Source organism: Senegalia massiliensis (genome assembly GCF_009911265.1).
Lineage (GTDB): Bacteria > Bacillota > Clostridia > Tissierellales > SIT17 > Anaeromonas > Anaeromonas massiliensis_A.
The window spans coordinates 230,687-329,831 of the sequence record NZ_QXXA01000005.1; the positions used below are offsets into that span (position 1 = coordinate 230,687).

The window sequence follows — 99,145 nt, forward strand, 5'->3', positions numbered from 1 at the left end:
TTTACACCATTTGCATTAATAGGTATAATTGTTCCATCACTCATAGCCATAGGTTTCTGACCCTTTATACCTAATATTTGTGGTATACTATGTCCTAATATATCTGCATCAATTAAACCTACACTATAACCCATCTCGCTTAACTCTACAGCTAAATTTGAAGTTACAGTAGATTTTCCTACTCCACCTTTTCCACTACCTATAGCAATTACTCTAGTATTTTTAAAAGGTTCTTTTGTATCTTGCTCACCTCTAAGCTTTTTAGCTAAATTCTGTTTTTGTTCATCTGTCATTTCCCCAAATACTACTTCTACTTTTTCAATCTCATCTATTTTTAATAACTCTTTTTCTACATCTCCTGATATAGTATTTTTTAAAGGACAACCTTTTGTAGTTAATGTAACATTTACGATTACATTTTTACCATCTATAGTTACATCACCTATCATATCTAATTCCACTAAATTTTTCTTTATTTCAGGATCATCTACATTTTCAAGTGCTTTATATATTTTATCTTTTAGAGTCACTTTTTCATCTCCTTAATATTTTTACTTAAGTATATAATAATTGTCTTTATTTAACTATGATATATATCACCTTTCACAAACTATAATTCTTGTAGGTGTTACTATATAATCAACAGGTATATCAAATTTCTCACTAGGAACTTCTGAAAATATTTGAAAATCATAACTAACAGCTATTTTAGTGGCTTGTGGTGCAGACTTTAATAATTTATCATAATATCCTCCACCATACCCTACTCTATTTCCTTTTTTATCAAAAGCAAGACCAGGAGTTATTATTAGATCTATCTCACTAGGATTCACTTTCTCTATACTATCCTCTTTAGGCTCTAAATACCCAAAAGGATTTTTTTCAAGGGAATCTTCAAGATCTATTAATCTACAAGGTATTAATACATTTTCTTTTTTATCAGTATATGTTATAACTACCTTTTTTCCAAGACCTCTCATCTTATCTATGAGATTAAATGTATCAACTTCTTGTTTGAAACTTAAATATACCATTATAGTTTCACTTTGTTTAAATTCTTTCATCTTTATAAGATAGGATATGATTTTGTCACTTAAAGAATTTACTGCATCTTTATTTAATTTTTTTCTTTCTTTTAAAACTATCTTTCTCAGTTCTTTTTTCTCATCAGTATTCATACTCCACACTCCTTATAAAGTAAAACTTAAGTAATATTATATACCTATTTTTATATCTATACAAATAATTAATAAAACTCCTGCAATATTGCAGGAGTTTTATTAACAAGATGATGCACCATTTCCTGTTGTTACTCTAAACCCTTTACCGGTCCAATTTTTAGTATAGTCTACATTGAATGCGCCTACTTGATCAGATAAATTCTTATCTACCAAGAAAGTTATTCCATCTATATCTTCAGTTATATCTTCTTTGTTTTGCTCATCCAGAGCAATACCATAAGATGGACCACCTCAACCAAAGCCTGCTACATATACTCTTATTTTCTTGTCTAGTGCATCTTTTTTTTCCATAATTTTTTTAATTTCATTAATTGCTGTTGTTGTTACATTTAATTTCACATTAATCTCTCCTCTCTATACCCTATCAGGGTATGTGTTTATATATATTGTAATATTACAATATATACCTTGTCAAGTCTTATATTATATTTTTACCCTATATTATAAACATATAATTATTAAAGTAGTATTTCCAGTCCATAATAAAATATCATAGTTAAAGATAAAGTTATTAAACCTACTTTTTTATGCTTTTCAAATAAAAGTAAATGAGATACTAAAATTATAAAAAACATAATTGAATAAACAAGTGTTTCTATTGGATTTGAATTAGAAAGTATACCTTCAAATTCAAATGCCCATACACCTATTGCCATAGAGAAGTAAAAGGGAACTAATAAATAATTGAGTATTAATAAAAATGGTTCACCTTTTCTTTTTGTTAATATAAATAATACTATTACAGCTATTAAAACACCACCAAATAAATTCAGATTATAATGATTAGGTCTAATAGCATCTAATAATCTTTCTGCATATATATCCAAATGAAAAATCACATAAACAATTCTAGCACCAACAAATCCCAATATAAGCTCTAATAGATAGTAGTCTTCCATTACTTTTCTATATTTATTATTTTTAGCTATAACCTTTAAAATTATATATCCTATAATAGTTAATACTACTGTAAAAAGTAGAAACCAAGTTATATTTACAGGTCCTAAGCTTAAAAATATAGGTTTCATTTAAAGTTCTCCATTTCTTATTTGTTCTAATATTTGAGTCATTTGAGGATAAGTCATCATGCCTGGAACTGCTCCTATTAAATTCCCATTTTTATCAATAAAATATGAAGTTGGAAATGCACTTACATAATAATTATTTCTAGAAACTTTCATATTACTATCTAATAGTACTGGAAAAGTATATCCACCTTCTTCTATATAATCTCTAACTAGACTTTCTTCTTCACCTACATCAACTGCAAGTACTACAAAATCATCATTTTTATTATCATTATATAATTTTTCTAAATCTGGCATCTCTTCATCACAATAAGTGCACCAAGTAGCCCAGAAGTTTATTAATACAATCTTTCCTTTATAATCAGATAAGGAAGCTTTTTCACCACTTAATGTTTGTAAAGTAAAATCTGGTGCTGGTTTTCCTCTCTCAAGTACTACATCTTCTATATCTTCTTTATCCTCATTATTTTCTTCTTGTTCACTAATAGCTTCATCAGGTAATTGTTCACTATTTTCATCATTTTCTTCTATTATAGGTTGTTCTGCTACTTGCTCCTGTTCTTGTATAGCATAAAATATCCCTACAATCAACATTATTGCAAGAACTGATATAGCAATAATACTTTTTTTATTCATAATATTCTCCTTTCAATAAAAAAGTGACTATTGATTTAGCCAATTTCCAATTATAATCATTTTGTCAAAAAATACTAACAATCCAAATATAACCATTATAATTCCTGCTATTTTATATATATATCCAGACCACTTTTGTATTTTATTTAAAAATCTAGTAGAATAGTTTATAAACAATGCTGTTAATATAAATGGTACAGCCATTCCAATAGAATAAACTAATAGTAGATATACAGAACTTGATACATCATTAGATAGTCCTGCTTTTACCAAAATTGATGCAAGTATAGGTCCATAACAAGGAGTCCATCCTGCAGCAAATGCCATACCCATTACTGTAGATCCTAAAAAAGTAGTTACTTTCTTTGGACTTTTTGCTTTTCTTTGAGTATTCATAAACTTCAAGTCAATTATACCCATTAAATTAAGTCCAAAAAACATTATTAAAACTCCACTTATCTTTGTAAATATAGCTTTATTTTCTATAAATAATCTTCCTATATAACTTGCTGAAACTCCCATTATCATAAATATTATAGTAAATCCTAATACGAAACCTAATGTGCGTGATAATGCTAGCCATTTTTTTCTAGATAATTCTTCCTCTATACTAGTTCCTGTCATATACATTATATATGCAGGTATAAGAGGTAAAATACATGGAGAAAAAAATGAAAGTACTCCAGCGATAAAAGCTACAGAGAATGTAACATCTTCAAACATATTCTCACCTTCCTTATATATTTACACTATACCATATAGGGGTATTTCAAATCAAGATAAAAATACCAAGTAAAAAAGTTGGAATTAACTCTTGGTTAATAGTAAAAAATAGGGTATAATATTAGTGAAGAATTCTAGTCTTATTAGGTAAGGAGGAATAGAAATGGCTATTACTAAGGATATGCTTATAGGTGAAATATTAAGAGAGAGACCAGATGCTCCAGAAATACTAATGCGCTTTGGTATGGGATGTGTAGGTTGCCCTGCTTCTCAAATGGAATCATTAGAACAAGCTGCAATGGTACATGGACTTGATTTAACTGAATTATTAGAAGCATTAAATGAGTAAATAAATTTTTAGCCCAGAATAAAATTCTGGGCTATTTTATATTTCTATATCTTACAGTAATTCTTCTAGTCTATTTTTATCGAAGCCTACCATTTCTTCTCCATCTACTATTATTACTGGAACTCCCATATATCCTTTTTGGATTAGTTCCTTTCTTGCTGTAGAATCAGTAGTTACATTTTTTTCTGTAAAGTCTACACCTTTTTCATTTAAATATTCTTTAGCAGAAGTACAATGTGGACAAGTGCTACTTGTATATACTGTTACATTTTTCATATAAATTACCTCCTTGAATTTCATTAATAATATTATACCCCATAGGGGTATAATTGTCAAACCCTATATTTATTATGATACCACATAAAATTATTTTAAATATTAAAAAAACCTATAGGAATATCATTACCTATAGGTTTTATCTATGTTCTTATAGTAATTCTTCTAATCTATTCTTATCGAAGCCTACCATTTCTTCTCCATCTACTATTATTACTGGAACTCCCATATATCCTTTTTGAATTAGTTCCTTTCTTGCTGATGGATCAGTTTGTACGTTTTTTTCCTCATATTCTACACCTTTCTCCGAAAGGTATTGCTTGGCAGTAGCACAATGAGGTCAAGTATTACTTGTGTAAATTGTTACATTTGCCATTTAAATTCCTCCTTATAGAAATATTCTATAGTTTTTTTAAAACTATTGACTATTTCTATAATACCCTATATTCACTCCTAATAATCATTATTTATTCTTAATATTTTAAGATAGAGGACTTGTTGGTCTAAGAGGCGTTATTATTCTTCCAGTTTTTGCATCAATATGAATTAGCCAATAGCCTAACCTTTCATCTCCTGAATCTTTAGACTCAAGCCATGTAGTAAAACCAGACATACCTCTAAAGGGTTGCTCTTTTCTTGTAAATAATCCTGGTATACCATATACAAAGTGCTTAACTGTACTTTCACCATAAGAAACTATTCCAAATAAATAATGTTTATATTTTCTAATTTGCTTTGATGGACTATTCATTTTATTCATTAAGGTATAAGGATATTGCATATTTACAACGTAATTATAATATGGTAAAAACCCTCTTCTTATATTTACACTATCTTCAGTAATTTCCCAGAAGTTATATTCTTCTAAATTAATTTTAAAAGGTTCTACTTGATTAAAGTAGTTTAATATATTTAGCGAATAAGCTTGATATTTATTTTTATTTCTATTATTAGTAGTTTTATTATTATATTTCTTTTGATTGTTTACTTCTTTTGATTTATATTCCTTATATCTATAATATTCTTCTAAATCTCTCTCTGATTTATTTAGTATATATTCTTCTAAATTTGAATCTGCATTCGGATAATCTTCATCGTGAATATCATCATCATCATAATTCAATTCTATACCTTGTGTTTCTTGTTCTCTTTCTATCTCTTTAACTTCTATTTCTTTTTCTTGTCCTTCTTCTACCTCTTCAAATTCTATTTCTTCTTTTGGCTCTTCTTCTACTTCTTTTATCTCTATTTCTTCTTTCGGCTCTTCTTCTACTTCTTCTATCTCTATTTCTTCTTTTGGCTCTTCTTCTACTTCTTCTATCTCTATTTCTTCTTTTGGCTCTTCTTCTACTTCTTCTATCTCTATTTCTTCTTTTGGCTCTTCTTCTACTTCTTCTATCTCTATTTCTTCTTTTGGCTCTTCTTCTACTTCTTCTATCTCTATTTCTTCTTTTGGCTCTTCTTTTACTTCTTCTATCTCTATTTCTTCTTTTGGCTCTTCGTACTTTCTAGATACTATAGAAAGTATATCTTTTTCCTTCTCTTTTCTATGTATATATCCGTATAATACTTCTGAATCAGAGCTTTTTATTACTATAATATTATAGTCATCTATTGCTCTATCTGAATGTAATACGTTTTTAGGATTAAAATCATTTTTATAGAATGATTTGCCTCCTCCTACATCAGACATAGTTCCAAAATATAAAAATTCTTTTTTTGAACTATTATCATCAATGAGAATTATGTCATATACGTTATTTACATCTGCTATTCCACTGATATTTACTTCTAATTTCCCTCTTCCATCTCTGACTTCAATTTTGGAATGTCCTTTTATATGGGTATTAGAAGTCGCACTTTCTAACATAATAAATTTTCTTAAATATTTAATATTACTCACAATTGACCCCCCTTTAATCCTTATTAGTATTATATGTACAAATACTTAAATAGTTGACAAAAAAAATTAGAGGATTAATCCTCTAATTTTTTTTGTCATATATGCTATCTGCAAGGAGAGCAAATTGTTCTATTGAAAGTTTTTCTCCTCTTATATTTTCTTTTATATTTAAATCTCTTAATATTTCTTTTATTTCTTCTTTGTTTATACCTACATCACTAGAACTCAATGAATTTACAAGTGTTTTTCTTCTAAGAGAAAAAGCTCCTTTAACTACATTAAAGAATAGTTGTTCATCTTTAACATCTACTCTTGGCTTACTATAAACATCTAATTTTATAACTGCAGAATCTACATTTGGCTTAGGTATAAATACATTTTTAGGAACTATAGTTACTATCTCAGGATTACTATAATATTGAACTGCAATAGATAATGCACCATAAGCTTTAGAACCAGGTGAAGCCTTCATTCGTTCTGCTACTTCCTTTTGAACCATGACTATTATGCTTTCTAAATTTATCTTTTGTTCTAACAATTTCATTATTATGGGAGTAGTTATATAATAAGGCAAGTTTGCAGCAAGTTTAACTTTTTTATTTTCAAACTTTTCTTCTATTATATTATTTAAATCTAATTTTAAAACATCTCCATGAATAACTTCAATATTTTTATAACTACTTAAAGTATCATCCAATATAGGTAAAAGTCTTTTATCCAATTCTATAGCTATAACTTTCCTAGCTCTTTCAGCAAGAGCACTAGTAAGCGTCCCTATTCCTGGACCTATTTCTACTACTTCATCATCCTTATCTAAATTTATTCCATCACATATTTTATCTAATATATTCCCATCTATCAAAAAATTTTGACCAAGATTTTTTGAAAATCTAAAATTATATTTTTTTAAAATATCATTCATTACTTTTGGTGAATATAATTTATTTTCCATCTATATTTTCAATCCTTTCTAAAGCTATTTCAAATTCATTTCTTGATATTCCATAATTATTAAGTCTCTTTAAAAACTGTTTTGAATTACAATATCCTATAGAGAGGATTTTACCAAGTATAGCACGCCTATAAGAAGCTTTACTTCCACCATTTAATCCATTTTTCAATAAATCTACTTTAGTAAATTCATTTCTCTTTTTACTTGATTCATATCTTGCACCTGTTAAAGCCTCTATTATATCTTTTGGTTTAGCATTTTCTATTCCTATGTTATCATTTAATGTTGCTTTTTCTTGTGGTAAAAATGCATGCTTACATCCTTTCACACGCGATGATATAAAATTTCTTATTTTTTCACCTGCAAAATCTGGATCAGTAAAAATTATTACACCTCTATTTTTCTGTGCTAGTTTAACTCTTTCTACAAGATCATCAGGATATCCAAATCCACCTGTAGTTATAACTTCACAATCTACTGCCCTTTTAAGTGCAGATACATCATCTTTACCTTCAACAACTATAACCTCTTTAATCATCAGTACACTCCTTTTATAAAGTATAGTATATTATACCATAATTAACTTTCAATTATATAAAAAGAAAAGGCGGATATCCGCCTTTTCTTAATTTAATATATGAACTTTTATTTTTCTTCTACCATATTTTAATGCTGTACTTCTATTTGAGTAAAATAAATCAACCTTATTTCCTTTTATAGCTGAACCAGTATCTGCTGCTATTGCATATCCATAATCTGACCAACCATCTAATGACTCAATATATAATCTTGTTCCTAATGGTATCACATTTGGATCTACTGCTACTTTCCCTGGACCTGATGGAACACCAGAAGCAGTAGTGCCTTTTATACTATAAGCAGTAGAACTCATTACTATTGTTCTCTTTGCATTAAACTTGTTACTTGAAGAGCTATTACTCGAAGAACTACTATTTGAAGAACTGCTACTTGAATTAGAAGATGGCTTGGATACCTTCTTTCTATCTGAACTACTACCTCTTGAAGCTACTGTTAAAGGTTTTTTACCTTTTTCTATAATTTGATTTACAGGTTCTTTAACTACTTCTTCAGAAATTATATCTTCTTTTACAAGCTTTCCATTTTCAAATATTTGAGCTTTAGTTATTTCTTTTATTCCTTTAGCACCTTTTTTAACTGTACTTGTTTTACCAAGCTCTAATCTTTTATTGTCTTTATACAGAGTTTTAAACTCTAATTCTTCTTCTTCAAATACTTTCTTCTTATCTACTTTTGTAAGAATTATTTTTCCATCTGTATGTTCTGCATTTAAACCTGGTTTTACTTTATCATCTTTGTCTACTTTTATACCAAAGTCCTTTAAGATTTCCTTTATATTGTTTTTATATGTCTTTTTTGTCACTGTTTTAGTTCCAATTTCAACAGTCACTGGTTTAGAGCGTTTTATCACTATCTCCATATCTTTTTCTAATTTATCTTCCAGATCAAAATTAATATAATCTGATTTTCCTATATATATACCTTCTTCTTCGATTACTTCTCCAACTGTTTCGTTAGATGTCTTTATATTCTGAGTCTTATCGTCTATTGTCAATTTTACTTGTGCAAATGAATCTTGATATAGGAAAACAGAAAATAATGCAATTACAAAAACAACACTAATAGCTATAAGCCATTTTTTGCTTTTTAATATATTTTGCATTTTATAACCTCCATTTCTTGATTCTTAAGTAGTATATTAAGTATTTTTCTGTTTGTCAAATTTATTGACATATTTCTTTGTTAAATATACTTCAATGAACCCACTTTTATGTATATAACCTACTTTAATCATATTGAAATATAAATGTTATGTTTCTGTAATAATATGTACATGTATAGATAATATTATTCAAAAAAAACATAAAAAAGAAGAACTTTTTTAAAAAAGTTCTTCTTTTTTATGTTTTTACTTAATATATACGTAATATACTTTTAATACATTGGATACATACCATTATATCCTTCATAATCATCCCAATCTTCCATACAATCTTCCATATCTGGCATCATTGGATATGGGCACATTGGATACATAGGACCACAATTATTATTCATTCTGTCTCCCAATACTTCTTCTATACATTCCATTATGCAATAACATAACTTCATTTTAACCGGATCCATATTCATAGGCATATTTGGCATAGGCCTAGGCATTGGCATTGGTTTTGGCATTGGTCTTGGACAAGGTCTCATCTCCGGATTTGGCATATGTGGAGGTGGACATGGCCTCATAGGTTTATCTTCTATAGGTAATCTATCTGGTTTATATGGCTTTTTAGGCGTTCTAGGATAATCATATTTTTTATCTTTTTCCATTTAACAATCTCTCCTTAATAATAGTATTTATATCTACTATCATTATATGGAGATATATTAGGGGTGTTACTCTATACCAAAAATTTTCTTAGCATTTCTTGTAGTACTATCTTCTATTTCTTCTAATGGTACATTTTTTAAATCTGCTATAGTTTGAGCTACATATTTTACATATTTAGGTTCATTTCTTTTCCCTCTATATGGATGTGGTGTTAAATAAGGAGAATCCGTTTCAATTAATAATCTATCTAAATCTATACCTTTTGCTACTTCTTTTGGTGTTTTTGCATTCTTAAATGTAGTAGGACCTGCTAATGATATATAAAACCCTAAATCTATGAACTGACTACTCATCTCTAAAGAACTTTGATAACAGTGCATTATACCTCGTAACTTTTCATCATTTTCTTCTTTTAAAATATTATATGTGTCTTCATGTGCATCTCTATCATGTATAATTATAGGTAAGTCAAGCTCTTTAGCTAGTCTTATCTGCTCTCTAAACCATTTTTTTTGTAATTCTCTAGGTGAATTATCATAATAATAGTCAAGTCCTATCTCACCTATTGCAACGACTTTTTCTTCTCTTGCAAGTTTTCTCAATTCTTCTATTGTATTTTGGTCCATATCCTTTACATCATGAGGATGTACTCCTACTGCTGCATAAATCATCTTATTGTCTCTTGCTAATTCTACAGCCCTTTTAGATGTATCTAAATCTGCACCTGGATTTACTATAAATTCTATATTATTTTCCTCTAATTCTTTAATTATATTTTCTCTATCTTTATTAAATCTTTTATCATCTAAATGTGCATGACTATCTACTAACATTATTTCATCTCCTTTAACTCTTTTGTACATTTATTACCCATTATTATATTTATCTATACATGCTTTACAAATACATGCTTTTCCCTTTTTGTCTTCTGGCACTTTTTCTATAAGTTCTTTTGGAACTTTAACTTTATTACACCAGCAATCTCCCTCGTGAGCCTTACAATAATTAGGTTGTCCACAAAGTGGACATATTTTATCATTTAATTTATTCAATCTATTCACCCCTAAATTTTTCTTATAACTTTTTTTCGAAACATATTCTCTATTTCTTCTTTATCATAAATATCTATAATAAGTCTTTTTACTTTCAGTTCAGTATCTCTTTTATATTTTATAGTCAATTTATATTTTTCTCCTTTTGTATCTTTAAACTCATAATTTTTAATATGTTTAAATCTTATAAAGTTATTATATTTTATTACACCTTCTTCTCCTATAACAAAAGGCTTTGTATAGTAATTAGCAAAAAATATATAATATACTGAAAGGAATACACCTATATCAATATTTTTTATTATATCTTTGTCTATTATCATATTATATCCTGCATATATTAAATATATTGAAGCTACTCCAAATAATATCCATTTTATAATATTTATAATACCATTTTCTTTTTTATCCTCATATAAAACTTCTCCTACTAATTTCATATTAGCCCTATCTTTTAATAAACTCACTACAGCAAAAACTAATACTAAAAAAGTAAGAACAAAATACGTACTATCCATAAAAATTCCTCCATCCATATATACTATAGTTTAATTATATCACTAAATTATAATAATCCCCATATAGAAATTTCTATATGGGGATTATTATTATAATACTTTTGCTCCACTTTCTATTTCATCTAATGTTGTAAGAAGTGAAATTGCTTTTCCTTTTTCTGCTGAAAGAATCATTCCTTCTGATTTTACTCCTCTTAATTTAATAGGTTTTAAGTTTGCTACTATTACTACTTTTTTACCTATAAGTTCTTCAGGAGAATAAACCTCTGCTATTCCTGAAACTATTTGTCTTTCTTCTTCTCCAACCTTTAGCTTGAATACTAAGAGTTTATCTGCATCTGGGTGTTTTTCTGCTTTTATTATTTCAGCTACTTTTAAATCAACTTTGTCAAATTCATCTAATGATATATAATTTGTTTCCACTTTCTTTTCCTCCTTATTCATCTTACCTGTTCTTTGTTCTACTAATTTTTTATTCGCTTCATCTAATTTTTCTATTTCCTTTTCTACTTCTAACCTTGGAAACATTGGACCTTCTTTCCTTACATTTGATCCAGACTTAAGTCTTCCCCAATTAGATAGAGATTCCCAAGTAGTCTCTGGCCCTTTATCTATACCTAATTGTTTCCATATTTGATTTGATGTATTTTCCATAAATGGTCTTATAAGTACAGATATTATTCTTATAGATTCAGATAAATTGTAAAGAACAGTATCTAATCTATCTTTTTTATCCTCATCTTTAGCTAGAATCCAAGGTGTAGTTTCATCAATATATTTATTTGTTCTACTTATAAGCTTCCATATTTCTTCTAGTGCATTACTATATTTAAGTTCATTCATATGACTATCTACCATAGTAGGTGTTGATATAGCAAGACCTTTTAAGCTTTCATCAAACTTACCTTCTTCTTTAACATCTGGTATTATTCCACCATTGTATTTGTCAATCATTGCTACAGTTCTACTCACTAGATTTCCTAAATCATTAGCAAGGTCAGAGTTTAATCTATTCATAAACTTTTCCTTTGTGAATGATCCATCTTGACCAAATGTAAATTCACGAAGCAAGAAATACTTAAGCGCATCTACACCATATAAATCTATAATAGATTCAGGATATACAACATTTCCTTTTGACTTTGACATCTTATCATCATCAAATAATATCCACCCATGACCAAATACTTGCTTAGGCAGTTCTTCACCTAATGCCATAAGTATTGCAGGCCAAATAATAGTATGGAATCTTACTATTTCCTTACCTACAAAATGTATATCTGCAGGCCAATATTTCTTGTAATCACTATCATCATCACTTAAATATCCAAGTGCAGATATATAATTACTTAATGCATCAGTCCAAACATATATTACATGCTCTTCATCAAATGGTACTTTTATACCCCAGTCAAATGATGAGCGTGTTACAGATAAATCATCTAGACCAGGTTTTAAGAAGTTGTTTAACATTTCATTTCTTCTAGATTCTGGTTGTATAAAGTCAGGATTTTCTTCAATGTGTTTTATAAGTTTATCAGTATATTTTGATAGCTTGAAGAAGTATGTTTCTTCTTTTTGCTTCTCAACATGCCTATTACAATCAGGACATTTACCTTCATTTAATTGCTTTTCTGTAAAGAAAGATTCGCAAGGTGTACAATAATAACCTTCATATACTCCTTTATAAATGTCACCTTTCTCATAAAGTGTTTTAAATATCTTTTTTACTGTTTCTTCATGATAATAATCAGTTGTACGAATAAATATATCATAAGATATATCCATAGTCTCCCAAAGTTCTTTTATTTCACCTACTATTTTATCTACATATTCTTTAGGTTTAATACCTTTTTCGTTTGCTACTTTTTCTATTTTTTGTCCATGTTCATCTGTTCCTGTAAGGAATTTTACATCATATCCTTGCAACCTCTTATACCTTGCTAATGCATCTACAGCTACAGTAGTATAAGTATGACCTATTGTAAGATTTGCACTAGGATAGTATAAGGGGGTGGTAATATAAAAACTATTCTTATCTTTCATATTTTCTCCTCCTCTAAATTTATTTTTACCCAATTTTCACAATAAAAAAATCCTCATCTCTTGTAGAGACGAAGATTCGTGTTACCACTCTAATTTACTTAAATTTCTCAATTTAAGCCTTAATAGGTTCTAAGACCTTACAAATTAACGTTTTGTATACGTCTAGACCTACTTTAATTCAACCTAGAAGCTCAGGGGCCATCTTCAATTAATATTCTACCGCTAGCTTTCACCTAACCTAGCTCTCTTTTTGGTATCTTCTTAATTTACTCTTCCCTTCACAGCTTTTATTTTATTATATACTATTATTGATTAATGATATCCAAACTATTCATTTTTGTCAAGATTTTTTATACGATAATAGAAAAAATCAGAGGAGATTAATTTCCTCTGATTTTTTAGTTTTATTATTTAAATAATAATATTTTACCTACAGAGTTATCTTTATTTTTACCAACAACTCTTATTTTTAATCCATAACTAGATATATTACGACCTGCATCAACTAAATCTGGATTGCTGTAATCATTACTATCATCAAATAAAGCATTAGCTTTAGTATAGTTATCTTTCATTGTTACACCTAATAAGTCAGTATAATCTAAGAACATTTTAGAAGATTTTTCTGTACTAAAAGCAGCATCATGAATTTGATATCTAGTAGATCCTATAGATTTGTCACTCCATTTATTACCACGTTGATCAGCATCTACTATTCCAAGGAATCCTTCTCCAGGATGTGCTCCCGTCCAATTGTTATCATAAGAATTATCAACATACCAAACAAGCATACCAGGATCGAAACTCATTAATGAATCTCCCCTTCTAATATTTGATAATCCTTCATCTACTCCTGTATGAGTTCTCCACTCAACTAAATAATAATGATTTGAATAAGATTTACCTGTATCTTTTGAGAAACCATTCAATGTAAATAATGTATCTGATTCTGCATCATCAGAGAAGATATCTGTTCCATCAGCTGCTACATTTATATTATCTACATATAATCCATCAAGATTAGTTCCCCAATCAGTCATATAACGGAATTGTAATTTAACTTTTTGACCAACATATTCACTTAAATCAATGGATTCATTTAACCATCCGTTGCTATTACCAGTATATCCTGGTACATTCTCTTTTATTTCTGGATAACCATCTTCAACAATATCAGATACTGTATTTGGAGTTGATAATGATGTCCATGTCTCTCCATCATCAGTAGATATCTGAACCATACCAAAATCCCAATTTGATTCAATATTATACCAAACATCATAGTTTAAAGAAGCTTCTTTAACTCCACTTAAATCTACAGTAGCTATCATTTTATTGTCAATTTCGTCTCCTCTTCCACTGAAATACTCATATTCTCCTCCTGCTGGAGTATTAACTGTACTTTCCTTATCAGGAAGATTAATTCTTACTACATCATTGTTAACTCCTTTTGAACTAGCTTGATCTAATACAGCTTCAATTCCTTTAGATGTTATTTCATCAACCTCTATAGTAGTTCCACTTAACCAATTTCCTCCATGGACAGCTTGTAAAAATTCTTTAGCATATGGACTCATTCCTGTAGGCTCTGTTCCAGGAACATCTCCTGCCCAACTACCACTACTCATTAATGACCAATATCCTACTGGTTCTCCTTCACCTGTATATTGTGTGTCATATTCATCAGGTAATCCTAAGTCATGACCATATTCATGCGCAAATACACCAGCTGCTCCATCTTCTGGTTCTATAGTATAATCATATGCACCTAATAATCCACCAAATCTATCACTATTTGATGTACCACCTGGAACTGCAACTAAATCTCCTAAATTCCATCTATGAGACCATATAGCATCTCCACCTAATTTTCCTCCACCAGCTTCTTCTCCAACGCCAGCATGAATTACCATTAAGTGATCTATGATTCCATCAGGCTCATCATATACTCCATCCCCATCATAATCATCTCTATCCCATACATCATATTCACTTAAATCAATATTAGGATCTTGTCCTGCTTTTGTGAGAGCTTCAAAAACTAATTCACGAGGACGATGATCTGATCCATCAGGTGTTGGATAGTTTCCTCCATAATAAGCTGCTGGGTGATCTGCAGTATACCACCCTGCTACTGTTCCATCAACTGTATAGCTACCACCTGACTGTTCTTCGTAATATTGTCTCATTGAAACTAAAGTCTCACAATTTGGTCCTTTATATCCATCTTTACCAAATATCATATTTTGAAAATGCTCATTTGTATAATCTTCATACCACATATCCGTTTCTTCTTTAGTGATTGAGCCATTTTCATAATCAGGAAAATCAATAGCAAGAACTAAAACTTTATCTTTTCTTACATTCCCATTATAAGGTTCTTTCTCAAGAGAATCTAAATCTTCAACATGCCCTTTTTTAATTCCTTTCCCATTAAAAGTTCCATTATTAAGATTTTTAGCTCCTGGAATAACTTTGTCTATATCTTTTACTTGATTATCTCTTTTTTTAGTAGATTCAGCTTTAGATTTTAAATACTTATTTAATGCCTTTTCTGCTTCTTTAAGAGTTGCATTTTTAGATATTTTACCTTCATCTTTTAACATTTCTATTAATTTCTCATCATTAGCTATCCCTAAGTCAAAGGAACTTCCCCTGTATGCCTGTACTTTATGTTCTGAATTTAAATCTAAAACTTTTGATTCTGGTGCTTCTGCTGCAAAACTAAATGAACTAAGCAACATACTGCTTGCAACTGCTAAACTTAAGATCTTTTTCATCAATAAACCCCCTTGATTAAATTTATCTTTTAAACCTGTTACATAAATATACCTCTTCTCTTGTACACCTCCTTATACTTTTTTATTTATGATTATGATATTATGCTCTATTATTTTGAATATTATGAATATTGGTTATTAATATAATACATCAGTTGTTACGTTATTGCAATATTTTCCAAATAAATAGTTCTAAGTTCCTATACTTTTTACAACATAACTAATATATATTATTTTACTTTAAAAAATATTACTTGTTTTATTTATTATAACTAATATTTATTATAAAATTTAGCGAAATGGCTTGTCAATTTGGTTCTATTTTTGAAAAAAAAGATAAAAATAAGAAGATTTTTTAATCTTTTTATTTTTATCTATATATATTCTATTCCTTCTATATATTTAATTCCAAATCCTATTTCTTTATTGACTGTTATTTTAGAATTATTAAATGTTGATCCACCTATTACAGGATCTGCTTTACATAATACTGGACCATCTAAGTCTATTTTTGTAATTATTTTTTTAGCAGCTGCCAAATGTACTGCTGCATTTACACTAACTTTAGCTTCTAACATACACCCTATCATGCATTCTACATCATATATCTCTGCCATAGTCATTATTTTGAGTGCCTTATTTATTCCACCTGTCTTCATTAATTTTATATTTATAATATCTGCAGCTCTTTTCTGTAATATTTTTAAAGCATCTCTTTCAGAAAATACACTTTCATCTGCAAGTACAGGTATATTCACATTATCTGTGACAAGCTTCATTCCTTCTATATCATATGCTACAACTGGTTGTTCCACTAATTCTAAATTAAGTTCTAAATCTTCCATTTTATTAAGAGTTTTTATAGCTTCTTTAGGTTTCCATCCTTGATTTGCATCTATCCTTATGTCTATATTATTTCCTACTGCATTTCTTATATCAGAAAGTCTTTTTATATCCATTTGAGAATCTTTTCCTACTTTTACTTTAAGGGTTTTATATCCTAATTTTATAGCATTTATACTATCTCTAACCATTTCATCTGGATTATTTACACTGATAGTTATATCTGTAGTAATATTTTTTCTATATCCACCTAATATTTTATATACAGATGTATTATAAAGCTGTCCATATAAATCATATAAAGCTATATCTATAGCAGCCTTTGCGCTAGTATTTCCTACAACAGATGAATGTAGTTTACTCATTAATTCTTCAAAGTTTTCTATATGGCATCCTTTAATTGAAGGTGCAATATGATCCTTTATAGCTCCTATTATAGATAAATTAGTATCACCTGTGATTACTCCAGTTGGTGCAGCTTCTCCATAACCAATATTTCCTATATCTGTATGAATCTCAACTATTATATCTTCTATAGATTTTACTGTTCTAAGTGCTGTTTTAAATGGAACTTTAAGTGGTACCGATATTTTGCCTAGTTTTATATCTGTAATTTTCAAAATATGTCCCCCTATATTAGAAAATTTTATTCTATCACTTCTAATAGTATATTATTTAAAAACAATTAAATTAATACTAATAAAAGCTATTGGATGTTGCATCCAATAGCTTTTTGTGATTTTATATTTAGTTTTTTACTGTTCTTCCTCAGTTTTCTTATCTTCTTCATTCATATTATCGTCTTCTTGATCCATGTCTAATCCATCTTCTTCATTTTGTTCTTCAGATGGCTCCTCATCAATATCAGGCTCATATTCATCATCACCCATCTCATCATTTGGGTCTTCTGCTGGTTCTTCGTCTAAATCTGGTTCTTCTGGATCTGAACTCGTATCACAAGCTATCACATTCAAAGCAAGCATAAAAGTTAATAAGACTATTAAAATTTTCTTTTTCATTTTTTATACATACTCTCCTTTAATTTAAAATTGTTTGTATAGCTCTTATAATTCCCAAGATATATTTTTTTATTAGATAAAAAAGCTACTGGATTAAATTCCCAGTAGCTTTAGTTTCTAATGCTTCTTTAGCAAGTTTATCTGCTAAATCATTATATTTATCACCTGAATGACCTTTTACCTTTACAAAATTAATTTTTATTTTTTTACTAGCATCTATACAATATTTTTTATAAGATTTTGTACCATCTTTATTAGCTTTCCAATCACCGGTAGCCCATTTTGATATTCCCTCATAATCGTGATAAATATCTATCTCTTTAATCTTATTATCTATTCCAAAGGCTATAGCTTTCTCTGCTCCTTTTAGTTCTCCTGATACATTTCTCATTTTTGAAAGTTCTTCATCATCAAACTTATCAGAAAAATGGTATTCTTTATTATTCCAAAAAATCACTGCACCATATGAAAATTCCTTTGTTTTCTTTTTATAGCTACCATCTACATATGCAATAGCTCTATCTTTATCTTTAACTATAATTTCATCTATATTCTTTTCTTTTTGTACTGTATATTCTTTTCTATCATTCATATATTTTTCTGCATCAATTTTTCTTTTAAAAGATTTATATTCTGCACCAGAATATCCATTAACATTTTTCTTACAATCATCCCAACTCGTAAATATACCTATTTTTTTACCTTGTCTTACTGCATAATATTTCTTTGTCATGAAATCACCTTTCTTAAAAACACTCTATTTCTTCCCATATTTTTAGCTCTATAAAGCTCTTTATCAGCAAGTTCCATAATATCTTGTATTGAGTCAAAATCTGAATTATTACCTACTACTCCTCCAATACTTATTGTTATAAACTTTTTTTCTCCTTTATATATATAATAAAGACCACTATTTTCAACTTCCATTCGAATAATATTAGCTAGCTTAAAAGCCTCTTCATAATTTATAGAAGTGGAAATATATACAAACTCTTCCCCTCCATATCTCCCAAAAGTATCATCTTTTTTTACTTGAATCCTCTTTATACAATCTACAACCTTTTTTATACATAAATCCCCTTGAACATGTCCCCAATAATCATTATATCTTTTAAATTTATCTATATCTATTATAAATAATGCTACTAAACTTTTTGATGTTTTATTTAGAATATTTTTAAGATATAAATTTATGCTTCTTCTATTTTTAATTCCTGTTAAATCATCTTCATAAACTTTCTTTTCAAGCATTTTATTTGAATCTTTTATATTTTTAAGTTCATATTTTTGTCTAGATATTTCATTTTCAAGCCTTATTCTTATCTTTTCAACTTCTACTTTCTCATCAATATTTTTAAACTCTATATTTAATATTTCTAATTTACTCTTTATCTTTGAACTCATAATTTCCTGATTTATATTAGAATATTTTTTATAATATTCTAAAGCATTCTTATAATCCTCTTCTTTTTCATGATATTCAGAAATAAGTCTATATATATTGCAAAGTTTATTTTTAGAGCCAACAATCTCTGCAAACTCCATAGCTTTTTCATAAAAATTCAATGCTCTTCCAGTTGACATTTCAATATAAAGCTCTGCTATATTTATTAATACATCTATCACATAATATTTATTATTTATATTCTGAAGCCTTTTAAAGGATCTAAAATAATATTCTTTGGCTTTTTCAAAATTTTTCATAACAAAATAGACTTGTCCTATCCTATTTTCAAGCTCGCCAATACTAATCATATCATTATCACAAGCAAGCAATTTATATGATTTATTAAATACATCAAGAGCTTTTTTATATTCTTTTTTAGTAAAATGAACTTCACCAATATTTCCAAGTATAGCTGCATGATTTAAAGTATAATTATTTTCAAATATAGTATCAATAGCTTTATTATAATAATAAACAGCCTTATCATACATCTCTAATTCTCTATACACTTCTCCAATATTATTTAAAACACTACTTACCAAAGATTTATCTTTATTAAATTTTAATAAATTGTCTGCCTCTAAAAAATTTTTTATAGCTTCTTCATACATGGAACTATAAAAATACGCAATTCCTATAAGGTTTAGTGATTTTCCTTGTCCTACAATATGATTTTCTTGTCTAAATATTACAAGAGCTTTATATGAATAGTCAAGTATATTGCTTATATCTGACTTTATTCTACTACCCAAAGAAATACTAAGAAATGCATAAGCTTCCTCTATTATTAGATTGCTAGACTTAGCTAAATTACAGGCATCTTTACTTATTTTAATAGCCTCATCTGGATATATAGATACTATACTTTTTGCATAGTTAATTTTGTTATATATTTCTTCTGATATATTTTTTATAGCAATCAAATCCTTTATTTATATATAATTAACTTATATTTATTTATAAAGCTTTATCATTTATTTTCTTAAATTAATATATTCTATAAATAAATATAAATTCCTTTAAATGTTCAAAAAAAATAATAAAAAGCTATGAAGTTATTATATTTATAATAACTTCATAGCTAAGATATTTAGTTCTAAGGATAAACTAATAACTTATTTATTATTAATTTCTATTTGAATAAACAACATTATATAACTTATTTTTAACTATATTAAACTCTTCTTTTTCTAAAAAATTAGGATATGTCATAATCATTAATGGTATAGATTTTTTTTCTTTATCATAAGCTGGTTGCTTATATGGATATTTATTTAACTCAAAGTTTAACCTTTCATAAAAGTTAATTCTTCTTTTTGCTTGAATTGTATTTGGTTTCTCCACTTCTAATACAATCTTTTTATTTGTTGTATCTATAAGTCTTTCTAAAAATTTCTTTCCATAACTTTTCCCTCTATGTTTTTCATCTATTGCAAAATGTTCTACAAATAAGAACTCGTCTAAATCCCATGTTGTTATAAAACCCACTATTTCTTCACCATCTTTTAAAGATTCCATTTTATACCTAGGATTTTTTAATATCTTTTTTTGTAATTTTAAATCTCTCTTTTCGTCTTTGGGAAAAGAATCATTATATATATTCCATATTTCATTAAAGTTTTCCATGTAAATTTTCCTTTCTTTATATGATATTAATAATTACTATATCATATAAATGCTATTCATTCAGTCTGTTATTCATATTTAGCATCCCTATGGAAAACCAAATCCTTTAATTAATATTTTCCTCTAAATAATTAAATTCTTCTTTGCTTAATTTAAACTTAATCTTTTTTTGACTTTTCAAATATGCATTTATATAAATAGTAGAAAAAAGATTATCTCTTATTTCAATATACTTTATATCTTTTATATTAATTATTTTATTTAAACTATATATTAATTTATCACTTGAAATATATGAATAATCAAGCATAAATAAGCTTAAAAAACCAAAATGTAAAACAGACCAATTTAACCAAGATAGATTGCTAATAAGTAGAAGAAGAAATTGTATTTTCGCTAGATACAATAGAAAAATATATAGATATTCTTTCCAAGAAGCACTGAAATCCGGAGTATATTTCATAAGTATTTTAAGTCTAATATTTATAAATATTTGTATAGTTAAAAATAAAGAATATATAATCAATGCTGTTGCACTCATATTTCCTACAAAATATGTAAAACCAATGAAGCTGATTATATTTAATATTAACATGATTAAATCTATAATATAAATTTTTTTCATGGAATTCTCCTTATAAAAGTATATTAATCTTATCTTATTATAATATACTCTTTAAACATAGAACTTACAAAAATAATAATTTATCCACTTATCCATAAGTCTAGTTTTTCTAAAAATAACTGTAGATAACTTCTAGAATCAGTTATGATTTTACCTTCCATAGGCATTCCCATTTTAAGGTATGATTTTTCACCATCACTATTTTCTAATGCTTTATTATCTATTATAGATTCTGCGACATAAAAACTACTTCCATTTTCTTGAGAAACTTTAGCATCTATATCCAGTTTATTTATCTTACTCTTAATAAATCCATACTCTCTATACGGAAGTGAATAACTATGAAGTTTTATGCTCTGACCTTCTCTTATATTAGCTATATCAGTAGCAGGGATATATAGTTGAACTAACATACTGTCATCATTTGTTGAACTTATTTTCATAATATCTGTACCAGCTCGTAGTATATCATTTTCATTTATTGGCATAATAAAGTGTATCTGACCATCTTTTTGTGCCTTTATAGTATAGTCTTCTAATTGAAAATTCATATTTTCTAATTGAAAGTTAAAATCTTTAACTTGTTCTTTTAATTCTTTTATCTGAGTTTGAGTTTGAATAATTTCATTGTTTCTATATGAATCTTTATCTATATTATAATTATCTAAAGTCTTATTAGAAATTTCTATTGAATCTTCTGCACTTCTAATATTATTTTTTTGATTTTTAATGCTATCATCTAACATTTTTATTGATGCTTTTATCTGTGAATTTTGAATATCATTTTGCTGTATTTTTTGCTTGTTACTTGATATTTGAGCTTTCAGTCCATTAATCTTCATATTCTTTTGTTCAGAAGATAATTCTTCATTTTTAGATATGTTATCAATTTCATTTTGTAATTTTTTATTTTTATTTTTTATTTTACTATTATTATTTTTTAATGTTTCTATATCATTTTGGTACTGAGATTTTTCAGATTGTATTGATCCAATTTCTGATTCATATTCATTTATATCTGATTCTAAACCATTTTTTCTTACTTTTTCTTGAGAAGATGTATTATTAGTTTGGTTTAGTTTGTTTTTAAAACTTAAATATTTATAATAATATTCTTTTTCTTTAGTTTTTGAAAATAAATTAGAATTACTATTTATGCTATTTTCATATTTAGCAAGTAACTTAATATCTTCATTAATAATATCTATTTTTTCTTTAATACTTTCATATTCAGATTTCAAATTTTTAGATTCAATTACTATTAATTCATCACCCTTTTTTACATAATCTCCTTCTTCAACAGTTATACTAATAGCTTGTCCTCCAACAGTTGACTTGACAATATTAGAATCTGTTGATTGAATTACACCTTGAGCTTTTACAACTACTTCTTTTTCAGCAAAATAAGACCATAAAAGTAATGCAGTAACTAAAGCAAGTACTATATATATAAAGCCTAAAATAAATTTTGAAGGAGTTTTTTCTAAAAGCTCTCTACTATCAGTAAGTTCTTTTATATCTATTATTTTGTGTTTCATGTTATATCACTCCTACTTTAATAATATTTAAATTTTACATATTATTATTCATACATTTTTCTACTCATACTTAACATGCTTAAACCGCCAAAAATAAAAATAACAATGAAATAAACAAAAAATCCTCCCATAATAACTTTATGGTATATCTCCCTTTCAAATACAAATGTAGAAATTGACATGATTATTAAAATAACTAAATCTATATATGCAAAAGGTAACATATATTTTTTGTTATACTCTTCAATATATTTTTCATCAAATTTATGTATATTTTCTAAAAATTTTTCTGACTTATTTGAATAAAAATGTAGTTTAGTTATGTCCTTTCTTATTTTTATAATCATAAAAATAAAAAATATTTCTATTGGTATCAGTACTAAATTAAATAACATTCTTATCACCCTCCTATTTTGTTGTATTTACCTATATTTATTATATCCTTTTATATCGTATTGTTTTATTGTTTTATTTTTTTAATATTAGAAATTAAGTTATATTTTTTACTATGTTTTATTTTTTAGATATTGATATTCTTTTTGAGTTAATTTAATTTTAGCTTCATTTTTGTTTTTAAAATAAATGTCCATATAAATTATCCCATACAATTTATCATATACCTCAACATCTCTTATTTTATCAATATCAATAATTTTATTAAGGTTTGATATTAATTTTTCTTTTGAAATATAAGAATAATTAAATATAAAAAAGCTCATAATACCAAAGAATATTATTGACCAATATGATGATTTTATGTCATCAAATAATGCTAGTAAAAATCTTATTTTCCCTATCAATAGATAAAATAAACTTATATATTCTTTCCAAGAAACTGCAAATTCAGGAGTATATCTTATAATAATTTTAAGCTTTCTATTTATAAATATTTGTGAAGCTAAGTATAATGCTGATATAAGTAGTGCTTGATTGCTTATATAATTCAAAAATGAGTAACTAAAAAAATAAGTTATAATTGATACTAAAAGTACCAAATCTAAAATATAGATTTTTTTCAATATATTTCTCCTCCTGTATAATATTTAAGTGTTTTTTAATAGTTTCTAAGAGTTGTAATTAATGAATGCATGGCTGCAGTACCTCCAAAAGCTGCGGCTAATACTGCCCAAGGTCCTGCAGCTGCAATTAATGCAGCTGGTGTAAAGGCAACACCTGTTATATCAATTACTAATTGAGCTGCCTGATGGAGATCCATCCCACCGTCTACACCCATCATTTCATCATATGATAACTCTTGAAACATAGACTTATCATAAATTGCACTAGTCATTTTATTAACCCCCTTTCTTTTGTTGTTTTTCTATATCAACTGAAATTCTTAAATAATATAAATGAACAATATATTATGTCGTATCTAATTTATTTTAAGAAATTCCAGGAGATAGCTCTTTTTCGGGAAATTGACTTTCCCATAGTTCATAATACTTTCCTTTTTCTTTCAGTAATTCTTCATGGTTACCTTCTTCTATTATGAACCCTTGATCCATGACATATATTCTATCGCATGATCTAATTGTACTTAATCTATGTGCTATTATTATCATTGTCATCTCTTGAAAATTATCTTTAATAAGATTTTCAATGGATTTTTCTGTTGTAGAATCTAAATTTGAAGTTGCTTCATCCATTATCAAAATGTCTGGCTTTTTGATTAAAGCTCTAGCTAATGCTAATCTTTGTCTTTGCCCACCACTTAAGTTTGATCCATTTTCATCTAAAGTAGTATTATACCTTAATGGCATTTCATTAATAAAGTCATGTACTGTAGTAATTTTACATATTTCAATTATTTCTTCCATTGAAGCTGTTTGATTTCCTAGTCTTAAATTTTCTTCAACAGTACCACTAAATAGAAATATATTTTGGGGTATGTATCCTATTTTTTGTCTTAAAACATCTCTATTAATATCTAGAATATTATAATCATCCAAAAGGATTTCTCCTTTTTGAGCTTTATAAAAATTTAAAATTAATTTAGCTAGTGTAGTTTTTCCAGAACCACTTTCTCCTACTAGAGCAATTCTTTCACCTTGCTTAATCTCTAAATTTATATCTTTTAATACTAATTCTCTAGTGCCATATCTAAAATCTACATTATTAAACTCTATTTCTCCTGATAACTTTGATGGTGATATTTTTTTATGTTCTTTTCTATCTTTCTCTATTTCTAAATCTAAAATTTCTGCTAGTCTTTCTGCCGAAACTATAGCTGTTTGCATAGATAATTGTAAGTCTATTAAGTTTCTTATGGGAGTAAGGAAATATGCTAACAAAGCATTAAATGTTAATAATTGCCCTATAGTCAAATTGCCATCCATTACTTGTATAGCTCCTACCCATAGTATTACTAGACCCCCTACTGATTGAACAATGCCTTTTAGATTTCCTTGAACATTTTGCAATACTCCTCCATGAAAAGCTGTCTTTAATAGCTTAACAAATCTTTTTTCTGTTTCTAAATTACTTTTATCTTCAGAATTAAAACTTTTCACAGTTTCTATTCCTTGTAATGATTCTACTAAATAAGAAGTAACTTGAGAATTTTCTTCCATAATATCCTGTTGATTTTTCTTGTATGATTTATTAAAAGACAATGCAATTATTGCATATAATAGTCCTATAACTAAAGATATTCCAAATAGCAATCTACTCTGAATAAATAGTATAATACCGCCAGCAAAGACCATTCCCGTATCAATCATTATAGTAAGAGTAGCTCCACTTATGGCATGTCTTATTTTTGAAGCATCCATAAATCTAGATACTATTTCCCCTACTTTTCTAGTGCTAAAGAAGTTCATAGGAAGCTGTAAAACATGTTTATAATAACCTAATATCAATGGTATATCTAGCCTTTGTGATAAATATAGTAAAAGATGAGAACGAAAAGCATTTAATATTGTCTGAAATATATATAATAAGAGGAAAGCTATTGAAATTACATTTAATGTACCTCTTAAATTATTAGGTAAAATATCATCCATTAAAAACTTAAAGTAAAATGAAGCTACTATTCCAAGTATTGTATATATTAATGATGCTAGAAATACATTTAATAATAATTTCTTTTGAGGTTTTAAAAGTTCAAAAAATCTTCTTAATACACCTTCATTTTCATTTCTTTTTTCAAAGCTTTCTGTAGGAACTAAAATAATTAGTACTCCAGTCCATATTTTATTAAATTCTTCCTCAGTTAAAACTTCTATGCCCTTTGCTGGATCTGCTACTGTGATTTGTTTTTTCTTTTTATCTATTTTGTGTATTACTATATAATGTAATAGCTTATTATCAATTACAACATGTGCTATTGCAGGTAGTGGAAATTCTGTATGTAATGATTCTGGAGTACCCCTTACAGCTTTTGCACTAAACCCTAAATCTTCAGCTGCCTTTACCATACCATAAGCATTAGTTCCCATCATATCAGTGCCTGCCACTTCTCTGATTTTTGATATAGGTATATTTAAACCATATGTTTTTGAAATAGTGGCAAGACATGCTGCTCCACAATCTTGAATATCATGTTGTTTTATGCTAATATATTTTTTTCTAAACATTCTATACCCCACTACCTAATTATTCTATTTCAAAAAACATTTCCATACTAAACTCATTATTATTTCCACCTGTAAAATTATTAGGATCATTAAATATATTATAAGGTGGACTAATCAAGTTATAATTCTTTTTTTCAACTTCTTTTTGTATTCTTTGATGAAACATTTGAATACCATGAGGATTCCCTTTATATTCTGCAAATAATATTTTATCAAAATTTTTATTAGAAACTTTATAGTTCTCTACTGGATCAAATTTTATATCTTTAATTTTTATCATATTATCATTCCTTAAAACTTTTTTTATAAACTTGTCTTATTTGCTTTGATTAACAGTAATTGAAAGAGACCTTGGTATATCTTTTACTGCATAATTCACTTGTGGTGCTAATGTAATTAAAGTTAGAGCTACTATCAAAATTGGTATCACTTTCTTAAATATTCTCATCATATAATCCCCCTGTTTTTGTTTGTTAGTTATATATTACCAGTTTTTATAAATTATTTCACCCATCATAAGTGATGGGTGAAATAAACTTGATTCTTAATCTATTTTTTGATATTGTGTAAATATATGTATTATAATGACTAAAGAGGGCCTGCCCATGTTTGAAAGTTATAATTTAGAGGGATTTGGAAAAAGAGTAAGAGATTTAAGACATTCATTAGGTTATACGCAAAAAGAAGTCCATGAAAATACAGGTATAGGCTTAGAAACTATAAGAAGATTAGAAAAAGGCGAAAGACTTGTTAAATTTGATACCTTAACTTATTTATCTTTGTTTTATAAAATAGATCTATTAGAAGAATTGAGGAGCTATAATTCTGCGAATAAACTACTTAAATATTATGATAAATTAGATGATGTAATAGTTTCTTATGATTATCAGAAATTAATGAATTTATCTAATGACTTTAAAAAATATATAGGTAATGATGATGAAAATACTCTTGAGTTGTTTAAGCTAAATACTATAAATCAATTCAAAGTATTAGTAAAGGGTATAACATATTTATTTTCTGAAGAAAAAGATACCAATAATTTAGCATTAGATAAATTTTTAAACTCTCTTCAAATTACCATCCCTAATTTTAGTTTAGATAATCTTAAAGATCACAAATATAATATATTTGAAATGCGTATATTACTAATTATTGGAATTACATTAAATGAAACAGAAAATCATAAGAAAAGTAATGATATATTAAAATTTATAATTACTAAGTTGAACTTTGATAAAAAAGCTGTATATAATGAGAAAAAGATAATAATAAAAACATATTTTAATATTTCATATAATTATAATGATTTAGATAATCAAGAAGAAGCTTTAAAATATGCAAATAAAGGGATAGAGTATTGTAAGGCAAATGAGCTTATATATAATTTAAATCATCTATATTATAGAAAAGGTATTGCTGAATATTTACTTGGTAAAGATGAAGATATCTATATGGATTCTCTTCATAAGGCTATACAAGTATTGGAAATACAAGATCAATATGAATTAGCTAATATGTATAAAGGTATAACTGCAGATACTTACAATCTAAAAATAAACTAATCTATACACAAAAAAGCTGAAGAAAATTTTCCTTCAGCTTTACTACAACATCTATAATATATTTTTCAAATACTTCATAATAGAATTCTTATTCCTACCTATCTTACCCATAAATATTGCTTTTCTAATTTCTTCTAATATTTTTGATACAAGTAACTCTTCTGGCAACTCAAATTCTTCTAGTATATCAGCTGCTGTAATTACATCTGAAATATTTTGTGATTCTTCAAATCTTGTAATATAATTATTTGCCATGAACTCTACATGTATTTTGAATTTGCCCATTTCCTCATCTGGGTGCAATAATTTTCTTGTGCCTACTATATCTGAAAGTGCTATCAATAGTATATCTAATGTCTCTTCTTTAGTTTCTTTAAACATCTTATATAAGAATTTAGAACTTACATCATTTGATTTATATGATACTAGTGGATACATGTGCTTTGCTACTATTCTATATAATATATCTCTTTCTTTTATACTTAATTTAAACCTTTCTGATATGTTCTTTATTATTTCTGCTCCAGTTATCTCATGTCCTTTAAATCTTACTCTACCTTTATCATCTACTTTTCTAGCTGATGGCTTACCTACATCATGGAAAAATGCTGCTAGTTTTATAAGTTCCATTCTAGTATGCTCACCTACTATTTCCTCACATACATGCTTTTCATAGGTTTTCCTTATGTGATCCTCAAAATAACCTTCATAATATATGATATTTTCGGTAAGTTTAAGAACGTATAATGAATGAGTAAATGAATCTACTACATGATATTTACATTCTCCTACATCTTTCATTTCTGATGCTTCAGGGAATATTTCTTCTAATATATTTAATTCTTTGTCCATGAATCCAAAATAATGATAGGATTTTCTATTCCTAAGTATCTTAAATACTTGATCTCCAAGTTCCTTTCTATCAATTTGAGATACTAGCTTCTTATTTTCATTTATAATCTTTATAGTATTATCATCCATACCAAAATCAAGTTCACTCATTAAACTTACTGCTTTTATCATCATTATAGGTCTTTTTCTTAATACTTCACTATCCCATATTCTAATTTTATTTTCTTCTATATCATCAAGACCACCAGTAGGGTCTATTATACTATCTTTCATATCTCCTGAAAATTTAGATACATCTATTGCAAGTGATTGTATTGTAATTCCTCTATTTCTAAGATATGAGTTTATATCTTGTTCCAATGGTAAAAATTCTATTTTTAAATCTCTATCTATATCAATCACTTTAAAAGAATTATCTTCAGGTATGATATCAATGTCTACTTTTTTAGCAAAGTTCTTTGCAATAGTAGCTGTATCACCTTTTACAAGTAGCTTCATCTTTTTTGTTACTCTGCCTATTAGAAAATCTCTCAAATATCCACCTATAACATATATTTTTGTATCTTCTTTTTCACTTATATCTTTTAACAGGGAAAAAATACTATCCATATATATCACTTCCTTTACTTTCTTATACCCAGTTTTTATGTTTATATACCTATATAAATCATTCTTGTTTCTCTTTATAAGTCGTGGCAAATGCATTTTTAGTTTTTTCAATTAATCCTTCTTTTACTAAAGTTTCTAAAGCTTGTTGTAAATCTTTTAAAGTAAATGACTTTTCATTATTATTCTCTTCTTCAATTTCTGCTATTACATTACTCATATTTAAGTCAGTTATTGGCAATTTATCTTTTATTAATTCTAACAATTTATCATTTTTTTCATTCTTCATATTTTTAAGTTCATCAAATGGATTTATAGTATGAGGACTCGTAGTAAGTGCTGCCCTTATTCTTATTGAAAAAGTTCTACCCATAATAGCAGATGAAATAAAAGAATCACCTGATCTTAAATAAGGAAGTCTTTTTGCCTCTTCCGCTGTTAAGTCTGTCTCTTCCTTTATTGTTTGAATATCTGAACTTCTAACTGTTCTAAATACTAATTTTGTATTTAATTGTGCTGTTATTGTTTCATCTAAAAGTGTAGGTCTTTGAGTAGCTAAAAGTAAAAACACACCATACTTTCTTCCTTCTTGTGATATTTCTTTTAGTATAGATTTTGAAGGAGAATCATATCCTTTTGGTGCAAAATTATGTGCTTCATCTGTTGCTATGATAAATGGTGGAAAATAATCCCCTGCTGTATTTTTATATTGTGCATCTTTATAAGCTCTTCTCTTATGATAAATATTATTTAATAAATATGTGGAAAATACTTGAATCAATCTGACATTTCCTTGTATTACTAAAAGTTTTCCTGTATTTAATCCTTCATATATAGCATTTATATCATTACTGAATACTCCATCATTATATAGTCTATTAAGTCTCCATATTATTCCCTTTACAGAGCTTGCAGGACAAGTTTTATCATACTTATCAAATAATTCTTTTATATCTTTTAGTCTTTCAATTTCTGTATAATTTTGTTCACCTGCTATAAGCTTATCTATTTTTTGAGTTGAACCTATATCTTGACCTCTTGATAAATTTTTTAATCTATCATTAAAACTTTGAAAAGTATCTTTTCTTTTATGAAGCATATCTATTGCATTACTCATGGCATCTGATAATTTTCCTGAAGCATCAAGCAAATTTTTTAAATCTGAAGTATTTAAATCTTTAAATTTCACACCTATATCATGTCCTATTTGAAGACATTGAAACCTTTCACTAAAATCTACTGTATCTTTTTTATCTAAATAGGGTGCAGAATTTGAAAAATCCATTTCAAAATGAGGATCAAGCACTATAGCAGGTATACCAAGCTTCATAGTTTCTTCAAGTAAAACCCTCATACCAAAAGATTTTCCTGATCCAGAACCACCAAATATTCCTATATGAGGATATTGATGCATGCTTTTTATATCAAATATAAATGGTATTTCTTTTTGAGAAATTAATGTTCCATCACTAAATATAGGAGAAATATCTCTTAATTCATTATCCATATCTTTTATCATTTCATCTGTGCTTTTTATAATTCCCATAACAAGCCCTTCATCTGGCCTCTGTTTTACCATTATATCTTTTACTTCATAAAATTTAGGGCTTCTCACATCAGATGCTGTTTCTACAGGGTACTGAGCTTCATTTAATAATCTTAATTTCCCTATATGTATAGTTTCATCATCTATATTGTAACCTATAGCATTTAAGGATTCTAGCACAGAAGAATCTACCATTCCATCATTTATATTAAGTGGAATATATCTATTGTATGAACTTGTTTCTACTATTTCACCCATTAATTCGCCTTGAGATTTATCCTCTATAATTAAAAATTCATTTATCCTAAATGGTTTTTCTTTTGAACCTATAAATACTTCTTGTTGTGTAGTAAGTCCTACTACTTTCATCAAAATTCCTCCTTAAAGTGTCCTTTTACTTCGTTCTGATACAAATAATTTTTCAAGTATATTTCTATCTAAGTATTTATCTAAAAGTCCTAGCATTAATTTATCTGATATTCTTACTTCTTTATCTATTATATCAATCCAAAGTGGTATACCTCTACTATTTTCTGGAGTTAATGTATATACTAAGTTTGCCATCTCCTTCAAATAGCTTTCCTGAGAAGATAATATATCTACTCCTGTAATCATAGGGGATTTAGATGAACGAATAAAAAGTGAACTAAGGCCTTCTTCATATTTTGGTGTATTTTTTTTCTCTGGAATTAAAAGTTCTCCTATATCTAATACACCATATAAAAGTTCTCTATCGTATAAAAAGCTCATAGGTGGATTTAAATACTCTTTTTCTCCAAGAATTGTCCCTATTATATTAGTCTTTATATCCTTTACTACTCCTATTAATATTATATCTTTTTCATTACATATTTCCTTTAATTCCTTCCATTTATCAGCACATTCTATCTTATACCTTATAAGAGAACCATCCATCATTATTACCTTTGGATTTAACTTTTCTGCTGCACCTATTGCAGCTTTTAATTCTATACAAGATAATTTATAATTTTTAATAAAAGAATCTATCTCTACTTTAGTAGGGTTGTCCTTTGATAGCTTATCAATTATTTCACTTTCTCTTTCCATATATAGCGGAGTATAAAAGTCAACTTCAATTATAGCCTCATCATTTTTAAGTGAATTTTTAGCAAGCCCTTGATATAATTCTATAAAATGAGGATAAGCTCCACCAAATTTATTATTTGAACCATCTACAGCAACTATTCCACCATTTTCAGCATACTCTTTTAATTCATTTTTCGATAAAATTCGACTTTTTCTTATACTTCCTATGTTTTCAGTTATAATATTTTTGATATCTTTTATATCCATATTGGATATATTTTGGTATTTCTTACTTAGAATATCATTTAATTCAAAAACTATATCTTTAAGCTTATTATCTATTTCTAGCACTTTTTCACCCCTTGTATATTTTACCATTACTAAATCTTAACTTTTTTTAATTTTTATGTTGACTTTTTTTGTAAATACTGCTACTATTTAAAGTGTAAGAAATTTGTCGAATTATAATATTAACTTTAGGAGGATATCATATGAAATCAACTGGTATTGTAAGAAAAGTGGACGAGCTTGGAAGAGTTGTTTTACCAATCGAACTAAGAAGAACATTAGACATAGCTGAAAGAGACGCTCTAGAAATATTTGTAGATGGAGAAAAAATTATACTTAAAAAATATGCTCCAGCATGTATATTCTGTGGAGAAGCAGAAGGAGTAAGTCAATTTAAAGGAAAAAATATTTGTGAAGACTGTAAATCTGAAATTAAGTAACATTAAGTCAGGTTCAATCAATTATTTTTATAATTTCTAAGCTTTTCCTATATAGCTTAGAAATTATTTTTTTCTATAAATCAATACTCTCTTTATATACTTCCCTTTTTGGAATACTTCTTTCCTTAGACACTTTTTTTACAGATTCTTTTTTGCTATATCCTTTTTTCATATATTCTAATATATGTTCTTTTATAGTTAAGCTAGCCCATAAATCATCTTCTATATCTTTTATATCTTCTTTATCTACTCCTTCAACTACAACTACAAATTCTCCTTTTGGTGATTGTTTTTTAAATATATCTAGTACATCTCTTATGTCACTTCTAATAACTTCTTGATATTTTTTAGTAAGTTCTCTTGCTACTGATATTTTTCTATTTCCTAAAATTTCTAATAAGTCTTCTAGCATCCCTTTTAGTCTATGTGGAGATTCATAAAAAATTATTGTTCTATATTCTAGTTTTAATTCTTTTAACCTCTCTATTCTTTCCTTTTGTTTAGAAGAAAGAAATCCTTCAAATACAAATTTTTCTGTAGAAAGCCCAGATAATATTAGTGCAAGTATACTAGCTGTAGCACCAGGTAATACATCTACTTCTATTCCATTATCTATTGATTTTTTTACCATATCACTACCAGGATCAGATATACCTGGCATACCTGCATCACTTACAAGTGCAATATTATCACCATCATATAGTTTTTCTATCAAAACTTCAGATTTTTCTTTTTTATTGTGTTCATGATAAGAAATAAGAGGCTTCTTAATATCAAAATGATTTAATAACTTTAAAGTATGTCTAGTATCTTCTGCTGCTATTAAATCTACATTTTTAAGTGTATTCAATGTTCTTATTGTTATATCTTCCAAGTTTCCTATAGGTGTAGGACATATAAATAATTTTCCTACTTTGCTCATATTGTTCACTCCTAATCTAATCTGCCATATATCTCATCTATTTCCTTTGTATAATTTCCATTTTGGTCATATACATATAATGGAGGTTTAATTTTAAGCTCTGGATTTCCAAATTTTGATGCTTTAATAAGTACCATATTTGGTGATTTACCCATTTTGGGATATACAAATTTCATTGTTTTTGGTTCAAGTCTATGTTTTCTTAAAAGTTCTACTATGTCTGCAAGTCTGTGTGGTCTATGTATCATGAAAAACTTACCATTATCTTTAAGAATCTTTTTTGCACTTACTATTATATCTTCTAAATTACATAATATTTCATGTCTAGATATAGCTTTTTTATCACTTGGATTTACAATACCATCTCCACTACTCATATATGGTGGATTAGATACTACTACATCTACTAAATCTCTTTTTATATATTTATCTGTATCTTTTAAATCTATATTTAATATTTCAATTTGTTCTTCTAAATTATTTAATCTCATGCTTCTTTGTGCCATCTCTGCAACTTCTTTTTGCACTTCTATTCCATATATTTTTCTTATATTATTTTTCCCCCATAATATAAGAGGTATTATTCCAGTACCTGTGCCTAGATCTACTACAGTTGCATTCTTTTTTATTTCACAAAAGTTTGCAATTAAAACAGCATCTATTCCAAAACAAAAACCATCTTTATTTTGAATTATTTTGAGCCCCTTAAGCTCAATATCATCAATTCTTTCATTTTCTTTAAGCATATTATCACCTTTTAACTAAGTATATTATTATTATATCATTTCTACTGATTTTTAGACAATAAAAAAGACCCTTCAATTTAATAGGGCCTTTGGATATTTAATATTACTCTGGTTGAGGAGCATCTACTGGACAAACATTTGCGCAAGCTCCACAATCAATGCATCCATCTTGATCTATAACGTATTTATCATCACCTGCACTAATAACACTTACTGGGCACTCAGGCTCGCAAGCTCCACAGCTAATGCAATCATCATTTATAAAATAAGCCATCAGTTTCACCCCCTTATCCATATTCATTTTAACATTTCTTTCACAATTTTAAAAGCTTTTTTTTATCATATTTAATTAATTTAATTTATTTTATTTCATCTAATACAAATGGAATTATTTCTTCTAAATCTTCTTCTGTCTTAATTTTAACTTTTACCATTTCAAGAAGTGGATTAGTGTCTACAACCGTTCCACATCCTCTAGGAGTTTTTACTTTCTTGCCGATATCTGGTAATTTTGCTATTGATTCCTCATATGTTTTATGCTCATATCTAAGACAACACATAAGTCTACCACATAATCCTGATATTTTTGTAGGATTTAGAGATAGATTTTGCTCTTTTGCCATTTTTATACTCACAGGATCAAATTCACCTAAAAATGTATTACAACAAAGAGATATTCCACAAGGTCCTATTCCACCTATCATTTTAGCTTCATCTCTTACACCAATTTGTCTAAGCTCTATTCTTGTTCTAAATATTGAAGCCAAGTCTTTAACTAAATCTCTAAAATCTACTCTGCCATCGGCTGTAAAATAGAAGATAACTTTATTATTATCAAAAGTATATTCTACATCTACTAGCTTCATTTCAAGGTTATGCTCATATATTTTTTCCGTACATACAGTAAATGCATGCTCTTCTTTTAATTTATTTTCTTTGTTATTTTCTATATCTTCTTTTGTAGCGATTCTTATGACAGGCTTAAGAGGTAATATATCTTCTATTTCTTTATCTGTTACTTGTTTTGGGCCTACTACTACTTGACCAAATTCTATACCTCTAGCTGTTTCTACTATTGCATAATTATCTTTTTGTATTCCAGTCTCATCAGGATCAAAATAATATATTTTACCTGCTTTTTTGAACCTAACTCCAACTACTTTAACCATTTATATTAACCCCCTATATTTAAGAGAAGTAATTCTATACTAGTTTTAATATTGACATTACTCTTTATATTATCTTCTGTTTCTAATATATTATCTATTATATCATGAATTTTCCTATTAGAAAGCTTAAATGCTTGTTCTCTAAGCACATTTTTTTTATCATTATTTATTATAAGTTCATTTCTATCTGTATTTTTATAAATTAATAAATCTCTAAACCAAGTTAACATCATACTGAATATTAACTCTATATTTTCACTATTTTCTTCAAAGAAATCACTTTGACTAAATACTCTAAAGCTTTCTTTCTCTATACTACTACTAATTATATTTATCAGCTCTTCTCTTAAGGCATTAAATTCATCAGAATCTGCTAAATCTATAGCTTTTCCCATATTACCTTTAGAAAAACTTGCTATAAAATGTGCTTTATCATTTTGTATATTATATTTGTTTTCTATATAAGTTTCAATTTCTTCATTTTTCAAAGGAGAAAATTTTAATATTTGACTTCTAGATATTATAGTAGGAAGTAGCCCTTCAATATTTTCCACTATTAATATTATTATAGTATCTTCTGGTGGTTCTTCTAATGTCTTCAAAAATGCATTTTGTGCTTCCACTGTCATTTTATCAGCACTTTTTATTAAAAATACTTTTTTACCTTCTTCATAAGGTAATGTCCTAATCTTTTTCATCATTTCTTCCACTTGTTCTTTTTTAAGTGATTTACCTTCCTTTTCTTCTACATGGAAATCTGGATGATTTAAAGAATCAAATTTAATGCAAGAGCTACATTTATCACATGAATTTATAACACTTTCTTTACATAGAAGAGCTTTTGAAAATACGTTTGCCATGATTGTCTTACCAATTCCAGCTTCACCTTGAAATATGTATGCATGTGCTATATGTTTATTTTTTATGGCATTATGAAGCCTATTTTTTATAATGTTTTGACCTATAATATCGCTAAAATTCATAATATCCTCCAAACAAAGTAAAACTTACTAAACAATAAATTAGAGGATGACACATCATCCTCTAATTTATTATATCATAAAATTTATATTGATTATACCTTTTCAAACTTTTCTACATCTACTACAAATATAGTTGCTCCTCCTACTTCCACTTCTACTGGATATGGCATATATACTCCTTGTGACCAAGTTGTTAAAGGTGGAGTTGTTGCTATTTGAGTTCTAGTCTTTGCTATACTGTCTATAAGCTCTATAACTTCATCTACACGTTCATTTTCTACTCCTATTATTAATGTTGTATTTCCTGACCTTAAAAATCCTCCAGTAGATGCAAGTTTTGTTACTCCAAATTTATTTTTCATTAGCTTATCCATTAATTTGTGTGCATCTTCATCCTGTACTATTGAAATTACAAGTTTCATAGGTATGCCCCCTTTTATTCTTATTTATATTATATATATACCACTTTATTTATAATTTATTCCTTAACGTTTCTAATTAGTATTGTAACCAGTATATTTATAATTATAAATATTACAAATATTATACCATATAATTTTATGGTATCTATCCATATACTGCTAAATCCACTTTGCATATAGTATAAGAATTTTTCATAGATTCTTACAATTACATCTCTATAGGATAACAAAGAAAATAAATTACTAGGTATCAAATTATTAGGTATAGTTAAATACCTTAATGAAAATACACCAATATATATAATAGAAATAAATCCTAATAATTTTAGTACTAATAAAGATATAGATTTTCTTTTAATATAAATAAACTTATGAAAGTATTTTCTTCTTTTATTTTGATTGTAATAAGCTGTTAAAGTATTTAAATTCTTCTTTATTTTTGAATACAAATATATAGATAACTTTATAATTATAAATATAGATAATAGTATAATGATATTTAAAAAGCTATTTATATTATCTTTATAAATTATAGTATCTATAACATTTATTCCTATAGTTTTAAGTAAAACTTCTACATCTCGTATAAAAAAATCAGTTTCTTCTTGATTTACAGGTACATAGCTAATTGATACTTCATCCCAATATTCATTTAATTTTTCTTCATCATATGGTATGTAAATGTTATTATTATCCTTTATAACACCTATAATTTCATAATTTTCATCAAATACATTTATTTCTTTTCCTGTAATATTTGAAAAACTATAATGCTTTTCAGCTATATCATCACCTATTACAGCTATTTTTTTATCCGTGGAATATAAAAAATCTCCTTTTACTAAATCTATATTTTTTATATCTAAATTATTACCATCAGTCATAATAATTTCTTTATTCTTATAATTTTTACTATAATTTATAGCATAATCTTTTATATATAACCTTTCATTTATAAAGTTAAATTGTTCCTTAGTTATAGTCTGATCTAAAGTTATTTTTACTGCATCTTTATTGTAATTCATATTTAAAATCATATAACCAAATAATAAAAGTATAATAAAGAATATTATTAATATAATTTTCTTTATTCCCATATAAACACCTTTGATCCATCTTTTATTTTATATGATGGATTTGTTATAACTCTAAGTCTTGGCCTATCTAACCCTGATACTATAACTTCATGATCTCCTATGACTTCCATTTTTACATTTATGCTTTTAGCAATATATTCTTTGCCTAATATACCATCCTTTTCTTCTACAATATAAACATCTGCATTATTTCCATCTATAAACCCTCCATAAGGGTTTAACACTGCTTTTGAAACAGTGAGATAACCTTTTATCTTTTTTTTCATAACTATCTTAGCATTTAACTTCTCTCCTATAAATAAATTTCTAGGATAATCATTGGTGAAATTAGCTTCTAATTTCATCATACCATCTTCGACTACAGTATTTATATTATTTATTTCAAGCTTTGTAACATCATCATAATATTCTTTTTGTAATTCTATTTCACCTACTTGATTGATAAAATCATATTGATCTCTTGAAAAGTTTGCTACATATTTATAATCCTCTTTTCCTTTTACATTTGCTATTTGAAGAATAATTGTATCTTGGACTAAAGGAACATTTGTATTATTTAAATTTATGACTATTCCATCTGTTTCTGCTTTATATACTCCATTTTTATCTACTTTTTGATAAAAAGTATTTGCTTTTTCCAAACGTTTTATCTTTGCTTCTATTTGTTCTATTTGTTTGTTTAATATTTCAAGCTGCTCTTTAGCTCCTTCACCTAATTGTTCCAAACTATTTTTTCTGATTTTTTCTATTTCTAAGTTATTTCTATACTCTTCTATTATCTCACTATTGCCTTTTATTCCATAAGTTGTATCAATTTTAAATATAGGAGTACCTTTTTCTATTTCCTCACCATTTTCCACTAAAAATTCTTTTATTATTACAGAACCAGGAAGTCTTATATCTATCATATTATTTGGAACTACTTGTCCATTTACTTGTATTGACTTTTCTACAGGAGAACCAGTAGCTCCTGTTACTTTTACTTGTGGTAAAAATAAATTTATTATACTTTTAGAAAAAAAACCCATAAAAATTATCAATATAAAAAAAACTATTACTATTTTTTTCATTACTTATCTCCCCCTAGTATAAGTCCTTCACTTAAATACTTCTCTCCTTTATTAAATATAAATATAGCTGGTATTATATAAAGTGATGCTCCTGCAAAAAATACAGTTTTATCTTTTGTATATATAGTATTTAAAAATACAGATAAAGGCATCTTTTTGTCATCTTCAATTAATACTATAGCTTGATCTATAAGATTCCAATTATCTATAAATGTAAGAATTATAAGTGCAAATATAGCAGGTTTTATTATAGGTAATACTACTTTTCTTAAAATAGTTAAAGTTCCTGCACCATCTATTTTAGCTGCTTCTATAAGCTCATTAGGGATCCCTTTTATAAATTGAGTCAATATGAAAACTCCTAGTGGATAAAATATTCCAGGTATTATAAGGGCTAAATGAGTATCTAATATTGTTATACCAAATCTATCTAATATATCAAATAGCAAAAAGTTTGGAACAAGAGTTACTTGATAAGGTAGTAATAGTAAGAAAACATATAAAATATATAATATTTTTTTACCTGGAAATTTTACTTTTGCAAATGCATATGCTGCAAATACACCTATAATTACTTGACCTAATATAATAAAAGTCGTGATTTTTATAGAATTTAAAAAGAACTTAAAATATTCAGTTTTGTTTATGACTAATGAATAATATTGCTGTAGATTAAATTGTTCAGGTATTAATTGGATACTATCTTTTGACAATTGAATAAATGTCATAAAAGAATTTGCAACTGTATAAGTTATAGGAAGTAAAAATAATAATGACAACATAACTATAAATATATATACTATCTTTTTCATCAATTATCACCTACCTTTTTGCTATATCTCTTATCTAAAAAGACAAATAAAAATATAAATGCTAATATCATTAATGTAAAAATATAAGCAGCAGATGTTAAATGATGATATTCTATGCTATTAAATTTATTTGTTAAGTAATGTTGTAACATATATAAATTAGGATTTGGATATTTTCCTTGTAGTATGTAAATTTCTTTAAATACTTTAAATGAGTTGATTATAGTTATTATTCCAACTATAGCAGTAGTAGGTGTAAGTAAAGGTATTATAATGTATTTAAGAAGTCCCCAATAGTTTGCTCCATCTATTTTAGCTGCTTCTATAGCTGATTTATCAATTTGTGTAAAACCTGCTAAATATATTATGAGATTATATCCAGTGTTTTTCCATAAGAACATAATTATAACAACGATCATAGCATATTTAGAATCAAGTAAATTTAAACCATATATACCAAAACTCTTTTCAAAAAATGCTGATATACTAGCTGAAGGTATTGCAATAGGCAAGATTATGAATAATTTTATAATAGGATTTACTTTAAGTTCAAATATAGCTAAAGCTAATAAAAAAGATATTATAATAATTAAAGGAATACCTATTAACATAAAAATAGAAGTATTTTTAATTGCAAGTTGAAATGCTTCACTTTTAAATACATATATATAATTTTTAAATCCAGCAAAATTAGAATTAAAAGTTGTTTCACTAAATGATATTCTTATACCAATTACAAATGGTATTATATATAAAGTAAAAAATCCAATTAAACTGGGCAAAAGAAAGGTTATGTTTTTAAACTTTCTTATGTGATTCAATTTTTCCCCCATGATATCCCCCTATTCATTTAACCAAATATTGTATACATCTTCTATTATTTTAAGTCTATAGGCTAATTCTTTATCAGTAAACTCTTCTTCAGAAAACACATAATCTATAGTTAATTGATATATATTTGCTTTTTCAGTATCAGGCGCAGAATTCCCTGGTACTATTACAGAATATTCTCCATCTATAATTTTTTCTAGTACAATTTCTCTAATTTTCAGAAATCTTTCTGAGATATCTCCTTTTTGCTTTATTGTTTTCATTAAGTCTTCTTCTAAACTTTGTAATACAGGATACATATAGTAGTGATTGTAGTTTATCATATTTTGTTGAACTTCTTCTTGTAGAACATAATCTAAAAACTTCCAAGCAAGATCTATATTTTCACCATTTCTATTAACTATAAATCCACTTGTTAGAATATTACCATTTTTGCTTTTTATTGGAGGTTGATGAATATATTTTTTCATCATAATACTATCAAATTTAGTTATAGGAAATAACACATTAAAACCTCCTCCTCCTAATAGTCTTTCATTGGAAATACTATTAGAAATAGTGTCAGCTCTTTCCCATTCTTCAGATTTATACTCTTTTAATAAGTTTTCATAGTTTTCAAAAGTATAATTTTCAGGATGTTCGAAATATGATGAATGTATTATATCTTTGAATTCCTTGAATGCTTGTTTTACTTTATCATTATTTAAATTAACTTCCTTTTTTTCTCTATTAATAAATTGTATTTTATCAAATATAACACTAAATGCTTCTGAATAGGTTTGAGCACTTAATATCTTTCCTCTTTTCTTAGCCTCAGCTAACCATAGATCCTTATAATCACTATAATCCCAGTCTAAAGGAGGAGGACTTTCTCCAATTTCTTCTAATACAGCCTTATTTATAGCCCTAGAATACACACTTAATGATATAGGCGTAAAATATTCATCTATATTTATATATTCCAATAATTTTTTTCTGTTTGAAACTTTTCCTTCTGCATTTAAAGCTACTCCAGATTCTATATACCATTTATAACTGTCATTTGTACCTACAAATATAAGGGATGGACCGTTTTTTTTGCTCATCATAGAAGTTATAGCTTTATTTCTATCTTCATATTTGGTATCCTTTAATGTATCTATATTTATTTTCACATTATTTTCTTTTTCAAACTTATCTTTTTGACTCACTATAAATGTAAGTTCAGGATTATTATACATACTAGGAACATATATGGTTAAATTTTTAGTTTTTGAGTCCTTATTAGAATCTGCATCACTACAGGATGTGATAATTACTATAGACATAAAAAAAAGTATTAATATGTATTTTTTCAATGGTGACTCCCCCAAGCCCTTTTTTAGAATTATCAAATAATTCTTTATGGATATTTTACCATATAATTACTATGGGAATTATTACGTTTTTTTAACAAAAAAGGAACCCTCAATTAAGAAAGTCCCTTTTCATATAATTTATTTATAACATCTTCATGTATATCTTCTATTGATTTTGTAGCATCTATTACTGTAAACTCTTCAGGATATTTTTCTATTAATTTTTTATATCCATCATATACTTTTTTGTGAAAATCTATTTTTTCATTTTCAAGTCTATCCCTTTTGTCTATTTTTCCTTTCCTCTTTAGTGCAACTTCAGGTGATATATCAAAAAATAATGTAATATCTGGCATTATTCCTTTTATTGCAAAATCATTTATCTTTTTTACTTCCTCTATACCAAGACCACGACCGAGCCCTTGATAAATTAAACTTGAATGAACAAATCTATCACATATTACAACTTGTCTTTTTTTCAAAGCTGGGATTATTTTTTCACCTACATGCTGTGCTCTAGATGCTGCATAAAGTAATGCTTCTGTAGTATATTCCATTTTTATATTTTCATTATCTAATATTATATCTCTTATTTTTTCACTTATTAAAGTACCTCCAGGCTCACGGGTAATTACTATATTTTTTCCTTTTTCTTTAAAATACTTCTTTAATAATTCTATCTGAGTACTTTTACCTGCTCCATCTGGTCCTTCTATAGTTATAAATAATCCTTTCATAAAAAACATCCTTTACTTATCTATTATACTTACTTTATTGTTATTTAGTCCTAATATCTCTATATCTGCATCTATAAATTTTTTTATATGATTTATTATATCTTTACTCAAAATTTCTCCTGGAGCAACAACTGGAACCCCTGGAGGATATGGTATAATATAGTCTGATGCTATTTCTCCTATGGCATCATCTAGATTTTCAAACTTACTATTTTCATTAAAAGCTTCATATATTTCAATATATTTTGTTGGTTGTAAAAATTTAATATCTTCTTTTATTTTAAGTTTCTTTTTACAATGAGTATTCGATATATCTTTAAGTGCTAAATACAGTTTATCTAAATCTTTCTTTGTATTCATTACAGATACCATTGCAAGTGCATAGAATAAATCACTCATTTCCAATTCTATATTATATTCTTTTCTTAAAATATTTTCTAAATCACTTCCACGAAGCCCTAATTCTGTAGCATTTATTACTATTTTGGTTTTATCAAAAATATATTTTGTATCCCCTACAAATAAACTTATTCCTTCTAAATTATCAACTTTATATGTAAATTCATCTATATAATTTAATACTTTTTCTAATCTATTCTTTCCTTCATTAATCATATAGTCCATAGCCATATCAAGAGAGCTCATTAATATATATGAAGGACTTGTAGATTGAAACATACTCATCATTTTAAATAGTCTATCATTATCTACTCTATCTGAATTTACATGTACCATAGAACTTTGAGTATATGATGGAAGAGTTTTATGAGTACTTTGAACTATTATATCAGCTCCTGCACTTTCAGCAGATATAGGAAGCTTATTACTAAATTCTAGATGACTTCCATGTGCTTCGTCAACAATTAGTATTTTATCATGTTTATGAACTACATCAGCTATGGTTTTTATATCTGAACAAATACCAAGATATGATGGATAAGTTATAACTACTGCTTTAATATTTTTATTTTCACTTAATATATCATTAATCTCATTAGGATCAATTATAGTCAGAATATTATTTTTGCTATCATATTTTGGATATATAAAATTGCCTTTTATTCTTCCTATTACTAGGGCATTATATATTGACTTGTGACAATTTCTTTGTATGAGTATTTCTTCTCCAGGCTTTACTGAGGATGTTATAGCCGCATAAATTCCAGCAGTTGTTCCATTTACTGAATAAAATGTCTTTCTAGTTCCATATATATTACTTGCTCTTTTCTGTGATTCATTTATTACACCTTTTGGATTATGTAAATTATCAGTACCCTCTACCTCTGTTACATCAATATCTGGTATAAGTTTAGCTAAATCATATATTGTTCTTCCCTTATGTCCTGGCATATGAAATCTTACATTTTTCTTGTCACTATATTCTAAAAGTCCTTTTATAAGAGGAGTATTCATATAATCATCCTTTTACTTTTACATCAATTATAACATAAAACAAGGGAGATTTTACTCTCCCTTTAATTTGCTATGTAGTCTAGCCACATTTTCTTTATATTAGCTTTATAATATTCATAATTAATAGTATCATATACATCAGTACTTGATATTTTATTTACACATGACTTACAAATTTTACTGCCTAAAAAATCAATACTATCTTTATCATTTCCCCCGCATATTTTACAATTATAATCCACGACTATCAACCCCTTATAATATTATATCTAGATTATTACCTTATTTATTTATTTTATTCATAACAATAGAAACCTGCTCATATTAATTATGGGCAGGTTCTAAATTTAGTGCTTTTTTCATTTTTGTTCCTGGTTCAAATAAAAATCTATATTTCTTATTATTTCTTATGAATTGTCCAACATACATTTTAGATTTATCTTTTTTAAATATAAATTTATATGTTTGTTTTACTCTTATACATCTTTCTGCTTCACAAAAAGGTTTTATCCATTGTATCTCATCTTGTTTTACTATAAGCTTAGCCTTTTCTTCTTCTCTTATACCTTTTTTAAATATCAATACATTTTCATCCAATATATATATATAGTTTATGAGGTGTCTATATGAAAAATAAACAAATACAACTAATGAAACTATTAATATTGAAATGCTAACAATATATGCATAAATTCTTTGCAACTTATTACTCTGAGTTATAAGAAAATTAATAAATATAATTCCTATCATAACTATAATACTAGTTTGCCAAACTGGCCTATAATCACGATGTTTAACTTCTTTTACTACATGTCTAATCATATACATCACCTCTATAAAACATATTTATTGACTTCATATATTATAATATTATACGTCCTATAGATATAATTTTCAATACAAAAAAGCAAACTAAATCATAGTTTTTAGTTTGCTTTTTTAAATATTTTTTCTTTTTGTTCTTCTTTATAATATTTTTCATGTTTTCTGGAAGAATTATTTGCTTTTATTTTTCGTGAAGTATGTATAATATCTGATAGTATGGTTAATTGTAATAAACCTATTGGCAATATAAGTAAAATCAAGAATATAATTTTCACATAACCATCTCCATTCTCTTCTTTTGCTTATTATACTACAATTTAAACTATATTTCTACATAATATTCAGAAAGATTGTAAATATTTAAGAGGGTATAACTTATACCCTCTTAAATATTTATTCTAATGCACTCTTTTCATCTTCATATATTGGACCTTCTGATTCATCTTCCTCATCTTCTTCAGGCTTTGAAGCATAAGTAAGACTTGCAATAACTTCTTCGTCATCATGTAATATATTTACTCCTTCTAAATCTAAATCACCTATGGTTATAGAAGGGCTATCCTTTAATTTTTTAGCATCAATATTCACATGACCTACAATATATTTTGGTAAACATTCTATATCTATTTCTGACAATTGTAATTGTACAATTGTATCATTATCTTCTGCTGCTTCTCTATTTTCAAGATAAAGTGGTATAGTAAGTCTTATCTCTTCATTTTCAGAAAGTTCTTGGAAGTCTGCATGTAAAAAATCATCTTTAACTATTTCCTTTTGCACATCTTTTAAAATAGCTGCAGTGTTATTTCCATCTATTTCAAGAGTTACTAATGCTCCATATCCTTCTTCTGATACAATTTTTTGAAGTTGTTTTGTATTAAAAGCTATGTTTTTAGTTTCTTTATTTCTACCATATAAAACACCTGGCATATAGCCCTCTCTTCTTAACTCATGTGATTTTCCTGTGCCTACTTCCTCTCTTAATTTTGCTTTTAGTTTTCTCGTCGCCATCATTCTTCCCCCTTAGTTTTTTTGTACATACTTAATATATACCTAATAACTGAAAGTTTAAACATTTCAATTTATAATATTAAATTGAGTACTATTAATAATATAAATCCTGGAATTCCAAATATAGTAACTACAAGTACAGTGACTAGATTTATACCTATATAAATTCCCGTAATACCACTTAACAACATATTATATAATAACAGTGAAATTATGCCTACTATACTGTTTAATACTAATTTCATTATCCTTCTGCCATTTAACATGATTATAAAACCTAAGAAAAAAAGAGCTATAACTATTATGGGTATTGATATTCCCCATTCACTAAACATTTAATCACCTCTATAAATTTACTTAATATATTATATAGGGATTTAAATTTATATATTCTTAATTTTATGCTTTTTCTTTTTCTATCTTTTCTCTTACTCTATTTAAAAGATAAAAATACTTCTTTTTTGCTGCCTCTAAGTTATATATTGCATGATCAATTAATTCATCATCTTTTACACTTTCAAAATATATTTCTGCTTGAGTCCATTCTTTATGAGCTTGTTTTAAATTTTTCATTTCTTCTTCATATTCAAAATCATTATTTTTCATGTCTGGTTTCACCCTCTTAAGAAGATTTGATATATTATATATTATGCTCATATTTTTTTCTTTATTACTAAATGATTGCTGTCCTCTCACTTTTATACCCCCTGTCTTAATCTAATAAAGATTATTGACAAGGGGTAATCATATTATACATATATTTTAGAGTTTATTCTTGAGTTGTATATATATTATCGAACATACCTATGCCTTTAATTGTGAAGCTTTTTCCATTTTCATATTCAAATTCTTTTTCTAATGTCATAAATACTCCGTATCCTTTTATTATAGTCACCATATCTTGTATTTTTTCATTCTTATATTCATATATACCATAAGGTTTATCTAGTACTTTCATATTATGTTCCTTTGTTAACCATTCATTTATATCTTCACTATTAGGAACAGTTATAATCATTACAAGTATGATTAGTAAAAATATAAGAAATATTGTAGCTCTAAAATTCAACAAATACACCTACTTCTAAATATTAGTTAATTTATTTATCTAATTCTCTTATAGAAAATCCTCTTTTAGATAATCTCTGTTTTAAAGCATCTATATTATCTGTTTCTACTCTAATTATAACTTGCTTTACATTTAAAGGTGTCTCAGGATCATATACTACTAAACTTATGATATTACTATTTGACTTTCTGATAGCATTAGTAAGATCTGACAACTTACCTTTCATTTCTGGTACATTTATTACAATTCTAGTACCTCTCTTATATCCTAAAAGCCTACTAAATCCATTAAATATAGCTTTTTGAGTTATAATTCCTTCAAGTCTTTCCTCTTCATCAATAACAGGTACAAAAGGAATGTTTTTCCTTCCAAATAATTCTGCAGCATCTTCAATTAAAGAAGTCGAAGATATTTTTGGTATGTTTTCTTGAATATAATTTCCTATTGTACTATTTAAAAACGCTTCTTTTTCATCTTTATCTTTATCAATTAGTTGTTTATAAATATTATATATTGGTATAGCTCCTACAAATTTATCTCCATCTAATACAGGTAATGATAAAAATCCTCCATCCTCAATTACTTTTTTAGCTTTTTTTACACTATCATCTTTTTGTAAAATAGTAAGATTTTCTCGTCCTAATAAAACGCTTGTTATATACATTTTTAAAAACCTCCTTGAATTTCAAGCTTGATACCTTTATAAAGTTTATACCCATTTGTTTTCTATTTAACACTAAATAAAAGTATGGTTTAAATATAGTTTTCCAGGTAAGGTAAAATAATATTATAATTTTTTCCATAAAAAATATACCTTTAAAGAATCATATGATTCTTTAAAGGTATATTTAAATTTTATAATAAGACTTAAAATACTAGTATCACTAAACCTTTTTCATTTCAATAACAAACATATGTGAGGTATCATTAGCTTTTATCAATATATCTTCTTCTACAATTTCCATAGCATCCCTTTCAACTAATGAAATATTGTTCACATTTGAACTTCCTTCTATTTGAACTAAGTAAGCTTGCCTATTTTTATCAACTGAAAAATCTATATTATTATCTTTATCTAGCTCTAAAACATAAAAATTAACATCTTGATTTATTTTAATTGGTGCTTTACCATTTTTACTTGATACAATATGAAACCATTTATTCTTTCTTTTTTCCCAATCAAATTTATAGTCTCCATAGTTAGGATTATGACCTTTTTTGTCAGGAACAATCCAGATTTGAAGAAATCTTAAAACATCATCTCCTAAATTATGTTCACTATGATATATGCCAGTTCCAGCAGTCATATATTGTACATGTCCACGGGTAACTTTATTTTCATTACCCATATTATCTCCATGAGTTAATTCTCCATTTACAACATATGATATAATCTCCATCTCTCTATGAGGATGCATATCAAAACCAGTATTTGATTCAACTAAATCATCATTTAACACCCTTAAGACTCCAAAGTTCATATTATCTGGATTGTAATAATTAGAAAATGAAAAATGAAATATACTTTTTAGCCACCCTAAATCGCTTGTTCCCATATTGTCGTGTTCAACTTTTCTCAGCATATCTTTATTCTCCTTTCTAAAAGCTCAATATGATATTTATTATACCCATTGATTTATAGTTAAAATACTTATTTTTGTAACCTAAAAATAAAGCTTTTAAAAGAGAAGAGAAAAAAACATAAAAAAACAAGGAGAAATCATTGAATTAATTCAATGATTTCTCCTTGTTTTGAAGAACTTTATTTTGTGAATACACATCATAAATTATACTCTAAAATTCTCTTCTTCCCTCAAGAGCTTTTGCAAGAGTTACTTCATCTGCATATTCCAAGTCGCCACCTACTGGTATCCCATGGGCTATTCTTGTAGTTTTTATTCCCATAGGCTTTACAAGCTTTCCTATATACATAGCTGTAGCTTCACCTTCTATGTTAGGATTTGTAGCTAATATCAATTCTTTTACTTTATCATCTTTTAATCTATTTAATAATTCTTTTATTTTTATTTCATCTGGACCTATTCCTTCCATAGGAGAAATACTTCCATGTAATACATGATATAATCCATTAAAATCACGAGTTCTTTCCATTGCTACAATATCCTTTGGGTCTTCAACAACACAAATAATTGAATCGTCTCTTTTCTTGCTGGAACATATTTTACAAGGATCTATATCTGTAAGATTAAAACAATTGCTACAATACTTTATATTTTTTTTAGCATTTATTATGGATTTTACAAAACTATTAGCATCTTCATTATTCATATTCAATACATGAAATGCTAACCTTTGTGCTGTTTTTTTACCTATACCAGGAAGTTTTGCAAATTCTTCTATTAATGCTGATAGTGGTCTAGCAAAATAATCCATCATTTCACCTCTAATCATAAAAAAGTTAAAGGGCCTATTAGGCCCTTTAGTATTACATAAGTCCTGGGATATTCATTCCACCAGTTAATTTACCCATCTCACTTGATACCATTTCTTCTGCTTTTCTAATAGCTTCATTTGTAGCTGCTATTATAAGATCTTGAAGCATTTCTATATCATCAGGATCTACTACATCTTCATCTAAGTTTACTTCTAATACTTCTTTTTTACCATTTACTCTTACTGTAACAGCTCCACCGCCTGCACTTGCTTCTACTTCTTTTTCTTCTAATTCCGCTTGCATTTTTTGCATTTTCTTTTGCATTTGTTGGACTTGTTTCATCATGCCACCCATATTTCCCATTCCTTTAAATCCACCTTTTGCCATTGAAAATCACTCCTTATTTTATTCTTCTATTTCTACAATATCTGCTCCAAACACATCAATAACTTCTTGTGTAAGGCTATCAACTACATTTTCTTTTTTAGAAACTTCATCTTCCATCATAAACTTTATATTTAGATTGGAGTTTAAAATACTATTTAATGTATTCTCTATATATTTTTTATTATCATCTTTATCTACTGCATCTTTATGGAAACCAAATCCATCTTTAAACAAAACATATAATGTTTTGCCTTCTATATCATGAGGATTTCCTTCAGATAATAAAGCTTGAACACTTATTTTCTCTGACTTTATTCGCTTTAACATGTCAGGCCATATCTTCATTATATCATTTATATTTATATTTTCATTCAGTTCTTTATTATGGACTGTATCTTCTTCTAACTTTGTTTCTTTTATAGGAACTTCTTCCTTTTTATTTTTATCTATATCTTTTCTCAAAATTTCTTTTGATTTTATTGTTTTTTTCTTTTTATCTTCTCTTTTTTCTTGTGATTTTGATTCCTCTACTACTATATTACCCATTTTAATCTTATTTTCTAATGAATTTACACGAATTAAAAGAGATTCAATTGAAGTATCAAGTTCAACTGATATCATTTTCATAAGCGTAGTTTCTAATATTATTCTAGGTTGAGAAGAATATTTGCTACTTACTTCAGACTCTGATAGTAACTTAATTATTGATATTATCCTATTTAAACTTATATTTTGAGACTGTTCTTTAAATCTATTTATAGTTTCATCTGTACCGTCTATTATATCATTTAGTTTGTCTGAAGATTTAGATACCATAAGATTTCTAAAGTGGCTTATCAAATCTTTTATAAATTGATTTATATCTTTACCTATAGAAATTAAGTTATCTACAGTTTTAAGAGAAGCTTCTAAATCTTTTTCAATTATGTTTTCAGCCATTTCAAATATTATATCATTATTTACTGTTCCAAGTACTTCTAATACATATTCATAACTTATCTTTTCATCTGCAAAAGATATACATTGATCTAATATACTTAGTGCATCTCTCATAGCTCCATCTGAATTTCTGGCTATTAGTTGTAATGCTTTTTCTTCTACATCTATATTTAAATCTTGTAAAATATCTTTCATAGTATCTACTATTTGAGTCACAGTTATTCTCTTAAAATCATATCTTTGACATCTTGAAAGAATGGTTGCAGGTAATTTTTGTACTTCAGTTGTAGCAAGTATAAAAATTAAATGATTTGGAGGCTCTTCTAATGTTTTAAGTAATGCATTAAACGCTCCTTTAGAAAGCATATGAACCTCATCTATTATATATACTTTATATCTTCCTTTAGAAGGAGGATATTTAACTTTTTCTTTCAAATCTCGAATATCATCCACACTATTATTTGAAGCAGCATCCATTTCGACTACATCCATTATATTGTCATCTAATATGGACTTACACACTTCACATTTATTACAAGGAATATCTGTATCACTGGTACAATTAACAGCCCTTGCAAATATTTTAGCTGTTGAGGTTTTTCCTGTACCCCTTGTTCCAGAAAACAAATATGCATGAGCTATATTGTCATTTAATATTTGATTTTTTAGTATTTTAGTTACATGATCCTGACCTACTACATCACTAAATGTTTTTGGTCTAAATCTCCTGTAAAGAGCCTTAAATGCCATCTTCTCACCTACAATATCTATTTTCTAAAATCATTATACCATAATCTGTTACTTTATAGAACAAAAAGCTATGGAATATTCCATAGCTTTTGTTTTAATTTTTAAGCCGTGAACCTAGAATCGACATAACTAACCAGGCGTTACCTAGGCAGTTAGCTCGGACCAGGTTTCCCTACGGCACACGAAAGTGTTCACTTACCGCTGCTTCCTTCCAGACCTGACGGGATTCATGAATTTCCGTTGCGTAGGACCCAATCGTCAACACCACTTACCTAAGGCAGACCCTAACAAGTTAGGCCTCAACTAGGAATTCGATCCTGCTATAGCGGATTGCAGGTTACAAGGCACCGCTACCTCCCCATCTATCACGGCAAAGATTTATACTGGCGGAGAGAGAGGGATTTGAACCCTCGAGACGGTACTACCGCCTACCCGCTTTCCAGGCGAGCGCCTTAAACCAGACTCAACCATCTCTCCGTATATTTTTATTTTATGACAGTTTGTACTGTCAACAGATACTTATTATATAAAAAAAAACTATATTTGTCAAGAGGCAGTATAAAAGTCAAGGAAGTTTTTCCTTGACTTTTATACTCTATGACTTTAGTCTATCTGCAATAACTTTTAGTATTTTTGCAATAACCTTTATGTAGGTGGTTGCATTTTCACTACTATCTTTTACTGTATATATGGTTCCTTTTACGGTCTCAACTGTATCTTTTACACCTTGTTCTACTGTATTTACAGTTTGTCCTGCCTTTTCTACAGTTACTCTTGCTGTAGTAGTAATTCCTTCAACATCTCTAACTATAACAGGAAGAGATTTGGACATATCATCTAATGCATAATTTACATCATCAGTAATCTCATTAACATTATTCATTATATTAGGTAGATTTTTAAGTGCATCATCTACATTTTCTTGATTATCATCAATAAGTACTTTTACATTTTTCAAGACCCCAGCTAAATTTTTAAGCACTAATATAAGGAAAATTCCAACTCCTATTCCTACAAGGGCTAATAAACCAACTAGTAAATCTTCTAGTGATATTAATGCATCCATATATAACACCCCCTTAGTTTATTATATTCTATTATTTGTTTTTTGAATCATTATTCATTTCATCTAGATCATTTTGAGTTTTATCTATTGCATCTTTTGTTTCTTGTGCCGCTTCTTTTGTTTCCTGTAAATTTTTCTTAGTATCATCTGCAGTTTTTTTCAAACCTTCTGTTGTAGTTTGAACAACTTGTTTTGTTTGTTCTATTTTTGCTTTTAAATCCTCTTTTTTTTGATTCGCCATTTCCATTAAATCTTCTCTTGTTTCATTAGCTTTAACTTTTATATCTTCTCTTGTCTCCTTACCTGATTTAGGTGCAAATAATAACCCTGCTACTGCCCCTAAAGCTGCTCCTACTGTAAGACCTTTAGTAGCACCTTTTGCCATAGCTATTTTTCTTTCTTTTTCTCTCTTGTTTAATACATCATCAATCATTGATTTAAAAAACATACAAAACCCTCCTATTATTTTCTATTGTTTTTCTGTTATTTCTCTTTATACCCATGGAAAGCTTGCATTAACATCTTTTTAACATTTATTAACTCAACTTTTCAATTGAATATTCTTTTAGTAAGTCATCTTTTATTTTCCATAAATCATATGATAAATCTACATAATATTTATGAGGATGTTCAAATCTTAATACTTCTTCCCAAAGAGTATCTATTTGTTCCTTACAAAATCTTTTTATATTATCTACATTAGGACTTTCATATATACATTTTCCTTTATCAAATATTTTTGTAAGTATCTTTTCTGCTTTAAAATTGTAAACTTTTTTTCTTTTCCAAGTATATAAAGGATTAAACAATTCATATGGTCTATCTTCGTACACCTTTTCTCCTTCCATTGTAACTAAATCTGCTATAGCTTTACCTGTTTCTTTATCATACAACCTATAAAGATCTTTAGCACCTGGTGTTGTGATTTTTTCAACATTAGCACTTACTTTAATTTTTGGTATTATACTTTCATCCTTTTCTACAGCTACAAGTTTATAAACACCACCAAATACAGGTTCAGATTTAGATGTTATAAGTCTTTCGCCTACACCAAATGAATCTACTTTTGCATCTTGAAGAAGTAATTCACGTATTATGTATTCATCTAATGAATTTGATGCTACTATCTTACAATCTTCTAGTCCTGCTTCATCAAGCATCTTTCTAACTGCTTTTGAAAGATATGCTATATCTCCACTATCAAGTCTTACTCCTTTTGGTCTATAACCTTTTTCTACTACTTCTTCTTTAAAAACTTTAATTGCATTAGGTACTCCTGACTTAAGTACGTCGTAAGTATCAACTAATAATACACAATTATCTGGGTATGTCTTTGCATAAGTTCTAAATGCTTCTTCTTCTGTTTCAAATAGCTGCACCCAACTATGAGCCATAGTTCCTGTAGCAGGTATATTATAATCTCTATCAGCTATAGTACAAGCAGTTCCATCACATCCACCAATATATGATGCTCTTGCTCCCAAAGTAGCGCCATCATACCCCTGAGCCCTTCTTGAACCAAATTCAAGTACTGGTCTCCCAGCTGCAGCCCTTACTATTCTATTAGCTTTTGTTGCAATCAAACTTTGATGATTTATAGTTAAAAGTATCATAGTTTCTATAAATTGAGCTTGTATGACAGGTCCTCTTACTTTTACAATTGGCTCTCTTGGAAATATTGGCATTCCTTCTTTTACTGCCCATACATCACATTCAAATTTAAAATCTCTTAGATAATCTAGAAATTTAACACTAAACATATTCTTTTCTCTTAAGTAGTCTATATCTTCCTCTGAAAAATGTAGATTTTTAAGATATTCTATTAATTGTTCTACTCCTGCCATTATTGCAAATCCACCATTATCTGGAATCCGTCTAAAAAACATATCAAAATATGCTATTTTTTCATGTAACCCATGTTCTAAATATCCATTTGCCATAGTAAGTTCATAAAAATCTGCAAGCATTGTTAGATTTTTCTTATCTTGCCAATCAATTTTTGTCATTGAGTTCGCCCTCTTCCTTTATTATGTAATCGTTATCTCATTAGTTTTATTATAACCTTTAATGTGTATAATTCAAAGAAAAAATATTTTAGTTTATTTTTTATCTAATTGTGTTTGTTTTTTTTATCATTGGGTATACTATTATTAACCCCATGCAAAGCCCCTTTAATAGTGGTAGAAAGAGAGTAGGAACTCCCCCATAGACCTACTCTCTTTTCTTTATTTAATTTAAATTCTGGAGTGATTATATGGTCAATAGATGGATATTAAAGATCAGATCAAAAATTTGGTTTGTGCCAGTAATATATGGAGTTATAGCCTTTATATTATCTATAATAATAATATCAATTGATACTTTTCTTGTAGAAGAGATAAAAATTTATATTCCACAAGTACTATTAACTGATTTTGATTTGGCTCAAACAATACTTTCATCACTTGCTGCTGCCATTATAACCATGATGACTATAGCATTTTCTACAATGATGGTAGTGCTCAGTACATATTCTTCCCAATATTCCCCTAGAACATTACAAGATTTTTTAAATAAAAAGATAACTTTAAGGATATTGGGGGTATTTTTAGGTACTTTCATATATCTTATAATGTCTCTATTATTTCTAAAAGAAGACTTAGAAAATAGCTCTGTACTTTCTGCACTAGTTGGTGTAATAGCATCTATTTTTTCTGTTGCTTTTTTTATATTTTTTATACATCATGTAGCTACATTCATGCAAGTAAATAAACTTATAAATAATATCTCTGATGAATCTATTTATTTAATAAATGAACTTGATAACCATGTTATAAATGATGACAGAATAAGATATGAACATTTATATATGATAGAAAATCCAAACTTATCAATACAAGTTTTATCTCCAGAAACAGGTTATATCCAGCTTGTAGATACATCAGCAATTATAAATATTGCAAAAGAACTAGATATTTCTATTGAAATGGAAAGAAAAATAGGTGAGTTTGTTATTAAGGGAAATCAAATACTTACAGCTTATAGTAATAAATCTTTAGAAGATATCAAAATCATCACTGAAAATATCACTATAGGCAATTATAGGTCTATGTTTCAAGATATCGAATTTGGAATCCAAAAAATAGTAGATGTAGCATTGAAAGCACTATCTCCTGGTATAAATGATCCTAATACTGCTATACTTTGTATAAAAAAACTTTCAGTAATATTATCTCAAATATCAATGTCACAAATACATACTATGTATTATCATGATAATAAAGATGTATTGAGACTTACTATGAAATACTCTGACTTTGATGAATTATTATATCTATCTTATTACCAAATAATATATTATGGTAATGGAGATCAATCAATACTTACAGAAATACTAGAATCATTATCTCTATTAGTTGAAAGTAATATAAAAGTCAAACTAAAAGTATGGAACTTTGGTAAATATGTAATCAATAGTTTTAAAAAGGACAGCTTAGAAGATTTAGACAAAAAATACATAAATCTAAAAATAGAAAAATTAGCACGGTTAACAGAACAGAATAAGAATGAATTAATATTAAAATAGGTATTGATTTAATTATTTCTATGATTTATTATAGTAGAAGTGATCTTTTCTGGAGGTGTTTATATGGCTAAAAAAATATTAAAATCAGAATGGCTAAAAAGCTCAGTTGTAATACTTTTAGGTACACTTATAATGTCTATTGGGATAAATGCATTTATTATTCCACATAATTTACTTGCTGGTGGAATATCTGGTCTTGCAATAATTTTAAAATATATTACAGGTTTAAATACTGGTATTTTCGTTCTTTTATTAAATATACCTATATTTATATTTGGAATAAAGGAAATTGATAGACGTTTTGCATTTGTAAGTATAGTTGGAATGACCTCACTTTCGTTCTTTCTATATATAACTGAATTTTTAAGTGAAACAATGTGGATAGAAGATATATTAGCATCTACAATATATGGTGGAATATTTATTGGATTTTCCTCAGGAGTTATATTCAAAGTCCGAGCATCTACTGGTGGCACTGATATAGTTTCTGTAATCATGAAAAAGAAATTTGAAATAGGTATATCTACAATTTTATTTGTAACAAATGTAATTATAGTTCTTATAAATGCTACAATAAGTGATTATACTTTAGCTATATATACTCTTATAAGTATGTTTATAGCTAGTGCTGTTATGAATAAAATAATAATAGGATTAGATACTAAAAAATTAGTATTAATAGTAACAAATAATTATGAAGATCTTTCAACTGCTCTTATGAAAAGAGTAAACAGAGGAATTACCTTTTTAGAAGGAGAAGGAGCTTACAGTAGACGTAAGCATAAAGTAATATACTGCGTAGTTTCAACTAGACAACTTGCTGTAGTTAAAAATGTGGTAACTGATATAGATGAAAATGCTTTCATGACAGTTATGGATACAGCAGAAATTCATGGGAGTGGATTTAAAAAACCTGTATTTTAGATTGAATTATATCAAATTCATGATACTATAAATAAAAGGGATATGAAAGATTAATCTTTCATATCCCTTTTATTTTAATTTCTACTACCTGGTTTTACTGGAGTACTTCCCTCTTTACACAATGGGCAATTTTCTTTTTCAAATGTATCTATATCTATTTTTACTGCACTATATAATGGAATATCAAGTTCTGATTCTCCACCAGTTCTGTCTATAATTGATGCAACTCCTATAACATCTCCACCTAACTCTTCTATAACTTTTTTAGTTTCCATAGTGGATTTTCCTGTAGTTACAACATCTTCAGCTATCATAACTCTAGCTCCTTTTCTTATTTCAAAACCACGTCTAAGTGTCATTTCTCCATCTTTTCTCTCTGTAAATATAGCAGGTATTTCTAATTGTCTACCCATTTCATAAGCTACAATTACTCCACCCATTGCAGGGCCTACTATTAAGTCTATATCTAAATCTGATATTTTTCTTACTACTTCAGATATAACCATTTCTGCATATTCTGGATAACTTAAAACTTTTGCACATTGTACATATCTATTACTATGCTTGCCTGATGATAATAAAAAGTGTCCTTCCATTAGTGCACTTGTTCTTTCTAATAATTTTATAATATTATTCATTTAACCCTCTCCCTTATCTTTTATATTATTCCTATTATTTCTTCTAAAGATTTTATACCCTCTTTTTCCATAAAATCATCTATACCTTTTATAATATCTATAGCTATTCTTGGATTTACAAAATTAGCTGTGCCAACTTGAATACATGTTGATCCTGCCATTATAAATTCTATAGCATCAGTTGCATTCATTATTCCGCCCATACCCATTATTGGTATATTAGTATTTTTGTATACTTCATTTACCATTCTAAGTGCCATAGGCTTTATTGATGGTCCTGATACTCCTGCATATATATTTTCAAATATTGGTTTCCTTTTTTCTATATCTATAGCAAGACCTTTAAATGTATTAACTAAAGATAATCCATCTGCACCTTCCTCTTCACAAGCCCTAGCAATATCCACTATATCTTCTGCATTAGGAGATAATTTCACTACAAGTGGTAAATTTGTAACTCTTCTTGCACTTTTTACAATTTGTCTTGCATCTTTAGTTTTTATACCAAAAGCCATACCTCCTGCTTTTACATTAGGACATGATATATTTAGCTCGATCATATCTATATTTGTCTCTGATACCTTTTCTATAGCATATAAATAATCACTCTCACATGCTCCTCCTATATTTACTATTATATTAGTATTTAATTTTTCTAGAAATGGTATTTCATCTTTTAAAAATCCTTCTACTCCTGGATTTTCAAGTCCTACACTATTCATTATTCCAGATGAAGTTTCATATATTCTCATACCAGTATTTCCATCTCTTTTTTCCTTTGTAATTCCTTTTGTAGATATTCCACCTAAAATATCTATATCATAAATTTCTTTGTATTCTCGTCCAAATCCAAATGTCCCAGATGCTGTTATTACAGGATTTTTAAATTTAACTTTTCCAAACTCTATATTTAAATTACTCATAAAATACATCCTCTCCCAGGTAAACTGGACCATCTTTACAAACTCTACTCATCCCATTTTTTGTTTTACAACTACACACAAGACAAGCTCCTACTCCACAGGCCATATGCTTTTCTATTGAAACATAAGTTTTTACATTTTTACCTTTTGCCATCTCCACTATTTTTCTCATCATAATCTCTGGTCCGCAAGTAAATACATAATCATACTTATCTACTTCTAATTTTCCAGTTATAAAGTCACCTACAGATACATATAAATTATTTCCATATTTCCCAAATTCATCTGTTAAATATTCTTTTTCTGTAAAACCTAAATATATATCTAATTCCTTTACTGTGTTCTTCAAATTTTTAGCGGTATAAAGTAAAGGTGCAATACCTATTCCACCACCAACTATAGCTATTCTTCCTTTAACAGTTGGATAACCATTCCCATATGGACCTTCTAATTTAATATTGTCACCTTTTCTTAGCTGAGTTAATTTATTTGTTCCAAAACCTTCTACTCTATATAAAAATGTTATACTTTCATTATTTTTATCATGAATGCTAAGTGGTCTAGATAAAAGAGGATAGTCATCCCATCCTCTTATCATGAAAAATTGTCCCATTTCTCCATGAAATTTACCTTCTATAACTAATTTATATATTTTATCTGATACCTTTATATTTTCTAGTATTTTAGCCAACGATTAAATCCTCCTTCATAGAAAGGACTGATTCTCTTGTGTACTTTACAAAGTTTTCATCTTCACTCTTTCCTTTATGAGCAGTTATAATTCCTCTTGAAGAGTTTATAACTCCACATATACCATCTTTAAATATCTCTTTTATACTTTCACCTTTTCCCCCTTGAACTCCATAGCCAGGAATTAAGAAAAATGTATTTGGTGTCTTTTTCTTTATTTCTAAAAATTCTTCTGGGAAAGTAAGTCCTACTACTCCTCCTATTTTATTAAATCCAGATTCACCTATAGAATCTTCTCCCCACTTACTACATTTTTCTGCTACCTTCATATATAATTTTTCTCCATCTACTTTTAATTCTTGAAAGTCCTTCGAACTTTTATTTGAAGTATGAATTAACATAAATAGTGCTTTATCATCATTTTCCATATATTTTTCATATGGACTAATTGAATCATAACCCATATATGGATTTACAGTAATTATATCTACTTCAAAATCACCACTAAAATGAGCATCTGCATAAGCTTCTGCTGTTGATGATATATCGCCTCTTTTTATATCTCCTATTACAATTTTTCCTTTTTCTCTTATATATTTAACTGTTTTACTATATGCTTTTAATCCTTCTATTCCTAATGCTTCATAAAAAGCTATTTGAACTTTAAAGCATGCTATTAAATCAATCGTATTGTCTATTATCATTTTGTTGAATGTAAATATCTTTTCTTCTATACTCATACCACTTTTTATTAAATACTCTGGTAAATATTCTATTTTTGTATCAAGTCCTACACATATTGGACTTTTCTCTATACATTCCTTGTATAATTTATCTATTATCATTTTTTCTCTCCTCATTTTTATATGCTATCTCACCATTTTTTATAGTTATAAGAATTTTTCCATATACTTGTCTACCTTCAAAAGGGGTATTCTTACCTTTTGATACAAAATTACTTGTATTGATTTTATGACTTTCATTTAAATCTACTAATACTAAATTTGCATCTTTTCCTTCTTCTATAAGTGCCTCATCAAGTCCTAGCAGTTTTGATGGTGCATAGGACATCTTGTCACTTAGGCAATTAAGTGAAATTCCTTCTTCTTTAAATACTGTATAAACATATGAAAATGCCTCTTCTATTCCTGATATTCCAGGGGATCCATTTTCTTTATCTTTCTTTGTATGAGGAGCATGGTCTGTAGCTATTGCATCAATAATTCCTTCCTTTATTCCCTCTATCATAGCATCTCTATCATCTTTCGTACCAAAAGGAGGATTTACTCTATACTCATTATTCCATTCAAATAAATGATGTGGTGTTACCTCACAGCTAAAATCAAGTCCTTTATCTTTATATTCTTTTATTAAATCTAAACTTTTTCTAAGACTTATATGGCATATATGAAGATTTCCTCCTACATCAGTTAATAATTTTAAATCTCTTTTTATAGTTTCTGCTTCTGGTTCACAATGAGTAAGTATTTTAAAGTCTTTTTCTTTTGATAACTCAAGTGCCTCTTTAAATAATTCAATATCATCTACATTTAAACCATCATCTGAAAAGAGATTAGTATATTCTCTCATTTCATCTATATTTACAAACTCTTCACCTTTAAGCCTTTTTGTAAGTGCTGATATTTGAGTTAAATTACATATTTCATTTTCTTTATGTTTATTCAATATATATTCTATAGTTTTCTCATTGTCACAAACTGGATTTGTATTTGCCATGGCACATACATGAGTAAATCCACCTTTTAATGCAGCTTTCTCACCTGTTATTAAATCTTCTTTTTCAGTCTGTCCAGGTTCTCTTAAATGAACATGCATATCTATAAAAGATGGCATTACTACTTTTCCTTCTCCATCTATAATTTCTTTTCCAAAGCTATCTATATTATTTGATATTTTTTTTATTTTCCCATTACTTATCCACAGGTCCCCTACAAGAGTTTTTCTCTTATCCACAATTTTTGCATTTTTTATTATATAATCCACATTTAGCCTCCTATAAAGAAGTTTTTGTATCACAATATTCACATCTATATTCTTTTTTATCTTTATCCACAAGTATAAATTCTACATTTTCTATATTTTCTTCACTTGTTATACATCTTGGATTTTTACAATTAAATATACCTTTAATCTTTTCTGGAAGTGATAATTTTATCTTTTCTTTTATTTCTTCATCTTCAATTATATTTACAGTTAAATCTGGATCTATTATTCCAAGTACATTTAAATCTAAATCTATTCTATTCTCTATTTTTATAAGGTCTTTTTTACCTTGTTTTCTAGATGAAACATTTCTTATAAGTGCAACTCTATAATCAACTTTGTGAAGTCCTAACTCTTTAAATATCTTATATCCATATCCTTCTTTTATATGATCAATTACTATACCTTTTTTAATACTATCGATATTTAACATTTACTCCACCCCCAATAATTTTAATATTAAAGCCATTCTCACATACATACCGAATTTTGCTTGATCGAAATATACAGCTCTTTTATCCCTATCCACTTCAACTGCTATTTCATTTACTCTTGGAAGGGGATGCATTATTATTAAGTCCTCTTTTGAATTTTTAAGTTTTTCATTTGTTAGAATATAGCTATCTTTTAAACGCACATAATCTTCTTCATTAAAAAACCTTTCTTTTTGTACTCTTGTCATATAGAGTATATCTAATTTATCTATTACTTCATCAAGGCTTTCAGTTTCATAGTAGCTATTTTCTTGTAAATCATCTTTTATATAATCAGGAATTTGAAGTTCTTCAGGAGATATAAATACAAAATTTATATTTAAATATCTTTTCATTGCTTTTACTAGAGAATGGACTGTTCTACCAAATTTAAGGTCTCCACATAGTCCAATAGTGTGATTTGATAAGTCTTTTTTTAGAATTCTTATGGTGAGTAAATCAGTTAATGTTTGAGTAGGATGTTGATGACCTCCATCACCAGCATTTATAATAGGCATATCAGTGTTTTGAGAAGCAAGAAGTGGTGCTCCTTCTTTTGGATGCCTCATTACAGCTATATCAGAATAACATGCAATAGTTTTTATAGTATCAGCTACAGATTCACCTTTTGATACAGAAGAGCTTGCTGCCTCAGAAAATCCTACCACTTGTCCTCCCAGCCTATACATTGCAGATTCAAAACTAAATCTAGTTCTAGTAGATGGTTCATAGAAAAGTGAAGCAAGTAATTTACCTCTACACTTATCTAGATAATCTTTTTCATTCTTTATAATGTCTTCAGCAAGAGCAAAAATTTCATCTAATTCTTCTAATGAAAAATCCCTCGGTTCAATTAAATGTCTTCCTTTTAACATAATTACACAACTCCTTTCTAGTTTCACAGAACTATTTTAAAGGTATTATTTCCTATTTAGATATTAAAAAAACCTTCTTAAAGAAATCTTTAAGAAGGCATAAATATGCATAACTATCCCATAGTTCATTGTACCTTTTTGGTCTCTCGGACCACCTTAAAGATATCTTTATTTTATTTAACTTTAATTAAGTTTACTACTAAATTTTTTATTTGTCAATAGAAAGTTTATAGCCTCTCCTATATTTTCAATAATATCACTAGCTACCATAGAATACTCGCCTTTTTTATCCTTTGCAAAATCACCTGCTAGACCATGAATATATACTGCGAGTTTTGCTGCATTAAATGGTTCTAATCCTTGACCTATAAGAGATGTTATAATCCCTGTAAGTACATCACCACTACCAGCTTTTGCCATGCCAGGATTTCCTGAATTGTTTATATATACTTGATCTTTATATGAAACTATAGTGTTATTACCTTTAAGAACAGTTACAATATCGTATTTATTACTTATATATTTTGCATAGTAAATTCTATTACTCTCAATTTCTTTTATACTTTTATCAAGTAATCTAGCCATTTCTCCAGGATGCGGTGTTATAACTATAGAATTTTTCTTATTTTTCAACATATCTATATCTTTTGATAGAGCATTTAATTCATCTGCATCTATAACCATAGGTACATTTGTATTTTTTATAATTTCTCCTAATAAATATATGTTATCTTTATAAGTTCCCATGCCTGGACCTATTGCTAAAGCGTCTTTACCTTTTGCATTATTTAATATATCTTCTAAAGCTTCTTTTATAAAATATCCTTTACCATTATCTTTTGCTATCTTTACTATTTCTTCAGTAAGTTTTATACTCATTATAGTTTCTAAATATTCTGGTACCATAGTATATACTAGCCCTGAACCTGTTCTCATACTAGCTTTAGATGATAAAGTAATAGAACCTGTCATACCTCTACTTCCACCTATTATTAATACCTTTCCATAATCACCTTTGTGACTATCTGGATTTCTCTTAGTTAATAAACCTTTTAATTCTTCTGGTATATTTACAGCGTTTTTATTTGAATTAAATTCTACTTCTGCAAAACTAACAGCATATTCTTTTTCATGAGTAATAGCTAAATCAATCTTTGAAATTCCAAAACTTTTAACTTTTTCATTTATCGTCACTATAGGTTTACCAAATCTATCATGAGATATTTCTATATCTTTAAATGAAACTTTACCTATGCCAGTGCCTATAGCTTTGCTTATAGATTCTTTTGCAGAAAATAGCCCTGCTATAGTTTGAGGACTATTATTTTTTTCTTTTATATATTTTATTTCATTAATGGTAAATATTTTAGATAAAAAAAGATTTCTTTTTTTATCTAAAATATTTTCTATTCTGTCAACTCTTACTATATCTATTCCCACGCTCATATTTATTCACCATTCTTCATTAAAGTATAATCATACATTGTAATAGCATCTAATATTGTTTGAGTTTGAACTTTTAATACCTCTTTATCAATTGTAGTAATTTCTCCTTCAATAGAAAATTCTATTCCGGATATAGATGTTAAACTTGTACCATTATTATACATTATTCTTACACCTCTAGAGTCAAAATTTGTTCCTACTAGCATTGTATCTAATTTAAAATCTTCTCCTCTTTTCATCATGTTTCTAACAATGCCATAATGTCCTCTATTATCTGAATAAAGTCTTGAAGTATCAAACGCAAGTAATTTACTTTCTTTTTTACCTAAATTTTTAGTATATATTAAGAAATGATTTTTTTCTAATTCATCATATAAATCACTAGATACGAAACCACTTAATCCTGTTTCTTTTGAGCTTGTAGAGCCATCAAAAAACATAAATATTATATCTCTATCTGGTCGAAAGTCACTATTTTTTAATGTTTTTGCTATCTCTAGATTTGCTGCAATAGATGTTCCATTGTATATGAGACCTTTATTTTTATCATTTTTACTCTCATCCAATTTATAATCATAATCAGTAGCTATAATAAGAGGAGCTTTTTCTTTATTCTCTCCTTGTAATATAGCACCTATATTTGATATCTCTGCATATTTTTGCATTTCTATATCTGTAGAAAATACTATTTCTTCACCTATATTTCCTTTTAAAGTATCTATAACTTTATTACTTACATTAATATGTATATCACCAAACCCCAAACTATTTTCTACTTGTTCTAGACTTCCTATTATATTTATCTCATGATTAACTTCTAATGCTTCATCTTCAGTATAATATAATCCACCACTAACAAAATCTTCAATTAATATATTTGTAATTTTATTAAAATTTCTACGAGATTCTTCATCTACAATTAATAAATATTTCTGTTCTGGATCATATTCTCCACTTTCATACATTTCTACAGTCATAATTTTTCTTCTTAATTCACCAGTATAATTTTTTTCACCTATTTTATCTAAATAAATATCCCAAAAATTGAAATCTTTTAGGTATTCAAAAGATATATTTTTTCCATCTATATATATTTCTGATTTTTTTACAGTTTGCGAGTTAACTTTTATTTGATGTTTATTTGTAAAGTTTTTATCATATAAAGGCCTAAGCCCTATATCTTTTAAATTTTGCACAATATAATTTCGAGTGTTTTCATTGCCTTCACTACCAATTTGTCTTTCTAAGTATTTATCTTCTGATAGTTCTTGTATATGACTATATATATCATCTGATTCTATATTATATTTACTATTTTTTACAGGCCAAATTAATATTAGTACTATTAAACCTATTATACCTAGCTTTATTCCAACACTTTTTTTATACCTATTTATATTCTTAATTTGATAAACAAAAGTAATAGGTGATAAATGGTATGGAATATGCTTTATAAATGTTATAAATTTTGAGTTTCTTTTATTTAACTCTATTTTTAATCCTTCCCCTAATAAATTAAATCCTAAAACTGATATGAATATAGCAAGTGCAGGATAAAATACTATCCATATCTTCCCAGCACCTATAGCATATCTTGCAGTTGCAAGCATTGAACCCCATTCTGGATAATATGCAGGTATAATATCTAAGTTTAGTTCTTGTATAAGAAAAGGATCTATTGTAATAGTACCAACTAAAAGCCCCAATACTCCTAGCTCAGCTAATATTATTAACACTCTACTTGTTTCTATAAATAAATGTATAACCATAGTTGCAAAAAGATGAGGGAGTACATTGCCAAAAGCTATCTGAATTTTACTTTTCCCTATAGCTATTTCTCCTTTTATAAAATCTTCTCTTAATATCTCATTTATCCTATCTCTTAATATAGATCCGATTCTACCCCAACCTACAAATGTAAGAATAAAAGTATATATGAATATTACTTCTTCAAGTGTTGGTTTTATCGCACTTAAAAGTATAAAGCTTATTATAAGGGCAGGTATTGCACTGAACGTTGTTTTAAATATATCTATTATTTTAGATATTATCTTACTTCCAAATCCTGCAAAAAGTCCAAGGATAAGACCTACAATAAGTCTTGCTATGGCTGTATATATGCCAATTTGAAGAGTCATTCTAGCTCCATATACTATTCTACTAAATACATCTCTGCCTAATATATCAGTTCCCCATATATTTATATCATCAGGTGGATTTGGTGGATTATCTATTACTAAATTTCCATCTTCAAAATGAGGTAATGCAAAGTTTGTAGCAAATGGATCTAAATTCATTATATCTATTCTAAATATAGCTATAATAGATATAAATATAAGTATTATAATTCCTATAACTAAAGGTAAATTAATTTTTTTCAATCTATACAACAAATCCAACTCCCCCTTTTCTTTATAATTCTATATTCTACAAAAGGGTGGATATTCCCTTTTTTATTTTAATTAAAATTTAATTTATATATCTTTGTTCTCAACAAAAAATAAATCATCAAAACTTCCTAATTCTACCTTTTTATCATCAATGTAGTCAATATAGATAAGATTATTTTTATATCCCATTTCACTTTTTAGCATTTTCTTTTTTAATATTATATTGTTTTTTGTATCATCTATTAATATTTCAATTTTAAAAATATCTTTATCATTAGAAAATAATATATCTCTATATGCAGTTATGAAAATTTTATTATCATCTATTCTATTTATTTTATAATTAAATTTTCTATCTTTTTGTTTTGTCTTATATATTATATGCTTTTTAGTAAATTCTATATATGTTTCATCATCGTATATCCAATTGCCTAATAATGAATCTTTCATTTTAAAATTCTTTCTAGCTTCTCTTTTTACTTTAGATTTTTGTAAATTACTATCTATCTTTTCTTCAAAATCAATTTTGTTATATATCTCATCTATATTTTTATCTATACTATACCAATTGTCATCATATAACATATTATTACCTTTAAATGAGATTTTTCTTTCTTGATCACTACTTTCATAAGTAAATATAATTTTATATCTATCTTCTGTTTCATCTCTTGATAAATTTTCAATATTTACTTTTTTACCCTCTATATCTTTTAGTACTTTTTTAAAAGACTTTAAATCCTGTACTTGCTTATAAGCTGATCCTTTATATATAATTATTTTATCAACATCTTCAAAATAAGTACTTTTTATTAAACTTTGTTCTTCATTTTGAATTGAACATCCTATTGTAAATGATGTTATTATACATATAAATAAGATACAGACTTTCTTTGAATAACTCATTATTCCCTCCAATATATGACTTATTATTTTAATATTTATTAGTAGTCTTTCCTTTAATAATATGTCTAAACTGTCCCCATTTCCCAAATCTCCTACCTATTAAACATACGATACCTTTATCAGTCTCTGTTCTTATGACTCTCCCCATGGATTGTAATACTTTATTCATTCCAGGATACATATATGCATATTCATATCCTAGTCCATTTTTTTCATTGAAATATTCTCTTATTATATTTCTCTCTAGACAAATTTTCGGAAGACCAATTCCAACTATTATAGCCCCTGTAAGTCTATCGCCTTTCAAATCTATACCTTCTGAAAATATTCCTCCCATCACTGCAAATGCTATTAAAGTATTTGTTGGGTTTTGCTTAAATGATTTTAAAAATTCTTCCCTTTCTTCCTCTTTCATTCCTATCTCTTGTACCATTGTTCTAAATTGTGGAAATTTTTCTATAAATACATCATATACATCTTCCATATATTTATATGATGGAAAAAACACTATATAGTTACCTTCTTTATATTTAGTTGTATCATATATTACATTAGCTATTTTTTCATAAGAATATTTTCTGTCTCTATATTTTGTGGATATGCTATCTTTTATTATTATTTTAAGATTTCTAGGATCAAATGGAGAATCTAAAATCATTACATTATCTTTTTCATTTCCTCCTAATATATCTTTATAATAATCTATAGGACTTAGTGTTGCTGAAAAAAGAATTGAAGATAATCCACTACCTAATGTAGTAGATAATAAATAAGATGGATCCAAACAAAACATTTTCAACTTTACATTTTTCCCCTGCAATTCAGTATAAGTTACAAACCTATCATCATAATCTTCTGATACTCGTAGAAAAGATAATACATTAAAATATAATTCTAATAAATCTTTATGCTCTTTTTTATCTCCATTTTCCTTTAACCAATTATCAGCTTTTTTCACAAACCCCTTTAAGGGATAAAATATATCTTCTGGTTCTTCTTTTTCTAAAAAATAATCATTATTTTCACATTTCTTTTTTATCTTTAAAAAATAACGATTTATTTTATCTAATGATTTTGCCATTTTAGGTTCAATATCTTTAAATAATCTTTTTAATTCTAAAAAGTCATTTTTAAAAAGTTCTGCTGAAAACATGTCTCTTGACCTATCTACTAAATTATGAGCTTCATCTATCAAAAATATATATTTGTTTTTATCTTCAATAAAAAATCGTTTCAATTTAGCTTTTGGGTCAAATACATAATTATAGTCACATATAACACTATCTGCCCATATACTTATATCTAATGAAAATTCAAATGGACATACTTTATGTTTTAATGAATATTTTTCTATTGTTTCACGTGAAATGATATCTTCATTAGTAATTAAATCATATATTGCATCATTTATTCTATCAAAATGCCCCTTTGCAAATTCACACTCATCTGGATTACAACTAGATTCTTTGCAAAAACAAATTTTATCTTTAGCTGTTAATGTTATTACTTTGAAACGCAAACCTTTATTTTTTAGTATATTGAAAGAATCCTCTGCTACTGTTCTAGTTATAGTTTTAGCCGTAAGATAAAAAATCTTTTCTCCTTTACTTTCTCCTATAGCTTTTACTGATGGAAATATTGTGGATATAGTCTTTCCTATTCCAGTTGGTGCCTGTGCAAATAATTTTTTTTCTTGTTCTATTGTTCTATATATACCTACTGATAATTTTCTTTGTCCTTTTCTATAATTATCAAAAGGAAATTGTAATTTTTTTATGGACTCATCACGAGTTCTTATCCACTTTCTAGAAAGGTCTGCCCAAATATAATATCTATCTGTTAAATTTTTAAAAAACTTTTCCAACTCCTTGTAGGTGTAAGTATTTCTTATTCTTTTTATTTCTTCTGTATCTATTTCTACATATGTGAGTTGAATATCTATTCGTTCCAAATTATTATCCATAGAATGGATATAGGCATAACATTTAGCTTGTGCCCAATGAAGTTCATTGAAATTTTCATCTATTTTTTCAAGTGATGTTGTAGTTGATTTTATTTCATCTATTATAACTTTTTCTTTTTCTGTTATAATTCCATCTGCTCTTCCTCCTACTGTAAGTATTAAATCCTCAAATTCTACTTCAGTTTTAAGTGTAACTTCAGGCATATAGTTTTTATCCATCTTTTTTTGTACTAATTGATGAATTCTTGTTCCTTCAGTCATTCTATTTCTTCCTATATATGTGGAGTTTATATCTCCACTTCTAAGTATAAATTCAACTAAATTTCTTACAGATATTTTAATATTCATAAATTTTATCACCAATATTATTTTATCATATTTATGGTTGCAAAAATAACTTTTGGGGTATATAATAATATATGAATAATTGCTCATATATTCAATTATAATTTAATGAGGTGAAAACATGACTAAAGATATTCCAGTTTGTAATTGTAATGAAATACATGAAGATGTACTTAAAAATGTAAAAAATGATTTACCTAAAGATAATTGTCTTTTAAATCTTGCTGATTTTTTTAAAGTATTTGGAGATTCCACAAGAATAAAAATCATATATGCTCTTTATGAGTCTGAAATGTGTGTATGTGATATAGCCGAACTTTTAGATATGACTCAATCAGCAATTTCCCATCAACTTAGAACTTTAAAAGATAAAGGTGTTGTAAAGTATAGAAAAGAAGGTAGAACTGTATTTTATTCATTAGATGATGAACATATATATGAGATTTTGAACTCAGGACTTACTCATATTTGTCATAAATAGAAAGGGGAGAATTATTATGAGTATAGAAAAAAAATTAATTTTAGAAGGATTAGTATGTACCAGTTGTGCAGGAAAAATAGAAAGAAAGATAACTAGTTTAGACTATGTAAATAATGCAACTATAAACTTTTCTAATGGTAATTTAATCATTGATATAAAAGATCAAAAAAAATCTAAAGAAATATTAGAGAAATCTAAAGAAATAATTAAAAAAATAGAACCTGATGTAAAAGTTTTCGATTATGAAGAAAAAGAAAACCTAAAAGAAAAGGAATTAGATAAAAAAAACAACATCATAGATACTATTGGAAAAGATAAAATTCTAAAATTATCTATTGGTCTTATTATATTTTTAACTGCGATAATAGGTAATTTTAGTAATTCAATAGAAGTTACACTTTTTATAATAAGTTATGTTCTTATAGGTGGAAATGTACTTTTAACCTCCACTAAAAATATATCTCATGGCCAAGTTTTTGATGAAAACTTCCTTATGAGTATTGCTACCCTTGGTGCATTTTTTATAGGAGAATATCCTGAAGGTGTAGCTGTAATGCTATTTTATGAACTTGGAGAAATTTTTCAAGATATAGCAGTCAATCGTTCTAGAAATTCCATAAAGTCACTTATGGATATTAGACCTGACTATGCTAATCTAATTGTAGGAGATAACAGTAAAAAAGTTGACCCTGAAAAAGTAAATATTGGAGACACTATTATAGTAAAGCCTGGTGAGAAGATACCCCTAGATGGTACAGTTACAGAAGGTAGTTCTATGGTTGACACTTCTGCTTTAACTGGTGAGTCAGTACCACGTTCTGTTAAAAAGGACGAAGAAGTTCTTGCAGGGTTTATTAATAAAAATGGAGTATTAACTATTAAAGTTACAAAAACTTTTGGTGAATCTACTGTAGCAAAAGTACTAGACTTAGTTGAAAATGCTGGAAATAGAAAAGCCCCTACAGAGAAATTCATTACTAAATTTGCAAGATATTATACACCAGTAGTAGTATTTTCTGCTCTTGCCCTAGTTATAATTCCACCTCTTGTAATAGAGGGTGCTGAATTTAGTGAATGGTTATATAGAGGACTTGTATTTTTAGTTATATCTTGTCCTTGTGCCCTTGTAGTATCTATTCCACTCGGATTTTTTGGTGGTATTGGATCTGCATCTAAAAATGGTATCTTGGTTAAAGGTGGAAATTATCTTGAAGCATTAAATGAGATAGATATTGCAGTGTTTGATAAAACAGGAACTCTTACTGAAGGTATTTTTGAAGTTACAGATATTAAAGTTCATAATGAATATAGTAAAGAAGATGTGCTAAAATATGCAGCATATGCAGAAAATTTTTCTAATCACCCTATAGCTACTGCTGTAGTAGATGCATATGGTGATGAGATTAGAAATGAAGAAATATCTAATTATAATGAAATAGCAGGTCATGGAATTGAAGTAAATTATGGTGACTCTAAAATATCTGTTGGCAATAAAAAATTAATGGATAAAAATAATATAGAGATAATTGAATCAACTGAAATAGGTACAATTATATATGTAGCTAAAGATAATAAATTCATAGGATCTATTGTTATTTCAGATAGAATAAAAAAAGATTCAAAAGAAACTTTAAGCAACCTCAAACAGTTAGGTATATCTAAAACAGTAATGCTTACAGGTGATAATAAAGCTATTGGTGAGAAAATAGCTAATAAATTAGGTATAGATACAGCTTATACAGATTTATTACCTGATGGCAAAGTAGAAAAATTAGAAGATTTATATAAAGAAAAACAAAAAAATAAAAAACTTGCTTTTGTAGGCGATGGTATAAATGATGCTCCAGTTCTTGCAAGGGCAGATATTGGTATAGCTATGGGAGGACTTGGTTCAGATGCAGCAATAGAAGCTGCTGATGTAGTTCTTATGACAGATGAACCTTCCAAACTAGTTGATTCTATCAAAATAGCAAAAAACACTAGAAAAATAGTATATCAAAATATAGTATTTGCATTAGGTGTAAAGCTTATAGTTTTAGCTCTAGGTGCATTAGGATTTGCATCTATGTGGTCAGCAGTATTTGCAGATGTTGGTGTAACACTTCTTGCAGTGTTAAATTCACTTAGAGTACTAAATACTAAATTATAATAAATACTTTGGCGGTATTTGCCAAAGTATTTATTTGTTTGAAATATTATAAACATAAAGAATTTTCATAGTATTAAATTTTATTAACAAATTGTAAAAGACATTAGTGCAAAAAGTTGATAAAATATTTAAGTAACTTAAAATATTTATTATAGGAGGAATTATTATGAGTAATAATATTCAGACAAAACAGAAATTTAAGTTATTTAATAAATTTCTAAATGTCATTGAAAATGTTGGAAATAAACTTCCACATCCAGTAACAATATTCATACTATTTGCTCTAGCTGTCATCATAATATCTGAAATCGCTTTCAGAGCAGGCTTATATGTAGATTTCTATGATGCAAAAGCAGGAGCAGATCAAACCGTATCAGCTGTTTCACTTCTTAGTGCTGATGGATTAAGGTTTATGATTAATTCAGCAACAGTAAACTTTACAAGTTTTGCTCCTCTTGGAACAGTTCTAGTAGCAATGCTTGGAGTTGGAGTTGCCGAAGGGACAGGACTCATAAATGCAGCTCTTAAAAAATTAGTATTGAGTACACCTAAAAGACTAATAACTGCAGTTGTTGTTTTTGCAGGTGTTATGTCAAATATTGCATCAGATGCAGGATATGTAGTTTTAGTACCATTAGGTGCAATGGTATTCTTAAGCTTTAAACGTCATCCTTTAGCAGGACTTGCTGCTGCTTTTGCAGGGGTTTCTGGAGGATTCTCAGCGAACTTATTATTAGGTACATTAGATCCACTATTAGCCGGTATAACAAATGAAGCGTTAACTGCTAGTAAAATGGATTTATCTATTTTACCAACTTCTAACTATTATTTCATGGTTGCATCAACATTCCTTATTACAATACTAGGTACTTGGGTAACTGAAAAAATAGTTGAACCAAGACTTGGCGAATATAAAGGAATAGATACTAATGAATCAATGGAAGTTACAAAGTCAGAGGTAAAAGGTTTAATTGCAGCAGGTCTATCTATATTAGTATTTGGTGCAATAATGTTATATTTAACAGTACCAGCAAACGGTATATTAAGAGTTGATGGCTCTTTAGATGCATTTACTCATGATGGTTTAGTTCCAGCAATAATGTTATTCTTCTTAATTCCAGGTTTAACTTTTGGAATGGTTTCAGGAACTGTTAAAAATGATAAAGATGTAGTTAAATTCATGTCTAAATCAATGGCTTCAATGGGTGGATATCTAGTACTAGCTTTCTTTGCTGCACAATTTATTCAATATTTTGCTTATACTAATTTAGGTACAATACTTGCAGTAAGTGGTGCTAATTTCCTTGAAGCTATAGGATTTGTAGGATTCCCATTAATCATAGCATTTATAGTAGTAGCAGGATTTATAAATCTATTTATAGGATCAGCTTCAGCTAAATGGGGTATTATGGCACCTGTTTTTGTTCCAATGTTATATAAATTAAATTTCTCACCTGAGTTTACACAACTTGCTTATCGTATAGGAGATTCTACAACTAATATAATATCTCCACTTATGACTTACTTTGCAGTAATAGTTGTATTTGCTCAAAAATATGATGAGGATACAGGTATAGGTACTTTAATTTCAACTATGGTACCATACTCAATAGTATTCCTACTTGGCTGGACAGTTCTTCTTGCAGTTTGGTATATGTTAGGAATTCCTATCGGACCAGAAGCTTTCATAAGAGTAAATTAAACAAAAGTCACCCAATTGGGTGATTTTTGTTTTATAATAGTATACAATTAAATAAAGGAGATGATTAAATGATAAATAAAGATAGAATTGTTGAAGAGTTTATGAAATATGTACAAATAGATAGTCCTACTAAAAATGAAAAAGAATTTGCAGAATTTTTAACCAAAGAATTAAAAGAGCTGGGATTTGATGTATATATAGATAATGCAGGAGATAAAGTTGGTAGTAATACAGGTAATATCATTGCTAAACTTAAAGGTACAATAGATGTTGAACCTATATTATTTAGTTGTCATATGGATACAGTGTCTCCAAGTATAGGAATTAAACCAATAATAAAAGATGGTGTTATATACTCTGATGGTACAACAATATTAGGTGGAGATGACAAAGCAGGTATTGCAGCAGTTATAGAAGCTTTAAAGGTTATAAAAGAAAATAATATAAATCACGGTCCTATTGAAGTAGTATTTAGTGTTTATGAAGAAGGCGGATTAAATGGAGCTAAGAATTTAGAATATGATAAGATAAATTCTAAAAGAGCTTTTGTATTAGATAGTGGTGGAGATCCTGGACAAATCATAATACAAGGTCCTGCACAAGACAAAATAGATGTTAAAGTTATAGGAAAGCCTGCACATGCTGGTGTAGCCCCAGAGGAAGGTATAAGTGCAATAAATGTAGCAGCTCATGCTATAAGTAAAATGAATTTATTAAGAATAGATAAAGATACTACTGCAAATATAGGAAAAATAGAAGGTGGTAGTGCTACTAATATAGTAACTCCTGAAGTAACTATAAAAGCAGAATCAAGAAGTCTTAGTGATGAAAAATTAGACAAGCAAACATCACATATGGTAGAAACATTTAATGATACTGCAAAAGAATTTGGAGCAAAAGCAGAAATAAATGTTGAAAGAATGTACAGTTCTTTTATCATAGATGACAATGATGAAATTGTAAACATGGTTAAAAAAGCATGTGAAAATTCTAATATAAAGCCTTTCCTAGATGCAACTGGCGGTGGAAGTGATACTAATATATTAAATGCTAATGGAATAAAAGCAATAAACTTAGGTATTGGAGAAAGAAAACCACATACATTAGAAGAACATATGCATATTAAGGATCTTGTTAGTTCAGCAAATTTAATATTAGAAATAATTAAATTATCATCTATTTAAATTAAAAAGAACTTTTGGTTTAGATTAATCTAAACCAAAGGTTCTTTTTTAAAATAAATCTAAAAATATTCTAATTACCTCTGCTCCACCTATCATAGTTCCAAGTACACTACCTAGATTTGCAAGAACTACTACAAGTAATATATGAGTTACTTTGTTTTTCCAAAATCCTTTTACTGTTGTAATATCGTCTGATAAGTTTTCAAAATCTCTTACTTTTGGTTTTCTAATAAATGCTTCTGCAAGTCCTACAAACCAACCTGCTGCAAGTAGAGGATTAAGTGAGCTTATAGGTGCTACTATAAAAGCTGTAAGAATAGATAATGGATGTGCTAATGCAATAAGAGCTCCTATTGCTGAAAGTGTACCATTCCATAGAACCCACCCTATAGTTTGATCTAGTGCCATTTCACGACTATTAAAAAGTGTAAAAAGTATTATAGCTAAAATTACAATAGGTATGGCCCACTTTATATATTTTGAAGTATTTGATTTTGGTGGTAAACTTTTAAGTTTATTTAAATTATTTTCTTTGTGTATTTCTTCTTTTATTCCTGGTATATGTCCTGCACCAAGTACTGCAATTATTTTATTTCCTGGGGCATCTTTTATTTTCTGAGCAAGGTATTTATCTCTCTCATCTATTAATGTAGTTTTAAGCTTTGGAAATGAATCTTTTAATTCATCTAACATTGAAGTTAATATATCTTCTGTTTTTAAACGCTCTAATTCTTCTTCACTTACTTCCTCATCACTAAACATGCTATAAACTAGTCCTGTAAGTAATTTCATTTTACCCATAAATCCTATTCCTCTCCAAATACGTTGAAATGTTATTTGGATGTCTCTATCAGCCAAAACTATTTTTGCATCATTTTCTTTTGCAGAATTTATAGCTGTTATCATTTCTTGTCCTGGATTTATTCCAAATTGATTTGCCATTCTCTTTTGAAATGAACTCATCATTAAATTTACAAGTAATAATGTAGCTTTTTTTTGTTTTATCACAGATACTATATCAGTATTACTCCATTTTTTACCTTCAGTTATTGATTTATATCTTCCTTTATCAAGCTCTATACATACTGTATCAGGTTTTTCATTATCTATCATCTGTTTTACTTGTTCAGCACTTTTTTTGGATACATGAGCTGTACCTATAAGTATTATTTCTTTATCATTTATATTTAACCTTGTAATGTTTTCTTCTGCCATATTACCCTCTCTTTCTAAATCACTCATATATACATTATATACTTCTAGAAAGATGATAACAACAAAAGATTAGCCTGTTATAAATTTTATTTTCTTATTTCGTACATATATATTTACAGGTGTATTTAAATATACTTCTCCATCTGTATCAATCATCATTTCATTTTTTGTTTCTAATTTAATTTCACTTGCTTTTATATGTTTTATTTCATTTTCCGTTATATTTTCTTCAAAATTTTCTTTCTGAGTTAAATATTTAATTAAAAGTGAAAAACCAGAATTATAAACTATAAATATATCAAATATACCATCTGTCATAGATATACTTTTTACTGGTACTAATGTAGATTCTACATAATTTCCATTTAATATTACTACCATTCCTGCTTTATCTTTTAATTTCTTATTTTCTGTATGTAAAATAAATTCAAAATCATCTTTTTCATTCATACTCTTTATAGTACTGGTATAATAACTTATTCTACCCATAATATTTTTAGTTTTAGGATTTATATTTTCAGATATATCAGTAATAAGTCCTGTACCTACAAAATTTGTGAAATACCTATTATTAACTTTTCCAATATCAATTTCTGACACATTACCTTTTAATATAGTATTAGAAGCATCATTTAAATTTAGAGGAATATTTAAGCTTCTAGCAAAATCATTACATGTACAACTAGGAATTATAGCAACTATTGGTGAATTTTTTAATCTTTCTATACCATTGATAATCTCATAATCCTTTCCTTTTTCATATGTTATTTCCTCAGCATGGTTTGCTTTTTTGGTTTTAGCTATAGTTAAATTATCTATTTCATTACTTAAAATAGGGATAATTTCTCCAAGTAATTTATTTATTTAAAATATACCCTATTTTAAGCTCTGTATTTCTTTTTATAACTTTTCTTATTGGTTAACTGAATACCCCCAAGTCCTGCTCCTGAAATTCCTCCAACGATATGTGCCATTTGCGATATATTATCTTTTAATGTTATTGCATCAACTAATTCTCTACCTATAAAAATTACTGCCACTATTATAAGTGTAAGTGGAATATAACCTGATCTTGTATTTGCAAATGAACTAAGGATTATCATCATAAATACTATTCCACTTGCTCCTATAAGTCCCGTACTAAATAAGATTACATTTAAAACCCCTGTTATAAATGTAGTAATTAATATCATTTTTATTAATGGTTTAGAACCATATTTTTCTTCTAATATAGGACCTAACAATAATATTATTAGAAAATTACTTGTAAAATGTTGCCATGAACTATGTCCTAGTACATAACTAAAAAGTCTAATATATTGCATAGGGTCATCTACAGATGTTCTATAGTTAGTAAAAATATACGTCATAAACTCTATTCCATATATCTCTTTTAATAACAATACACCTAGTGCAGTAAAAGTAAATGTTAATGTAACTGGTGAATTATAATTAATTTTAAATCTATCCATAAAATCAATCCTTTACTTTTATTTATTCTATATATTCTATAAATGTAGCCTAATATCCTTTATTTTAAACTACCATTGAATTTTCGTAAGATAAAATATACAATAATTTTAAAAGGAGACTGTAATATGCATATAAAAAATATATTAAAAGAATATTTCGGATATGATGATTTTAGACATGGACAAGAAGAACTAATACAATCAGTATTAAACAAAAAAGATGTACTTGGTATAATGCCTACTAGTGGAGGTAAATCTATATGTTATCAAATACCTTCTTTGATACTAAAAGGTAGTACATTAGTGGTTTCTCCTCTTATTTCACTTATGAAAGATCAGGTAGATGCTCTAAATGAAATAGGAGTATCAGCTACATTTATAAATAGTACACTTACTAGCTACGAGTTAGAAAATAGATTTAACAATATACAAAATGGAAAGTATAATCTTATCTATATAGCTCCAGAAAGATTAAATAATATAGGATTTAGAAATATAATAAAAAATATAGAAATTCCTTTCTTAGCAATAGATGAGTCACATTGTATAAGTAAGTGGGGTCATGATTTTAGACCTAGTTATAAAGAAATACCACGATTTATAAATAGTTTAGATAAACGTCCAATAATAGGAGCTTATACTGCTACTGCTACTGAAGAAATAATAGAAGATATAAAAATACTTTTAAATTTGAATAAGCCTGAAGAAATTGTTACAGGTTTTGATAGAAAAAATCTATATTTTAAAGTTGAAAATAATATTGATAAAAGGTCATTTATATTAAATTATTTAAATGATAAAAAAGATGAATCTGGCATAATATATTGTTCTACAAGAAAAGAAGTAGAATCATTATATGAATTTTTAAATTCTAAAGGACATAAAGTAAGTTTATATCATGGTGGAATGAATAATGCAGATAGAGAAATTTCTCAACAAGATTTCATATATGATAAAATATCTATAATGATAGCTACAAATGCTTTTGGTATGGGAATAGATAAATCAAATGTTAGGTATGTTATTCACTATAATATTCCTCAAAGTATGGAAAATTATTATCAAGAAGCTGGCAGAGCTGGTCGTGATGGAGAAGATAGTGAATGTATATTGCTTTTCTCACCTCAAGATGTAGCTAAACAAAAATTCTTGATTAGTGAAAGTCATAAAGACCCTGAAAGAGCTTCTATTAGCTATAAAAACCTTCAATATTTAGTTGATTATGCATATAGTCATGATTGCCTAAGAGGTAAGATACTTGAATATTTTGGAGAGATAGACGTTAAATCTAATTGTAATAACTGTAGTAACTGTAGCATTGAACATGAGTTTAAAGATGTAACTATTGAAGCTCAAAAGATACTTTCATGTGTATATAGATTAAATGAAAAGTTTGGTACCACAGTTGTAGCTCAAGTTTTGAGTGGTTCAAAAAACAAAAAAATATTAAGCTTTAATTTAGATAAAATATCAACATATGGAATAATGAAAGATTATACTGAAAAAGGAATTAAAAATATAATAGCAATGCTAATATCTCAAGGTTATTTATCTCTTACAGAAAGTAAATATCCTATAGTAAAACTTACATCCCTTTCTAGAAAAGTATTAAAAGGAAAAGAAAAAGTATATATGGCTATAGATATGTTTAAAGATAAAAAGGAAATTACTCCTGATTATTATTTAGAGTTATTTGTAGTCTTAAAAGATTTAAGAAAAAAATTAGCATTAGAAAAAAATATACCACCTTATATTATATTTTCAGATACTACACTTAAAGAAATGGCAACTTATCTCCCTATAGAAAAGGATTCATTTTTAAATATAAAGGGAGTTGGAGATAAAAAGTATGAATCTTATGGTGATATATTTATAGAAAAAATAAGAGATTTCAAAGAAAAAAATAATGTTAAATCCTCACCAAAACAGATAAAGTATACTGATTCTATTGAACCTAAAATTAAAACTCATATTGAAACATATAATTTGTATAGAGAAGAAAAAACAATAGATGAAATATCTGAAATTAGAAATCTTACAAAGGATACTCTATTAAACCATTTTGTAAAGTGTCAAGAAGAAGGTAAAGAAATTAATTGGAATGATTTTGTAGACATACAAAAGGAAAAAGAAATTTTAAATGCTATTGATAATGTGGGTAAAAAATATCTGAAACCTATAAAACAAGCTATATCAGATGATATTAGTTATTTTGATATAAAGACAGTCATATATAGAGAAAACTATAAAAAAAGTCCTGCTTAAATTGCAGGACTTTTTTATTCGAATATCTTTTTATATTCACTATATCCTTCTTTTTCTAAGTCTTCTCTTTGAATAAATTTTAATGCTGCACCATTTATACAGTATCTAAGACCACCTTTATCTTTTGGACCATCTGTAAATACATGACCTAAATGAGAATCTCCTGATTTACTTCTTACTTCAGTTCTCCTCATACCATGACTTAAATCACTTTTTTCTTTTATATTTTCTTCTATAGGCTTTGTAAAACTAGGCCAGCCACAGCCTGAATCATATTTATCTTTTGAAGAAAATAGTGGTTCACCTGTAACTATATCTACATATATTCCTTCTCCCTCATTATTATTATATTCACTAGTAAAGGGTCTTTCCGTTGCATTTTCTTGAGTCACTCTATACTGTTCTTCAGTTAATTTTTCTCTTAATTCTTTGTCTGTAGGTTTATTATATTTTTCACTCAAATTATCACCCTTTCATAACCTTATAGTGATAATATACCCTATTTATGTTAATTAAAATATACTAATTTTTATATGATTTTTCAGATATTAAATTTATTATATCTACTAATTCCTTTTTTATATTACTTTTTACATTAACATCTTCTATATTTTCTACTATATTAGCTATATTTGATAGCTTAATTTCTATATTTTTAAAATAATCTATTTGATTATTTTTTCTATCATTATTAATTTTTTTAATATCTTTTTCATGAATTTCTTGTAATTCTTCTTTATTTTTAGTATGAGATATCTTAATTTTAATATTAAACTTTTCTTTTAATTTATTTTCTATACTATGTAATATATCTTTAGATTTTTCTATATTATTATTTGGTAAAATAATAATGAATTCATTTTTTTCACTTCTAATTGCTATATCCACAAGTGATAATTTATCTTTAATTATATTTGTTATATTATTTATATTTTTTTCTAATTCTATTGATGGATTAATAGAAATTGTCATCATGGAGTACATATCAGTTTTAATAGGAGACATTATATTTTGTTTTATTTTATTCCAAAGGTTTTTATTATATAGGCCTGTTACTTTATCTGTATAGGCCATAGATATAAGTTCATTTGAATTTGATGATTTTATACTATAAAAATTAGCAAAAAAATACTTTCTGAAATCTAAATCTAAAGATTCAATTTTTATAATATAATTTTTAATTATTACTATATTATTATCAACTAATTCTTTTTTTATTTGTTGTCTATTTCTTTCAATATATTTAAGGTTCTTATCATCTATATTAGGATATTGTAATCTACCTTCAGTATCAAATATAATAAAAGTTCCTTCTTTTTTAGAAAGAGTATACTTATCCATGATATTCACTTCCTATAATTTTCTATAATTAGGTCTATAGTCCTATAATATAACTTTAAAAATGTATAGTCAACCTATTTTAAATATTAAAAATATTTATCCTATTATATTTATAGTCATATTTGGGAATATTTATTACTGATATTACATTATATTTAGGAGAGATTATATGAAAAATTTTGAAAATGAACCACTATCTTATTGGTTAGATTCAACAGAGAAAACAAACTATCCTTCCCTTGATAAAGATATAAATACTGATGTAGTAATAATTGGAGGAGGGATTGCAGGCATTACATCCGGATTTATATTAAAAGAAAGAGGTTTAAATGTAGTCATTTTAGAAGTAGATAATATATTAGAAGGTACTACTGCTCGTACAACTGCAAAGGTTACATCCCAACATAACCTTATGTATAACAAACTTATAAAAGAAATGGGAGAAGATTATGCTCGTAAATATTTACAAGCAAATGAAGATGCTATAGACTTTATAAAACAAATAATAAAAGAAAAAAATATAGATTGTGATTTTACTGAATTACCAGCATATGTTTATACAACTACTGATAAATATATAAAAGATATTAAAGATGAAGTAATAGCTGTACAAAAACTTGGGAAAGATGCAGTGTTTGTAGAAACTCTAGACCTTCCTTTTAACGTAAAAGGTGCTATAAAATTTGAAAATCAAGCACAATTTCACCCTAGAAAATATCTCCTAAAATTGTCTAAAGAAATAAATTCTAATGGAAGTTATATATATGAAAAGACTAAAGTAGTAGACATAAAAGATGAAAAGACTGTAAAAGTTATAACTAGTAATGAAAATATAATTTCAGCAAAGAAAGTAATAATAGCAACTCACTTTCCTATAGAAAATTTTAGAGGATTATATTTTTCTAGAATGTATACAGAAAGATCTTATATATTAGGTGCTTTATCTAAAGATAGTATTCCAAATGGAATGTATATATCTGCAGAAAAGCCTATAAGGTCATTAAGATATCAAAATTATAATGACAAGAAAATGCTATTAATAGGTGGAGATGGTCACAAAACTGGTCAAGGTGAAAATACTAAAAAACACTATAATAATTTAAAAAAGTTTGCAGAAGAAAACTTTGAAATAGAAAGTATTCCATATAGATGGTCAACTCAAGATTGTATGCCAATGGATGACATACCATTCATAGGTAAAATAACAAGTAATTCAGAGAATATATTTTTATCTACTGGATTTAAAAAATGGGGAATGACTAATGCGACTGCAGGAGCAATGATTTTAGCTGATATAATAACAAATGGAAAAAGTCCATATAGTGAGGTGTTTTCTCCATCTAGATTTAATATAAAGGGAAGTATATCTAATTTTATAAAAGAAAATTTAAATGTAGGGTATGAATTTATAAAAGGGAAATTAAAAACTGGAAATATTGATATAGAAGTAGCTACAGGACAAGGAAAAGTAGTAGATTTAAACGGTAAAAGAGTTGGTTTCTATAAAGATACTGAAGGTAAAACTTATATAGTTGATACTACTTGTACCCATTTAGGATGTGAACTTTCATGGAATGATGCTGAAAAATCATGGGATTGTCCTTGTCATGGTTCCAGATTTTCATATGATGGAACAATTCTAGAAGGTCCTGCTTTACATGAACTTAGTGTAAAAATAATAGATGATTAGAGTATATACTCTAATCATCTATTTCTATTCCTTCTATTATTTCATAATTTCTCTTTATCACTTTTCTTCCTCGCCAAGCAAAAGCTCTATCTCCATATTTCCTTTTAAATCCCTTATTGCTCATATCTTTAATTTGATCATAATCTAATCTATGAATTAAATCTTTTTTAAACTCTTTTATATTAGTTTCTTTTATTCCATCATTATGAGGGCAAACTAATTGACAAATATCACAGCCGAATAAAATATTATCTTTTTTTATTATCTCTTTATCTATATCATCTATATCTCTTTTTTTTTGGGTAATAAATGATCTACATCTTAAAGGATTAATATCAAAGTTTCCAAGTATAATATTGCCAGGACATTCATATTTACATTTCATACATTGAAAACAAGTCTTATCTAGAGGCTTGTCATGTTTAAAAGGATAATTATTAATAATATAGCCAATAAAAAAGTATGTTCCATAGTCATCATTTATTAAATGAGCATTTATACCAAAAAAACCAAGTCCTGCTCTATAACCTAAATATCTATCTACTAAATGCCCTGTATCTACATGTACTTGATATTCAAAGTCATCTATTTTTTTATTTAAAAATTCACCTATTTTTTCTAATTTTTCTTTTACTATTAAATGATAATCTTTTGAATAAGTATAATTTGATAAGTTAGATCTTTTATTTTCTTTTGTAATATATGGAAAGAGACAAACTATAATAGATTTTGCATTTTCCATAGTAAGTGTAGGATCTACTCTCAGCTCTATACTAGAACCCTCTAATCCTGTAAGCTGTCCTTCTTGTTTTCTACGAATTAATATATCTTCTAATTCTTTATATGGACCAATATCTGCTATACCTACTTTTTCTATTTCTATTGATTTTACATATTCTATTAATTCCTCTTTCATATAATCAATCCTCTTATTTTATATCAAATATTTCTTCTAATTTTTTTCCTAATCCATCTTCAGTATTTGGTCCTATAATTTCATGATTTGGTAACTCTTTTATTAATTTATCATGTGCATTTTCCATTATATAGCCTTTCCCAACTGTTTTAAGCATTTCTAAATCATTTAATCCATCTCCAAAGGCTATTGTTTCTTCAAGTGATATGTTATGTCTTTTTAATACTTCCTTTATAGCATACCCCTTTGATACACCTTTTGGCATTACTTCAAGGCATGTATCAAGTGAAAATGTTATATTTAATTTTCCTGGATATAATTTTTCTATTCTTTCTTTTAAATCAACTAATTTTTCATGTTCCAAGCTTAAAAAGAATACCTTATGTGATTTTATATTTTCTAATGTTTTTAAATCAGTTATTTGATATAAAAAAGGGGAGTCTTTTACAAAGTCATCTAAATAATCATTTTCTTTCTCTATATACCATTCATTTTCCATATATATATTTTTATGAATATCTTCTTCAATGTCTAAATTTATTAATCCTTTTACTATTTCTTCATCAATATCATGTCCAATTAATTTATTTTTATCCTTATCATGTATTCTACCACCATTTGATGTTATAAATATTGAATCTAAATTTAAACCATTTCTTACAAAATCAATATCTTCATGATGACGTCCAGTTGCAATAAAAAACTTTACACCTTTATTAATTACTTTTTCTATAACTTGTTTAGTATATTCACTTATTTTATGATCACTATTTAAAAGTGTACCATCTAAGTCAGATATTATAGCCTTATATTTCATTTTTATCTCTCCTCTTTGCATCTCTTTTATCCTCTAACACAAGACTGTATTTTGCTTGTTTTATACACAGACTACATATAATTATATGTAGTCTGTGATTTAATTAATTTTAGTTACCAATAGTAATAATTTTACAAAATAAATAATTAATATCCTAACTGCTTTCCTACAATAATTACTTTTATTCTATCTTTGATAAACTGTCCTCTAATTATTGTAAAATCATTACATATTCTATTAGGACTTTTACAATCTACACAATAGCCTAAGGTAGTACATGGAGTGTTTTTGTCCAATCTTTTTGCGTCAATTGGAGCAGAGTAATTCCTAACTCTTTTTTCTGCTTCTTCTATGTTCTTAACAATCTTATTTATACCGGTTACTAAAATAACCTGTTTAGGTCCATAAATCATTGGTGCAACTCTACTTCCATTACCATCAATATTGTAAAGTTCTCCATCTTCGGTCAAGGCATTTGTACTACACATAAAAGTATCAGCAGAAAAATTTTTTATATAGATTTGCTTTTTTTCTTCACTTGTAATACCTTCTCTGTACTTATCTAAAAAAGTGTAATTTCCTTTACGAAGAAAATCTATAGCACCTGTTTCAAAGAGTGTCATTGAGTCACCTACACCAACTACAGAATTTTCACCTATAAGTTCCTTTAAAAGTCCTTCTAATTCAACATGATCCTTGACGAAAAAACCTTCCATATTGCGTTTTCTTAAATTATTTATAGTTCTTTTAATTTGTTCTTCTAAATACCATAAAACATTATTATCCATATAAATGTATATCCTTTCCATAAATATAGTTCAACTATTACTTTTATAATAATAATATCATATTTCATAATATCTAACATTTAGGAACTACTATATAATTACCTATACTATATTTCTGTTATTTTTTATGTTTCTTCCTTAAATCTTTGAAAAAGTTTTTCATTATATTAGAACATTCTTGTTCCATTATACCAGTAATCATTTCTACTCTATGATTTAACTTATCATTTTGAACAATATTCAATATTGAACCACATGCGCCTGCTTTTTTATCCATTGATCCTATTATTAATTTATCTATTCTAGAGTTTACAATAGCTCCAGCACACATAGCACAGGGTTCTATTGTGACATACATAGTACATCCTGTAAGTCTCCATCCTCCAAGTATCTCAGATGCATCTTGTAATGCAATTATTTCTGCATGAGCTGTAGGATCATTCAATTCTTCTCTCATATTATATGCACTTGCTATTATTTTACCATCTTTTACTATAACACACCCTATAGGTACTTCTTCTTTTTGGTATGCTATTTCTGCTTGTTTTAATGCTTTTTTCATAAAATAATTGTTCAATCTTATTCTCCTAATTATAATAAGAGTCCTTTGATAATACAAAGAACTCTTTCTTTTAAATTTATTTACTTTATGGTGCTCCCGAGAGGAATCGAACCCCTGGCCCACGCCTTAGGAGGGCGTTGCTCTATCCTACTGAGCTACGGGAGCAATATTATAAATCCTTATCTATTATATATTAATTTACTTATATTGTCAATGATAATTACTTCCATTACAACCATCCAAATAAGGTTCTATATATTCTAATAAAAATATTAGCTTTTTTTAAATCTCTATTTGCAAATAAATCTAATTTATATTTCAACTTTTTATTTTGATAAACTTCTAGTATCCCTACTTTTTTATCTTTTTTTAAAGGAAGTTTTAAATTTTCATCTATTAATACTTTTGTACTTATTTTATCACCATTTTTAACTATCAAATATTCATCCTTCTTTGGTACTAATTTCACATCTTGATTTTTAGCCTTTTTTAAATTTATATTTATACCTTTATCTTTTGATATTATTTCTTTAGTACCAAAATTTTCAATTCCATATTCAAGTAACTTTTGACTTTTTTCTTTTCTTTCCTTTCTAGTTTCTGCCCCCATTACTATAGCAATAAGTCTCATTTCTTTATCCTTATTCTTATCTTTAGGTAGTTTTATACTTGATACTAAACATAATCCTGCAGCATTTGTATTACCTGTTTTTATTCCATCTACTAATGGCATACCTTTAAGAAGTGGATTGGTATTTTCTTCGAATTTTCTAGGATTTATTTCTATATACATTTTATCTGTTATTTCTAAAATTTCAGGATACTGATTTAATATATATCGAGTTAATATATTTATCTCTCTTATTGTCATAGTATTTTCTCTTTTATCTTCTTCAGGTAATCCATTAGGATTATAAAAAACTGTATTTTCAAGACCTAATTCTTTTGCTTTTTGATTCATCATCTTTACAAATTCAGCTTCACTACCTGCAACATGTTCTGCAATTGCAATACATGAATCATTGGCTGAAGCTATAAGTATAGATTCTATAAGGATTTCAAGTGGTAGCATATCACCTTTTTTCAGATAAAAAGTTGATCCATATTCTTTTGGTGGATTTTCACCTACTGTTACAATATCACTTAAATGAACTTTTCCTTCTTTTAAAGCATCTTTTGTAACAACATAAGTCATAAGTTTTGTAATACTTGCTATCTCTATTTTTTTGTCAACGTTATTTTCATAAAGTATTTCTCCTGTTTCATAATCAACAAGCATAGCTCCTTTTAGTCCTTCACTTAATTCATCTGCATATGCAAATTGACTAAAGCACATTATTATTAAAAGACATATTATAATTATCTTTTTCATTTTTTCCCCCTTTTGAATATTACTTGTTCAAATATTCCTTTGAATTTTCAAACTCACTACTGGTTTTATCTTCAACTATTCTTAAAAAGTCTTCTGTAGTAGCATTTTTAAATTTAAATTCTTCATAATATGTTTTTAGTATATCATATAGTTCTTCTTTACCAAATTGTTCATTTATATCATGTATCATCATTGCTCCACGTGAGTATACTAAAGGTCCATAATCATTCCATCCTGCAAATTCATTTAATGATTTCAATATATTTTTGTCTTTTATAAACTCTTTTGATATTTCATAATTATTTTCAATCCCATTTTTATAGTAATCATTAGCAGTATCCTCACCATATTCTTCATAGGCATAAATATATTCAGAATAAGTTGCAAGTGATTCATCTAGCCAAGCTTCATCTATTTCATCATTCCCAACTATACCATACCACCATTGATGTGCTATTTCATGAACTATTACAAGCTCTAAACTTCCTATTTTTTTCTCATTATAATAATCATCTCCTATATATACTATGCCTGGATACTCCATTCCACTAGGAAAACTAGTTTGAACTACAGATAACACACCATATGGATATTCTCCAAATATATTATTAAAATATTTTAACGAACTTTTAGAAAAGTCTATTGCTCTTTGTTTTACAGCTTCACTTACACCATCAAGAAAATATAGATTGATTGCAGTCTTATCGTAATTTTTAGTTATTTTTTCAAAATGACTACTAGCTACCCATGCAAAGTCTCTCATCAGTTTTGCTTCTATATCCCATATTTTTTTGTCACCTTTTATTTTCTCATCTATTATATTTCCACTTGTTGCAATTACTATATCTCTTGGTGCTTTTATTTTTACATTATAATTGCTTACATCACTATAAAAAGGATCTCCTATACTATAATAAGGATCTAGATTCCAACCATCTTCATCATATACTGCTGCAATTGGATACCAATTACCAAAATTAAATGTTTTATCTCCATATCCAAATCTATCTTGTGCTGGTGGTAATTTAACAGTATATTTCATAGAAATATCTATAGATTCACCTTTATGTAACTTTTCATTTAGATCTAATTTGAGTATTGTATTTCCTTTTCCTATAAGTTTGTAATTAATCTTATTTCCATTTACTTTTACTTCTTCTATATCTATATATCCTTTTTCAAATCCATTTGGATATGCAGTTTCAAAACTATCAAATAAAAATGGAGCTGTTTCTCTTTTTTTAAATGCATTTGGATATACATGAAAATATACATTTTTTAAATCTACATTTTCTTTATTTATATAAATTGTTTCTTGCTCTGCATGATATTTTTTATCTTCAGGAAAAAATTCTACTTCAATATTATATTTATCTATTTTATTTATATCTAAGTTATTATAATCATCTGTAATTAATGTATTAAAATCTTCTTCTTTATCTTCTTTTACCATATTTTCAATAGGATTTTTTGAACAAGCTGTGAATCCTATTATTATGATAGTAATAATTAATAGAATTAATACCTTTTTTATAATTTTCAAATCATCACCCCTGATATATTTTATAATTAGTATAAATAAGAGAGCTTTACGCTCTCTTAAATACTATGCTTTTTCTATTTTTTCTATTCCACCCATATAGTTTCTTAAAACTTCTGGTATTTCAACAGTTCCATCACTATTTTGATAATTTTCCAATATAGCTGCTGTAGTTCTACCAAGTGCAAGACCTGAACCATTTAATGTATGAACATATTCTAGCTTATTAGTATCTTCATTTCTATATCTTATATTTGCTCTTCTAGCTTGAAAATCTTCAAAATTACTACAAGAAGATATTTCAACATATCTATTATAACTTGGCATCCAAACTTCTAGATCATATGTTTTTGCTGAAGAAAAACCTAAATCTCCTGTACAAAGTTCTACTACTCTATATGGTAACTTCAAAGCTTTAAGTATTTTCTCAGCATCATTTGTTAATTTTTCTAATTCATCATAAGAATCTTCTGGTTTTGAAAACTTAACTAATTCCACTTTATTAAATTGGTGATTTCTTATAAGCCCTCTTGTATCTCTTCCTGCTGAACCTGCTTCTTGTCTAAAACATGGAGTATATGCTGTATATTTTATAGTTAAATCATCTTGACTTAATATATCATCCCTATGAATATTTGTAACGGGAACTTCTGCTGTAGGTACTAAAAATAAATCTTTTGAAGGTATATTAAAAGCATCTTCTTCAAATTTAGGAAGTTGACCTGTACCTGTCATACTATCTCTATTTACTAAAAATGGAGGAATTATTTCAGTGTAACCTCCTTCTCTTGTATGAGTATTTAGCATGAAATTCATTAAAGCCCTTTCAAGTGATGCTCCCATACCTTTATATAGTGAGAAGCGTGCACCAGTTATTTTAGATGCAGTTTCAAAATTCAATATATCTAAGTCTGTTCCTATATCCCAGTGAGCTTTAGGTTCAAAGTCAAAACTTTTAGGTTCAAGTACTTTTCTTATTTCTTTATTGTCACTATCGCTATCTCCTATTATCACTTTATCATTAGGTATATTAGGTAGCATTAATAATTTAGAGTTTAATTCACCCTCTATTTCTTTTAATTCTTTATCCATATCCTTAATTTTAGAAGATAAATTTTTCATCTCATTTAAAACTTCAGATATATCTTTACCCTCTTTTTTAAATTGAGGAATCCTTTTAGATACATTATTTTGTTCTGCTTTCATATTTTCTACATCTTGTAATATTTGTCTTCTTTTTAAATCTAGATTATATACTATATCTACATCAAATTCACCTTTTCTTTTAGAAAGTGCTCGTTTTACACCTTCTTTATCATTTCTAATCATTTTTACATCAAGCATTTTTTTCATCTCCTTTTTTATTTAAAAATAAAAAACCTCTCGTCCCTATCTATATAGATAGGGACGAGAGGTTAAAATTCCCGCGTTGCCACCCTAGTTGACTTTACAGTCCACTTAGTACACTTTAACCCGTGCATGGTTTACCTTTTAGATAAAATGCTAAGAGGTGGATTCAATAATATATATCATCGATTCTCACCAGCCATCGACTCTCTTTAAGATATAAGATTATTTACTATGTCTCTTAATTGCATATAACTTTATTATTTTAAAATATAACACATTTTTAACATTTATTCAAGCCTTTTAAAATTCTTTTAATATATTATATCTATATTATAAATAATTATACTAATTAATTTTTATTCTACATCTTCTGATGGTGATTCTTCTTTTGGTTCATCTGAACCTAAGTTTTGATTTAGTTTATTTAATACAGATTCTAATTCCTCTATATATTCACCATATTTTGCCCAATCACCATTTTGAGATGCTTTTTTAGCTTTATTAAATAATTCATTAGCTTCTTTTACTATATTATCTAAGCCTTCAACAGGTTTTTCTTGATCAGTTTTCTCCTCATCTTCTACATCTGTTACTACTCCATCTTTGTTTTCTTCTTTATTTATATCACCAAATATTTTTGATAAAGCAGTATCAAGATCTTTTTCCATTACTATTTGATCTTTATATGCTACAATTACTCTTTTCATTTCAGGTATATTATTTTCATTTGCTGCTTGAATATATACTGGCTCTACATATAATAATGAGTTTTCAATAGGTATAGTCATTATATTTCCTCGAAGTACATTGGAACCTTCTTGTGACCAAAGAGTAAGCTGAGGTGATATATCTGAATCTTGATTTATTTTTGATTCTACTAACATTGGTCCATTAACTGTTATACCTTTTGGGAACCTATATAAATAAAGTTTTCCATAATCTTCCCCATCATTTCTAGCTACAAATAAACTAGTCATATTTGGCTTTGTAGCAGGAGTATATGGAACAGTAAGTAAAAATTCTACATCTTCTTCTTCAGGTAATTTAAACATTTTATAATTAGGTTTGATTGGTTGTTCTTCTCCCATATAAATTTCTTGACCTATATTCCATACATCCTCTGAGTTATAAAATACTACTGGATTTTCCATATGATAAGTTTCATATATCTTTGATTGTATAGAAAATAAATTTTCAGGATATCTTATATGACTAAATATTCCTTTTGGCATCTCATTAGATGACTTAAATAAATCTGGGAATATTTTTTCATATGTTTTTATCATAGGGTCGTTTTCATCAAAAACATAAAAATCAGTATCACCATTATAAGCATCTACTACTACTTTAACCGAATTTCTTATATAATTTGTTGCACTTTTTTCACTAAATGGCTGTGAATAAGGAAAATTTGAAGTTGAAGTATATGCATCTATCATCCAATATAATTTACCATCATCTTGATTTGCAACAATATATGGATCATCATCATACTCTAAAAATGGAGCTATTTTTTCTACTCTTTCTTTTATATTTCTATTTATTATAATTCTACTATCATTATTTATATTACTTGATATTAGCAATTTTAAATTTGCTTCTTTTATTGCATAAAGAACTCTATTGATTCCACCTAAACTTATTCCTGCTGTTCCTTCATAAAAAACTTCTTCATTATCAGAACCTTTAGGATAGTCAAATTCAGGTTCATCTGAATTTATTACTGCATAATTTTCAGTCATTTCACCAAAATATATTTCTGGTCTTTCTATTTTTAAATCCGTACTTGTAACAGGTGGTATACTGTTAACAAGTAAATTTGGTTGACCATTTGGAGCTACTGAATTTACTGGAGATAATACAAAACCATATCCATGAGTATATTTTAAATGTTGATTTATCCAAGTTTTAGTTTTTAATTTAGAAACATCCATCTCTCTAGCAGATAAAAATACTTGAGTATATTTTCCATCTATCATATATCTATCCGTATCTACTCCATTAAATTTATAATAATATCTTATGCCTTGTAATTCATTATATACTTGATTTAATGGTTGATAATCATTTATACGTATATTTTCTATAGTTTCTTCATTATTTATTATATCTTCTTTAGTTAAATTTTGTTCTACTGGAAATTCTTTTTCCTTAACATCTTTTAAACTATATGCTTCTTGGGTCATATCTATATTGTATCCAATATATTCACTTTCCTTTGAAATTTCATCAGGTTCTACTATAAATTGTTGAACTAGTCCTCCTGCAACAGTTCCAAGTATACCTATGGTTATCAATAAAACTGGACCTGATAAAGCAGTTTTTAGTTTCCTTTTATATGATCCATAAAGAATAGTAAAAGCAGATATTAATGATAATATTGCCATTATTCTATATTGCCAAAGTGTAATATTTATGTCTGTAAAACTTGCTCCATATGCTACTCCTCTTGGGGAATATAATAAGTCAAATGTATTTAAATAATAGTTTAACCCTATTATAACAAAGCCTATAAATCCAAATACACCAATTTTAAACACCGCTCTTTTAAAAATATCTTTCTTTATTATATCTTTAATTGTTTGTTTATTTTTAAATTTATTCATATCTAATACATTTTCTGGCCTTTTTATATTAGGCTTTCTTATAGAAAATAGTAATAAATAAAAGACTACTGTTGATACAGCTAAAACAAATAACAAAAATAAAACTAATGATATTATCTCTTTAAACAATGGTATCTTAAAAATATAAAGACCAACATCATTATTAAATATAGGATCTTTTAATCCAAATTTAGATGAATTTATAAATTGTAATATGTTAAGCCAAAGCCCTCCTGCAAATGTTATAGATATAAGAATAGAAACAAGTGCAGAACCTATACCTAGTGCAATATTTAAATTTCTTTCTCCACTTTTTGGAGGATTAATTTTTGCCTCTTTATAATAATTTCTTTTAGAAGATATAAAATAAAAATATATCGAAAAGAATAATACTAGAAATAAAGGCACTCCTATAGAAACTTGTGTAGTTAATTTCTTTAAAAATGTATCAGTATATCCAAGTTCATTAAACCATTGATAGTCTGTTACAAAAGCTACAATGCTAGTTAAAGAACTAAATAATACTAGTAAAATAGCCACAACTATAAATAAAATAAATTTTGTTTTATTTTTCAATTCTTAACCCCCTTCCTTATTATTATACTACCCAATTATATATTATTCAATTTTTTAACTTTCAATTCTCATATCATTAATTTTTATTAATCCTTTCTTTTTCATCCAACTAGATATTATTAACGTAATTATTGCTGGCAATATAAAATGTAAAATTAGTATACCTACTATTCCAGTCATACCCATTGTTTCTAATGTTGCAAATTGTCCTACTAAACCACTTGTACCCATACCTGCACCTAATTTATTATTTTGCATTTCAAATACTACAGTAGATATAGGGCCAAGTATTGCTGAAGCTATTATAGGTGGAATCCAAATTCGTGGGTTTTTAATTATATTTGGTATTTGAAGCATACTTGTACCAAAACCTTGAGCGATAAAACCTCCTATACCATTCTCTTTAAAACTCATAACAGCAAAGCCAATCATTTGTACACTACAACCTACTGTTGCAGCACCTGCTGCAAGTCCTGAAAGTCCTAAAGATATTGCAATAGCAGCACTACTAATAGGTAAAGTTAACATTATTCCCATAAGAACAGAAACCAGTATTCCCATAGGTATAGGATCTTGTTCTGTAGCTATATTTATAATAGTACCAATTCCTGTCATGAATTTTGATATTATTGGTGCTACATATATACCTGCTATACCTCCTAAAATAATAGTTAAAGCAGGAATTAATACAATATCTACTTTAGTTTTACCACTTACTAATTTAGAAAATTCAGCACCTATATATGAAGCTACTAGTGCACCAACAGGTTCTCCTATTATTATTAATGTAGTTCCATCTACAGTTTTTAATGTTCCTGCGCCTATAGCACCTGTTATAATTGATGCAAAGATACCTAAAGGTGGTGCGCCTATGGAACTAGCTACTGCTGCACCTATGGCAGGACCCATCATAAATTGAGCAATACTGCCCATATTTATTAGTATTTCTAATTCTAATAAAGTACCTATCTGCTTCAATATAAGCCCTATTATTAAAGATGAAAATAATCCTAGAGCCATTCCATTTAATATTTTAATAATATAGTTTTTCATAATAACCCCCATTGAAATGTATTTACTGCTGTCTTGTCACTACATTTAAAAATATATCACTTTATTATCATTCTAGCAAGAAATTTTTATATTTTAATTTTTCTTTTATTTGAGAAAATACCTCTTCATTTGGAACTCTTATTGTATGAATATGTACTCCTTCTGTAAGTGTTGCTAAAGTACTTGCATTATTTTCTTTCATGTTTTTTATAAAATCTTTTACATCTTTTCTTGAAGAAATCATAAGTTGACCTTTAATTTCCCCATAAACTGGGTGTTCTACTATAACATCTAACACCTTTGCTCCTAAATCTACAATTATATTTAATTCTTCTTCAATATTTTCATCATCCCTATGAACTGACACAATAGTTTTTTCTAAGAAATTGTTATTATCTTTTATAACCATATATCCATTAGGTGTTGCCATTATTTTTTTACCTTTAGCTCTTAGTATTGCTATATCTTGAACTATAACTTGTCTGCTTACATTAAATTTATCTGCTATAATAGCACCTTTTATAGGATTATTTTCTTTTATTAACAATTCTAATATCTTTTTTCGTCTATTATTTGAATCCAATATATTCACCTCAATTTCATTATAACATAGATATAAGGCTAAGGATAAATATCCCCTTAGCCTTATAAATTAATTAACTAAATATTTTTTCATATTTTCTGGTACATCTTGTTTTTCACATTCTACCGATATAATAAATTCTGTTTCATTATGTTTATCTATTACTCTTAAATATTCTATAAATTTTTCTAAAAGATAAAAGTCAAGTTCAATCATTTTATAAAGTCCATCAATATAAACTTTTTGCACATCATAATCGCTGGCTACAATACCACATAAAAGGCCATAGAAGGTATTAATTTTATCTATATTAAACTCCATGGCATTAATATATCTTATTTTATAATTTAACTCTAAAGAATGCTTGTTTGTTGCCTCAATAAATACAACTCCACCTGTAACATTTTCAGCACTATCATTTGCCATATTAATTAATTGTTTAGTTTTTCCAGAACCTTTCTTTCCACAAATAAACTTAACCATTTAAATTAACCCTCCCAATTAAATTTTTAAAAATTTTAATTAAAATGTTCTTTAAATATCCTTACCTTTTTTTTGTTCTTTAAAGTCTAAATCTAAGTTCTTAATTTTATTAATTATATCATTACTCTCATTAAAATAGAATACTTTTTCAGAATTAGTATTTATATATATATATTCTTTATTATTATCTTTTAAGTCATTTAAAGAAATATAGTACATATTTCCATTGTGTTCTGCAATTAATTCATTTTCTTCATTTAACATATCTAGTAATAAATCTAACATTTCCTTTTCCAAAAAATCATCTCCTAATGAATATTATTTATCCTGTTGTTTCATTTTATATTTGTTTTTGTAAAAATAAAGACATAAAATTTTAATCTGTATGTATCTTATATTTATGATATACTATTAAATATTGAAGGAGGTAAACACTTTGAATCCAAATAAGAAAAAAACATATACTATAATAGCTCTTATAGTAGTTGGTGTAATGATACTTTCACCTATATTATATATGATAACTACAGCATTTTCCACATCAAATACCCCTGTGACTCAAGATGAAAATCCTGATATAAAAGATGAAGTAACTAATAAGACTGCTTTAAAAATAATTGATATGCATGAAAATTTAGATCAATATAAAGATAAAGAAGTTTCAATGGAATTACAATTTTTTTTAACAGGAGAGGAAGATAAATTTTCTTTAGGGGTAATAGATTCCTTCAATGGAGAAGAAATGCTATTTAATATATTAGCTGAAACAAAAGATCATAAAATTCCTGAGGGTTTTAAAAATTACGATAAAGTAAAAGTTAATGGTACTATAAAAGAATTAAAAGAAACTCATGAAGATCATAACCATAATGTTCCTTTAATGATGGTAAAAAATATAGAAAAAATAGAACAAGAAAAAAAGGATAATTAATTATCCTTTTTTTCTTGTTCTTCTATAATATTATCTATTAAATCATTTTCTAATATTAATTGACTTTCCTTAAACTCACTTATAGCTTTTTCATAGCCTTCTCTACATTCTTCTATGTCTATAGGTTCTTTTGTTTTTCTATCCCATGCCATACTATTTTCAAATATTCCATCTTTAGACATTTTAAACACTTTATCATCATCTATAAATGATCCTAAAGGTACATAATATTGATTTAATACAAATCCTTTTTTAGAATTAAACAAATCTCTACCAAATCTTTTACCTTTATTATCTTCTATTCCTGCAAGATTTAAGATTGTAGGCATTAAATCTACTTCTCCACCTACTATTTCATTTGTTTCTTTTATATCACTGCCTGGTAAATTAACTATAAGTGGAATATTCATATATTCATCAAAACGATATTCATAACCTAAAAATTCGCTCATTATTTTTCCATTTTCAGCTCTAGTAGGATACAATCCTGCATGATCACCATATAAAATTATAATAGAATCTTCATATAATCCTTCTTTTTTAAGCTTTTCTATAAAGTTTCCAAATGCTTTATCAGCATAATTTATGCTTTGTATATAGTTTCCAAATATAGTGTTTTCGTGTTCCTTTTTTAATTCTAATTCTATTAATTCTTCTGGCATATCATATGGGTGATGGCTAGTTATAGAAATTACTGTTGAATAAAATGGTTTTTTTGCTTCTTTTAGATAGTCTACTGTTTGATCAAAAAAATCCATATCATTTAAACCTAAATTTATAAGATCTTCTTTTTCATCATATTCAAAATCTTCTAGAGATATAAAATTATCTATACCAAGATTAGGATACATCTCATTTCTATTCCAAAACTCTTTATCATTTCCATGGAAAGAGTAAGTAGAATATCCCTCTTTTTTTAATATCTTTTGAAGTGAATAATAATAATTTTCCTTATAATGATTAAATACAGATAAATCATTTGTTGGATATAATGAAGTACTCATAACAAACTCAGCATCTGAGGTATTTCCTGGTCCTACTTGTTGATAAAAATTATTAAAATATATACTATCTTTAGATATTAATTTATTTAAATTTGGAGTTATTTCCTTACCATTGTATTCTCTGTTCATTAGAAAGTTTTGAAGGGATTCAAATTGTACTAAAATAATATTTTTTCCCTTTGCTATTCCATGATATTTTTTATTTGTTTTTTTATTATTTTCATCATTAGACATGTTTTCAACTTTATTTTTTAAATCTTCATCTGCTAATGTTTCTTTTTCCTTATTAGTTAGCTGAGTATATGCATCATATATATGGTATGTAAATATACCATAATTATTATATGCATAAGTTGTATTTCCTTTTATAAATAAAATAGGTGATAAAAACATTATTAATAATATTGAAACTACAGATATTGTTATGTTCTTTCTACTAATTTTTAATCTATTATGTTCTATATTTCTATTTTTCAAGTAAATTCCCAATGGAATTATATCTATTATCATAAAAAAATATATTGGTCTCAATACAAAAAATATACTTTTCCATACTGTAGGAACATTTCCTACAAATAATAACATAGTAATAGAAGGTAAAAATCCATAATATTGATAATATACTAAATCTGCAAACAATATTATTCCAACAACAGCATGTACAATAAAAGCTATTAATTTTATGTTTTTAGGCTTACACATAAACAATAATATATATATAAACGATATAGTTGGAATGGTAGTAATAAATGCAATAATTATATTTTTTTCAATTGTAAATATGTATAAAAGTAATACTTTCAGTAATGAAAAAATAAACATAAAAAGTATAATTTTATTCATCTTTATAGGCTTTAAATTAGATGTATTTCTATTAAGCATGACTATCTCCTTCATTTTTGATAAATTAGAAACATTACATCTTTTATTATACCCTATTTTTTTCTATTTCTACATTAAATTCTCTTTACAAATTATGATATTAAAAATAAGCATAAAAAAACCAGCAACGTCCTACTCTCCCAAGGCGTTACCACCTAAGTACCATCAGCGCTG

Annotated in this window: 102 protein-coding genes, 2 tRNA genes, 1 other RNA gene and 2 other annotated features (1 of these 107 only partly in view); of the genes, 12 read left to right on the plus strand and 93 right to left on the minus strand. The window is 27.1% G+C overall.

Going from position 1 to position 99,145, the window contains the following annotated elements; genetic code table 11:
• The 5 genes from D3Z33_RS05275 to D3Z33_RS05295 form a co-directional block, all read right to left on the minus strand.
• On the minus strand, window positions 1-530 hold the 5' portion of the coding sequence (locus D3Z33_RS05275; protein WP_160196729.1) for a P-loop NTPase. Its footprint begins 523 nt before the window's first position; 530 of the gene's 1,053 nt are visible here — the first part of the coding sequence; it begins with the start codon at window positions 528-530; its stop codon lies beyond the left edge, outside the window.
• Window positions 531-596: 66 nt separating this feature from the next.
• Window positions 597-1,178, minus strand: a complete 582-nt coding sequence (locus D3Z33_RS05280) for a 5-formyltetrahydrofolate cyclo-ligase (RefSeq protein ID WP_160196730.1) — start codon at window positions 1,176-1,178, stop codon at window positions 597-599.
• A 521-nt stretch (window positions 1,179-1,699) separates the two neighbouring features.
• Window positions 1,700-2,269: a prolipoprotein diacylglyceryl transferase family protein gene (locus D3Z33_RS05285; protein ID WP_160196731.1), complete on the minus strand. Its 570-nt coding sequence runs from the start codon at window positions 2,267-2,269 to the stop codon at window positions 1,700-1,702.
• Entirely contained in the window at window positions 2,270-2,905 is a 636-nt protein-coding gene (locus D3Z33_RS05290) for a TlpA family protein disulfide reductase (RefSeq protein ID WP_160196732.1), read from the minus strand.
• Between the two features lie 27 nt (window positions 2,906-2,932).
• Window positions 2,933-3,628 (minus strand): cytochrome c biogenesis CcdA family protein, encoded by a 696-nt coding sequence (locus tag D3Z33_RS05295; RefSeq protein WP_160196733.1) that lies wholly within the window; start codon window positions 3,626-3,628, stop codon window positions 2,933-2,935.
• 163 nt (window positions 3,629-3,791) lie between these two features.
• On the opposite strand from D3Z33_RS05295, the gene D3Z33_RS05300 reads away from it, so the two are divergent.
• Entirely contained in the window at window positions 3,792-3,977 is a 186-nt protein-coding gene (locus tag D3Z33_RS05300) for a DUF1858 domain-containing protein (RefSeq protein WP_160196734.1), read from the plus strand.
• Between the two features lie 51 nt (window positions 3,978-4,028).
• Here the strand turns inward: D3Z33_RS05300 and D3Z33_RS05305 are convergent, their stop codons facing one another.
• The 25 genes from D3Z33_RS05305 to D3Z33_RS16915 all read right to left on the minus strand — a co-directional run bounded on the left by D3Z33_RS05305 (window position 4,029) and on the right by D3Z33_RS16915 (window position 26,990).
• Window positions 4,029-4,253, minus strand: coding sequence for a glutaredoxin family protein (locus tag D3Z33_RS05305; RefSeq protein ID WP_130805547.1), 225 nt, complete (start codon window positions 4,251-4,253; stop codon window positions 4,029-4,031).
• Window positions 4,254-4,404: 151 nt separating this feature from the next.
• Window positions 4,405-4,629 (minus strand): glutaredoxin family protein, encoded by a 225-nt coding sequence (locus D3Z33_RS05310; RefSeq protein ID WP_130805546.1) that lies wholly within the window; start codon window positions 4,627-4,629, stop codon window positions 4,405-4,407.
• A gap of 105 nt (window positions 4,630-4,734) precedes the next feature.
• Window positions 4,735-6,156, minus strand: a complete 1,422-nt coding sequence (locus D3Z33_RS05315) for a hypothetical protein (RefSeq protein ID WP_160196735.1) — start codon at window positions 6,154-6,156, stop codon at window positions 4,735-4,737.
• Window positions 6,157-6,238: 82 nt separating this feature from the next.
• Entirely contained in the window at window positions 6,239-7,108 is an 870-nt protein-coding gene (gene rsmA / locus D3Z33_RS05320) for a 16S rRNA (adenine(1518)-N(6)/adenine(1519)-N(6))-dimethyltransferase RsmA (RefSeq protein WP_160196736.1), read from the minus strand.
• A complete protein-coding gene (rnmV, locus tag D3Z33_RS05325) occupies window positions 7,098-7,646 on the minus strand; it encodes a ribonuclease M5 (RefSeq protein WP_160196737.1) in 549 nt (182 codons plus the stop codon). The genes rsmA and rnmV overlap by 11 nt, the downstream gene beginning before the upstream one ends.
• Before the next feature lie 87 nt (window positions 7,647-7,733).
• The gene (locus D3Z33_RS05330) at window positions 7,734-8,810 is read right to left on the minus strand and encodes a 3D domain-containing protein (protein ID WP_160196738.1); all 1,077 of its coding nucleotides are present in this window, start codon (window positions 8,808-8,810) and stop codon (window positions 7,734-7,736) included.
• Between the two features lie 272 nt (window positions 8,811-9,082).
• On the minus strand, window positions 9,083-9,469 hold the full coding sequence (locus D3Z33_RS05335) for a hypothetical protein (protein ID WP_160196739.1): 387 nt from the start codon (window positions 9,467-9,469) through the stop codon (window positions 9,083-9,085).
• A gap of 66 nt (window positions 9,470-9,535) precedes the next feature.
• A complete protein-coding gene (locus D3Z33_RS05340) occupies window positions 9,536-10,333 on the minus strand; it encodes a TatD family hydrolase (RefSeq protein WP_347561216.1) in 798 nt (265 codons plus the stop codon).
• Window positions 10,334-10,336: 3 nt separating this feature from the next.
• On the minus strand, window positions 10,337-10,522 hold the full coding sequence (locus tag D3Z33_RS05345; protein WP_201750437.1) for a cysteine-rich CWC family protein: 186 nt from the start codon (window positions 10,520-10,522) through the stop codon (window positions 10,337-10,339).
• 11 nt (window positions 10,523-10,533) lie between these two features.
• The gene (locus D3Z33_RS05350; RefSeq protein WP_160196741.1) at window positions 10,534-11,040 is read right to left on the minus strand and encodes a DUF5673 domain-containing protein; all 507 of its coding nucleotides are present in this window, start codon (window positions 11,038-11,040) and stop codon (window positions 10,534-10,536) included.
• 90 nt (window positions 11,041-11,130) lie between these two features.
• Window positions 11,131-13,119: a methionine--tRNA ligase gene (gene metG, locus D3Z33_RS05355; RefSeq protein ID WP_279279063.1), complete on the minus strand. Its 1,989-nt coding sequence runs from the start codon at window positions 13,117-13,119 to the stop codon at window positions 11,131-11,133.
• A gap of 28 nt (window positions 13,120-13,147) precedes the next feature.
• Window positions 13,148-13,377 (minus strand) — a binding site (T-box leader).
• Window positions 13,378-13,493: 116 nt separating this feature from the next.
• Complete coding sequence (locus D3Z33_RS05360) at window positions 13,494-15,866, minus strand: immune inhibitor A domain-containing protein (RefSeq protein ID WP_160196743.1); 2,373 nt, start codon at window positions 15,864-15,866, stop codon at window positions 13,494-13,496.
• 374 nt (window positions 15,867-16,240) lie between these two features.
• Window positions 16,241-17,329, minus strand: coding sequence for a dipeptide epimerase (locus tag D3Z33_RS05365; protein WP_160196744.1), 1,089 nt, complete (start codon window positions 17,327-17,329; stop codon window positions 16,241-16,243).
• A gap of 135 nt (window positions 17,330-17,464) precedes the next feature.
• Window positions 17,465-17,728, minus strand: a complete 264-nt coding sequence (locus D3Z33_RS05370) for a hypothetical protein (protein ID WP_160196745.1) — start codon at window positions 17,726-17,728, stop codon at window positions 17,465-17,467.
• Between the two features lie 85 nt (window positions 17,729-17,813).
• The gene (locus D3Z33_RS05375) at window positions 17,814-18,461 is read right to left on the minus strand and encodes a viroplasmin family protein (protein ID WP_160196746.1); all 648 of its coding nucleotides are present in this window, start codon (window positions 18,459-18,461) and stop codon (window positions 17,814-17,816) included.
• Complete coding sequence (locus D3Z33_RS05380) at window positions 18,458-20,098, minus strand: tetratricopeptide repeat-containing diguanylate cyclase (protein ID WP_160196747.1); 1,641 nt, start codon at window positions 20,096-20,098, stop codon at window positions 18,458-18,460. The genes D3Z33_RS05375 and D3Z33_RS05380 overlap by 4 nt, the downstream gene beginning before the upstream one ends.
• Before the next feature lie 202 nt (window positions 20,099-20,300).
• Window positions 20,301-20,801, minus strand: coding sequence for a GNAT family N-acetyltransferase (locus tag D3Z33_RS05385; protein WP_160196748.1), 501 nt, complete (start codon window positions 20,799-20,801; stop codon window positions 20,301-20,303).
• Between the two features lie 106 nt (window positions 20,802-20,907).
• Window positions 20,908-21,426, minus strand: a complete 519-nt coding sequence (locus tag D3Z33_RS05390) for a hypothetical protein (RefSeq protein WP_160196749.1) — start codon at window positions 21,424-21,426, stop codon at window positions 20,908-20,910.
• A gap of 80 nt (window positions 21,427-21,506) precedes the next feature.
• The gene (locus D3Z33_RS05395) at window positions 21,507-22,964 is read right to left on the minus strand and encodes an HlyD family efflux transporter periplasmic adaptor subunit (protein ID WP_160196750.1); all 1,458 of its coding nucleotides are present in this window, start codon (window positions 22,962-22,964) and stop codon (window positions 21,507-21,509) included.
• 44 nt (window positions 22,965-23,008) lie between these two features.
• Window positions 23,009-23,359, minus strand: a complete 351-nt coding sequence (locus tag D3Z33_RS05400) for a hypothetical protein (protein WP_160196751.1) — start codon at window positions 23,357-23,359, stop codon at window positions 23,009-23,011.
• Window positions 23,360-23,470: 111 nt separating this feature from the next.
• The gene (locus D3Z33_RS05405; protein WP_160196752.1) at window positions 23,471-23,983 is read right to left on the minus strand and encodes a hypothetical protein; all 513 of its coding nucleotides are present in this window, start codon (window positions 23,981-23,983) and stop codon (window positions 23,471-23,473) included.
• A 35-nt stretch (window positions 23,984-24,018) separates the two neighbouring features.
• Window positions 24,019-24,255, minus strand: coding sequence for a hypothetical protein (locus tag D3Z33_RS05410; protein WP_160196753.1), 237 nt, complete (start codon window positions 24,253-24,255; stop codon window positions 24,019-24,021).
• Window positions 24,256-24,349: 94 nt separating this feature from the next.
• The gene (locus D3Z33_RS05415) at window positions 24,350-26,542 is read right to left on the minus strand and encodes a peptidase domain-containing ABC transporter (protein ID WP_160196754.1); all 2,193 of its coding nucleotides are present in this window, start codon (window positions 26,540-26,542) and stop codon (window positions 24,350-24,352) included.
• Window positions 26,543-26,561: 19 nt separating this feature from the next.
• On the minus strand, window positions 26,562-26,822 hold the full coding sequence (locus D3Z33_RS05420) for a hypothetical protein (RefSeq protein WP_160196755.1): 261 nt from the start codon (window positions 26,820-26,822) through the stop codon (window positions 26,562-26,564).
• Between the two features lie 36 nt (window positions 26,823-26,858).
• Window positions 26,859-26,990, minus strand: coding sequence for a hypothetical protein (locus D3Z33_RS16915; RefSeq protein ID WP_279279064.1), 132 nt, complete (start codon window positions 26,988-26,990; stop codon window positions 26,859-26,861).
• A gap of 157 nt (window positions 26,991-27,147) precedes the next feature.
• On the opposite strand from D3Z33_RS16915, the gene D3Z33_RS05425 reads away from it, so the two are divergent.
• The gene (locus tag D3Z33_RS05425) at window positions 27,148-28,107 is read left to right on the plus strand and encodes a helix-turn-helix domain-containing protein (RefSeq protein WP_160196756.1); all 960 of its coding nucleotides are present in this window, start codon (window positions 27,148-27,150) and stop codon (window positions 28,105-28,107) included.
• Window positions 28,108-28,158: 51 nt separating this feature from the next.
• Here the strand turns inward: D3Z33_RS05425 and D3Z33_RS05430 are convergent, their stop codons facing one another.
• Genes D3Z33_RS05430 through D3Z33_RS05440 form a run of 3 tightly spaced genes read right to left on the minus strand, consistent with a single transcriptional unit; the run spans window position 28,159 to window position 32,509 of the window.
• Window positions 28,159-29,568: an HD domain-containing protein gene (locus D3Z33_RS05430; protein ID WP_160196757.1), complete on the minus strand. Its 1,410-nt coding sequence runs from the start codon at window positions 29,566-29,568 to the stop codon at window positions 28,159-28,161.
• 58 nt (window positions 29,569-29,626) lie between these two features.
• Entirely contained in the window at window positions 29,627-31,480 is a 1,854-nt protein-coding gene (locus D3Z33_RS05435; RefSeq protein WP_160196758.1) for an ATP-binding protein, read from the minus strand.
• A 12-nt stretch (window positions 31,481-31,492) separates the two neighbouring features.
• Complete coding sequence (locus D3Z33_RS05440; RefSeq protein WP_160196759.1) at window positions 31,493-32,509, minus strand: DNA double-strand break repair nuclease NurA; 1,017 nt, start codon at window positions 32,507-32,509, stop codon at window positions 31,493-31,495.
• 140 nt (window positions 32,510-32,649) lie between these two features.
• Between D3Z33_RS05440 and D3Z33_RS05445 the strand changes: the two genes are divergently transcribed.
• Window positions 32,650-32,886, plus strand: a complete 237-nt coding sequence (locus D3Z33_RS05445) for an AbrB/MazE/SpoVT family DNA-binding domain-containing protein (protein WP_130805527.1) — start codon at window positions 32,650-32,652, stop codon at window positions 32,884-32,886.
• Window positions 32,887-32,959: 73 nt separating this feature from the next.
• Here D3Z33_RS05445 and rsmI read toward each other — a convergent pair whose 3' ends face one another.
• The 30 genes from rsmI to D3Z33_RS05595 all read right to left on the minus strand — a co-directional run bounded on the left by rsmI (window position 32,960) and on the right by D3Z33_RS05595 (window position 54,873).
• Window positions 32,960-33,808, minus strand: coding sequence for a 16S rRNA (cytidine(1402)-2'-O)-methyltransferase (gene rsmI, locus D3Z33_RS05450; protein ID WP_160196760.1), 849 nt, complete (start codon window positions 33,806-33,808; stop codon window positions 32,960-32,962).
• 11 nt (window positions 33,809-33,819) lie between these two features.
• Window positions 33,820-34,554: a tRNA1(Val) (adenine(37)-N6)-methyltransferase gene (locus D3Z33_RS05455; protein WP_160196761.1), complete on the minus strand. Its 735-nt coding sequence runs from the start codon at window positions 34,552-34,554 to the stop codon at window positions 33,820-33,822.
• 103 nt (window positions 34,555-34,657) lie between these two features.
• A complete protein-coding gene (locus D3Z33_RS05460) occupies window positions 34,658-34,828 on the minus strand; it encodes a DUF362 domain-containing protein (protein ID WP_130805524.1) in 171 nt (56 codons plus the stop codon).
• Window positions 34,829-34,913: 85 nt separating this feature from the next.
• Window positions 34,914-35,723: a PSP1 domain-containing protein gene (locus tag D3Z33_RS05465; protein WP_160196762.1), complete on the minus strand. Its 810-nt coding sequence runs from the start codon at window positions 35,721-35,723 to the stop codon at window positions 34,914-34,916.
• 5 nt (window positions 35,724-35,728) lie between these two features.
• Window positions 35,729-36,706 carry a DNA polymerase III subunit delta' gene (gene holB / locus D3Z33_RS05470; protein ID WP_160196763.1) on the minus strand — a complete coding sequence of 326 codons (978 nt, stop codon included), beginning with the start codon at window positions 36,704-36,706 and terminating at the stop codon, window positions 35,729-35,731.
• 92 nt (window positions 36,707-36,798) lie between these two features.
• Window positions 36,799-37,128, minus strand: a complete 330-nt coding sequence (locus tag D3Z33_RS05475) for a cyclic-di-AMP receptor (protein ID WP_130805521.1) — start codon at window positions 37,126-37,128, stop codon at window positions 36,799-36,801.
• Between the two features lie 56 nt (window positions 37,129-37,184).
• A complete protein-coding gene (locus tag D3Z33_RS05480; RefSeq protein ID WP_160196764.1) occupies window positions 37,185-38,225 on the minus strand; it encodes an ABC transporter permease in 1,041 nt (346 codons plus the stop codon).
• Window positions 38,216-39,295, minus strand: coding sequence for an efflux RND transporter periplasmic adaptor subunit (locus D3Z33_RS05485; RefSeq protein ID WP_160196765.1), 1,080 nt, complete (start codon window positions 39,293-39,295; stop codon window positions 38,216-38,218). The genes D3Z33_RS05480 and D3Z33_RS05485 overlap by 10 nt, the downstream gene beginning before the upstream one ends.
• The gene (locus tag D3Z33_RS05490; RefSeq protein WP_160196766.1) at window positions 39,295-40,107 is read right to left on the minus strand and encodes a carbohydrate ABC transporter permease; all 813 of its coding nucleotides are present in this window, start codon (window positions 40,105-40,107) and stop codon (window positions 39,295-39,297) included. Before D3Z33_RS05490 ends, D3Z33_RS05485 begins: the two co-directional genes overlap by 1 nt.
• Window positions 40,107-40,940, minus strand: coding sequence for a carbohydrate ABC transporter permease (locus tag D3Z33_RS05495; protein ID WP_160196767.1), 834 nt, complete (start codon window positions 40,938-40,940; stop codon window positions 40,107-40,109). The genes D3Z33_RS05490 and D3Z33_RS05495 overlap by 1 nt, the downstream gene beginning before the upstream one ends.
• Window positions 40,941-40,949: 9 nt before the next feature.
• Window positions 40,950-42,275, minus strand: a complete 1,326-nt coding sequence (locus D3Z33_RS05500; protein WP_160196768.1) for an ABC transporter substrate-binding protein — start codon at window positions 42,273-42,275, stop codon at window positions 40,950-40,952.
• A gap of 113 nt (window positions 42,276-42,388) precedes the next feature.
• Window positions 42,389-43,012 (minus strand): dTMP kinase, encoded by a 624-nt coding sequence (tmk, locus tag D3Z33_RS05505; RefSeq protein WP_160196769.1) that lies wholly within the window; start codon window positions 43,010-43,012, stop codon window positions 42,389-42,391.
• Window positions 43,013-43,024: 12 nt separating this feature from the next.
• Window positions 43,025-44,425, minus strand: coding sequence for an aminotransferase class I/II-fold pyridoxal phosphate-dependent enzyme (locus tag D3Z33_RS05510; protein ID WP_160196770.1), 1,401 nt, complete (start codon window positions 44,423-44,425; stop codon window positions 43,025-43,027).
• 62 nt (window positions 44,426-44,487) lie between these two features.
• Entirely contained in the window at window positions 44,488-44,667 is a 180-nt protein-coding gene (locus D3Z33_RS05515) for a sigma factor G inhibitor Gin (protein WP_160196771.1), read from the minus strand.
• Between the two features lie 82 nt (window positions 44,668-44,749).
• A complete protein-coding gene (locus D3Z33_RS05520; protein ID WP_160196772.1) occupies window positions 44,750-45,247 on the minus strand; it encodes a hypothetical protein in 498 nt (165 codons plus the stop codon).
• A 104-nt stretch (window positions 45,248-45,351) separates the two neighbouring features.
• Entirely contained in the window at window positions 45,352-45,525 is a 174-nt protein-coding gene (locus D3Z33_RS05525) for a hypothetical protein (protein WP_160196773.1), read from the minus strand.
• A gap of 118 nt (window positions 45,526-45,643) precedes the next feature.
• Entirely contained in the window at window positions 45,644-46,261 is a 618-nt protein-coding gene (locus D3Z33_RS05530) for a 50S ribosomal protein L25 (RefSeq protein WP_160196774.1), read from the minus strand.
• Between the two features lie 71 nt (window positions 46,262-46,332).
• A complete protein-coding gene (locus D3Z33_RS05535) occupies window positions 46,333-46,596 on the minus strand; it encodes a pro-sigmaK processing inhibitor BofA family protein (RefSeq protein WP_160196775.1) in 264 nt (87 codons plus the stop codon).
• 64 nt (window positions 46,597-46,660) lie between these two features.
• On the minus strand, window positions 46,661-46,957 hold the full coding sequence (locus D3Z33_RS17105; protein WP_160196776.1) for a DUF2508 family protein: 297 nt from the start codon (window positions 46,955-46,957) through the stop codon (window positions 46,661-46,663).
• A 73-nt stretch (window positions 46,958-47,030) separates the two neighbouring features.
• Entirely contained in the window at window positions 47,031-47,330 is a 300-nt protein-coding gene (locus D3Z33_RS05545) for a hypothetical protein (protein ID WP_160196777.1), read from the minus strand.
• A 31-nt stretch (window positions 47,331-47,361) separates the two neighbouring features.
• Window positions 47,362-47,994 (minus strand): CBS domain-containing protein, encoded by a 633-nt coding sequence (locus tag D3Z33_RS05550; RefSeq protein ID WP_160196778.1) that lies wholly within the window; start codon window positions 47,992-47,994, stop codon window positions 47,362-47,364.
• A gap of 220 nt (window positions 47,995-48,214) precedes the next feature.
• Window positions 48,215-48,913: a pirin family protein gene (locus D3Z33_RS05555; RefSeq protein WP_160196779.1), complete on the minus strand. Its 699-nt coding sequence runs from the start codon at window positions 48,911-48,913 to the stop codon at window positions 48,215-48,217.
• Window positions 48,914-49,124: 211 nt separating this feature from the next.
• Window positions 49,125-49,724 carry a recombination mediator RecR gene (gene recR, locus D3Z33_RS05560; RefSeq protein WP_160196780.1) on the minus strand — a complete coding sequence of 200 codons (600 nt, stop codon included), beginning with the start codon at window positions 49,722-49,724 and terminating at the stop codon, window positions 49,125-49,127.
• Between the two features lie 52 nt (window positions 49,725-49,776).
• On the minus strand, window positions 49,777-50,112 hold the full coding sequence (locus D3Z33_RS05565; RefSeq protein WP_130805498.1) for a YbaB/EbfC family nucleoid-associated protein: 336 nt from the start codon (window positions 50,110-50,112) through the stop codon (window positions 49,777-49,779).
• Window positions 50,113-50,130: 18 nt separating this feature from the next.
• On the minus strand, window positions 50,131-51,801 hold the full coding sequence (gene dnaX, locus D3Z33_RS05570; protein WP_160196781.1) for a DNA polymerase III subunit gamma/tau: 1,671 nt from the start codon (window positions 51,799-51,801) through the stop codon (window positions 50,131-50,133).
• Window positions 51,802-51,907: 106 nt separating this feature from the next.
• Window positions 51,908-52,172: signal recognition particle sRNA large type (ffs, locus tag D3Z33_RS05575), an RNA gene on the minus strand.
• A 13-nt stretch (window positions 52,173-52,185) separates the two neighbouring features.
• Window positions 52,186-52,278, minus strand: a tRNA-Ser gene (locus tag D3Z33_RS05580).
• 118 nt (window positions 52,279-52,396) lie between these two features.
• Window positions 52,397-52,867 carry a DUF948 domain-containing protein gene (locus tag D3Z33_RS05585; RefSeq protein ID WP_160196782.1) on the minus strand — a complete coding sequence of 157 codons (471 nt, stop codon included), beginning with the start codon at window positions 52,865-52,867 and terminating at the stop codon, window positions 52,397-52,399.
• A 31-nt stretch (window positions 52,868-52,898) separates the two neighbouring features.
• The gene (locus tag D3Z33_RS05590) at window positions 52,899-53,315 is read right to left on the minus strand and encodes a YtxH domain-containing protein (protein WP_201750440.1); all 417 of its coding nucleotides are present in this window, start codon (window positions 53,313-53,315) and stop codon (window positions 52,899-52,901) included.
• Window positions 53,316-53,403: 88 nt separating this feature from the next.
• Window positions 53,404-54,873: a nicotinate phosphoribosyltransferase gene (locus tag D3Z33_RS05595; RefSeq protein ID WP_160196783.1), complete on the minus strand. Its 1,470-nt coding sequence runs from the start codon at window positions 54,871-54,873 to the stop codon at window positions 53,404-53,406.
• Window positions 54,874-55,121: 248 nt separating this feature from the next.
• On the opposite strand from D3Z33_RS05595, the gene D3Z33_RS05600 reads away from it, so the two are divergent.
• Complete coding sequence (locus D3Z33_RS05600) at window positions 55,122-56,432, plus strand: DUF2254 domain-containing protein (protein WP_160196784.1); 1,311 nt, start codon at window positions 55,122-55,124, stop codon at window positions 56,430-56,432.
• 63 nt (window positions 56,433-56,495) lie between these two features.
• Window positions 56,496-57,356: a YitT family protein gene (locus tag D3Z33_RS05605; protein ID WP_160196785.1), complete on the plus strand. Its 861-nt coding sequence runs from the start codon at window positions 56,496-56,498 to the stop codon at window positions 57,354-57,356.
• Between the two features lie 74 nt (window positions 57,357-57,430).
• Here D3Z33_RS05605 and pyrE read toward each other — a convergent pair whose 3' ends face one another.
• The 11 genes from pyrE to D3Z33_RS05660 all read right to left on the minus strand — a co-directional run bounded on the left by pyrE (window position 57,431) and on the right by D3Z33_RS05660 (window position 70,012).
• Entirely contained in the window at window positions 57,431-57,994 is a 564-nt protein-coding gene (gene pyrE / locus D3Z33_RS05610; protein ID WP_160196786.1) for an orotate phosphoribosyltransferase, read from the minus strand.
• Window positions 57,995-58,014: 20 nt separating this feature from the next.
• Window positions 58,015-58,917, minus strand: a complete 903-nt coding sequence (locus tag D3Z33_RS05615; RefSeq protein WP_160196787.1) for a dihydroorotate dehydrogenase — start codon at window positions 58,915-58,917, stop codon at window positions 58,015-58,017.
• Window positions 58,910-59,608, minus strand: a complete 699-nt coding sequence (locus tag D3Z33_RS05620) for a dihydroorotate dehydrogenase electron transfer subunit (RefSeq protein ID WP_160196788.1) — start codon at window positions 59,606-59,608, stop codon at window positions 58,910-58,912. The genes D3Z33_RS05615 and D3Z33_RS05620 overlap by 8 nt, the downstream gene beginning before the upstream one ends.
• On the minus strand, window positions 59,601-60,452 hold the full coding sequence (pyrF, locus tag D3Z33_RS05625; protein WP_160196789.1) for an orotidine-5'-phosphate decarboxylase: 852 nt from the start codon (window positions 60,450-60,452) through the stop codon (window positions 59,601-59,603). Before pyrF ends, D3Z33_RS05620 begins: the two co-directional genes overlap by 8 nt.
• Window positions 60,439-61,611, minus strand: a complete 1,173-nt coding sequence (locus D3Z33_RS05630; RefSeq protein ID WP_160196790.1) for an amidohydrolase family protein — start codon at window positions 61,609-61,611, stop codon at window positions 60,439-60,441. Before D3Z33_RS05630 ends, pyrF begins: the two co-directional genes overlap by 14 nt.
• A 10-nt stretch (window positions 61,612-61,621) precedes the next feature.
• Window positions 61,622-62,044 carry an aspartate carbamoyltransferase regulatory subunit gene (locus D3Z33_RS05635; protein WP_160196791.1) on the minus strand — a complete coding sequence of 141 codons (423 nt, stop codon included), beginning with the start codon at window positions 62,042-62,044 and terminating at the stop codon, window positions 61,622-61,624.
• Window positions 62,045-62,959 carry an aspartate carbamoyltransferase gene (pyrB, locus tag D3Z33_RS05640; RefSeq protein ID WP_160196792.1) on the minus strand — a complete coding sequence of 305 codons (915 nt, stop codon included), beginning with the start codon at window positions 62,957-62,959 and terminating at the stop codon, window positions 62,045-62,047.
• Window positions 62,960-63,142: 183 nt separating this feature from the next.
• Window positions 63,143-64,405 (minus strand): NAD(P)H-hydrate dehydratase, encoded by a 1,263-nt coding sequence (locus tag D3Z33_RS05645; protein ID WP_201750442.1) that lies wholly within the window; start codon window positions 64,403-64,405, stop codon window positions 63,143-63,145.
• 2 nt (window positions 64,406-64,407) lie between these two features.
• On the minus strand, window positions 64,408-66,798 hold the full coding sequence (locus tag D3Z33_RS05650; protein WP_160196793.1) for an ABC transporter permease subunit: 2,391 nt from the start codon (window positions 66,796-66,798) through the stop codon (window positions 64,408-64,410).
• Window positions 66,799-66,879: 81 nt separating this feature from the next.
• Window positions 66,880-67,701, minus strand: a complete 822-nt coding sequence (locus D3Z33_RS05655) for a hypothetical protein (protein ID WP_160196794.1) — start codon at window positions 67,699-67,701, stop codon at window positions 66,880-66,882.
• Between the two features lie 28 nt (window positions 67,702-67,729).
• On the minus strand, window positions 67,730-70,012 hold the full coding sequence (locus D3Z33_RS05660) for an ATP-dependent DNA helicase (protein ID WP_160196795.1): 2,283 nt from the start codon (window positions 70,010-70,012) through the stop codon (window positions 67,730-67,732).
• A 118-nt stretch (window positions 70,013-70,130) separates the two neighbouring features.
• Between D3Z33_RS05660 and D3Z33_RS05665 the strand changes: the two genes are divergently transcribed.
• From D3Z33_RS05665 to D3Z33_RS05680, 4 genes are all read left to right on the plus strand, one after another.
• Window positions 70,131-70,490 carry an ArsR/SmtB family transcription factor gene (locus D3Z33_RS05665; protein ID WP_160196796.1) on the plus strand — a complete coding sequence of 120 codons (360 nt, stop codon included), beginning with the start codon at window positions 70,131-70,133 and terminating at the stop codon, window positions 70,488-70,490.
• Window positions 70,491-70,506: 16 nt separating this feature from the next.
• The gene (locus D3Z33_RS05670; RefSeq protein WP_160196797.1) at window positions 70,507-72,639 is read left to right on the plus strand and encodes a heavy metal translocating P-type ATPase; all 2,133 of its coding nucleotides are present in this window, start codon (window positions 70,507-70,509) and stop codon (window positions 72,637-72,639) included.
• A gap of 166 nt (window positions 72,640-72,805) precedes the next feature.
• The gene (locus tag D3Z33_RS05675; RefSeq protein ID WP_160196798.1) at window positions 72,806-74,341 is read left to right on the plus strand and encodes an AbgT family transporter; all 1,536 of its coding nucleotides are present in this window, start codon (window positions 72,806-72,808) and stop codon (window positions 74,339-74,341) included.
• A 68-nt stretch (window positions 74,342-74,409) separates the two neighbouring features.
• Window positions 74,410-75,525: a M20/M25/M40 family metallo-hydrolase gene (locus tag D3Z33_RS05680; protein WP_160196799.1), complete on the plus strand. Its 1,116-nt coding sequence runs from the start codon at window positions 74,410-74,412 to the stop codon at window positions 75,523-75,525.
• A 48-nt stretch (window positions 75,526-75,573) separates the two neighbouring features.
• Here the strand turns inward: D3Z33_RS05680 and D3Z33_RS05685 are convergent, their stop codons facing one another.
• From D3Z33_RS05685 to D3Z33_RS05695, 3 genes are read right to left on the minus strand one after another with little or no spacing between them, the layout of a single operon-like run.
• Window positions 75,574-76,767 carry a TraB/GumN family protein gene (locus D3Z33_RS05685; protein WP_243153422.1) on the minus strand — a complete coding sequence of 398 codons (1,194 nt, stop codon included), beginning with the start codon at window positions 76,765-76,767 and terminating at the stop codon, window positions 75,574-75,576.
• 42 nt (window positions 76,768-76,809) lie between these two features.
• On the minus strand, window positions 76,810-77,604 hold the full coding sequence (locus tag D3Z33_RS05690) for a YegS/Rv2252/BmrU family lipid kinase (RefSeq protein ID WP_160196837.1): 795 nt from the start codon (window positions 77,602-77,604) through the stop codon (window positions 76,810-76,812).
• Between the two features lie 17 nt (window positions 77,605-77,621).
• On the minus strand, window positions 77,622-78,212 hold the full coding sequence (locus D3Z33_RS05695; RefSeq protein WP_201750443.1) for a rhomboid family intramembrane serine protease: 591 nt from the start codon (window positions 78,210-78,212) through the stop codon (window positions 77,622-77,624).
• A gap of 126 nt (window positions 78,213-78,338) precedes the next feature.
• Between D3Z33_RS05695 and recQ the strand changes: the two genes are divergently transcribed.
• Window positions 78,339-80,477 carry a DNA helicase RecQ gene (recQ, locus tag D3Z33_RS05700; protein ID WP_160196801.1) on the plus strand — a complete coding sequence of 713 codons (2,139 nt, stop codon included), beginning with the start codon at window positions 78,339-78,341 and terminating at the stop codon, window positions 80,475-80,477.
• A 14-nt stretch (window positions 80,478-80,491) separates the two neighbouring features.
• Here recQ and msrB read toward each other — a convergent pair whose 3' ends face one another.
• Together msrB and D3Z33_RS05710 are read right to left on the minus strand one after the other, a co-directional pair.
• Window positions 80,492-80,938 (minus strand): peptide-methionine (R)-S-oxide reductase MsrB, encoded by a 447-nt coding sequence (msrB, locus tag D3Z33_RS05705; protein WP_160196802.1) that lies wholly within the window; start codon window positions 80,936-80,938, stop codon window positions 80,492-80,494.
• Window positions 80,939-80,999: 61 nt separating this feature from the next.
• Complete coding sequence (locus D3Z33_RS05710; RefSeq protein WP_160196803.1) at window positions 81,000-81,818, minus strand: hypothetical protein; 819 nt, start codon at window positions 81,816-81,818, stop codon at window positions 81,000-81,002.
• 169 nt (window positions 81,819-81,987) lie between these two features.
• On the opposite strand from D3Z33_RS05710, the gene D3Z33_RS05715 reads away from it, so the two are divergent.
• Complete coding sequence (locus D3Z33_RS05715; RefSeq protein ID WP_160196804.1) at window positions 81,988-83,508, plus strand: FAD-dependent oxidoreductase; 1,521 nt, start codon at window positions 81,988-81,990, stop codon at window positions 83,506-83,508.
• 10 nt (window positions 83,509-83,518) lie between these two features.
• On the opposite strand, the gene queG is transcribed toward D3Z33_RS05715, so the two are convergent.
• From queG to D3Z33_RS05780, 13 genes are all read right to left on the minus strand, one after another.
• Window positions 83,519-84,424 (minus strand): tRNA epoxyqueuosine(34) reductase QueG, encoded by a 906-nt coding sequence (gene queG / locus D3Z33_RS05720; RefSeq protein ID WP_160196805.1) that lies wholly within the window; start codon window positions 84,422-84,424, stop codon window positions 83,519-83,521.
• A gap of 13 nt (window positions 84,425-84,437) precedes the next feature.
• The gene (locus D3Z33_RS05725) at window positions 84,438-85,241 is read right to left on the minus strand and encodes a Cof-type HAD-IIB family hydrolase (RefSeq protein ID WP_160196806.1); all 804 of its coding nucleotides are present in this window, start codon (window positions 85,239-85,241) and stop codon (window positions 84,438-84,440) included.
• Between the two features lie 146 nt (window positions 85,242-85,387).
• Window positions 85,388-86,029 carry a lactate utilization protein gene (locus D3Z33_RS05730; RefSeq protein ID WP_160196807.1) on the minus strand — a complete coding sequence of 214 codons (642 nt, stop codon included), beginning with the start codon at window positions 86,027-86,029 and terminating at the stop codon, window positions 85,388-85,390.
• A gap of 118 nt (window positions 86,030-86,147) precedes the next feature.
• The gene (tadA, locus tag D3Z33_RS05735) at window positions 86,148-86,606 is read right to left on the minus strand and encodes a tRNA adenosine(34) deaminase TadA (protein ID WP_160196808.1); all 459 of its coding nucleotides are present in this window, start codon (window positions 86,604-86,606) and stop codon (window positions 86,148-86,150) included.
• Between the two features lie 73 nt (window positions 86,607-86,679).
• Window positions 86,680-86,756: transfer RNA gene (locus D3Z33_RS05740), tRNA-Arg, on the minus strand.
• Window positions 86,757-86,820: 64 nt separating this feature from the next.
• Window positions 86,821-87,963: a D-alanyl-D-alanine carboxypeptidase family protein gene (locus tag D3Z33_RS05745; protein ID WP_160196809.1), complete on the minus strand. Its 1,143-nt coding sequence runs from the start codon at window positions 87,961-87,963 to the stop codon at window positions 86,821-86,823.
• 19 nt (window positions 87,964-87,982) lie between these two features.
• Window positions 87,983-89,506 carry a M1 family metallopeptidase gene (locus D3Z33_RS05750; RefSeq protein WP_243153423.1) on the minus strand — a complete coding sequence of 508 codons (1,524 nt, stop codon included), beginning with the start codon at window positions 89,504-89,506 and terminating at the stop codon, window positions 87,983-87,985.
• 63 nt (window positions 89,507-89,569) lie between these two features.
• Complete coding sequence (gene serS, locus D3Z33_RS05755) at window positions 89,570-90,847, minus strand: serine--tRNA ligase (protein WP_160196810.1); 1,278 nt, start codon at window positions 90,845-90,847, stop codon at window positions 89,570-89,572.
• A 56-nt stretch (window positions 90,848-90,903) separates the two neighbouring features.
• Window positions 90,904-91,105: a binding site (T-box leader), on the minus strand.
• Between the two features lie 104 nt (window positions 91,106-91,209).
• Complete coding sequence (locus D3Z33_RS05760) at window positions 91,210-94,035, minus strand: UPF0182 family membrane protein (protein WP_160196811.1); 2,826 nt, start codon at window positions 94,033-94,035, stop codon at window positions 91,210-91,212.
• A 54-nt stretch (window positions 94,036-94,089) separates the two neighbouring features.
• Window positions 94,090-95,088 carry a PTS transporter subunit IIC gene (locus D3Z33_RS05765; protein WP_160196812.1) on the minus strand — a complete coding sequence of 333 codons (999 nt, stop codon included), beginning with the start codon at window positions 95,086-95,088 and terminating at the stop codon, window positions 94,090-94,092.
• Window positions 95,089-95,155: 67 nt separating this feature from the next.
• Window positions 95,156-95,671 (minus strand): transcription repressor NadR, encoded by a 516-nt coding sequence (locus tag D3Z33_RS05770; RefSeq protein ID WP_160196813.1) that lies wholly within the window; start codon window positions 95,669-95,671, stop codon window positions 95,156-95,158.
• 69 nt (window positions 95,672-95,740) lie between these two features.
• Window positions 95,741-96,154 carry a hypothetical protein gene (locus D3Z33_RS05775; protein WP_160196814.1) on the minus strand — a complete coding sequence of 138 codons (414 nt, stop codon included), beginning with the start codon at window positions 96,152-96,154 and terminating at the stop codon, window positions 95,741-95,743.
• A 51-nt stretch (window positions 96,155-96,205) separates the two neighbouring features.
• On the minus strand, window positions 96,206-96,451 hold the full coding sequence (locus D3Z33_RS05780; protein ID WP_160196815.1) for a hypothetical protein: 246 nt from the start codon (window positions 96,449-96,451) through the stop codon (window positions 96,206-96,208).
• A gap of 139 nt (window positions 96,452-96,590) precedes the next feature.
• On the opposite strand from D3Z33_RS05780, the gene D3Z33_RS05785 reads away from it, so the two are divergent.
• The gene (locus D3Z33_RS05785) at window positions 96,591-97,085 is read left to right on the plus strand and encodes a hypothetical protein (protein ID WP_160196816.1); all 495 of its coding nucleotides are present in this window, start codon (window positions 96,591-96,593) and stop codon (window positions 97,083-97,085) included.
• Here the strand turns inward: D3Z33_RS05785 and D3Z33_RS05790 are convergent.
• Window positions 97,082-98,971 carry an LTA synthase family protein gene (locus D3Z33_RS05790; protein WP_160196817.1) on the minus strand — a complete coding sequence of 630 codons (1,890 nt, stop codon included), beginning with the start codon at window positions 98,969-98,971 and terminating at the stop codon, window positions 97,082-97,084. The genes D3Z33_RS05785 and D3Z33_RS05790 overlap by 4 nt on opposite strands.
• Window positions 98,972-99,145 lie beyond the last annotated feature (174 nt).

Excerpts from the sequence above, each read along its gene's own strand:
- D3Z33_RS05665 (WP_160196796.1), top strand. The coding sequence starts at position 70,131 with ATGACTAAAGATATTCCAGTTTGTAATTGTAATGAAATACATGAAGAT.
- recR (WP_160196780.1), bottom strand. The coding sequence starts at position 49,724 with ATGGATTATTTTGCTAGACCACTATCAGCATTAATAGAAGAATTTGCA.
- D3Z33_RS05550 (WP_160196778.1), bottom strand. The coding sequence starts at position 47,994 with ATGTATATAACAAGCGTTTTATTAGGACGAGAAAATCTTACTATTTTA.
- pyrB (WP_160196792.1), bottom strand. The coding sequence starts at position 62,959 with ATGTTAAAAGGAAGACATTTAATTGAACCGAGGGATTTTTCATTAGAA.
- D3Z33_RS05565 (WP_130805498.1), bottom strand. The coding sequence starts at position 50,112 with ATGGCAAAAGGTGGATTTAAAGGAATGGGAAATATGGGTGGCATGATG.
- D3Z33_RS05600 (WP_160196784.1), top strand. The coding sequence starts at position 55,122 with ATGGTCAATAGATGGATATTAAAGATCAGATCAAAAATTTGGTTTGTG.
- D3Z33_RS05490 (WP_160196766.1), bottom strand. The coding sequence starts at position 40,107 with ATGAAAAAGATAGTATATATATTTATAGTTATGTTGTCATTATTATTT.
- D3Z33_RS05535 (WP_160196775.1), bottom strand. The coding sequence starts at position 46,596 with ATGTTTAGTGAATGGGGAATATCAATACCCATAATAGTTATAGCTCTT.
- D3Z33_RS05370 (WP_160196745.1), bottom strand. The coding sequence starts at position 17,728 with ATGAAAAAGAAAATTTTAATAGTCTTATTAACTTTTATGCTTGCTTTG.
- D3Z33_RS05660 (WP_160196795.1), bottom strand. The coding sequence starts at position 70,012 with ATGAATATTAAAATATCTGTAAGAAATTTAGTTGAATTTATACTTAGA.
- dnaX (WP_160196781.1), bottom strand. The coding sequence starts at position 51,801 with ATGGCATTTAAGGCTCTTTACAGGAGATTTAGACCAAAAACATTTAGT.
- D3Z33_RS05305 (WP_130805547.1), bottom strand. The coding sequence starts at position 4,253 with ATGAAAAATGTAACAGTATATACAAGTAGCACTTGTCCACATTGTACT.
- D3Z33_RS05335 (WP_160196739.1), bottom strand. The coding sequence starts at position 9,469 with ATGGAAAAAGATAAAAAATATGATTATCCTAGAACGCCTAAAAAGCCA.
- D3Z33_RS05340 (WP_347561216.1), bottom strand. The coding sequence starts at position 10,333 with ATGTACAAAAGAGTTAAAGGAGATGAAATAATGTTAGTAGATAGTCAT.
- D3Z33_RS05415 (WP_160196754.1), bottom strand. The coding sequence starts at position 26,542 with ATGTTTAGAAAAAAATATATTAGCATAAAACAACATGATATTCAAGAT.
- D3Z33_RS05670 (WP_160196797.1), top strand. The coding sequence starts at position 70,507 with ATGAGTATAGAAAAAAAATTAATTTTAGAAGGATTAGTATGTACCAGT.
- holB (WP_160196763.1), bottom strand. The coding sequence starts at position 36,706 with ATGAATTTTAGCGATATTATAGGTCAAAACATTATAAAAAATAGGCTT.
- D3Z33_RS05480 (WP_160196764.1), bottom strand. The coding sequence starts at position 38,225 with ATGGGAATAAAGAAAATTATATTAATAATATTCTTTATTATACTTTTA.
- D3Z33_RS05730 (WP_160196807.1), bottom strand. The coding sequence starts at position 86,029 with ATGGATAATAATGTTTTATGGTATTTAGAAGAACAAATTAAAAGAACT.
- D3Z33_RS05400 (WP_160196751.1), bottom strand. The coding sequence starts at position 23,359 with ATGTTATTTAATTTAGTACTGATACCAATAGAAATATTTTTTATTTTT.
- D3Z33_RS05495 (WP_160196767.1), bottom strand. The coding sequence starts at position 40,940 with ATGGGGGAAAAATTGAATCACATAAGAAAGTTTAAAAACATAACCTTT.
- D3Z33_RS05745 (WP_160196809.1), bottom strand. The coding sequence starts at position 87,963 with ATGAAAAAGATAATTATAATATGTCTTTTAATAATAATGTGCTTTAGT.
- D3Z33_RS05475 (WP_130805521.1), bottom strand. The coding sequence starts at position 37,128 with ATGAAACTTGTAATTTCAATAGTACAGGATGAAGATGCACACAAATTA.
- D3Z33_RS05520 (WP_160196772.1), bottom strand. The coding sequence starts at position 45,247 with ATGATTAGACATGTAGTAAAAGAAGTTAAACATCGTGATTATAGGCCA.
- D3Z33_RS05435 (WP_160196758.1), bottom strand. The coding sequence starts at position 31,480 with ATGAAAGTAGTAGGACTTACTACACAACAAGAAGTATTTATAGGTTCA.
- pyrE (WP_160196786.1), bottom strand. The coding sequence starts at position 57,994 with ATGAATAATATTATAAAATTATTAGAAAGAACAAGTGCACTAATGGAA.
- pyrF (WP_160196789.1), bottom strand. The coding sequence starts at position 60,452 with ATGATAATAGATAAATTATACAAGGAATGTATAGAGAAAAGTCCAATA.
- D3Z33_RS05375 (WP_160196746.1), bottom strand. The coding sequence starts at position 18,461 with ATGACAAAGAAATATTATGCAGTAAGACAAGGTAAAAAAATAGGTATA.
- D3Z33_RS05445 (WP_130805527.1), top strand. The coding sequence starts at position 32,650 with ATGAAATCAACTGGTATTGTAAGAAAAGTGGACGAGCTTGGAAGAGTT.
- D3Z33_RS05390 (WP_160196749.1), bottom strand. The coding sequence starts at position 21,426 with ATGAAAAAAATTTATATTATAGATTTAATCATGTTAATATTAAATATA.
- D3Z33_RS05685 (WP_243153422.1), bottom strand. The coding sequence starts at position 76,767 with ATGAGTGATTTAGAAAGAGAGGGTAATATGGCAGAAGAAAACATTACA.
- D3Z33_RS05280 (WP_160196730.1), bottom strand. The coding sequence starts at position 1,178 with ATGAATACTGATGAGAAAAAAGAACTGAGAAAGATAGTTTTAAAAGAA.
- D3Z33_RS05605 (WP_160196785.1), top strand. The coding sequence starts at position 56,496 with ATGGCTAAAAAAATATTAAAATCAGAATGGCTAAAAAGCTCAGTTGTA.
- queG (WP_160196805.1), bottom strand. The coding sequence starts at position 84,424 with ATGAAAGAGGAATTAATAGAATATGTAAAATCAATAGAAATAGAAAAA.
- D3Z33_RS05635 (WP_160196791.1), bottom strand. The coding sequence starts at position 62,044 with ATGTTAAATATCGATAGTATTAAAAAAGGTATAGTAATTGATCATATA.
- D3Z33_RS05385 (WP_160196748.1), bottom strand. The coding sequence starts at position 20,801 with ATGGAAAACTTTAATGAAATATGGAATATATATAATGATTCTTTTCCC.
- D3Z33_RS05775 (WP_160196814.1), bottom strand. The coding sequence starts at position 96,154 with ATGGTTAAGTTTATTTGTGGAAAGAAAGGTTCTGGAAAAACTAAACAA.
- tmk (WP_160196769.1), bottom strand. The coding sequence starts at position 43,012 with ATGAAAGGATTATTTATAACTATAGAAGGACCAGATGGAGCAGGTAAA.
- D3Z33_RS05765 (WP_160196812.1), bottom strand. The coding sequence starts at position 95,088 with ATGAAAAACTATATTATTAAAATATTAAATGGAATGGCTCTAGGATTA.
- D3Z33_RS05555 (WP_160196779.1), bottom strand. The coding sequence starts at position 48,913 with ATGCTGAGAAAAGTTGAACACGACAATATGGGAACAAGCGATTTAGGG.
- D3Z33_RS05790 (WP_160196817.1), bottom strand. The coding sequence starts at position 98,971 with ATGCTTAATAGAAATACATCTAATTTAAAGCCTATAAAGATGAATAAA.
- D3Z33_RS05290 (WP_160196732.1), bottom strand. The coding sequence starts at position 2,905 with ATGAATAAAAAAAGTATTATTGCTATATCAGTTCTTGCAATAATGTTG.
- D3Z33_RS05590 (WP_201750440.1), bottom strand. The coding sequence starts at position 53,315 with ATGTTTTTTAAATCAATGATTGATGATGTATTAAACAAGAGAGAAAAA.
- D3Z33_RS05330 (WP_160196738.1), bottom strand. The coding sequence starts at position 8,810 with ATGCAAAATATATTAAAAAGCAAAAAATGGCTTATAGCTATTAGTGTT.
- D3Z33_RS05420 (WP_160196755.1), bottom strand. The coding sequence starts at position 26,822 with ATGATAAAAATTAAAGATATAAAATTTGATCCAGTAGAGAACTATAAA.
- D3Z33_RS16915 (WP_279279064.1), bottom strand. The coding sequence starts at position 26,990 with ATGAGAATATTTAAGAAAGTGATACCAATTTTGATAGTAGCTCTAACT.
- D3Z33_RS05395 (WP_160196750.1), bottom strand. The coding sequence starts at position 22,964 with ATGAAACACAAAATAATAGATATAAAAGAACTTACTGATAGTAGAGAG.
- D3Z33_RS05410 (WP_160196753.1), bottom strand. The coding sequence starts at position 24,255 with ATGACTAGTGCAATTTATGATAAGTCTATGTTTCAAGAGTTATCATAT.
- serS (WP_160196810.1), bottom strand. The coding sequence starts at position 90,847 with ATGCTTGATGTAAAAATGATTAGAAATGATAAAGAAGGTGTAAAACGA.
- D3Z33_RS05675 (WP_160196798.1), top strand. The coding sequence starts at position 72,806 with ATGAGTAATAATATTCAGACAAAACAGAAATTTAAGTTATTTAATAAA.
- recQ (WP_160196801.1), top strand. The coding sequence starts at position 78,339 with ATGCATATAAAAAATATATTAAAAGAATATTTCGGATATGATGATTTT.
- D3Z33_RS05485 (WP_160196765.1), bottom strand. The coding sequence starts at position 39,295 with ATGAAAAAAATAGTAATAGTTTTTTTTATATTGATAATTTTTATGGGT.
- D3Z33_RS05350 (WP_160196741.1), bottom strand. The coding sequence starts at position 11,040 with ATGGATAGTACGTATTTTGTTCTTACTTTTTTAGTATTAGTTTTTGCT.
- D3Z33_RS05460 (WP_130805524.1), bottom strand. The coding sequence starts at position 34,828 with ATGGCTTATTTTATAAATGATGATTGCATTAGCTGTGGAGCTTGCGAG.
- D3Z33_RS05425 (WP_160196756.1), top strand. The coding sequence starts at position 27,148 with ATGTTTGAAAGTTATAATTTAGAGGGATTTGGAAAAAGAGTAAGAGAT.
- D3Z33_RS05455 (WP_160196761.1), bottom strand. The coding sequence starts at position 34,554 with ATGCTTAAAGAAAATGAAAGAATTGATGATATTGAGCTTAAGGGGCTC.
- D3Z33_RS05430 (WP_160196757.1), bottom strand. The coding sequence starts at position 29,568 with ATGGATAGTATTTTTTCCCTGTTAAAAGATATAAGTGAAAAAGAAGAT.
- D3Z33_RS05465 (WP_160196762.1), bottom strand. The coding sequence starts at position 35,723 with ATGGTTAAAGTAGTTGGAGTTAGGTTCAAAAAAGCAGGTAAAATATAT.
- D3Z33_RS05615 (WP_160196787.1), bottom strand. The coding sequence starts at position 58,917 with ATGAGTAATTTAAATATAGAGTTTGGAAAAGTTAAATTTAAAAATCCT.
- rsmI (WP_160196760.1), bottom strand. The coding sequence starts at position 33,808 with ATGAGCAAAGTAGGAAAATTATTTATATGTCCTACACCTATAGGAAAC.
- D3Z33_RS05300 (WP_160196734.1), top strand. The coding sequence starts at position 3,792 with ATGGCTATTACTAAGGATATGCTTATAGGTGAAATATTAAGAGAGAGA.
- rnmV (WP_160196737.1), bottom strand. The coding sequence starts at position 7,646 with ATGATTAAAGAGGTTATAGTTGTTGAAGGTAAAGATGATGTATCTGCA.
- D3Z33_RS05510 (WP_160196770.1), bottom strand. The coding sequence starts at position 44,425 with ATGAATACTCCTCTTATAAAAGGACTTTTAGAATATAGTGACAAGAAA.
- rsmA (WP_160196736.1), bottom strand. The coding sequence starts at position 7,108 with ATGGAAAATAAATTATATTCACCAAAAGTAATGAATGATATTTTAAAA.
- D3Z33_RS05695 (WP_201750443.1), bottom strand. The coding sequence starts at position 78,212 with ATGGATAGATTTAAAATTAATTATAATTCACCAGTTACATTAACATTT.
- D3Z33_RS05645 (WP_201750442.1), bottom strand. The coding sequence starts at position 64,405 with ATGAGCGTGGGAATAGATATAGTAAGAGTTGACAGAATAGAAAATATT.
- D3Z33_RS05655 (WP_160196794.1), bottom strand. The coding sequence starts at position 67,701 with ATGAGTTATTCAAAGAAAGTCTGTATCTTATTTATATGTATAATAACA.
- D3Z33_RS05530 (WP_160196774.1), bottom strand. The coding sequence starts at position 46,261 with ATGGCGACGAGAAAACTAAAAGCAAAATTAAGAGAGGAAGTAGGCACA.
- D3Z33_RS05725 (WP_160196806.1), bottom strand. The coding sequence starts at position 85,241 with ATGAAATATAAGGCTATAATATCTGACTTAGATGGTACACTTTTAAAT.
- D3Z33_RS05585 (WP_160196782.1), bottom strand. The coding sequence starts at position 52,867 with ATGGATGCATTAATATCACTAGAAGATTTACTAGTTGGTTTATTAGCC.
- D3Z33_RS05715 (WP_160196804.1), top strand. The coding sequence starts at position 81,988 with ATGAAAAATTTTGAAAATGAACCACTATCTTATTGGTTAGATTCAACA.
- D3Z33_RS05595 (WP_160196783.1), bottom strand. The coding sequence starts at position 54,873 with ATGACAAAAATTGATTGGCAAGATAAGAAAAATCTAACAATGCTTGCA.
- D3Z33_RS05360 (WP_160196743.1), bottom strand. The coding sequence starts at position 15,866 with ATGAAAAAGATCTTAAGTTTAGCAGTTGCAAGCAGTATGTTGCTTAGT.
- D3Z33_RS05710 (WP_160196803.1), bottom strand. The coding sequence starts at position 81,818 with ATGGATAAGTATACTCTTTCTAAAAAAGAAGGAACTTTTATTATATTT.
- D3Z33_RS05285 (WP_160196731.1), bottom strand. The coding sequence starts at position 2,269 with ATGAAACCTATATTTTTAAGCTTAGGACCTGTAAATATAACTTGGTTT.
- D3Z33_RS05680 (WP_160196799.1), top strand. The coding sequence starts at position 74,410 with ATGATAAATAAAGATAGAATTGTTGAAGAGTTTATGAAATATGTACAA.
- D3Z33_RS05295 (WP_160196733.1), bottom strand. The coding sequence starts at position 3,628 with ATGTTTGAAGATGTTACATTCTCTGTAGCTTTTATCGCTGGAGTACTT.